This window comes from Rhodopseudomonas sp. BR0G17 (assembly GCF_010907025.1).
In the GTDB taxonomy this organism is placed as follows: domain Bacteria; phylum Pseudomonadota; class Alphaproteobacteria; order Rhizobiales; family Xanthobacteraceae; genus Rhodopseudomonas; species Rhodopseudomonas palustris_H.
Window position 1 is genome coordinate 1 of the sequence record NZ_QUML01000024.1, and the last position, 87,275, is coordinate 87,275.

Annotated in this window: 78 protein-coding genes and 1 tRNA gene; 41 read left to right on the forward strand and 38 right to left on the reverse strand. The window is 63.0% G+C overall.

Going from position 1 to position 87,275, the window contains the following annotated elements:
• Both DY467_RS17570 and DY467_RS17575 read left to right on the forward strand, forming a co-directional pair.
• Positions 1-677, forward strand: a 677-nt coding sequence (locus DY467_RS17570; protein ID WP_164637847.1) for a GlxA family transcriptional regulator, incomplete at its 5' end; no start/stop codon positions are given.
• Between the two features lie 152 nt (positions 678-829).
• Positions 830-1,051, forward strand: coding sequence for a hypothetical protein (locus tag DY467_RS17575; RefSeq protein WP_164637849.1), 222 nt, complete (start codon positions 830-832; stop codon positions 1,049-1,051).
• 20 nt (positions 1,052-1,071) lie between these two features.
• Here the strand turns inward: DY467_RS17575 and modB are convergent, their stop codons facing one another.
• Together modB and modA are read right to left on the reverse strand one after the other, a co-directional pair.
• Positions 1,072-1,767, reverse strand: a complete 696-nt coding sequence (gene modB, locus DY467_RS17580) for a molybdate ABC transporter permease subunit (RefSeq protein WP_164637857.1) — start codon at positions 1,765-1,767, stop codon at positions 1,072-1,074.
• Positions 1,768-1,773: 6 nt separating this feature from the next.
• On the reverse strand, positions 1,774-2,472 hold the full coding sequence (gene modA, locus DY467_RS17585; RefSeq protein ID WP_246701569.1) for a molybdate ABC transporter substrate-binding protein: 699 nt from the start codon (positions 2,470-2,472) through the stop codon (positions 1,774-1,776).
• Positions 2,473-2,601: 129 nt separating this feature from the next.
• On the opposite strand from modA, the gene DY467_RS17590 reads away from it, so the two are divergent.
• Positions 2,602-3,546, forward strand: coding sequence for an ABC transporter ATP-binding protein (locus DY467_RS17590; protein WP_164637861.1), 945 nt, complete (start codon positions 2,602-2,604; stop codon positions 3,544-3,546).
• A 303-nt stretch (positions 3,547-3,849) separates the two neighbouring features.
• Here DY467_RS17590 and DY467_RS17595 read toward each other — a convergent pair whose 3' ends face one another.
• The 10 genes from DY467_RS17595 to DY467_RS17640 all read right to left on the reverse strand — a co-directional run bounded on the left by DY467_RS17595 (position 3,850) and on the right by DY467_RS17640 (position 13,958).
• Entirely contained in the window at positions 3,850-4,611 is a 762-nt protein-coding gene (locus DY467_RS17595; RefSeq protein WP_164637863.1) for an SDR family NAD(P)-dependent oxidoreductase, read from the reverse strand.
• A 15-nt stretch (positions 4,612-4,626) separates the two neighbouring features.
• Positions 4,627-6,366 (reverse strand): nitrilase-related carbon-nitrogen hydrolase, encoded by a 1,740-nt coding sequence (locus DY467_RS17600; protein ID WP_164637865.1) that lies wholly within the window; start codon positions 6,364-6,366, stop codon positions 4,627-4,629.
• A 14-nt stretch (positions 6,367-6,380) separates the two neighbouring features.
• Positions 6,381-7,370, reverse strand: a complete 990-nt coding sequence (locus DY467_RS17605; protein WP_107346574.1) for an acetamidase/formamidase family protein — start codon at positions 7,368-7,370, stop codon at positions 6,381-6,383.
• A gap of 25 nt (positions 7,371-7,395) precedes the next feature.
• Positions 7,396-8,109 (reverse strand): ABC transporter ATP-binding protein, encoded by a 714-nt coding sequence (locus DY467_RS17610; protein ID WP_164637866.1) that lies wholly within the window; start codon positions 8,107-8,109, stop codon positions 7,396-7,398.
• Entirely contained in the window at positions 8,102-8,824 is a 723-nt protein-coding gene (locus tag DY467_RS17615) for an ABC transporter ATP-binding protein (RefSeq protein ID WP_011157964.1), read from the reverse strand. The genes DY467_RS17610 and DY467_RS17615 overlap by 8 nt, the downstream gene beginning before the upstream one ends.
• Positions 8,824-9,888, reverse strand: coding sequence for a branched-chain amino acid ABC transporter permease (locus DY467_RS17620; protein WP_164637868.1), 1,065 nt, complete (start codon positions 9,886-9,888; stop codon positions 8,824-8,826). The genes DY467_RS17615 and DY467_RS17620 overlap by 1 nt, the downstream gene beginning before the upstream one ends.
• 11 nt (positions 9,889-9,899) lie before the next feature.
• Entirely contained in the window at positions 9,900-10,772 is an 873-nt protein-coding gene (locus tag DY467_RS17625) for an ABC transporter permease subunit (RefSeq protein ID WP_107344338.1), read from the reverse strand.
• 116 nt (positions 10,773-10,888) lie between these two features.
• Positions 10,889-12,127, reverse strand: a complete 1,239-nt coding sequence (locus DY467_RS17630) for an urea ABC transporter substrate-binding protein (protein ID WP_164637871.1) — start codon at positions 12,125-12,127, stop codon at positions 10,889-10,891.
• Positions 12,128-12,138: 11 nt separating this feature from the next.
• The gene (locus tag DY467_RS17635) at positions 12,139-12,804 is read right to left on the reverse strand and encodes an ANTAR domain-containing response regulator (protein WP_164637873.1); all 666 of its coding nucleotides are present in this window, start codon (positions 12,802-12,804) and stop codon (positions 12,139-12,141) included.
• Positions 12,801-13,958: a transporter substrate-binding domain-containing protein gene (locus DY467_RS17640; RefSeq protein ID WP_164637875.1), complete on the reverse strand. Its 1,158-nt coding sequence runs from the start codon at positions 13,956-13,958 to the stop codon at positions 12,801-12,803. Before DY467_RS17640 ends, DY467_RS17635 begins: the two co-directional genes overlap by 4 nt.
• 395 nt (positions 13,959-14,353) lie before the next feature.
• On the opposite strand from DY467_RS17640, the gene DY467_RS17645 reads away from it, so the two are divergent.
• On the forward strand, positions 14,354-14,689 hold the full coding sequence (locus tag DY467_RS17645; protein WP_107344334.1) for a GrlR family regulatory protein: 336 nt from the start codon (positions 14,354-14,356) through the stop codon (positions 14,687-14,689).
• A gap of 495 nt (positions 14,690-15,184) precedes the next feature.
• Here the strand turns inward: DY467_RS17645 and draG are convergent, their stop codons facing one another.
• The 3 genes from draG to DY467_RS17660 form a co-directional block, all read right to left on the reverse strand.
• Positions 15,185-16,075 carry an ADP-ribosyl-[dinitrogen reductase] hydrolase gene (gene draG, locus DY467_RS17650; RefSeq protein ID WP_164637876.1) on the reverse strand — a complete coding sequence of 297 codons (891 nt, stop codon included), beginning with the start codon at positions 16,073-16,075 and terminating at the stop codon, positions 15,185-15,187.
• A gap of 11 nt (positions 16,076-16,086) precedes the next feature.
• Positions 16,087-16,845: an NAD(+)--dinitrogen-reductase ADP-D-ribosyltransferase gene (locus DY467_RS17655; protein WP_205502504.1), complete on the reverse strand. Its 759-nt coding sequence runs from the start codon at positions 16,843-16,845 to the stop codon at positions 16,087-16,089.
• 185 nt (positions 16,846-17,030) lie between these two features.
• Positions 17,031-18,035, reverse strand: coding sequence for an AraC family transcriptional regulator (locus tag DY467_RS17660; protein WP_164637880.1), 1,005 nt, complete (start codon positions 18,033-18,035; stop codon positions 17,031-17,033).
• Between the two features lie 300 nt (positions 18,036-18,335).
• On the opposite strand from DY467_RS17660, the gene DY467_RS17665 reads away from it, so the two are divergent.
• The 9 genes from DY467_RS17665 (at position 18,336) to DY467_RS17705 (ending at position 29,171) form a co-directional block, all read left to right on the forward strand.
• A tRNA-Ser gene (locus DY467_RS17665) sits at positions 18,336-18,425 on the forward strand.
• 511 nt (positions 18,426-18,936) lie between these two features.
• On the forward strand, positions 18,937-20,919 hold the full coding sequence (locus tag DY467_RS17670; RefSeq protein WP_164637882.1) for an ATP-binding protein: 1,983 nt from the start codon (positions 18,937-18,939) through the stop codon (positions 20,917-20,919).
• A gap of 183 nt (positions 20,920-21,102) precedes the next feature.
• A complete protein-coding gene (locus DY467_RS17675; RefSeq protein WP_164637884.1) occupies positions 21,103-22,593 on the forward strand; it encodes a gamma-glutamylcyclotransferase family protein in 1,491 nt (496 codons plus the stop codon).
• 378 nt (positions 22,594-22,971) lie between these two features.
• Positions 22,972-23,232 (forward strand): hypothetical protein, encoded by a 261-nt coding sequence (locus DY467_RS17680; RefSeq protein ID WP_164637886.1) that lies wholly within the window; start codon positions 22,972-22,974, stop codon positions 23,230-23,232.
• Between the two features lie 54 nt (positions 23,233-23,286).
• Positions 23,287-24,999, forward strand: coding sequence for a hypothetical protein (locus DY467_RS17685; protein WP_164637888.1), 1,713 nt, complete (start codon positions 23,287-23,289; stop codon positions 24,997-24,999).
• A 194-nt stretch (positions 25,000-25,193) separates the two neighbouring features.
• Complete coding sequence (locus DY467_RS17690) at positions 25,194-25,511, forward strand: hypothetical protein (RefSeq protein WP_164637890.1); 318 nt, start codon at positions 25,194-25,196, stop codon at positions 25,509-25,511.
• Between the two features lie 554 nt (positions 25,512-26,065).
• Positions 26,066-26,428, forward strand: a complete 363-nt coding sequence (locus DY467_RS17695; RefSeq protein ID WP_164637892.1) for a MobC family plasmid mobilization relaxosome protein — start codon at positions 26,066-26,068, stop codon at positions 26,426-26,428.
• On the forward strand, positions 26,425-28,725 hold the full coding sequence (locus tag DY467_RS17700) for a relaxase/mobilization nuclease domain-containing protein (protein WP_164637894.1): 2,301 nt from the start codon (positions 26,425-26,427) through the stop codon (positions 28,723-28,725). The genes DY467_RS17695 and DY467_RS17700 overlap by 4 nt, the downstream gene beginning before the upstream one ends.
• Before the next feature lie 2 nt (positions 28,726-28,727).
• On the forward strand, positions 28,728-29,171 hold the full coding sequence (locus DY467_RS17705) for a hypothetical protein (protein ID WP_205502498.1): 444 nt from the start codon (positions 28,728-28,730) through the stop codon (positions 29,169-29,171).
• A 451-nt stretch (positions 29,172-29,622) separates the two neighbouring features.
• Here DY467_RS17705 and DY467_RS17710 read toward each other — a convergent pair whose 3' ends face one another.
• Entirely contained in the window at positions 29,623-30,978 is a 1,356-nt protein-coding gene (locus DY467_RS17710; protein ID WP_349627654.1) for a tyrosine-type recombinase/integrase, read from the reverse strand.
• Between the two features lie 523 nt (positions 30,979-31,501).
• On the opposite strand from DY467_RS17710, the gene DY467_RS17715 reads away from it, so the two are divergent.
• From DY467_RS17715 to DY467_RS17740, 6 genes are all read left to right on the forward strand, one after another.
• Positions 31,502-32,284 (forward strand): VOC family protein, encoded by a 783-nt coding sequence (locus DY467_RS17715; RefSeq protein ID WP_164637896.1) that lies wholly within the window; start codon positions 31,502-31,504, stop codon positions 32,282-32,284.
• A 29-nt stretch (positions 32,285-32,313) separates the two neighbouring features.
• The gene (locus DY467_RS17720) at positions 32,314-33,480 is read left to right on the forward strand and encodes a M20 aminoacylase family protein (protein ID WP_164637898.1); all 1,167 of its coding nucleotides are present in this window, start codon (positions 32,314-32,316) and stop codon (positions 33,478-33,480) included.
• A gap of 170 nt (positions 33,481-33,650) precedes the next feature.
• Positions 33,651-35,267: an ABC transporter substrate-binding protein gene (locus DY467_RS17725; protein WP_164637900.1), complete on the forward strand. Its 1,617-nt coding sequence runs from the start codon at positions 33,651-33,653 to the stop codon at positions 35,265-35,267.
• 24 nt (positions 35,268-35,291) lie between these two features.
• A complete protein-coding gene (locus tag DY467_RS17730; protein WP_107344326.1) occupies positions 35,292-36,269 on the forward strand; it encodes an ABC transporter permease in 978 nt (325 codons plus the stop codon).
• 4 nt (positions 36,270-36,273) lie between these two features.
• On the forward strand, positions 36,274-37,104 hold the full coding sequence (locus tag DY467_RS17735; RefSeq protein ID WP_164637902.1) for an ABC transporter permease: 831 nt from the start codon (positions 36,274-36,276) through the stop codon (positions 37,102-37,104).
• Entirely contained in the window at positions 37,101-38,723 is a 1,623-nt protein-coding gene (locus tag DY467_RS17740) for an ABC transporter ATP-binding protein (RefSeq protein WP_164637904.1), read from the forward strand. Before DY467_RS17735 ends, DY467_RS17740 begins: the two co-directional genes overlap by 4 nt.
• A 54-nt stretch (positions 38,724-38,777) precedes the next feature.
• On the opposite strand, the gene DY467_RS17745 is transcribed toward DY467_RS17740, so the two are convergent.
• Positions 38,778-39,668, reverse strand: a complete 891-nt coding sequence (locus DY467_RS17745; protein WP_164637906.1) for a LysR substrate-binding domain-containing protein — start codon at positions 39,666-39,668, stop codon at positions 38,778-38,780.
• A gap of 225 nt (positions 39,669-39,893) precedes the next feature.
• Here DY467_RS17745 and DY467_RS17750 point away from each other — a divergent pair, with 225 nt between their 5' ends.
• From DY467_RS17750 to DY467_RS17760, 3 genes are read left to right on the forward strand one after another with little or no spacing between them, the layout of a single operon-like run.
• Complete coding sequence (locus DY467_RS17750) at positions 39,894-41,495, forward strand: ABC transporter substrate-binding protein (RefSeq protein ID WP_164637908.1); 1,602 nt, start codon at positions 39,894-39,896, stop codon at positions 41,493-41,495.
• 11 nt (positions 41,496-41,506) lie between these two features.
• Complete coding sequence (locus tag DY467_RS17755; RefSeq protein WP_246701571.1) at positions 41,507-42,214, forward strand: cysteine hydrolase family protein; 708 nt, start codon at positions 41,507-41,509, stop codon at positions 42,212-42,214.
• Entirely contained in the window at positions 42,211-42,696 is a 486-nt protein-coding gene (locus DY467_RS17760; RefSeq protein ID WP_164637912.1) for an L-2-amino-thiazoline-4-carboxylic acid hydrolase, read from the forward strand. The genes DY467_RS17755 and DY467_RS17760 overlap by 4 nt, the downstream gene beginning before the upstream one ends.
• A gap of 37 nt (positions 42,697-42,733) precedes the next feature.
• On the opposite strand, the gene DY467_RS17765 is transcribed toward DY467_RS17760, so the two are convergent.
• The 12 genes from DY467_RS17765 to DY467_RS17820 all read right to left on the reverse strand — a co-directional run bounded on the left by DY467_RS17765 (position 42,734) and on the right by DY467_RS17820 (position 58,209).
• Positions 42,734-44,038, reverse strand: coding sequence for an NAD(P)/FAD-dependent oxidoreductase (locus DY467_RS17765; protein WP_164637913.1), 1,305 nt, complete (start codon positions 44,036-44,038; stop codon positions 42,734-42,736).
• A gap of 292 nt (positions 44,039-44,330) precedes the next feature.
• On the reverse strand, positions 44,331-45,713 hold the full coding sequence (locus tag DY467_RS17770; RefSeq protein ID WP_164637915.1) for a nitrogenase component 1: 1,383 nt from the start codon (positions 45,711-45,713) through the stop codon (positions 44,331-44,333).
• An 11-nt stretch (positions 45,714-45,724) separates the two neighbouring features.
• Positions 45,725-47,233 carry a nitrogenase component 1 gene (locus DY467_RS17775; RefSeq protein WP_164637917.1) on the reverse strand — a complete coding sequence of 503 codons (1,509 nt, stop codon included), beginning with the start codon at positions 47,231-47,233 and terminating at the stop codon, positions 45,725-45,727.
• A 65-nt stretch (positions 47,234-47,298) separates the two neighbouring features.
• Positions 47,299-48,168: a nucleotide-binding protein gene (locus DY467_RS17780; protein ID WP_011158185.1), complete on the reverse strand. Its 870-nt coding sequence runs from the start codon at positions 48,166-48,168 to the stop codon at positions 47,299-47,301.
• A gap of 38 nt (positions 48,169-48,206) precedes the next feature.
• Positions 48,207-49,139 (reverse strand): radical SAM protein, encoded by a 933-nt coding sequence (locus DY467_RS17785; protein WP_264055403.1) that lies wholly within the window; start codon positions 49,137-49,139, stop codon positions 48,207-48,209.
• A gap of 791 nt (positions 49,140-49,930) precedes the next feature.
• Positions 49,931-50,743 (reverse strand): ABC transporter ATP-binding protein, encoded by an 813-nt coding sequence (locus DY467_RS17790; protein ID WP_164637919.1) that lies wholly within the window; start codon positions 50,741-50,743, stop codon positions 49,931-49,933.
• A complete protein-coding gene (locus tag DY467_RS17795) occupies positions 50,743-51,741 on the reverse strand; it encodes an ABC transporter permease (RefSeq protein WP_164637921.1) in 999 nt (332 codons plus the stop codon). The genes DY467_RS17790 and DY467_RS17795 overlap by 1 nt, the downstream gene beginning before the upstream one ends.
• Before the next feature lie 10 nt (positions 51,742-51,751).
• Positions 51,752-52,780 carry an ABC transporter substrate-binding protein gene (locus DY467_RS17800; protein WP_164637923.1) on the reverse strand — a complete coding sequence of 343 codons (1,029 nt, stop codon included), beginning with the start codon at positions 52,778-52,780 and terminating at the stop codon, positions 51,752-51,754.
• A 485-nt stretch (positions 52,781-53,265) separates the two neighbouring features.
• Entirely contained in the window at positions 53,266-54,231 is a 966-nt protein-coding gene (locus DY467_RS17805) for an amino acid ABC transporter permease (protein WP_349627657.1), read from the reverse strand.
• A gap of 113 nt (positions 54,232-54,344) precedes the next feature.
• Entirely contained in the window at positions 54,345-55,430 is a 1,086-nt protein-coding gene (locus tag DY467_RS17810; protein ID WP_349627655.1) for an ABC transporter permease subunit, read from the reverse strand.
• 104 nt (positions 55,431-55,534) lie between these two features.
• On the reverse strand, positions 55,535-56,557 hold the full coding sequence (locus DY467_RS17815) for an amino acid ABC transporter substrate-binding protein (protein ID WP_164637929.1): 1,023 nt from the start codon (positions 56,555-56,557) through the stop codon (positions 55,535-55,537).
• A gap of 32 nt (positions 56,558-56,589) precedes the next feature.
• Positions 56,590-58,209, reverse strand: a complete 1,620-nt coding sequence (locus DY467_RS17820) for a carboxylesterase/lipase family protein (protein WP_349627656.1) — start codon at positions 58,207-58,209, stop codon at positions 56,590-56,592.
• Between the two features lie 461 nt (positions 58,210-58,670).
• Between DY467_RS17820 and DY467_RS17825 the strand changes: the two genes are divergently transcribed.
• From DY467_RS17825 to DY467_RS17855, 7 genes are all read left to right on the forward strand, one after another.
• Positions 58,671-59,705: an alpha/beta hydrolase gene (locus tag DY467_RS17825; protein ID WP_164637933.1), complete on the forward strand. Its 1,035-nt coding sequence runs from the start codon at positions 58,671-58,673 to the stop codon at positions 59,703-59,705.
• Positions 59,706-59,947: 242 nt separating this feature from the next.
• On the forward strand, positions 59,948-61,156 hold the full coding sequence (locus DY467_RS17830; protein WP_164637935.1) for a trans-sulfuration enzyme family protein: 1,209 nt from the start codon (positions 59,948-59,950) through the stop codon (positions 61,154-61,156).
• Between the two features lie 542 nt (positions 61,157-61,698).
• The gene (locus tag DY467_RS17835; RefSeq protein WP_164637937.1) at positions 61,699-62,673 is read left to right on the forward strand and encodes an aliphatic sulfonate ABC transporter substrate-binding protein; all 975 of its coding nucleotides are present in this window, start codon (positions 61,699-61,701) and stop codon (positions 62,671-62,673) included.
• Between the two features lie 123 nt (positions 62,674-62,796).
• The gene (locus DY467_RS17840; RefSeq protein WP_164637939.1) at positions 62,797-63,639 is read left to right on the forward strand and encodes an ABC transporter permease; all 843 of its coding nucleotides are present in this window, start codon (positions 62,797-62,799) and stop codon (positions 63,637-63,639) included.
• Complete coding sequence (locus DY467_RS17845; protein WP_164637941.1) at positions 63,639-64,418, forward strand: ABC transporter ATP-binding protein; 780 nt, start codon at positions 63,639-63,641, stop codon at positions 64,416-64,418. The genes DY467_RS17840 and DY467_RS17845 overlap by 1 nt, the downstream gene beginning before the upstream one ends.
• 28 nt (positions 64,419-64,446) lie before the next feature.
• On the forward strand, positions 64,447-64,956 hold the full coding sequence (locus DY467_RS17850; protein WP_164637943.1) for an OsmC family protein: 510 nt from the start codon (positions 64,447-64,449) through the stop codon (positions 64,954-64,956).
• 31 nt (positions 64,957-64,987) lie between these two features.
• Entirely contained in the window at positions 64,988-65,314 is a 327-nt protein-coding gene (locus DY467_RS17855; protein WP_164637945.1) for a YdhR family protein, read from the forward strand.
• A gap of 104 nt (positions 65,315-65,418) precedes the next feature.
• Here DY467_RS17855 and DY467_RS17860 read toward each other — a convergent pair whose 3' ends face one another.
• The gene (locus DY467_RS17860) at positions 65,419-67,023 is read right to left on the reverse strand and encodes a GMC family oxidoreductase (RefSeq protein WP_164637947.1); all 1,605 of its coding nucleotides are present in this window, start codon (positions 67,021-67,023) and stop codon (positions 65,419-65,421) included.
• Positions 67,024-67,356: 333 nt separating this feature from the next.
• On the opposite strand from DY467_RS17860, the gene DY467_RS17865 reads away from it, so the two are divergent.
• Entirely contained in the window at positions 67,357-68,343 is a 987-nt protein-coding gene (locus DY467_RS17865; RefSeq protein WP_164637949.1) for an ABC transporter substrate-binding protein, read from the forward strand.
• A 160-nt stretch (positions 68,344-68,503) separates the two neighbouring features.
• On the opposite strand, the gene DY467_RS17870 is transcribed toward DY467_RS17865, so the two are convergent.
• From DY467_RS17870 to DY467_RS17885, 4 genes are read right to left on the reverse strand one after another with little or no spacing between them, the layout of a single operon-like run.
• Positions 68,504-69,751, reverse strand: coding sequence for a nitrogenase component 1 (locus DY467_RS17870; RefSeq protein ID WP_164637951.1), 1,248 nt, complete (start codon positions 69,749-69,751; stop codon positions 68,504-68,506).
• On the reverse strand, positions 69,751-71,109 hold the full coding sequence (locus tag DY467_RS17875) for a nitrogenase component 1 (protein ID WP_164637953.1): 1,359 nt from the start codon (positions 71,107-71,109) through the stop codon (positions 69,751-69,753). The genes DY467_RS17870 and DY467_RS17875 overlap by 1 nt, the downstream gene beginning before the upstream one ends.
• A 1-nt stretch (position 71,110) precedes the next feature.
• Positions 71,111-71,983 (reverse strand): nucleotide-binding protein, encoded by an 873-nt coding sequence (locus DY467_RS17880; protein WP_119018536.1) that lies wholly within the window; start codon positions 71,981-71,983, stop codon positions 71,111-71,113.
• A gap of 43 nt (positions 71,984-72,026) precedes the next feature.
• Complete coding sequence (locus DY467_RS17885; protein WP_107346571.1) at positions 72,027-73,244, reverse strand: radical SAM protein; 1,218 nt, start codon at positions 73,242-73,244, stop codon at positions 72,027-72,029.
• 447 nt (positions 73,245-73,691) lie between these two features.
• On the opposite strand from DY467_RS17885, the gene DY467_RS17890 reads away from it, so the two are divergent.
• The 11 genes from DY467_RS17890 to DY467_RS17940 all read left to right on the forward strand — a co-directional run bounded on the left by DY467_RS17890 (position 73,692) and on the right by DY467_RS17940 (position 82,678).
• Positions 73,692-74,639 (forward strand): sulfonate ABC transporter substrate-binding protein, encoded by a 948-nt coding sequence (locus DY467_RS17890; RefSeq protein ID WP_164637955.1) that lies wholly within the window; start codon positions 73,692-73,694, stop codon positions 74,637-74,639.
• 42 nt (positions 74,640-74,681) lie between these two features.
• Positions 74,682-75,857 (forward strand): FMNH2-dependent alkanesulfonate monooxygenase, encoded by a 1,176-nt coding sequence (gene ssuD / locus DY467_RS17895; RefSeq protein ID WP_164637957.1) that lies wholly within the window; start codon positions 74,682-74,684, stop codon positions 75,855-75,857.
• Complete coding sequence (gene ssuC, locus DY467_RS17900) at positions 75,854-76,660, forward strand: aliphatic sulfonate ABC transporter permease SsuC (protein WP_107355463.1); 807 nt, start codon at positions 75,854-75,856, stop codon at positions 76,658-76,660. The genes ssuD and ssuC overlap by 4 nt, the downstream gene beginning before the upstream one ends.
• A gap of 4 nt (positions 76,661-76,664) precedes the next feature.
• On the forward strand, positions 76,665-77,510 hold the full coding sequence (locus DY467_RS17905) for an ATP-binding cassette domain-containing protein (RefSeq protein WP_164637958.1): 846 nt from the start codon (positions 76,665-76,667) through the stop codon (positions 77,508-77,510).
• 10 nt (positions 77,511-77,520) lie between these two features.
• A complete protein-coding gene (locus tag DY467_RS17910) occupies positions 77,521-78,090 on the forward strand; it encodes a flavin reductase family protein (protein WP_164637960.1) in 570 nt (189 codons plus the stop codon).
• 161 nt (positions 78,091-78,251) lie between these two features.
• A complete protein-coding gene (locus DY467_RS17915; RefSeq protein WP_164637962.1) occupies positions 78,252-79,205 on the forward strand; it encodes an aliphatic sulfonate ABC transporter substrate-binding protein in 954 nt (317 codons plus the stop codon).
• A gap of 337 nt (positions 79,206-79,542) precedes the next feature.
• Entirely contained in the window at positions 79,543-79,773 is a 231-nt protein-coding gene (locus tag DY467_RS17920) for a hypothetical protein (protein WP_159060671.1), read from the forward strand.
• Positions 79,770-80,393: a helix-turn-helix domain-containing protein gene (locus tag DY467_RS17925; RefSeq protein ID WP_164637964.1), complete on the forward strand. Its 624-nt coding sequence runs from the start codon at positions 79,770-79,772 to the stop codon at positions 80,391-80,393. Before DY467_RS17920 ends, DY467_RS17925 begins: the two co-directional genes overlap by 4 nt.
• A gap of 261 nt (positions 80,394-80,654) precedes the next feature.
• Positions 80,655-81,143, forward strand: a complete 489-nt coding sequence (locus DY467_RS26235) for a hypothetical protein (RefSeq protein ID WP_205502500.1) — start codon at positions 80,655-80,657, stop codon at positions 81,141-81,143.
• A gap of 135 nt (positions 81,144-81,278) precedes the next feature.
• Entirely contained in the window at positions 81,279-81,518 is a 240-nt protein-coding gene (locus DY467_RS17935) for a DUF2218 domain-containing protein (RefSeq protein ID WP_164637966.1), read from the forward strand.
• A gap of 59 nt (positions 81,519-81,577) precedes the next feature.
• Positions 81,578-82,678, forward strand: a complete 1,101-nt coding sequence (locus tag DY467_RS17940) for a threonine aldolase family protein (protein ID WP_164637968.1) — start codon at positions 81,578-81,580, stop codon at positions 82,676-82,678.
• 4 nt (positions 82,679-82,682) lie between these two features.
• Here the strand turns inward: DY467_RS17940 and DY467_RS17945 are convergent, their stop codons facing one another.
• The 4 genes from DY467_RS17945 to DY467_RS17960 form a co-directional block, all read right to left on the reverse strand.
• Entirely contained in the window at positions 82,683-84,062 is a 1,380-nt protein-coding gene (locus tag DY467_RS17945; RefSeq protein ID WP_164637970.1) for a nitrogenase component 1, read from the reverse strand.
• 12 nt (positions 84,063-84,074) lie between these two features.
• A complete protein-coding gene (locus tag DY467_RS17950) occupies positions 84,075-85,580 on the reverse strand; it encodes a nitrogenase component 1 (RefSeq protein ID WP_164637971.1) in 1,506 nt (501 codons plus the stop codon).
• Between the two features lie 15 nt (positions 85,581-85,595).
• The gene (locus tag DY467_RS17955; RefSeq protein WP_164637973.1) at positions 85,596-86,909 is read right to left on the reverse strand and encodes an O-acetylhomoserine aminocarboxypropyltransferase/cysteine synthase family protein; all 1,314 of its coding nucleotides are present in this window, start codon (positions 86,907-86,909) and stop codon (positions 85,596-85,598) included.
• A gap of 35 nt (positions 86,910-86,944) precedes the next feature.
• On the reverse strand, positions 86,945-87,275 hold a 331-nt coding region (locus DY467_RS17960; RefSeq protein WP_164637975.1), incomplete at its 5' end, for an ABC transporter permease subunit.

Here is an 87,275-nt window from a genome sequence, read left to right on the forward strand (position 1 = left end):
GCACGTTCCTGCTCGCCGCGACCGGCGTACTGGCAGGCCGCGTCGCCACCACCCACTGGTCCTATGCCGAAGCACTCGCCGAGCGGTTCGCAGACATCCGCGTCGACACCGACAAGCTGATCATCGACGACGGCGACATCATCACCGCCGGCGGCATGATGGCGTGGACCGATATGGGCCTCACTTTGATCGAGCGGCTGCTCGGCCCGACGACGATGATCGAGACCGCGCGCAGCTTCATCATCGATCCGCCCGGCCGCGACCAGCGCGCCTACAGCGTGTTCTTGCCGCGGCTCCGGCACGGCGACGCCGCGATCCTCAAGGTGCAGCATTGGCTACAGCGGATCGATCTGCCGGAGGTGACCGTCGCGGCAATGGCCGAGCATGCCCGGCTCGAACCCCGCACGTTTCAGCGCCGGTTTCAACGCGCCACCGGGTTCGCGCCGCTGGCGTATTGCCAGAACCTGCGGATCGGCCGCGCCCGCGTGATGCTGGAAAGCACGACGCTGCCGATCGACCAGATCGCCTGGCAATGCGGATACAAGGATCCCAAATCGTTTCGCAAGGTGTTCGCCAAGATCGCCGGCCTGTCACCGGGGCAGTATCGGCAAAGGTTTTCTGCGGCACGCCAGGAGCCCACGCCGCGCCAGCGCAACGTGCCGGCACATGCGGGGTGAACATCGCTGCCCCGCTCGCCCGCCGTTGGATCAAATGATAGGATTAGGCCTGTCAGTTCCGCCTACAGTCCCGAGTCGTTCCGTGTCGGGAACAGTAGAGAACATGGGACGTCGCAGCCGCCAGGGCGCAGCTCCGTCCGTCAGGAGGTCCATTGCCCTACCGAGCCTTTCTCGCCCGCATCCGGCAGTTCTTCGACGGCCCGGATGAGCACCTCGATCTGATCGCCGACGGTCTCGCCGGCGGCCGGTTGCGTCAGCCTGCGACGCCGATGACCGATCAGGAACTGGCAGAGGCGATCCGCGAGTTCAAGAAAGCGCCGCCATCGGCCGACTCGCTGAAGAATCTGGAGGCCAAGCTGTCGCGCGAGGATTAGTCCTCCTCCCGCAGTGCCGCTCAATGCGGGATCGGTCGCGATGCCCGCCGCAGCACCGCAAACACCATCAGCGATACCAAGCCGAGCAGCGCCGACAGCACCGCCGCGCGGCCGTACTCACCGTTGAACACCGCGTTGTAGACCTCGAGCGAGATCGTGTTGGTCTTGCCGACGATGTTGCCGCCGAGCATCAAAGTGATGCCGACCTCGCCGAGCGACCGCGCGGTCCCGAGCACCAAGCCGGCGACGATCGCACCGCGGATGTTCGGCAGGATCACGAACAGGAACGTCTCGAATTCGTTGCGGCCGAGCGTCCGCGATGCCTCGCCGAGGCTTCGGGACACGCTGGCGATCGCCGCCTCGATCGGCTTCACCACCAGCGGCAGGCCGGCGATCACCGAGGCCAGCAGGACGCCCTCCACCGAGAACACGAAGCTGAAGCCGAAGCTGGCGTCGAGCCACTGCCCGACCGGGCTGCGGCGTCCGAGCAGCAGCAACAGAAAGAAGCCGAGCGCGATCGGCGGAAACACCAGCGGGATCGTCACCACCGCGTCGAGCACGGTGCGGCCCGGCCACGATCGCTGCGCCAGCGCCCAGCCGAGCAGCGTGCCGAGCACGATGTGCAGCACCAGCGTTGCTGCGGCGATCTTCAGCGACAGCAGCGCGGGCGCGATCAGCGCCGGATCGCGTAGCGCCTCGATCGCAGCAGCCAGCATCGCGGCCTACAGCCCGTAGCGCTGCAGGATGGTGCGAGCCTGCTCGGTGCCGAGGAATTGCACGAAACCCTCGGCCGCCTTCGTGGCCGGGGCCCGCACGCCGCAGACGATCTCGGCCGGATCGTACAGCTTGCTGTCGACCGCGACATAGCCGCCGATGTTGCCCGCTGCGCCGATCGCATCGGTGGCGTTGATGAAGCCGGCATCGACCTCGCCGCTGGCGACGTAGCTCGTTACCTGCGGCACGGTGGCGACCGGCACCAGGCGGGCATCGATCGTTGCGGCCAGCCCACTGCGCTCGAGAACCTGCCGGCCGGCCTTGCCATAGACGGCGCTAGCCTGATCCGGAATGCCGATCCGCTTGAACTCGGGGGCCGCCAGATCTTCCGGCTTCGCGAGCGTCAGGCCCTTGCGGTAAGCGATCACCAGCCGGCCAAGGCCGAGCGGCGCGATCAGCGCAAAGCCGAGATCCTTGGCCTTTTCCAAAACAGTCTTGTCGCCGCACACCAGAGCAATCTGCGTGCTTTCGCGCGCCTGCGTCAGCACCTGCCCCATGTGGCCGTAAACCTGCAGAAGCTTGTCACCCGACTGCTTTTCATAGGCAGCGGCCAGTTCGACGATCGGCCGCCGATAGCCTGCACCCGCGGCCAGCGTCGTTTCGTCCGCAAATGTCGGCGCCGCGAACGACACCAGAGCCACAGCCATCACCGCCGATCTGATCGACCACACCATTCCAAACCCCTCGCCCTTGCATCCGCTCGCCGACCTCTGGCTAGCAGAGACAGCGATCGTTGTATATTTCACTATACAACGATCTCGCTGGGCAGACAGGCAATGGAGAATGGGACGGACGACATCGCGCTCCGCGTCCGGACACCGCTGAGCGGGCCGGCGGGACCGTTCTGGCTCGACGTCGACTTGAGGATCGCGCCGGGATCGCTGGTGGCGATCCCCGGTCCCTCGGGTGCCGGCAAAACCACCCTGCTCAGGGCCGCGGCGGGGCTGACGCGACCGGCAGAGGCCCGCATCCGCGTCGGCCGAACGCTGTGGAGCGACAGCGCGGCGCGCGTGAACCTACCGACGCGAAAGCGCTCGATCGGACTGGTTTTTCAGGACTACGCGCTGTTTCCTAACATGACGGTGCGCGGCAACGTCGACTATGCGATCGGATCACGGGCCCATCGCAATGAGGTCGACGAGCTGCTGCAACTGGTCGAGCTTGAGGGGCTGGCCGACGCCATGCCGGACCGGCTGTCGGGCGGACAGAAGCAGAGGCTGGCGCTGATCCGCGCGCTCGCGCGTCGGCCGTCATTGCTGATGCTGGACGAGCCGCTGTCGGCGCTGGATCCGGCGATGCGGCGCAAGCTGCAGGACGATCTGCTCCGGCTGCATCGCCGCTTCGGCACCACCACCCTGCTGGTCAGCCACGACGCATCCGAGATCCTTCGCCTCGCCGACCGCGTCGTCCGGCTCGAGCACGGCCGCGTAGTGTTCGACGGCAGGCCAGCGGAGTCGCTGGTCGCCGCGCTGGGCCGCGATCCATTTGTCGTCACCGGCATCTACCTCGGCGAGCGCGACGCGAGCGGCGTCTGCACGGTGCTGGTCGACGGCCGCAAGTTGGGGCTCCGCTTGTCCGAAGCAAGCGGGCTCGGCATTGGCGATCCGGTAACACTATGGATCGATCAGGCCGTGGTACAGCGCTCCTCGCCGGCGCCTGATGAGCAGCTCAAGGCTTATCCGGCTTCGGCGGTTGCCGCGGCTAAGCTTCCTCGCACTTGACGACGATCTTAAACACACCGCCGCATTGCGGGCACGCGTAGTCGCGAAGCTCGTAGCCTTCCACAAGTGGGCGCGCGCGCAACAATTCCGTCGCAGATCGACAGACCGCGCAGTTACTGCTGCTACTCGACACCGCGGCCCCCACCACCCGAACCGCGGCTGTATAGCCTGATCCACACGCCGCGTCGCAACTGATCAGCACACGGCGCCTCGTTATTTGGGCGCGCTCACCCCGCAACGGTATTTGGTAACAGCATCATTCCATGAGGCAGAATGAAATAGCTCAGCATGACGTGCAGCACCTCAGAACTGCACGCCCCGGGTGAGCGCGCCGTCGACCACCACATTGGTGCCGGTGATGAAGCTGGCGGCACGGCTGGCGAGAAACACCACGGCGTTCGCCATCTCCTGCGGCGTGCCCATCCGGCCGGTCGGGTTGAGCGCGAGCGCGGTGTTGTAGAGATCGGGGTTGCCGTTCTTGATCTGCTCCCAGACGCCGCCCTCGAAGTACGTATTGCCGGGCGAGACCGTGTTGGCACGGATGCCCTTGCCGGCGAGCTGATAGGCCAAACCCTGGGTGTAGTGAATGATCGCCGCCTTGAAGGTGCCGTAGGGCCCGGCGGCAAAATCGATCTCCCGCCCCGACACGCTGGAGACGGTGACGATCGCCGGCTGCTGGCTCTGTTCGAGAAACGGCATCGCGGCATCGACCAGCCGCACCGTGCCCATCATGTCGGTGGAAAAGCCCTTCGCCCAGCTCTCTTCGTCCGAGCCGATCGCCAGCGCGCTGACATTGGCGACCACCACATCGATGCCGCCGAGCTTGGCCGCCATGTCGGCAACCCACGCCTTCATGCCCGGGCCATCGGAGACGTCGACGGCACTGCCGAACGCCGACACGCCGTTCGCCTTCAGCGCAGCGACCGCGCTCTCGACCTCGGCCGCATTGCGCGCACATAGACCGACATGCGCACCTTCCGCCGCGAAGGTCTCGGCGATCGCGCGGCCGATACCTTTGGTGCCGCCGGTGACGAGTACCTTGGCGCCTTTCAATCCCAGATCCATGCTCGCTCCCTTTGGTTAGTAGTTGCCGGCCACAGCCTGCACCAGCGGCCGATAGCTGTGCGGCATCCGCATCGCGACCAGATCCTTTCGCCGCACCACGTTGGTCGGATACACGCTGTCGAGATTGGAGGTGTCGATCGTCGCGGTGGCGACGCCCTCCTCGCTCCCGATCAGCGCCTCACGGCGCGGAAATTCGAACGTATCAGGCCCGAACACGCCGCTCAGCCCCGGATAGCCGCGCGCCATATCCGCCACATTGGCGAACGCGAAGAACACGTTGTTTTCGCCGGCGCGGACGCGGAAGTGATGCCAGTGATGCGGATCGGCACCGGTCGGGATCGGCGCCGGCTGTTGGACGCTGGTGCCGGCATGCGGCGTGCTGAACCGCGTCGCAATCGCTGCCGGGCACGCGATGATGTCGCAGCCGCGCAGCGCCAGCACGCGGCCGGCTTCGGGAAACATCGCATCGTGGCCGATCAGCAGACCGACGCGGCCGAGCGGCGTATCAGTCACCACCAAGCTGTCGCCGGGCTGTGCCCAGCTCCGCTCATCTTCGGTCAGATGAGTCTTGCGATAGGTCGTGAGCCTGCCGTCCGGCGCGACCAGCACCGCGCTGTTATACAGAATTTCGCCGTCGCGCTCGGCGAGACCGCAGACGAGATACAGCGACAGCTCGCCCGCGAGTGCCGCAAGCCGGTCGGTAGCGGCGCACGGCACAGAGATAGCAAGCCTCTTCGGATCATCAAACCCGGTCAGGCTAAGCTCGGGAAACACCACCATCTCGGCGCCGTCCGCTCCCGCCTGGCGCGCCAGCGTCTCGATCCGATCGAGATTGGCATTGACGTCGCCACTCGGGGCGAACTGCGCAGCGCTGAGCTTGGACCGCTTGCCCTTCGGCCACGCCTCGTGTCCGTACAGCCCGAAGAAGTCGTACGGATTCCAGCTGAAGGTGCCGGTCAGCAGTTCGGGATATAGCTCCGGCCGCCGCTGCCGGAACACCGCCTCGCCGCCGATCCTCCGCGCCCGCGCCGCTTCCAGGTCGATGTCGGCGAAGGCAACACCATCGCCGCCATCGATCACCGCAGCGATGCCGCCATCCGGCGCGATCACGCAGCTTCCGCCGGAGAATTGCACGGTGCGCTCCAGCCCCCAGCGGTTGCTCTCGATCACGTAGCACGAATTCTCGAACGCACGGCTGATCCAGTATGGCGCCGGGGTCCGCTCCGCCAGCCAATTGGAGATGTGGCAGATGATGTCGGCGCCGCCGAGCGCCATCAGCCGCGCGGTCTCGACGAAATGGATGTCCATACAGATCAGCAGCGCGATCCGCCCGATCGGCGTGTCGAACACCTGATTGTGCAGATCACCCGCGGCCGACCATTTCGGCTCGGAGATATAGGGATGCGTCTTGCGGTGACGCCCGATCAATCCCTCCGGGCCGATCAGGACGGCGGAATTGTAATAGATGCCGTCCTCATCGACTTCCGGAAGGCCGACGACGATGTAGCAATCGTGCTTGCGCGCCAGTTCGGCGAACCGCGCCGTGGTCGCCCCCGGGATCGGCTCGACGAACGGCGCCACCTCGGCGCGGTCGTACCAGCAATAGCCGGTGGTGCCCATCTCCGGGGTGACGATCAGTTTGGCGCCTCCCACCGCCGCCTCCTCGCACAGCTCGAGCAGGCGCGCGATGTTGCGCTCCTTCTCGGCCATGATCGGCTCGAACTGGACGGTAGCGACCTTCAGCAATTGCGACATCGCCGTCGCTCCCCTCACACCAGGAACGACTTCTTGATCGACGCGCCGAGCGTGTACTTCGGATCGACCATGTTGCCGAGCCGGACGCGGCCGGCCTGCGTCAGCAACATATAGGCGTCGATTTCGTCGAAGCCGTAATCCGCCGCCATCCAACGGCACAGCTCGCGATAGGCGATGCGGGCGGCATCCTCCATCGGCCGCGCCGAACCGATCGTCATGATGAAGTCCTTGGTCTCCAGCCGCGGCCAATGGATCGGCCAGCCCTTGATCAGATCGATCTGCACCGTTGTCACGGTCGGATGCTCGATCGCAACGCCGCACAGTTCGCCGTCGCCCTGTGCGGCATGGCAATCGCCGAGATACAACAGAGCGCCTGCGGTATTGACCGGCAGATAGATGATGGCGCCGACACCGACATCGGGCAGATCCATGTTGCCGCCGTAGTAGTCCGGAACCAGCGACGAGATCGCTTCGATCTCCGGCGAGGTCCCAATCGTGCCGATGAAAGGCTCATACGGCAGCGTAATCTTGTCATTCCATTTGGTGCCGTGCTCGGCGGTGATTTCGAGCTTCTTGACTCGCTCCGGCAGCGGCGGATTGAGCAGCGCGGTGTTGCCGGTGCCGACAAGGCCGCCGAACTCGGGCATCACCACCGTCGTGCCCCGCGGCTGCGGGCCGCGCGGCACGATGCTCTCGATGTACACCGCCAGCGTGTCGCCCTTCTCGGCGCCATTGACCCAGATCGGGCCGTTCTGCGGATTGAGGAACGGGAAGTTCAGGATCTTCGACGGAACGTCGGTCTCGCTCTTGATCGCGCCTTCAAACGCATCATGCGTTTCGGCCGCCACCACCGCGCCGGGATCGACGGTCAGGACCTTGTCGAAATAAGGTCCATAGACGTAGTGATACTTGCCCTGCTGCGCCTCGGTGAGCGTGTGGGTCGCGCCACGAACGCCCTTGGCGACGCCCTTGCGCGCCATGATCGATTCAGTCTGCCAGGCCATGTTGGTCTCCTTGGTTGAAATCAGCTCACACCGCGAGGTGGCGGCGCATTTCGGCCTCGTCGTCGAGCGCGGCGCGGTCGAGGTCGGCAACGATCCGGCCCTTGTCCATGACGTAGCAGCGCTGCGCCATCGCCCGGATCATGTCGAGGTTCTGCTCGACCAGGATGATGGTGACGCCGGTTTTGGCGTTCAGCGCGACCATGTCGCGGGCGATATCCTGGACGATGTTCGGCTGAATGCCCTCGGACGGTTCGTCGAGCAGGATCAGTTCGGGATCCGCCACCAGCACCCGGCCGATCGCAAGCTGCTGCTGCTGCCCCCCGGACATCGTGCCGGCCCGCTGGCTCCAACGCTCGCCGAGGATCGGAAACGTCTCGATCACCTCGCGGCGCTGCTGCTCGGTGAGCCGGCCCTTGATCGAGGCGCCGACCGCGATGTTCTCGGCGACGCTGAGCCGCGGAAACACGTCACGGCCCTGCGGCACGTAGCCGATGCCGAGCCGCGCGCGCTTGAACGCCGGCAAATGCTCGATGGCATCGCCGCGGAACACGATCGAGCCGTCCATCGCCGGGATCAGCCCGATCAGGCTCTTCATCAGCGTCGATTTGCCGACGCCGTTGCGGCCGATCACCGCGATGATCTCGCCTTCCCGGACCTCGATCTCGAGGCCTTGTAGCACCGGCTTGCCGCCATAGCCGGCCCGCAGTCCCACAGTGTTGAGGATGACTTCCTTACGCATGGTGATGAGCCTGCCCGAGATAGATCGCCGCGACCCGCTCGTCGGCGACGATGTCGTCGATCGAGCCCTGTGCGAACACTTGACCGAGATGCAGCACGGTCACGCGCTGCGCGACCTGGCGGACGAACGCCATGTCGTGCTCGATCGCCAGCACCGTCATGCCTCCGGCATTGAGCCGCTTGACCATCTCGCCGGTCTGGAACGTCTCTTCCGGTGACATCCCCGCGGTCGGCTCATCGAGCAGCAGCATCCGCGGCTTCAGGCTGGTCGCCATACCGATCTCCAGCCACTGCTTCTGACCGTGGCTGAGATTGCCCGCGGTCTGCTTCTGCTCGGCTTCGAGGCCGAGAAACGCCAGCAACCGATCGATCTCCTGATCGAGCTCGGCGCCGTGCCGCGTCCGCTGCAGCGCGATCTCGAGGTTCTGACGCACCGACAGCCCCTTGAACACGCCGGGCACCTGAAACTTCACCGAGAGCCCGCGCGCGATCCGCGCGAACGACTTGAGCGCCGTGATGTTCTCGCCCGCGAAGAAGATCTCACCGGAGCCGGGCGCGTATTCGCCGAGGATCAGCCGGAACAGCGTGCTCTTGCCGGCACCGTTGGGGCCGATCAGGCAGTGGATCTCGCCAGTCTCGAACGACAGGTTCACCTGATTGGTGACGTGCAGGCCGCCGAAATGCTTGTTCAGGCCGCGGAGTTGCAGCAGCGCCATCAGTTCCGTCCTCCCTTGGCGCGGGCGACGAGCCGGCCGATCACGTTCATTGCTCCCAGCACCAGGCCATTCGGCGCAATCAACACGGTGAGCACCAGCAGAAGCCCCATCACCACCAGTGCGTATTGGCTGCCGTAGATCGTCAGGGCTTGGAAACCGGCGAGCACCACCAGCGTGCCGACCAGCGTCGAGGTCAGATCACTGCGCCCCCCGACCGCGACCCAGATCAGCGGCAGCGCCGCCGACGTCATGCCCATGCTCGATGGCGTGATGTACTGGCCCCAGGCGGTGTAAAGCACGCCCGACAGGCCGGCGAGCCCAGCGCCGATCACGAAGTTGATGAGCTGATACTTGCGGATGTCGTAGCCGAGCATTTCGGCGCGCTCCGGATTCTCCCGGATCGCCACGATGACGTTGCCGAACGAGGAGTTCACCAGGATGCGCAGGCCGAGATAAACAACAACCACCAGCGCCAGGACGAGGTAGTACAACCCGACATCGGCGAACAGCACGATCGGCCCGTCGAACCAGGGGATGGTGATCGGCGGCATTCCGCTCATGCCGTTGAAGCCGTTCAGCCGCGCCGCGCCGATCCGCCATTCCGGTCCGGCGGTCTGGGCCATGAAGCGCTCCAGCATCAAGGTCACGGCGAGCGTGACGATGCCGAGGAACACGCCTTCGATCCGGCCGAAGAACATGAAGTAGCCGAGCAGCAGCGCCACCACCGCGGCGATCGCGATCGCTGCCAGCACCGCGACCAGCGTGAAACCGTACGCCGCGCCGAAGTTCAGCGTCAGGATGCCGTAGCTGTAGCCCGCGATGCCGAAGAATGCGGTCTGGCCGAATGACAGCGCACCGCCGTAGCCCCAGATCAGGCAAAGGCTCAGCGCAATGAACACCCAGACAAAGAAGTACGCGGTGTTGCCGACGGTGTAGCCGTCGCTGAACATCGGATAGGCGAGCGCGCCGAGCAATGCCAGCACGAACACCGACCAGAACAGCTTGCCGCGACCTTTGGTCTGCGGGCCTTCGAGCCGGCGGAAGAGAGAGATCAATCCGTTCACCCTCGCCTCCCTCAGGTCCGTTCGCGCAGCAGGAAGCCGGAGATGCCTTTCGGCAGTACCCGGACCACAATGATCACCGCGACCAAGAGGCCGATCTGGCCGAACAACTGGCCCTGCCAGGAGGTCATCGCCGACTTCACCACCGCGAGGACCGCAGCAGCCGGCGCAGTGCCGAGAAACACATCGGCGCCGCCGATCACCACGGTGACGAACGCCTCCATCAGGAAGGTCGCGCCCATCGTCGGCACCAGCGTCATGGTCGGCGCGTAGAGCCCGCCGGCAAGCCCGGCGAGGCCGGCACCGCAGGCAAAGGTCAGGCTGTAGATCCAGCGGGTGTCGACGCCGAGCGCATCCGCCATATGCGGCACTTGGATTGTGGCGCGCGCCTTCACGCCGAACGAGGTCCAATTGAACAGCGCGTACAGTGATCCGAGCACGCCGAGCGCAGCCAGGAACAGCACGATCCGATAGATCGAATACGAATAGGCGCCGACCTGAAAGCTGCCGAACGGCGTGCCGACGCCGGCCATGGTCGAGCCGATCACGATGAGCGTGCCTTGGGTGGCAATCAGGCTGAGGCCCCAGGTCGCCACGATGGTGTCGAGCGGACGTTCATACAGATGCCGCACCACCACGAACTCGACCAGCATGCCCACCACCGCGGACACCAGCGCACCGGCCAGGATGGCGAGCGGCAGCGGCAATCCGGCGTGCACGGCGGTGGCGGTGACATAGGCACCGCACATGATGAACTCGCCGTGGGCGAGATTGATGACCCCCATCATGCCGAAGATGACGGCGAGCCCGCAGGCCGACAGCACCAGGAAGGCGAAGGCGTCGGCGAATTGATACAGCGCCGCGAAGGCGAAGGTAGCGATGTCCATCTGACGTCCAGCAAGGTGGGCGTGGAAGGCCGCAGCTCCGGCGGCCCGACGAAAGTCCGTTGGAGGCAGAGCAGCCGCTCCGGCGCGTCAGGGTGCGCCGGAGCGGGCCGCCGCACTTACTTGGGCGGCGGGTTCGACGGCGTGTATTGCGCCATCGGATCCTTCTTGGTCAGGTCACAGCCGGCCTCGCCAAGCCAATACGGCTTGATGTCCGGCCAGACTTTCGGGAAGTCGATCGAGTGATCGGCATTGACGTGCGCCAGATAGATGGTGTGCGACATGTGCTGGCTCTTCGGGTCAATGCAGACCTTGCCTTCCGGCGCATCCATGCAGACGTCACCCTGCGCGATCACCTTGCGGATCTCGTCGCGATTGGTCGACTTCGCCCGCTCCACCATCTGCTTGTAGAGATACACCGCAAGGTAGGAGTTCTCGGCCTCCTGATTGACGTACGGCTCGTTCGGGAACTTGGCCTTGAATTTGGCCAGGAACGCCTTGCTCTGCGGCGAGTCGATCTCCTCGATGTAATTGGTGGTGACGTACATGTCCTTCAGGCTCGGCGGCTTGAAGCGCTTGTGCTCGTAGCCCTGCCCGACGTTGACAGAGGACGCCATCGGCAGGTTGACGTTGGCAGAAGCAGCCTGTTCGTAATACGAAGCCTGCGCGGTGCCGACCAGCAACGTCACCACGAAGTCCGGCTTGGCCTTCTGGATGTTCTGGATGCTCTGCGAGAACTGCGAGACGCCGAGCGGGATGAACTCCTCGCCGGCCATTTCGCCGCCGTGCAGCTTGACGATGTTGCGCACCCACTCGGCCGAGATCTGGCCGAAATTGTAGTCGGCGGCGAGCGTGTAGACCTTCTTGCCGTACTTCTCCATCATCCAGGGGATCAGCGTCGAGAATTGCTGCTCGGGCACCGCACCGGTAACGATCATGTGGCCGTCGCAGACGCCGCCTTCATACTGATTGTTGTAGAAGGCGAGACCGTTAAGCTGATCGACGATCGGCCGATAGGCTTCGCGTGAGGCCGAGGAGAAGCCGGCGAACACCGCGTCCGCTTTGTCCCGCTGCAGCACCCGGCGCATGAATTCCTGATAGCGGGTGTTGTCGGACTGGGTGTCGTACACCACCAGTTCGAGCGGCCGGCCCATGATGCCGCCGGCCTTGTTGATCTCGTCGGCGGCGAGCTGGATGGCGTGGACCTTGCCGATCGTCGCCACCGCGAAATCGCCCGATTGATCCTCGAGCACACCGAGCTTAATCGGCTTCTCCGCGGCGAACGCCGCCCCTGACGCGAGGACAAGCGTCCCCGTGAGGACTGCGGCATGCAGTCCCCGTAATACAGTTCCGGTCATGTTGCTGTCTCCTACATCGCTCGTTTGTCGCCACGGTGCAGCGGCGGAGTGCCGGTGTGGCCAGTCGAATCGGGCGGCCTCGCCCGTCGGCTCAGCAGATCCTCGCAGTAACTCTCCAGGCTCTGCCTCACGCGCATGCTCTCCCGGCGGATCTGGTCGTAAGCGCCGTCTTCGTCGAGGCCGCTGTCCCGCATCCGCTGGACCACGGCGCGCAGCACGGCCCTGCGGCCGCGACGGCGCTCCTCGAGCGTCTGCAGGCGCTCCTGCATCCCGCCACGCAGGAGAAATTGGTTGATGCCCATGAACAGCGCCGAGTACACGGCGCCGCCGTGCACCGGCTTGCGCAGGAACGCGGTGGCACCGAGATTGACCAGTGCCTTCAGCCGGCTCGGCGCCTCGACGCCGACCAGCCCGATCACCGGCACCGGCGGCAGCTGCGACAGCGGATTGAGCTCGATCGCCAGGACACCGTCGAGATCGCCGTCGACGAACAGCATGTCGCGATCAGGCACCAGCGAAGTAAGGTCAACCTGAGCCCGTCCGTCGACGATCGCGGCGATCTCGCAGCTGACGCCGAGCTTGGCCAGCGTCGGCTCCAGCGCGCCTTCCCTGCCCGTGCGCTCCATCACCACGAGCGCGCGGCCGCCCTTGAAGTTCTGAACCGGTCGGAAGGTCATGACTTCACCAGCCTCAACAATGGAGAACGCATAGCGGCGGCGAACCGCGGCGAGGTTTGCACCAGATACGGATCGGGCGCGATCGGCTCAGGCGCTTCGAGCAGCACTTCGAATTGACCCGCCGCCGTCGAACGTCCGATCCGCGGCGTCAGCCAGGCGTGATAGGTCTGCGGATCGATCCGCACCTCCCCCTGGGGAGCGATCAGGCGCTGATCGGCGACCGCCGCGCGCACCGCGCTCGCTTCATCGGTGCCGGCCTGCTGCAGAGCGGCGGCGAGCAGCTTGACCGCGATGTAGCAGGCTTCCGCATCCGCCGACGTCGGCGGCGCATCCGGAAACTTCGTCGCGTAAGCCTGGGTGAAGGCATCGTTGGCGGCGCCTGCCAGCGAAGCGAAATACACGCTCGACGACAGATGCCCGTCGACCGCTTCGGCGCCGATTTCGGAAAGCTCCGGCTCGGCCAGGGTGCAGCTCGCCACCGGAATCTCGGCAGCCTGATCGATGCCGCGCGCCCGGCAGGCCGCACGAAACGCACGGAAGAAGGCGTAGGCGCTGGTACCGATCAGATTGTTGAACACGAAATCCGGGCGCTGCTCCAGGATCGCCGCGACGGCGCGATCGACGTCTGTGTCCCCGACCGCAAGATAGCGCTCCGCCAGCACCGCGCCGCCGCGCGCGATCAGCGCTTCGCGGAAGATCCGGTTGTTCTCCCACGCCCAGATGTAGTTCGAGCCGATACAGAACGCGCGCTTGCCGTGCTTGGCGGCAAGAAAATCGACCAACGGCAGCACGTGCTGGTTCGGCGAGGCGCCGGTATAGATGACGTTGTCGGAGCTCTCGAAGCCTTCATAGTGCGACGGGTACCACAACAGGCCATCGTGCTTCTCAAAGCACGGAATCACCTCTTTGCGGCTCGACGACGTGTAGCAGCCGATCACCTGCCGGACGCCGGAGGCCAGCAGCTCGTGAGCCAGCGCGCGATACTGCGACAGGTCGCCGCCGGGATTGACGATGACCGGCTCGATCTCCGGCCCGTTCCCGCTGGTCGCCACCTCGCTGAGCCCGAGCATCGCGCCATTGAGCATGGTGCGCCCGACCGCCCCGTAGGAGCCGGTCGTGGAGAACATCACACCGATGCGCAGCCGCTTCGTCATGCTCGTGTCCAAAAACAAAAAGCGCCCACCGGCTGTCGAGCCGAGGGCGCTTTCGCCACCAACCAAACGCGCATCGATCAGCGCGGTGTCGGAAATGGTTCAAAACTCTTTGCGTCTCAGGGCTTAGTTGCCCAACGCTTGACGATTACGGTCGTCGAGTTCGTAGTTCAAGTCAAGCGCATTGTTGATGCGAAACCTGCCGCTTTTACCGCCTTTGTGCAGCAATTTGATGCACCGCGATCGACCGCTCGTAGGCGACTTCGCGTGCGATCAGAACGCCCTCGCCGCACCGCCTCGCCTAAGCTCCCGCAGCATTTTTCAACTCCAGATGCATCCACCGCTTCTCTTACTAAACCTGGAGTGGTAGAGCACCCGCGGCGATCGCAGGGGTGGATATGACCGATCATCTACGAGGGTTCTACAAGGCCGAGTTCGAGACGGCGCGAAAGAAGTCGCACGGCGTGATCTTTCTCCACGACGGCAAGATCCAGGGCGGCGACTCCACATTCCTGTATTCCGGCGCCTATTCGGAGAAGGGACTGACAGTGAGCGGGAATCTGCGCGGGGTACGCTACTCGTCAGATCATTCGCGGCTGTCGGTGTTCGGGATCGAGCCGTTCGAAATCATCTTCGATGGCGTCGCCAAGGATGGCTACGTCACGATCGAAGGCTACGCCCACGAGACACCCGGCCTTCCGATGAAGGCCATTTTGACCCGCGTCGACGATTGAGCTTGTTTGAACCGAGACATTTAGCGCGCCACCGCTGGTAATTATTAACGGCCGAAATCCCGACATGCCATTCCGCTTGGTATCGGTGTAGTTATTTCTGCCGCTCAGCGGCGTTTGTTCAACGTCCGCTAACGCTCCAAAGTACGAGCGCCTGCCCTTCCAACCAGTTGTTAAGTGGTGCCGGCCGAGGCTGCTCCCGCGACGACGCCAGCGGCGTCCGCGGCACAACAAAAACAAGGGTGGCAGTCATGGCATCATTCGCACAGGCGTTTCGCACCGACGACATCGATACACACGGCGCGCTGTACTGGAGCATCTACGATTTCATCCACCAATTCGTCGCGCTGCTGGAGATCGAACAGCACTGATCATAGCTGGGATCGATCCTGCAAACGGGATGATCTTGCGACGTCACTCGTCCAGATCGATCCGTCGCGAGAGAGGCTCCGCAGAGCGTGGGGCCTTTCCCATGTGCGGCACCATCCAGGCGATCCGCTACCCAGGCGCGGCCGCCGCCAGTTCCAATAGCTTCGGCACCTGACCGCGGATGGCCGTGACCGTCTCGCGGTCGAGCCGATCGAGCCAACGCTTCGGGATTGCGGCGAGGCCATAGGTGGCGCCGGCGAGCATTCCGGCGAGTGCGCCGGTGGTGTCGGCATCGTCGCCCTGATTGACGGTGGCGATCAGGCAATCGGCAAAGCTGCCGGTCGCGAAATAGTAGTGCAGCACGGTCCGCAGAGTGTCGACCACATAGGCGGTAGCGGGACCGCGATACGGCGTGAAACCAAAAATGCGGTGGGCGTGCACCAGATCGTCGGCGATGACGCGGGCGGCGCTTTGCCCCTGCCCCGCCAGCAGTGACTGCAACATCTTGACCAGCGCGAGCGCCGCCGCATCCGACAACGGATGATGATGCGTAATATGCGCTTGCGCGATGGTCCAGGCATTGGCCTGCTCCGGACGACCGGAGGTGGCGAGCGCTAGCGGCAGGATCCGCATCGCGGCGCCGTTGCCGGCGTCGCCTTCGAAATACGCCCCCTGCATCTCCCCGGTTGTGATGTAACGGCGGATGCCGCGGCGGCAGGTGCTGCCGACATCGACGGGGCCGGTCTTCAGCCAGGCGGCGAATTCGTCGCAGAGATCAGACAGCTCGAGGCCGCCGCAGCGGATCAGCGAGCGGCCGAGCGCGAGCGCCATCTCGGTGTCGTCGGTGACCTGCCCAGGCTTCAGCCGCAGCCAGCCACCGCCGATGATGTCCTTGTGCACGCCGTAGCGCGCCGCAATCTCCGACTTGGTCATGAACTCGACGGTGGCGCCGAGCGCGTCGCCGATCGCGAAGCCCAGATAGGCGGCGAGCGCGCGGTCTTGCAAGCTCGGCGAGGTCATGGCGCGCCCTTTCAGAAGTAGCTCGCGGTGACGCGATAGTCGCCGCCGATCACCAGATACTCACCCTCACCCTTCAGCGGATGGGCGGCCAACAGCCGATTGAAGAACAGGATCTTCGCCACCGGCACCCGCACCGTCAGGATGGTGTCGCCGAAGCAATCGGCGATACCCCGGTCGGAGGTGAACGAGGTCAGGTTGTTAAGGCGGATGATGCAGTGGCGCTTGTCGAGCCGCTCGACGATCTGATGCTCATCGAAGCCGTTGACGCCGCGATACAGCGTCACATGAGTGCTGCCGGTGGCGGCGAAATGCGTCAAAGCCCACTGGCAGAATTCATAGAGAAGATCGAGCTGGACGAAGATCGCGTTGTTGTGGAAGCGGCTCGACATCTTCTGTTCGACATAGACGGTCCACACCGGACTGGCGATCCGCCGGATCGGCTCCTTGTGAAAGGTCGGAAACAGCCCGAACCGGCTTTCGACCCAGCCCTTCAGCACCGCGCCCTCGGCGCCGTTGCTGTCGAAGCCCCAGCCCTTGATCAGATCGAGGTAGGACGAACGGAAACGGCGGCGGCCGTCGCGGCCGCGGACGCGCTGCTCGGCGTCGATCCCGAACAGCGCCGTCATGTAACAGGCGAACGCCTCGCCGGCTTCGGCGAGGTCGCGTGCTTGCCCCAGCATCTCGAACAGGCTGGGATTCATCTCGCGCACGCCGGCGATGTGAAGCGGCACCGGCGCGTCGTTGAAGCCGACGCCGGTGAGAAACCGCATCGGCACCCCGACGAGGTTACTGGAATGCCCGATGCTGCCGTCTTCGCTCACCTGGCCGGCTCTGCCGCTCCTGCGCCCGCCCGCGGCGCGCCCCGATCGTCCTGACGCCACATGGTTAGCGAAGACGACGCCACCTGCCTATGCGCAACTCGACGGAGCAGCCCAAGCGGCGGCCGCAGCGCCGGTCAGCGCCGACGTGCCAGCGTTTCCGAGGGCAGCTCGCCGTGGCGGCGGCGATAGTCGTTGGCGAAATGGCCGAGATTGGTGAAGCCGCAGGCGAATGCCACGGAGGTGACCGAGCGGGACGGATCCCCCGACAGCAGCATCTCGCGCGCCTTGTTCAGCCGCACCGCCTTGGCGAACGCCATCGGCGAATAACCGCGGTGCTTCTGAAAGGCCTTGAACAAGCTGCGGACGCCGACATTGGTCACCGCCGCCAGATCGACGATGGTGATCGCCCTATTCCAGGACGCCTCGATGAAATCTTCAGCGACGCGGACGTAATCGGGAGCAGTATCCCGGGCGTCGCGGTCGAGCTGGCTGCTGTAATTGTGCCGGGTCACGCTCAGAAACGACACCACCAGCGCTTGCTGCATCTCCCGCAGCATGAACGGCGGCATGGCCGGAGCAGCCGGATCGACGTGGCGGGCGACATACAGAGCGAGATCGCGCAGTGCCGACGCGCCACGATCATCGCAGGACAGATGCGGCGCGAAGGTGAGCTTGCCGCGTGGCTTGACGCCGAGCAACGCCTCCAGCGTGGCTGTCAGCGTCGAAGTGGTGATCCGAAGGATCATCTGCTGGTAGTCGGGGCCGAATTCGAGCCGTGACGGTGTACCGGCCGACGATACGCACCAATGCTCGGGATCGACATCGACGCTGGACGAGCCGGACGAGGTCCGGCTGCTGCCGCGTAGCGCGATCTGCACCCGGGCGAAGTCCGTCTCGTCGAACTCGGCCACCGCCGGCGCCGCATAAGCGCAGAAGCCGAGCCCTACGCCCTCTAGCCCAACATAGCTGCCGAATCCCTCGAACCCCTCCGCCTCCGCCACAAAATCCCGCGCCCCATAGACCGACAGCATCGCCTCGCGCATCGCTTCAGGGTCGCGGGTGTGAACCACAGGGGCACGATTGAGCGGATGATCGATCGGCTCGGCGTTCGGACGAACGTCAAAGTCGGGCTTACGCATTCCAACAAACTCACTTCCCGGGGAAACCTCGGCCCCGCGGCAAGAGACCAATTGATTAACCCTAATCCGCCCTTATCCACGGCACCGCTCAGGACCGGTACGGAACTGCTCGCAGAGCGCACCGCTTTAACCAAAGTCGGACATAGCGCCGGTCTGATCGTTGCCGTCGGCTTTCAAAAGGCGTTCAGGCAAGCCGTTGACCCCGCCAGGCAATCCACCCTAAACAAGCGCAGCGGACGCCGTCGCAACCGCTGGCCGGCGACCTCGATCCCGCCTTGCCGTGACGACGGCTCCCGGTCCGGAAGGGTGGCCGAGTGGTTTAAGGCACCGGTCTTGAAAACCGGCGTGCCCTCACGGGTACCGTGGGTTCGAATCCCACCCCTTCCGCCATAAACCGTTGATTGTATTTTGCAAAATCTGTTGACGGGCGAAGCGCCGTTTTACAACTATACGGCGAAAGCGCGTTTCAACCTGCAACAATGCTGCAACAACTTTTCTTGTTGCAGGGCGGCACCCGATGGCTCCCACGAATTCTCAGGCCGCGGCAAGCGAAAATGCCCGGAAACGCTGGGAATCAGAACGTCGGTTGACCGGCGTCGCCTAAGCTCGACCGCTGCGCCGAGCCCGAACGGGCTCGGTGGCTGCGCTCTCGCGCATTTCGGCTGGCCGAGCGGCACGAACGACTAGTCACTAAGCCGCGGCCCCAAAAACTATTCGAGAACGGCGCATGACGGCCGGGACCCGTGGCCCGGCCGAAAGCCGCGAAGGATCGTTTTTGGGAAGGCGAAAGAAACAGCGTTCGAGATCGGTGACCTGAAGCACCGCATCTCCGGGATGAGCTCGCATTGCCCCAGTGCGGTCATTCGATATACTGCGTGCACTCACGTGGGGGCTGTAACTTATGGATGCAATTGTCGGAACCAGTACCAACTGGCGGAACGATCCGGCTGGAAGAATCAGCAACATATCTTTGGCTCCCAACCAGAAGAACTCCCTATTTCCGCTCTTCGAAGCGATCATGAACTCGATTCAGGCGATCGAGGAGCGCTTCGGTCGCGACCAAATTTCGTCCGGGCATGTACGTGTTACGGTCATCCGATCTGGCGACGGAGACTGCATCGGGTTCACGGTTAGCGACAACGGAATCGGATTCAATCAGCAAAACCTCGATTCTTTCATCAAAATGGACTCGCAAAAGAAGGCGTCCATAGGCGGCAAAGGTGTCGGGCGGCTTCTATGGTTGAAAGTGGCCGACTCTGTTCGAATTGAAAGCATCTTCTCCGACGCAGAGGCTGTAAGTCGCGTGACTTTCGACTTCTGCCTCGACGATCCCATCCGAAACCTTGAGTACTCTACTGGCGCGGCGGCCGAACATATCGGAACGAGCATCGATCTGTTTCCCTATAAGGACGCTTACGCGAGATCGATCCCGAGAAAGGCCGCTACGATCGCGAGCCGCGTGCTCGCCCATTTCATCAGCTATTTCGTGAACATAAGTCAGCCAAAAATCGAGATTGTCGATGGCGATAACAACATTGATCTTTTCGATCAGTTCACGTCGGTCACTGAACGCGATCAAGACTTCAGATTTCCACTGACTCTCTCGGAAGGGGAGTTTGAGTTTGTCTGCCATTGCTTTCTTCTTCCCAAGTCGATTTCAGATGATGAGAAGAGCACGAACGCCTTGTATCTGGGCGCCAACGGTCGGGCGGTTAGACGTTACGAGTTGGATGCCGTGCTGGGTATGACAGCAATTGACGGCAAGTATGCTTATCTCAGTTACGTTGAGTCGGAGATTTTGAACGATACGGCCAATGACACCCGCACTGAATTTTCGCTCTCCGACGATGATCTCGAATTAATCGTCAACGCTGCCAAGGTGAAAGCTAGGGAATTTTTGGCTCCGGAGATCACCGAAATTCGGAAACGGCAGGAAAAAGTTGTCGCCTCCTTGAGGGTCGAACATCCTCGATTTCTCAGTGTTGCGCGTGACAGTAAGGAATTCGCAGACAATCTCCATCTTTCCATGCAGAAGGAAGAGGACGTATTCGTCGAATTGTCACGGCAATCGCTTCGGCAATACAAACGGCGCAAAAATGCATTCCTGACGTCCGTTAAGAAGAAATTGCCGGATATCACGGCCAAGGCACAAGAATATGTGGCCGGACTTCAGAGTGAGTCGGTCTCCTCGCTGGCCGAGTACGTCATGAAGCGCAAGATGATCCTGGAAGTGTTCGAGGAAAGCCTCAAATACACTGACATCGAGGCCAAACTTTCGGACTACGAAGACGTTGTGCATGACATCGTGTGCCCGTTGAGATCGACATCAGAGGAACTTGATTATGAAGATCACAACCTCTGGATAGTCGATGACCGTCTTGCCTTCTTCTCATATTTCAATTCCGACAAGCAAATGAAGGCGCAAATCGCCAACCCTCCCAACCCCAATGATCGTCCCGATATCTCGGTGTTCGACATCAGCCTCGGATTTCAGAATATCGACCAGTCGCAGCCGATCACGATCATTGAGTTCAAGCGTCCCAAAAGGGATGATTACACCCTTGAGAAAAATCCAATCACTCAGGTACGAAAATACGTCGAGGATATGCGGAAGTCCGGCGAGGCCATCAAATACGATGGCACTCCGCTGCGGCAGATCGCTGACACCACCCCGTTTGTCTGCCACATCATCGCCGACGTCACGCCGTCGCTCCGGACTGTCATGAAGGCATTGGGACCGTTTCACCAGAAAGTTGGATCTGGCACTTGGTACCGCTGGGACGACGCCTTCAGCATCTTCATTGAGATATCGTCCTTCAAGGACGTGCTGGATTCGGCCAAGCTTCGAAACAAGGCATTCTTCGAAAAAATCGGGCTAATGTAGCGCGCTTACTCATCTGGGACGCCCGCTTTCGAGGCCGACGCGGACGCGCGACCCAACTTCAGGGATATCGCCTTGTGGACCCAAAGCTGACATCCCGCACTGCCCTGCCAGATTTTGGAAGCTCTGCGAGATCGTCTATTGTTGAGACTTTAGCTACCCCTTTGCAAGCGCAGTGTGACGATCATGTTGAAAGCTACCGAAGAGGAGATCGAGGAGGTCCGAGAATACTTTGAATGGCAAGCGCCCGACCTCGAAGTGACCTTCATGCAGAAGGTCTACTCGGAGTCCGTGGGGAACACCCGCCACGACGTATGGGACATCCACACCAACAAAGATCGCTGGTGGGTCATCACCGGCGGCACGAACCTCTACTCTCAGGAGCAATTCCCAAGTATGGACCTTGCCCTGACCTTCCATATTGGCCTGATCATCCGAATCCCGCGCACGGAAGAACAACGGGAGGATGATCTACGCATCCTTCCGTTCGGTCGGGTCTTCGAGAAGATGGAGGAAGCTGGCACTGCCCTGACACAGGCTCAAAGCCTCTCTGATTATCAGGCTGTTGGCGTCCGCTGCCGAGAGGCGCTACTCGAACTGATCGGCGTCGCGCAGGACTCGGCAATGTGGACCGACAAACCGCCGCAGCGTGCAAACTTCCGCGCATGGACGGAAATCATCTGCAACGATCTTCTGCCGGGTGACACTAACAAAGAGCGTCGCGGAGCCGTTAAAAGTGCGCTGGAGTCCGCATGGACGTTTTCTAACTGGCTGACGCATTCAAAGTCCGCCTCCTGGCTTGATGCTGACATGGCGCACGCATTGATCCAGCTTGCCGTCGGGATGGCGGCTCGATTGATTATTCGCGCGTTACGCGGTGTACCTGAGGAGTGCCCGAACTGCGGCCTGCCGCATCTCGAGCCAGAGCACGCAGAAAACACTGCAGCGCCAGGCGTACTCTGGGAACGACCACACTGCGCTGATTGCGGATGGACCGGCAGGCCCGTCCCAATCCTCGACCTTGAGGATGGACAGCCCATTATCACTCGCGAAGGCGGAAAGTCCGAAGAGCATAGCATTATGAGAGTGCCGCTGCGCGGGATCGTTAGGCCGGGCGATCCGCCGATCGAGCCGCTAAAGAAGACAGAAACCGGACCACCGGAGCCGGTCGTCTATTTTGCCTACGGTTCTAACATGTCGACCGCCCGGCTGCGCAAGCGCATGCCAAGCTGCGAGCCGCTCGGTGTTGCTACGCTGCCCGGTCATTCGCTTCGTTTCCATAAACGCAGCAGGGACAAGTCTGGGAAATGCAACGCATTTGCCAGCGGCAACGATAACAGAGTGATCGGGGTCCTATTCAGTTTCGATCCGGCCGAGCGTGCCAAGCTAGATCAGGTCGAAGGCGTAGGCAGCGGCTACGAGCACGCGATCGTCACCGTCATCAATGAGAAAGGTCGCAGGCGAAAGGTCCTTACCTATCTCGCCTCCCCCGAATACATCGATGACAACCTCAAACCCTACGGCTGGTACAAGGACTTTGTCCTCGACGGTGCTAGGGAACACGGCCTGCCGACCGAGTATATTGAAGAATATATCCAGTCGATTCAAACGATCGACGATCCCAACAAGACACGCGACATGAAGCAGCAGGGCACGCTCGGAAGTCCCGGGCAGTGAGACTACGATTTCGGTGCAAGTTGCTGGTCCAGACTGCGGACCTATGCCCGCGGCCACTGCGGCCGAGATGAAATCGCAACGATTGCGAACGTGTCCGTTCCGGAAGGGTTAGACATCCTTCCGTATCTTCCCCGAAAACGTCGATCGGGTCGTGAGACCAGAACGCCGGTTGACGGTCGCGAGGGCCGCCTATGCTCGTCCCGCCCGTCGAGCCGCGCAGCGCTCGACGGCTGCGCTCTTGCGCAGTAGGCGGCGGCGAGCGGCCCGACCGGCCGTCACTGAGCCGCGAGGCTCCATGTCTATGCGGGAGCGTGGTGGACGCCGCAGGCGTCCAGGTGCGGGACCCGTGGCCCGCACCGTGCCACGCGGAGCATCGACGTGGAGCAAGGCGAAGGAAACCGCGTTCGAAGTTTCCGGAATGACGAAAACGCCCGGATCTATTGCCTTTTCCTCATTCCGGGAAATCCGACATCGCAATATGACGATAATCATATACTGTCGGCGGGTCGTCCGGACGGCATCTACTCTCCGGAATTTTTATTTCCCATAGAAACACTGGCGGTTTTGCGCGTTAAGCGCACCGGCATCGTCGCGGGCGTTTGTGCCATGCGAGAAATCACCTCACCATTGAATGATTAACCCCCGGGTCTTCGTGCCTGCAAGCACTCGCCGGGGGTCATCCGAGGTAGTTCAATGGTCGCTTTCAATCCTGCATCTGTCAATCGGTCTCGTCGACGCGGTGATATCGCGCGCGATGGTTTTGATCGCGACATCTCGATCGATGTATCCAACCGCCGTTCTTTCGCGTTGCCGGTGCGCACTGCTGAAAGACTCGACATCTACGGCGATACCACGACGACCGCCGCAAGGCGGTCGCTTGTCAGTAGAGGTGACACGTTTCTCTCAAAGACAACAAATGAGGTCGTTAACGACAACAAACCTGATGACTCGTCTGCATTTATTGGGGTTGATGATGATAGTCCATTGACGACGACGAAGGGCCGATACGATCTACGTCACGCGATCGCATCGCTCCTACGTCCGAACGATGGGACACGCGGACCGGCGGTTTGCGGATGCGGCCTTAGCGGTCATAACGTGGACGACGTTGCAGTACATCTAAATGAAAATGGGCGGGCTTACGTCAGCGGCGTTTATAGATGCGATAGTGCTTGGCTTTGCCCAACGTGCGCGCCGCGCCGCGCCTTTGAGATTCAAGACCGTCTCACGGCTGCGACGCAGGCGTGTATCGAAAACGGCGGTTCGATCTGGTTCATCACGCCGACCGTTCGACGAGTCCGCGATCAACCCTTGGCAGAAATGAAAAAAGGATTCCAGGCAGCATGGCGTGAGTCTCGCCAGGGCGCGGGATGGACCAAACCCGCGGCGGCGGCCGGAATCCTCGGCCTTACGAACGTCGTTGAAGCGCCGTGGAGTCCTGTCACCGGCTGGGGTCTTCATGGTCATACTCTTGTATTTTTCGATCACTGCGATGCTGATCGTGCTCGCAACGCCTGCGAATTGCTGATCGGTCGTTTTCTCGATCGCCTCCCGGATCACGGTCTATCCGGGACGTGGTCCGCGCAGGACGCTGAAGAATGTCGCGACGCGCAGAATGCTGCAAATTACTGCGGCAAAGTCGCCGCTGAACTCGCCCACGGCTGGGTGAAGAAGGGGCGCAAGCTGGTCTCCACCAGCGTCCACCCGTTCGCGTTGGCGGCGCGCGCCACCATGAAGACGGCTGACGGCAGCTACATCGACGTTCCCGGCCTTGAGCGGGTATCTCCGAAGCGCTGTAAGGCGCTTTGGCAGGAGTATGCCGCCGCCATGCCCGGCACCCGCCTCGGCGTGATCTCCGCCAGCCTAGCAAGGAAGCTCGGCATTGAACCGTCCGCCGACGACGAGGAAGGTGGTGTCCAGCAGATGTTGGAACAGGACCAGCTCGGTACCATTCCGGCGCCTACTTGGAATCGTCTGGTCCGCCGGGCTCTTGCGGGCACGTTCCTGTCCAAAATCGAAGCCGATGTCGATACCGAAGACGGTTACGGATGGGAGGAAGTAGAGGCATGGGCGCTGGACGCCGGGAAGGAAGACAAGCCGGGCGACGACGAATTCCTGCGGCGCGATCCTATCAAGCACGACGAACTCCGCACGCCATTGTCACACGATCTCGCTGCTCAGTGCGATGCGGCCACTAGGACCATGCTGACTCGCAACGTCGCCCATCGCATCCGCCGCGCACCGGCTGTCGGCAAGATCAGCGAGGTCATAGAACGATATGTCGGCTCCATGCGTGGAGAAGGTCATCCGGAGGCCGCACTGCCGACGCCGTCAGACGTCGTCGCTGAAATCGCGCGCATGAGCGGGCATTACGGCGAGAGCTGCACTCGGCTACGCGCAGCATGACCGCGGCATCTCGCCGCGGATGTCTAGTCGAATCCTTTCGCGACAAGGATTCGCGACGCATTCGTAAAAAAAAATCGCAAGGATCGAATCCTTCGAATCCTTACCAAGGCCTGGGGCACAGTGACTTTGTGAGTTTTGACCTAGCAACGAAAAGGCGCTTATTCGTCGCCTCATCAAAGGAGGAGGAGTTATCGATGAGTACGATGAGCAACGTTGTTGTCCCATTTCCTGGATTCGACGAGTTCGTAAATATGACTTGGCATTTCTTCATTGACGAGCCCGACAAGAATGGCGGCCGCATTGAGACCTATCTAGGAGACACACGGGTGGTCTGTGGATACGCCGAACTCTTCACAGGCGCACGATTGAAGTCCGCCTCCGTTGTACGCGAAGGCGATCGGTGGCTGTGGGAGGCTGAAGGGCGCCGCGGCGCGGACTACGGCTCCGTCGACACGCTCGCGGCTGCGGTGGCAGCAGCTGAAGCAAGCATGAAAAGAGCCTTTGGTCACTGATTAGAAGGAGGAGAATGATGGCTAGAAATTACGATCCGAAATGCGGAGAACTCGCTGAACACTTTTTGACGGATGGCCGAGGCGCCCTGAATCTGACGCCCGCAAGGCGGGAGGCGTTGGCAGAGGCGATCCAGGACGCCATTGAGGATTGGCTGATTAACAATCCTTGCGTACTTCGTCCTCGGATCGCTGGGTAGACTCATCTCAGATGGAAGAACTCTGAGGTACGACTTCAAGCAGTGCTAGCAGTCTGGGATGCGACTTGCGACCTTGAGGAAACTAAGCTGGCGGACTCCGGGAGGTGCAGGCGCCATTCGACCAGGGCGTGAAAATCTCCCTCATTTGGGAAGAGGTGATCCCAGAATTTCTACACCAACTCAAACAACGAGCATGCACAGAGGCCCGATAGCCGGGCCTCTTCTCGTTTGTTAGCATCTTGTTTCATTCCGCCGGTCGCCGCACGCTTTTGAGGTAGCCAGCAATGTCCGGTGCTACCGCACCGAACGCTGGTCAGGGGGCAAAGCCCCCGTGAACCCCCGAAGGAAGACGCGACGATGGGATCGGAGACGCGACAAAAAACGGTGACGACGACGATCAGGCTGACCCCTGACGAACGTGCAGCCGTTGCCGCCGCGGCCGACGCTCAGGGGCTTGGCCCGTCAAGTTTTGCCCGTGTCGCCACCCTCCGCGCCGCAGGCCGAACGCCACCCGCCATCCGGAAACGCCGCGACGCCGTCGCGGGCGTCATCGGTCCTGTTCTTGGTGAACTCGGTCGCATCGGCTCGAACATCAACCAGATCGCCCGCGTTGCCAATTCCACGAAAAACGCAACGGCTATTGTCGCTGCGGGTTGCCTGCGCGCAGACCTTGAAAAGCTGACAACCGCCGTCTTGGCGCTGAAAGGATCATCCGGATGATCCTGACCACGACGAGGCACGGCCGCACCAAGCGCGACGTCAAAAACCTGCTGGCTCATCTGTCCAAGCAATTGAATCAGACGTCGCGTGTCATCCGGATCGATGGCGTTCCCGTTTCGAACGCGGACGACGCCATGAAGTACATGCAGGCAATGCGGGACGCTTCCCGCGCCACTGTTGCCTGCCATCACATTTCGATTTCCCCAAGAATTCGCCTGACCGACGAACAGGTTGACGAGGCCGTCCAGCGCATCCTGTCCGCCATGGGTGCCGAGGATCACGCATACGTCCTCTGGAAACACAGTGAAAAGGCTCGCGCTTCCGACGATGTGGCCGATGAGCATTATCACCTGGTCGTTGGTCACATCGGCCCCGATGGTCGCGCCCTTCGCGATTCCATGTCGTTCGCGCGCCTGGAAGCCGCCGGCAGAACCCTTGAAGTCGATTTCAACGAGCCGCTGACGCCGTCCCGCATGACGTCATCCGTTGCGAAGGAATTGCGCCGTATCGGCCGCGATGACGTGGCCGATATGCTGACCAAGCCGCCGACACCACCGACGTCTGCGATGTCATCACGAACCCGCGCAAAGGCCGACAGGCAGGGGCTGGACCTTCCTGCCGCACAAGCGGACGTCCGCGCCGCATGGGCGGCATCGGACGGTCCATCCGCATTCAGGGCTGCACTCGCTCAATCCGGATACGAGGTTCATCCCGGAAAGCGGCCGAGCGTTTTCGCCATTACGAAAAACGGCATCGACGTCGGTGCCCTTGACCGCATCGTCAAAGAGAAACGCGCGGCCGTTGCCGCACGGATGAAGGAGGAAGAAAATGACAGAAGTAGTAAGAAAGCCCCGCAACGCGAAGGAAGCGATCTATCTCGAAGCCCGCGGCGCCCGTCAATCATCGGAGAAGCTGTTGCCGCTGCTCAAGCTAATCGACGACGACGATTCGGAAGGCCCGGGCCCGATCGACGAGATCAAGGGAGTCTTGACCGCGATTATCGAAATCCTCGCGAAGCAAAATCAGGACCTCGCTCACATCAAAAGCGTTTGCGAGAGAATGTCGCCGCCGCCCGACTCCGCGGAAGCGATTTCCACGCATTGAGGATGGCGGCGAAAGCCGTCGCCAGCGGCCGTGATGTCCGGACGCCGCGTCGACGTCTTAAAGAGCGGGCCGCCATCGTGTCTTTTCGTTCCATTGGCTTCGCAGACGTCGCGCCGATCGTCGCGAAGGTGGCCGCCGGCAGCATGTTGGATCACAGTGATCTTGATGCGTTGATGGAGGCCCGTATGAAAACACTGAAGCCCGCGAAAGCTCTAGATTACAAAGCCACGTTGCTTGCCGAGATCGCGCCGCGTGGCTTCGATGCGTCAGCCTTCTCTAACGACATCCATATGGTGAAGATGCCAGGCCCGGGCCGCTCGACCGCACGAGTGATGACTCGGGATGGTGGCTGGATCGAAATCGATACTAAATCAGGGAAAGCAATCAGAACGTGGGGCAACACCGGCCGCGCCAACGTTATCGCGCAGGCCCTTGCAAACGTTCTCGGCGTCGAGGTCGAACACCGCGCAAAGACGGTGTCTGTCGGTGCGGATGCCGAAGCCTTGCACGTAACAAAACTGTCCGAAGACAAGGTTAAATCGCTGACGATGTGGTGGGCGGCGCTTGGTTATGTTGCCGTTGCAGCATCCGATGGATGCTGGATCGATGCCGGACATTCGCGCATCAAGGACGTCGGAGATCATCTTGAGATACATGGCGGCCTCACCGACGAGGCGATTGCCGTCACTCTCCTGAAAGCCAAAGAGGCTTGGGGCGGTGGCGTGTACCTGGACGGTCGTTGGACGCCTGCGGAACAGGATCGCATCTGGATCGCGGCACAACGCCAAGGAATCGACGTCGCCAATTGCGCGCCATCGGCAAAGATTCAGGCGGCATGGCAACGGGAGCAAGACGCAGCAGCGAAAAACGTCAGAACGATTTCGTCCGTCCGGTCCGCGATCGCAGATGCCGCCGACCTTCGCGATGCCGCAGCAGGCGACGACGACGCGATGGGCCGCCTGCCGGAGCCGTTGCAAGCTTTCGTCAGTTCATATCTCGACGATGACCAACGAAAAGAACTTGCTACCAAGTCTGTTGCCGATGTCGCCGGAGCACTTCCTCGTTTTCGGCAACTCGGTGCGGATGAACTCGCTACCTACGAACGGCGCACGGGCCGCAAGTTCGTTGCCCCGAAACCGCGACGTCGCGACAACGACCGCGATCGCGACAACGAAAACGGACTGGATATGTGATCATGGTCGCACCGCATGTTCTCAGGCGTTACGTCATCGACCGCGCTTCCGGAAGATCGCCACGGCATGAATGGGCTTTCTATGCTGAGGATCTCGGCGCATGGATTCTGGCGGACGAAATGACAGCGCGACGTCACGAACACCACAAGCGCATCCGCGTTGAGGGGCGAGAGTGGTGCGACATTCTCGGCCATCGCGCAGACGTCCGCGACGACATGCCCCTGCAAGTGTTCTTTCTCACGATCGATCCGGAAGACTGGCGGCGCCTTGAGATCGCAGTTAGACAGGCTCCAAAGCGTTGCCTGCGGGATTGGAGAGCATCCGGCGCCCGCATCATGGCAGCCGTCACACCCGAAACGGCTGCGCCCGTTCCAGAGACACCGGGGCCGCTCGACGGATGGCCCGAGAAGCGCGGCGAAGGCCAACGCTCGATGCTCCCGCGTTGATCTGAGTGGGGCTTTTTCCCCGTGGGCAATCATCCACGCCGACCCGATGAAGGCCAAAAACCACCGCGCAAACCTGTCTATTTTGGGACACTTCGGCCAATAAGCCAAAACGGTATTATGGAACTACCGTCAATACTCCCGGAAGGGAGGAAAATAGTCTCGCCGGCACGGCCTGAGAGACTTCATTCCTAATCATTCCGGAACAAGAGATTGCTGGAACGGGGTCGCCCGGGGTTCCCCGCCGCTCTCCCCAGTTCGATGCTCCAGACGGCACGGTGCGGGCCGCGGGTCCCGCACCTGGGCGCCTGCGGCACCCACCGTCTTCCCGCATAGAACTGGGGCCCCGACGCGGCGGTGACGCCTGATCCGCGCGCTTGTCCCCTCCGCCGACCTATCGGTCGCGGTCCCGCCCCTGCGGGGACGGGACGGGGCACAAGCTTATGCGCGCGGATCAGGCGTCAACCCCGGCCTCGGTTTCTTTGGCGTAAGTAACGACGTCGGCGGGGAATAACTTCGCCCGCTGTTCGGCAGGAGTCGGATTCAGGTATCGCATGAGGACGGCTACGGTCTTGTGTCCGCTTTGTCGCATCAAGGTTTTCAAATCGGCTCCACGCGCTGCCATTCTCGATAAGGCTTCGTGACGAAGATCATGGATTCTCAAATCCGGGCATTTCGCGGCTACCCTGATTTCGTTACGCCAAGCATTTTCAGCAACCCATGACGAGAACCTGAAAACCTTGGTGTCATCGGGTTCGCCCTCCGTCAGTGCGAGCAGACCGGCGTAGGCGCGATCAGAAATCGCAACGTGGCGTGCGGTGTCGTTTTTTGAGTCCGGAATGACGACGAACCCACGCTCCCGTCGAATCCATGCGCACTGGATCGACATCGCTTCCCCGAGACGCATTCCGGTATCTAAAAGGAGCGGAAACAGGGCCTTCCATTGACGCGACGTCATCTCTTTGTCGAGGCCGTCAATGGCCTCAGTAATCGCCGTTTCCTCGCCTTCGCGGAGCCGTCTTTCCCGATGTCCGGATGGCTGCGGCACGCCACGCCGACGCTTCCGAAGCGAGGCAATCGGGTTCGTGATATCAACGGCCTTTTCATGGATGAGCCATTCATACACGGCCGAGATCGTGTTGAGGTTGTTCCTTATCGTCGATGCCGATTTCCCGTCCTTCTCGCGGGCGTCACGGAAGTCCGCAAAGTCCGAAACGGCCAGATCCCGGATGCGTTTTTTTGCGAAATCTTCCCGCGCGAGCATCTGGAGCATTGCAGCTTCCTGTGACGATCCTTTCTTTTCAGGCGTCACCTTCAATCGGTAATCGTCAAGCGCCTCCGCAAACCGCTTTTCCGGCCATCCGAGTGGTCCATAGGCTTTGGGTTCGAGGCGAGGATCACGCCAATTGCCAAGCTTCATCGCGGACTCTGTTGCCCGCAACCACAGCTTGGCGTCATCCTTTTTCTTGAACGTTTGACTGAAGGATTTCGATGCCGCCGGTCCTTGGAAAGTGTCCGGAAGGCGCGCGGTCGCGGTCCACTTCTTACCGCGCTTTATCAGGCTGGACATGGCGTTTTTCGTCCCAATCTGCAACAATACAGCAACAAATACGAAGAACCGCCAAAAAAATACAACTTCATCAATGATTAACATCGGTCTTGAAAACCGGCGTGCCCGCAAGGGTACCGTGGTTCGAATCCCCCCCCTTCCGCCAGCCTTACCGATTTGCGCGCCGTCGCGCGATATAATGCGAAATTCCAGTGTAAAGCCGTCGATGGTCGCTTGGGCGACATATTTGGACACCGGCACCAGCGGATGCCTTCATTCAGCTTTCTGGAGAGTCTCATTCTTCGGATGGCTAAGTCATCTCATAAGGACAGCCGTTAACCTGAGGCAGGAACTGCCAAGTCGCGACGTCTGGCTCGCGCAGATGCCCTGTCGATCATAATTCGACGAACTGCGGAGCAACGGGGATTGCGGTCTCTGCGACGAAGTTGATCGAGCCCCGGGTGAAGACAACCGCTATCACCGACAAGCCCCCCCGTCTCGGTGCAGCAATAGCGCCACCGCCCAATTGCAGCTGATGCGGACGCGGATTGGTCCTGCGACAGAGATTGGCACCACGGGCATCACTGGATCCGACCCCAGTCAATCTCCGACACCCCAGGCAAGATCGCAGCTTCGGCGTGTGTGAAGCACACTATTCAACGAACTTCCGGCACACCACTATTGCTACAAGTGACAGGCATCCAAGGGATGCGCTGGCAAACAATTGAACATGGTGAGAGATATCTGAGCTATTGTGCACGGGCATGCCTAAAGAGGGACTGAAATGGGATTTCAGATTGATCACGTTGTCGTCGCCGTCGCCAATCTCGACCAGGCCATTGCCGACTATCGCAGCCTCGGCTTCACCGTGGAGGCCGGCGGCGAGCATCCTGGACGGGGTTCGCGCAACGCATTGGTTGTGTTCGGCGATGGTTCGTATTTCGAATTGATTGCCTTCGACCGTCCCGCACCCGACTTCCGCTGGTGGCAGGTGCTCGACCGCTCCGGCCCGGGCCTCGTCGACTACGCACTGCTGCCGCGCAATATCGATGCGGACGTCGCAGCGGCGCAGTCTCGCGGTCTGGACTTCGAGAATCCGGAAGACGGCGGACGAGAGCGTCCCGATGGAGAGCGGCTGATTTGGAAGACCGCACGCTCGAAGCAGAGCGACACCCCATTCTTCTGCGGCGACGTCACGCCGCGGGCCTTGCGCGTTCCGGAGGGCGCCGTGCGGCAGCACCCCAATGGTGCTCTGGGCATTGGTAATGTGGTTGTTGCGGTCACGGACATGGACCGGAGTGTCGGTCGGTACGCGGCGCTGTTTGGAGAGCCTGCTGCCGACGTCCATGCGTTGCCTGGACTGGGCGTCCGGATCGCGCATCTTCCCGCGGATCGCAGCACCATCACCCTCATCACCCCCACGGCCGAAGGTCCGGCCGGTCAGCGTGTCGCCGCGCACCTTGAGTCACGCGGCGAAAGCCCGTTCGCGATCGGGCTGAAAGGTGCTCCTCCGACGACGCTCGACATCACGCTGTCGCACGGCGCGCCGCTCGAATTCATCGGCTGACTCGTCCGCTCAATGGAGATCATCACAGCATGACCATCGATCCCCGCATCACCACCATCGCGGATGAAGCGATCGTCTGGCGCCGAGACATCCACGCTCATCCGGAACTCATGTACGACCTCGACCGCACCTCGGCTTTGGTCGCCGATCTACTGCGTCAGTTCGGCTGCGACGAGGTGGTGACGGGGCTGGGGCGAACCGGCGTTGTCGGCCTGGTACATGGTCGGGGTCGTAGCGCCAATCGCGCTATTGGCCTCCGCGCCGACATGGACGCGCTTCCAATCGAGGAAGACACCGGCGTCGCTTACGCATCGCAGACGCCTGGCAGGATGCACGCTTGCGGCCATGATGGTCACACCGCAATGTTGCTCGGCGCAGCCAAGCATCTGGCCGCCACGCGAGACTTCAACGGCTCGGTGGCATTCATCTTCCAGCCGGCCGAGGAAGGCGGCGCCGGCGCCAAGGCGATGATCGAGGACGGTCTTTTCAGCCGTTTCCCGATCGACGAGGTCTATGGCATGCACAACAAACCCGGCCTTCCGATCGGACAGTTCGCCACCCGCGCGGGCGCGGTCATGGCATCGACCGACCGCATTGAAATCGAGATCGAGGGCATCGGAGGTCACGCCGCACGGCCGCAGTATTCGATCGATCCGGTTGTGGTCGGGGCGCAGATTGTCACCGCGCTGCAAACGATCGTATCTCGAACGCTTGACCCGCTCGCTTCCGCGGTCGTTTCGATCACCAACTTCCATGCCGGCTCCGCATTCAACGTCATCCCGCAGAAGGCCAATCTGATCGGCACCGCACGCGCGCTTGATGGCAAGGTTCGTGACCGGCTGGAGGCCCGCATCGCGGAGCTCTCAACGCTGATTGCCCAGGCTCATGGGGCGACGGCCCGGGTCACTTACGAGCGCGGCTATCCGGTGACCTGCAACCACGCTGAACAGACCGCTTTTGCAGCGGATACGGCCGCTGCCATCACCGGCAACGACCAGGTCGATCGCGATCTTGCCCCGATGATGGGCGCCGAGGACTTTTCCTACATGCTCGAACAGCGCCCAGGCGCGCTGATCTTTCTCGGCAATGGTGACAGCGCCGGGCTGCATCACCCGAGCTACGATTTTGCCGATGCTGCGATTCCTTATGGCATCGCCTACTGGTCTAAGCTGGTGGAGCGCGCGCTGCCTTTATGAGCAGCGCATTTCCGTAATCAATGAAAGAATAAACCTGCGGCGGCCGCAATCGATGGAACGAAATCACCCAGAGAGCGGAAAAATCAGCATGGTTTGAATGTGTCTCACAAAGTATCGTCCCGGACCGCCAGCCGTTTTGCACCGCAATCACAAGCATTCCAGGAGAAGCGATGCCCCTCTCGCGGATCGAGATTAGCCGCCGCACTGCGCTACTGACGTCGGCCGCGATCGCCGCCAATGTGATCAACCCGATGCGCGCCTTCGCCCAGGAGACGCCGCGCAAAGGTGGCGTGTTCAACGTCCATTATGGCGCCGAACAGCGACAGCTCAATCCGAGCCTGCAGGCCTCGACCGGCGTCTACATCATCGGCGGCAAGATCCAGGAACCGCTGGTCGACCTCGACGCGGCCGGCAACCCGGTCGGTGTGTTGGCGGAAAGCTGGGAATCCACGCCCGACGGCAAGACCATCACCTTCAAGCTGCGCAAGGGCGTGACCTGGCACGACGGCAAGCCGTTCACCTCCGAGGACGTCGCCTTCACGGCGATGAACATGTGGAAGAAGATCCTCAACTACGGATCGACCCTGCAGCTGTTCCTCACCGCGGTCGACACGCCCGATCCGCAAACCGCGATCTTCCGTTACGAGCGGCCGATGCCGCTCAACCTGCTGCTGCGCGCGCTGCCGGATCTCGGCTACGTCTCGGCCAAGCACATCTACGAGACCGGCGACATCCGCCAGAATCCGGCCAACCTAGCGCCGGTCGGCACCGGCCCGTTCAAGTTCAACAAATACGAGCGTGGCCAGTACATCATCGCCGACCGTAACGACAATTACTGGCGGCCAAACGCCCCCTATCTCGACCGCATCGTCTGGAAGGTGATCACCGACCGCGCCGCGGCCGCGGCGCAGCTCGAAGCCGGCGGACTGCAGCTCAGCCCGTTCTCTGGTCTGACGATTTCCGACATGGCTCGGCTCGGCAAGGACAAGCGCTTCGTCGTCTCCACCAAGGGCAACGAAGGCAACGCCCGCACCAACACCATCGAATTCAACTTCCGCCGCAAGGAGCTGTCGGACATCCGCGTCCGCCGCGCCATCGCGCACGCCATCAACGTCCCGTTCTTCATCGAGAACTTCCTCGGCGACTTCGCCAAGCTTGGCACCGGCCCGATCCCTTCAACCTCGACGGACTTTTATCCGGGCCCGAACACGCCGCAATATCCCTATGACAAGCAGAAGGCGATTGCCCTGCTCGACGAGGCCGGGCTGAAGCCCGGCGCCGGCGGCAACCGGCTGTCGCTGCGGCTGCTGCCCGCGCCGTGGGGCGAGGACATCTCGCTGTGGGCGACCTTCATCCAGCAGTCGCTCGGCGAGGTCGGCATCCAGGTCGAAGTGGTGCGCAACGACGGCGGCGGCTTCCTCAAGCAGGTCTATGACGAGCACGCCTTCGATCTCGCCACCGGCTGGCACCAGTATCGCAACGATCCCGCGGTCTCGACCACGGTGTGGTATCGCTCCGGTCAGCCGAAGGGCGCGCCCTGGACCAACCAATGGGGCTGGGAAGACCCGACGATCGACAAGATCATCGACGACGCCGCGACCGAAGTCGATCCCGCCAAGCGCAAGGCGCTGTATGCCGACTTCGTCACCCGCGCCAATACCGAGCTGCCCATCTGGATGCCAATTGAGCAATTGTTCGTCACCGTGATCACCGCGAAGGCGCGCAATCACTCCAATACGCCACGCTGGGCGTCGTCGACCTGGCATGATCTTTGGCTGGCCGAATAGCGCCAACTCCGCCAGTATAGCTGCATGCGTATCCTGAACCTCGCGGGGCGGCGGCTCGCCGCCTCGATCCCGACCTTGTTTCTCATCCTGATCGGCATCTTCCTGCTCCTGCAATTCGCGCCGGGCGACACCGTCGACGCGATGATGGCACAGATGGGTGGCGGCGACGCCGCGACCGCGCGCGAACTGCGGCAGTTCTACGGGCTCGATCTGTCGATCCCGATGCAGCTCGGCCACTATCTGTGGCGGCTGGTGCGGTTCGACCTCGGCTTCTCGTCGATCTACGGCAAGCCGGTCGCGAGCGTGATCCTCGAACGGCTGCCGCCGACGCTGCTGCTGATGACCGCGTCGCTCTCGTTCGCGTTCTTCGCGGGCCTCGTGCTCGGCGTGGTCGCCGCACGCGGCGTCAACAAGTGGCCGGACACCCTGATTTCGACGCTGGGCCTGATCTTCTACGCGACCCCGTCGTTCTGGTTCGGGCTGATGGCCATCGTGGTGTTCTCGGTCTATCTGCAATGGCTGCCGGCAGGCGGCTTCGAGGACATCGGCCAAGCGGCGACCGGGCTTGCGCGAACGCTCGATATCGCGGCGCATCTGGTGCTCCCGGCGCTGACGCTCGGGCTGATCTTCCTGGCGATCTACTTGCGCATCATGCGGGCCTCCATGCTCGAAGTGCTCAATCTCGATTTCGTTCGCACAGCACGCGCCAAGGGACTCGACGAGACCCGCGTCGTCGTCCGCCATGTGCTTCGCAACGCGCTGCTGCCGATGGTGACTCTGATCGGCCTGCAGGCGGGCACCATGCTGGGCGGCTCGGTGGTCGTCGAGAGCGTGTTCTCGCTGCCGGGCCTCGGCCGACTTGCATATGAATCGGTCGTGCAGCGCGACCTCAACACGCTACTTGGTATCGTGTTCGTCTCGGCGCTCCTGGTGATCGCCGTCAACTTCCTGGTCGACCTGCTCTACGCCCGCCTCGACCCACGCATCTCGTCGGGGACTTGACGCGATGGATGCACTCAAACGCTACTTCCGCAGCCCGGCCGCCATCGTCGGCCTGATCCTGTTGCTGCTCGTCATCGGCATGGCAATCAGCGCCGGCTGGATCTATCCGCGCGATCCGCTGGCGCTAGCCGGCCGCCCCCTGATTTGGCCATTCAGCAATCCGCGTTTCTTGCTCGGCACCGACAATTCCGGCCGTGACATCGCCGCCCAGATCTTCCACGGCGCACGGATCGCGCTGCTGATCGGCGGCGCCGCCACCGTGATCGCTATTCTCATCGGCGTGCTGATCGGCGCGTTCGCGGGCTATTTCGGCGGCTGGGTCGACACCGTCCTGATGCGAATTACAGAGGCATTCCAGACCCTGCCGAACTTCGTGCTGCTGCTGGTGCTGGTCGCGGTGTTCGGCTCGACGCTGACGACGGTGACGATCGCGGTCGGCATCGTGTCGTGGCCGGCGCCAGCACGACTGACGCGTGCCGAATTCCTCAGCTTGCGCAATCGCGAGTTCGTGCAAGCAGGTCGCACGCTGGGCATGAAGGATCTGCAGTTGATCCTCGGCGAGATCCTGCCCAACGCGCTGCCGCCGGTGATCGTCTATGCCAGCGTGGTGATGGCGGTGGCGATCCTGCTCGAGAGCGCACTGGCCTTCCTGCGGCTGTCAGATCCGAATGTCGCCTCCTGGGGCAATCTGATCGGGCTCGGCCGCGACGTGTTGCGCGTCCAATGGTACGTCGCCGCGATCCCCGGCATCGCCATCTTGATCACCGTGCTGGCGGTGTCGCTGGTCGGCCAGGGCCTCAACGATGCGCTCAACCCGAGGCTGAAGGGCCGATGACCACGCCCGCAGTTCTCACGCTCGACAAACTCAGCGTCCGGCTGCCCGCCGGCGCCGACCGGTCGCACGCGGTGCGCGAAGCATCGCTGACGATCGCCGCCGGCGAAATCCTTTGCGTGGTCGGCGAGTCCGGCTCCGGCAAATCGATCATGGCGAACGCCGTGATGCAGCTCCTACCCGGCGGCGTCGCCCTCGATGGTGGCTGCGTGCTGTTCGAGGGGCGTGACCTTGCGCAGGCCAGCGCCTCGGAAATGCGCAAGGTTCGCGGCGCAGGCATCGCCATGGTGTTTCAGGAGCCGATGACCGCGCTCAATCCGCTGCGCACCATCGGTGATCAGATCGGCGAGATGTTCTCGATCCATACCGATCTGTCGAAGCGTGACATCAAGGCCAAGGTGCTGGCGCTGCTGACCGACGTGCGCATCCCCGATCCGGCGCGTGCCGCCGGCGCGTATCCGCACGAGCTCTCCGGCGGCCAGCGCCAGCGCGCCATGATCGCGATGGCGCTAGCGCTCGATCCCAAGCTGCTGATCGCCGACGAACCAACGACCGCGCTCGACGTCACCACACAAGCGCAGATCCTCACTCTGATCCGCGAACTCCAAAGCCGGCGCAACACGGCGGTGCTGTTCATCACCCATGATTTCGGCGTCGTCGCCGAGATCGCCGACCGCGTCGTGGTGATGCAGCACGGCGTCATCGTCGAACAGGGCAAGGCCGACGACGTGCTGAACCGGCCACAGCATGCTTATACGCGGCAACTGATCGCGGCGGTGCCGCCGCTGACCGCCCCGCCTCCGCGTCCGTTCGGCAGCGACACGGTCCTGAGCATCGACAACGTATCGAAGACGTTCCGCACCGGCGGCTTTCTCGGCCGCGGCGCGCGCGTCACCGACGCAGTCAAGAACGTCTCGCTGAAATTGCCGAAGGGAGCGACCCTCGGCATCGTTGGCGAGAGCGGCTCCGGCAAGTCAACGCTGGCGCGCTGCATTATCCGGCTGCTCGATCCAGACGCGGGCTCGATCCTGCTGGACGGCCGTGACTGGGCGACGATGCCGCGCGAGCAGGTGCGGCGCGAAACGCGCTACATGCAGATGGTGTTTCAGGACCCGTTCGCCTCGCTCAATCCGCGGCACAAGGCCGAGGAGCTGGTCGCGCAAGGCCCGATCATCCACGGCACGCCGCGCAAGCAGGCGATCGCCGAAGCCCGCAAACTGTTCGAGCTGGTCGGGCTCGATCCCGCCGCCGGCGACCGGCTGCCACACGAATTCTCTGGCGGTCAGCGCCAACGGATCGGCCTCGCCCGTGCGCTGGCGCTGAAGCCCGACGTGCTGATCGCGGATGAAGCCGTATCGGCGCTCGACGTTTCGGTGCAAGCGCAGGTTCTCAAGCTGCTGACCGGCTTGCGCGAGCAACTTGGGCTGTCGATTATCTTCATCACCCACGATCTGCGCGTCGCCGCGCAGATCTGCGACCTCGTCGCCGTGATGAAGGACGGCGCTGTCGTCGAGCACGGCCCCGCCGGTAACGTCTTCAACGCCCCGCAGCACCCCTACACGCAAGCCCTGCTCGCCTCGATCCCTGGCGGAGATTTCGCGCGCTGCCACGCGGTGACCTAGCCGAGCTACGGACCAGATCGTCGCCTGCCGGCAGCTCCACGTGGATGGGTGCCGCTAGCCAGAATGCCGACAACGATCGATGATCCAACTGACAAGGCGCCCTTCTGCCTCCGACAACGGCTGCTCAACGAGGTGACAGAGGTAATAGTCTCGGCCATCCTCAATCTGATGGTCGAAGAGGCGTGACAGCCCTCCTTCGTCGACAAAGACATCGACGAGCGAGGGACGCAGCAGAGCGATGCCCAGACCATCCAGCGCCGCCTGCAAGGCGAGATTGCCGTCCTCCACCAACAGCCCGGTGCCGGGCTCGCCCTCGATGTGGTGTAGATCCCACCATTGCTGCCAACCGCCGAAGTCCTGATCGTGAATCAGCGTGTAGTTCTGCAGCAATTTCGGATCGGTGGCCGCTTCCCGATGTCGGGCCAGGAAGGCCCGGCTGCAATACGGCGCGATTGCGCCGGATAGAATCCGATGAGCTTTGTAGCCCTTCCAACTGCCCTCGCCGAACCGAACCGACAGATCCGCGGAATCGCTGACGTAGTTGCGATGGTGGGTGTAGGAGATGCTGAGATCGATATCCGGATTCCGATCCAAAAACTCCTGGATATGACGGAATAGCCAGGCCCTGGCGAACAGCGGGATGACGCCGAGCCGAACCTGCGTACTTCGGCTGCCCTCCCGAAGCTGATCAGTCGCGCCGCGCAGGACGGCGAACGCGGTGCGAACCGAGCGAAAATACTCGCGCCCCGCGTCGGTCAAAACGAGGCCCCGCCCCTGACGCCGCGTCAGCGGCTGCCCCATGAAGTCATCGAGCACGGCAAGTTGATGGCTGATCGCCGAAGGCGAGACCCCCAGTTCACGGCCAGCGGCGGTGGCGCCGCCGAGCCGTGCGACCGCTTCGAAGGCGCGCACCGAGGTCAGTGGGGGCTCGCCGCGCTCAATCATCTTCACCCCTCATATATTGAATAATTCTCATAATTATCAGCTATTGACGGTTAAAAATCCGGATATATCCTTGATTTATGTGAGAAAAATTCAACTACAAAGATGATCGGAGAGAGTAATTCCTTCTCCGCGTCTGTTGAGCCCGCCCGCCCCGGCTAGCGCACCGTCTCGGTCGAGACATTGCCGGCCGCACGAACATCGCATCCGCTGAACGGAGCCGAAACCATGACGATGCAGCACCTCTCACGACGCGCCTTCCTCTCCTCGGTCGCTTTTGCCGCCCTCGCCGTCACCCAGCCCAGCATCGTTCATGCGCAGGACGCTCCTATCCGGGGTGGCGTCTTGAACGTCCACATGAATGCCGAGCAGCGCGTGCTGAACCCTGCGATCCGGGCATCGGTCGATGTTTACCTGGTCGGTAGCAAGATCGTCGAGCCGCTGGTGGATCTGGACGATCAAGGCCGCCCGGTCGGCGTGTTGGCGACAGCCTGGAAAACGTCAGCCGACGGCAAGACGATCACCTTCAACCTGCGTGAGAACGTCAAATGGCATGACGGCAAGCCGTTCACATCGGCAGATGTTCAGTACACGGCGATGGAGCTGTGGAAGAAGTACCTGAACTACGGCTCGACCTTGCAGAAGAGCCTGCAAGCGGTCGATACGCCGGACCCGCTCACGGCCGTGTTCCAGTATTCCGAACCGATGCCGCTGGACCTGCTGCTGCGCGCTTTGCCCGACCTCGGATATATCGCGCCGAAGCATATCTATGAGGGCACGAATATTCTCGAAAACCCGGCGAATATCGAGCCGATCGGGACTGGCCCGTTCAAATTCGTGAAGTACGAGCGCGGTCAGTACATCATCGCCGAGCGCAACCCGGACTACTGGCGCAAGGGCTTCCCGTATCTCGACCGGATCGTGTGGAAGTTCATTCCCGACAAGACCGCTGCGGCGATGGCGTTGGAAACCGGCTCGGTGGACCTCAGCGCCTACACGTCGTTGACGTTGTCGGACATCAATCGGCTGCGCGAGCACAAGGATTTCATCGTCTCCACCAAGGGCAACGAAGGCAACGCAGTGCAGAATACGGTGGAGTTCAATTTCCGCCGCAAGGAGCTGGCGGATATTCGCGTCCGCCGCGCCATCATACACGCGATCAATACCGACTTCTTCATCGAGAACCTGCTCTATGGCTTCGGCAAACGCGGCCAGGGCCCGATCCCCCAGTCGTCGGACTTCTTCGTCGCAGGCGCGCCGGATCTGAAATACGACGTCGCGCTCGCCAATAAGCTGCTGGACGAGGCTGGATATCCGCGCACCAACGGGCAACGCTTCAAGCTACGACTGCTGCCCGCACCGTGGGGCGAGGACGTCAGCTCCTTCGCCACCTTCATCCAGCAATCGCTGACAGAGGTCGGCATTCAGGTCGAGATCGTACCGCGTGATGCGGCCGGCTTCTTGTCCGACGTGTACCGCGATTGGAATTTCGACCTGGCAACCGGACGCCACCAGTACAGGAGCGACCCTGCGGTCAGCACGACGGTCTGGTATCGCTCCGGCGCCACCAAGGGAGCGCCATGGACCAACCAATGGGGCTGGCAGGATGCCGAGATCGACCGGGTGATCGACAAGGCCGCAATCGAGCTCGATCCGCAGGCACGCAAGCGGCTCTACGCCGAATTCGTCAAGCTGGCGAACACAGAGGTGCCGGTCTGGATGGCGACCGACCGCGAATTCATTACGGTCACGAACAAGAAGCTGCGCAATGACCGCAACACCCCGCGCTGGCCTTCGAGCAGCTGGTATGACCTGTGGGTGCAGAAATGAGGAACGTCCCGTTGAAACTCAACTCCACCCCCTATCCGTTTCCGCTGCACGGCCCGCTGACGACGCACAACACCGCGCTGCTGGTCATTGATGTCCAGGGCGATTTCTGCGCCGAGGGCGGCTACATGCACCAGTTCGGCTTCGACCTCTCCGCCCTGCAGCGGCCGATCCCCGTAATCGCCCGCGTGCTGGCGGCCTGCCGCGCGGTCGGCATGCCGGTGATCCATACCCGCGAGACCTTCAAGCCCGACCTTTCGGACGTCCAGCCGCATCGGCTCTGGCGCGGCATCGACGGCAAGGGTGTGGCGGTCGGCGACGAGGGGCCGAAGGGACGCTACCTGATCGAGGGTGCCGAGTGCTGGCAGATCATCCCGGAGCTCGCGCCGCAGGATGGAGAGCCGGTGTTCGACAAGCCGTCCTACGGCGCCTTCGGCTTCACCGGCATCGAGAAACATCTGCGGGAGCGCGGTATCACAAACCTGATCCTGACCGGGCTCACCACCGATTGCTGCATCCACACCAATGTGCGCGAGGCGCTCGATCGCGGCTTCGACTGCCTGACGCTGGCGGACGGCACCGGCGCGTGTTTCGAGGCGGTTCACGAGGCGGCGATCCAGTTGCTGATCAAGAAAAGCGGCGTGTTCGGCGCCGTCGCCGAGAGTCCGGCGCTGCTCGAGGCGCTGCAGCGACTGCCGGTCGCAGAGGCGGCTTCATCATGAGTGGGGAGCAGGAACTCGGCATCCTCGCCCGCCGGCGGATCGAGGCCGGCGTCATCAAGCCGATCTACGAGACGCTATGTGCGCATCTCGGCAAGGAGCGGGCTCAATCGCTGATCGGCGAGGCCATCGCCAAGACCGCGGTCGAAGCCGGCCGCGACTTTGCGGCACGCGTGCCGGGCGGAGCGGATATCCGCAGCTTTGCGGAGCTGCAAAGGCTGTGGACCCAGGACGACGCGCTGGAGGTCGAGGTCCTGCGCGCGGACGATCAGGGCTTCAGCTACGACGTGCATCGCTGCCGCTATGCCGAGATGTATCGCGAGATGGGTCTCGGCGAGATCGGTCATCTGCTGTCGTGCAACCGGGATGCCGGTTTCATCGAAGGCTACGATCCCCGCGTCGAGCTGACCCGCACAAGCACCCTGATGTCGGGCGGCGCGTGTTGCGATTTCCGATACGAAGTCAAAGCCGGCGCAAAGACGTAATCGGCCGGCGCGGCAGAACAGGTTCGTCCGCGCCTCGTCAGCCGATCTCCTTGGCGTCCCGGTGCCGGTACAGCACCATCATCAGCGGCGCGAACGGACGCAGCAGTTCGTTCGCGGGGATCGGCGTCGGCTCGGTGAAGGGCAGCGCCAGTTCGCCATCCGGCGCGCCGCGGACGGCTTTGGACAGTTCGCGGCCGAGCGCGACCGACAACGCCACGCCCCGGCCGTTGCAGCCAGTCCAACCATAGGCGTTGGGGCCGAGGCGGTGGATGTGCGGCAGGTAGTCCGTCGTCATGCCGATGAAGCCGTTCCAGACGTAGTCGAACCGCACCTCGCCGATCTGCGGCCACAGGCTCTGCAGCCGCTTGCCGACCCGCGCCTTCAGCGTCGCGACCTGGTTGAACGGCCGGATAATGGCGCCGCCGGTGACGAAGCGGTTGCGCGCGTCGAACCGTCCGAAGATCAACTCGCCATGGGTGTCGGACATCGCCTGGCGGCCCGGGATGATGGTCTTGCGCACATTGTCGCTCAGTGGCTGCGTCGCCATCTGCCACGACCGTACCGGCATGACCTCGCTGGCGATCGCCGGCGCCAACGTCTTGGAGAATTCGCCGGTGTAGGCGTTGCTGGCGACCACCAGCGCCCGACCGCTGATCTCGCCCTGCGCCGTCTTGACGATCCATCGCTCGCCGCGGCGCTCGATGCTCACCGCCGGCGAGCGCGCGAAGATACGGCCGCCTTGCGCCAGCACGGCACGAGCTAGTCCGCGTGCTAGCGCCAGCGGATTGACGTGACCGCCGGTTCTGTTCCAGAACCCGCCGAACCAGGCTTCGGAACCGAGCATGTCGCGCACTTGATCGCGTGACAGCAGCTCGACCGGCGCGCCGAACTTCGACCACTGCCGGAATCGTCGCTCGGCGATCTTGATGCGGCCCGGCGAATGCACCGGCTGCACCCAGCCGTTCTGCTCCTGTTCGGCGTCGACGCCGTGGCGTTTGGCGACATCGAACAGGATCGATGCGCTGTCGCGGATCAGCCCGACCAGCCGCTCTCCTGCAGCACCATGCTTGGCGACGATGTCCTCCGGGTCAGGCCGCGACAACGTCGGAATCACCTGGCCATTGTTGCGACCGGATGCGCCCCAGCCGGGCTCCGCCGCCTCGACGACCGCGACATCGACGCCGGCCTCACGCAGATGAAGCGCCGTCGACAGCCCACTAAAGCCGCCGCCGATCACCACCACATCGGCCTCCTCCGCGCCATGTAAGGCCGGCAACTCTGGTCCGGGTCCAGTCACCGCATGCCAGAGAGATTTCGGCCAGGAGACATCGGTCGTTGTCATATCAATAGTTTCCGGTGATCGACGGATAAGGGCGGTTCTGGCGGATTGTATTTTGCCGGGAGGCGATCCGTCTATCCTACTGGTATCGCCAGCCTTGGGACAGCAGACATCCAGTCATGCGCCGCCGCGCACGCCGAGCACCGCATTCTCGGGTCACCCGCCTCAGATGCGCGCTGGTCTGTCCTGCTTGACGATCACACGCGACGGCCCCTGCTTGCGCGGGGGCTTCTTCGGCCCCTACGGCATGTCACGACACAGGCTCCTTCGGAGCCACCTCGCGGCTTCGCCAGCGCTAGGCGCTGTGGCTGACGACAGTGGTGTAGATGCGTTCGAGGAGCGATAAAGCGCCACGGTAGCCGACGTAACTCCGCGACAACACGACCTCATAGGAGGCCGGAAATCCGACTTCAATCAATGACCCTTTCATCTCCTTGACCAGGTCGCGTTCCCACGTGGTTCCAAAGATGATCGGAGGCTTGTGGCCGAAGTCGGCATTCCTCAGAGCTTGGTGAATGGTGTAGCTGTCTTCGACAAACTCCACGTCGACCGAGACGTCGTCATCGATCGCACGGAATTCAGCCTGAATTGCTTCGCGATGCTCAACTGGCGGATCTTCGGTGACGATTTGCTTGGCCGGAATCAATCCAAGCTGCGTGACGAGAAATTTCGTCAGCGCCAGATTGTAGGCACTGTCACCGATCACCGCAAAGCGCGCCGGCAAGCCCCACCAATACTCTGAGTAGAAATCGGTAAATCCATCGATGTAGTTGTAGTATCGCTTCTCCTCCTTGGCGATGAACGCCTCGACCACATCGGCCGAGATGCCGGCGAATGCGGCCACCTTCCGCAAAAATGCTCCGCTCTCCCGCGCGCCGATCGGAACGACGGGAATGTGCAGATAAGGCTGCTCGTACCGGCGAGCGAGCAGCTCAGCCGTCGACAATCCAAGCCACGGCGACAGCACCAAATTGAACTGCGCGCGCGGGATGTTCCGCCACTCGCTCAATCCCTCGGAATCCGGGCCGAACAGCACATTGACGTTCAGGCCAATGCCCTCCAGCAGCCTCTTGATCTCCTCGAGGTCGCCGCGCCAGAACGTGTTCTGATATGGCAGCAGCGACCAGAGATTGACCGTCCCCCGCTCCCGCACGCCATCCCAGGGACCGAGATACTGTTCGATGATCGCGTGCGTTACCGCCTCGTGGCCGGTGAAGTTGTTGCCGCGAAACCCTCCGGTCTCGGCATAAACGATCGGAACTCCGCGCTTCTGAAAATCACGGACCACCGATCCGACGTCGTCTCCGACGAGGTCCGGAATACAGCCGGTGAGCACGACGAACAAATCGGCATCCAAGACCAGCTGCGAGGATTCGATCAATTCGCGCAACCGGTCGGCGCCGCCGAAAATCACCTCGCGCTGCGATGCATTGGTACTCGGAACGACCGGCCCACCCCCATAACCACTGCCTTGGAAGCCGTTGTAAAAAGTGAGGTTCATGTACTGCTTGTCAGCACAGCCGGGCCCGCAATGCGTGATGGGCACCACCCTGGGGATCGCCGCAGCGGTCTGCATCGCGCCGATTGCGCACACATAGCGCACCAGTTCGATCGCACCCGACTTGGCGGCATCGGGCGTGATTTCCGTCGGTCGCGACTTGAGGGCAAGGATAGCCATGATGTGTCCCTTTACGAGGCGGCTCGCGCAAGCGCGAACGGATCCTTCTGCGCCAGCCAGGATTGCTTGTACGGAAGGCTCACCCGCTTCGCGATATCCTTATGGAATTTGCGATGCTGGAGCGCGGCGAGGATCGATTCCCCGAGGTTCACCATGCCTTGATAGCCCAAGGCATGGTGCTCATCGCCGAGCGGAATGGCGGGAATTCCGAGGCGGGCGGCAAGTGGCGCCAACCCGTTGTGCCGGATGATAATGAAGTCCGGCTTCACCCGCTGAAGCAGATTGTAGAACTGGTACTGCTGACGATTGCCCACGGTGAAGTGGCGAACGTCGCCATAATTCTCGATCAGATGGCCGAGCGAGTCCTGCCTGGGATCCTCGCTGTCGTAGACCGGATCGTGGTGGAACACCAAGGATCCATCCACCTCCACCCCGATCTCGCGAAGCACCCCGATCAGACCGTGAGAATAGGCGGAGCCGGTCGCCACATAGCCCTTGAGGCCTTTCAGTTTCGGCCGCAACTCATCGAGCAGCGGCTTGACCCGTGCATGCTCGCGGGCGATGTAATCTTCGGCTTGCGCCTCGCGGCCTGTGACACGGGCAAGCTCACGCAGCCACGCATCCGTCCCCGCAAACCCGTAGGGTTGTGGCGCCTTGATCTGCTCGACGCCGAACTCCTGCTCCAATGCCGTCGCCAGATAGGTGCCGAGCGTGTAGCAAAAGCTGACGGTCGCGCGCGCCTCCGACATCTGCGCGAGTTCCTCGACCGTCGCCATGTCGACCACATAGTTCACACGCAGACCGAGTTCGCCGAGCATCGGGCTGAAGACGTCGGTGCCCCACAGATTGATCACGTTGATCAGATCGTCCTGGCGCTTCTCCGGGTTGCGGCGCACGATCTGCCGCAAAATGCCGTGCTGGGTCGCATCAAATCCGGTCGACCAGTGCTTGGATTTGAAGCCTTCGCAATGCAGCGGGATGATCGGGATGCCGAATTCAGTTTCGGCCGTCCGCGCAACGCTCTCGATGTCATCGCCGATGATGCCGCTGGCGCAGGACGTCGCGATGAACACCGCCTTGGGTTGGTGGCGTTCGACGGCCAGCCGGATCGCTTCGGCCAGCTTTTCGGCCCCGCCATAGACCATGTCGCGTTCGCGCAGATTGGTCGAGATGAACCGAATGTTCTGGACCGGCAACCCACGCATCGCCAGGCCGTTGCGATAGATCGAATTATAGATCACCTGCCCCGCCCCACAGCCGATCGGCGAATGCTGGATCAGGACGGCGTCTCGGATATTGCCGGCCTGACACTCCACCATTTGCTCGCTGCAGACCGAACCCTGGGTAAACGGTCCTTCAAGCTCGCAAACCCGTCGCGCCTTCGTTCCGCAGCCGCCACAGTCGCCGCGCGAAAACGCCGACTCGTCGGCCAGCTTCGACGCGGTACCGTCCCATCCGATGATGGTGCCGAGCCGCTGTTCGCGGGTCTCGACGCTCGATGTCTTCAGATTCAGAACCATTCTGCGCCTCTAAAGCTGGAGGAAGAGTCTGCGACACGCTCGCGCGAATGCCGCCACAGCCGGAATCAGGCCACCTGCCGCTCCGCCTCGGCACGTTCGGCAGCAACCAGATGGTCAGCCCAGCGAGCGGACCATTCGCGAAGCTGCTGCGGATTCAATGGCGTCGGCACCTTCGACTCGGTGTGTTCGGCAATCCGGCGCGCCAGTTGCCGATAGACGTCGGCTTGCGCCGATTGCGGCGCCGCCTCGATGGTCGTCCGCCCGCTGAGCTCAGCCTGAGTCACCGTCAGCGAACGCGGAACGTACTGCACGATTGGCGTATCGGTATGCGCCGCAAAATCATCGATCACCTCGCGCTGAAAGTCGGTGTTGATCGAGTTGGCGATGATCCCGCCGAGCAGCGCACCGCCCGAGTTCGAGAACCGCTCGATGCCACGAAACAGATTGTTGGCTGCATAGATCGCCATGAAGTCGGATGACGACACCGTGAACACATGTTCGGCGATGCCTTCGCGCACCGGCACGGCGAAGCCGCCGCACACGACGTCGCCGAGCACGTCGTAGATCACGATGTCGAGGTCCAGCTCTTCGAAGACCCGTTGCTGCTTGAGCAGCTCAACGGCTGTAATGATGCCCCGCCCCGCGCATCCGACGCCCGGTTGCGGGCCGCCGGCCTCGACGCAATAGATGCCACCGAAGCCTTGAAATATCGCCTCATAGGCATCCACGCGGCGGCGTTCGGCCAAAAGATCGAGGACCGACGGAATGTACTCTCCGCCGCGAAGCGTGTTGGTCGAATCCGCCTTCGGGTCGGCGCCGAATTGCATGACCTTGTAGCCGGCCTCTGCAAGCGCGGCGCTGATGTTGGACGTCGTGGTCGATTTCCCGATGCCGCCTTTGCCGTAGATCGCGATCTGCTTGAGTTGTTTCGCCATGTGTCATGTCTCCAGGTTGTCTCAGGAAGGAACTGACCTCAGCCGTGCGAAAAGGTCGGTTCGGCGACGATGTCGTCACCATAGAGCTGCTGGGCGTAATCGCTGACGCCGGGAATGCCGCAGGCATCGGCCCTGCACCGCTGGCAATGGGTGAACACCCGCAGATACTTCTCCGCCGCGGCACGCGCCGCGTATCGCATGAGCATTCCAGGCGGCTTCAGATGCGCGAAGCCGTGCTGCGGGATCAGCGGAATGATGTTGATGAGATTTGCGCCGGCCGCCGCGACGCGTTCGGCGACGGCTTCGATGTGATGGTCGTTGACCGTCGGAATCAGCACAGTGTTGACTTTGACGGTCAGACCGTGGGCGGCGGCGCGGGCAATCCCCTCGAGTTGATTGGCGATCAGTCGCTCGCCGGCGACGACGCCGTTCAATCGCTTCCGTTGCCACGCGATCTTCGGCGTCACCTGCGCTTGGATCTGCGGATCGACCGCATTGACCGTCACCGTCAGTGTCGAAATCCCGAGCGCTGCGATCTCATCGATGCGGTCCGGCAGCATCAGACCATTGGTCGATAGGCAGAGGACCAACTCGGGCCAACGCTCGCGGACCAACGCGAACGTCTGAAGCGCATGCGGCGTCGCCAGCGGATCACCCGGCCCGGCGATGCCGACTACGTTGATGGACGGGCAGAGCTCGAGCGCCCTCGCGACAATGGCCACCGCCTGCTGAGGCGTCAGTAGACGCGTGGCGACACCGGGACGCTGATCGCGCCGGTTGAAGTCACGAATACAGAACGCGCAATCGATATTGCACCCCGGACTCACAGGCAGATGGAGGCGCGCCGCGCGTGCGTGCCCCTCGGCCGTTGTGCTGAAACAAGGATGTCGACCTTCCAGCTCCGGAAAGGCCGGTGCCGTCGCGGCCATCCGCATTGCCTGGGCCGCGCAGTTTTGGCCGGTCTCGGTCACGATGCACGACGCTCCAGCACGGCAGATCTCGCTCCAACACAACGACGGGTCACGTCGCACCGCTGCTCAAAGACGGCACGGCCCTGACTAGAACGACCAAAGGAAACCGATGACAACGCTGCCGACCGCGCGACTTCTTTCACCAGACCTGTCAGCAACACGACGTCCCCACAGGCGCGCCTCGCGTCACCGACAATCTCATCCCAGTTCCTTTCTGCCATCCTCGATCGTCGCGATCATCGCGTCGCCGACGGCATCAACTAACAACTCACAGCTGTGTGAATTACCGTATTCTTGCAAGGATTAGCTTTCATAGTCTGCCAACTCACATCCGCATCGTTCTCTGAAAGACGCGGACAGGCGAATTTGCGACTACGGTGGATTGTAATTGGTACGCGCTAACCGCTTTGCGCGAGATCTGCTGTTGGCGATCCTTCCGTCGATTCCTACGACGCGGTATCGACGCTGCTTCGCAAGCAGCTCTGCACGGCCCACGCGCCGCCTATTGCGAACGTGGCGTTGTCACCGTGAGACTGACGGACGTCATCGCGACGCCGATCCAAAACGTTCCCCACCAATAGCTCGCAACGACAGACGGATGCGACGCGCGACATAGTGAACGCGCGAGCTCGCACACCGACGAGTTGCCGACGAGGCAGGTTGCGGCCTCCGAGGCACTCAAGTACGAGAACCTCACGACATCGCCAAACGTGATCCACCACCATCCCACTGCGCTGACCAGCATCAACGCTCCGAACGCCAACAATGCGCGGCCGACCATGTTCATCGGATCACGTCGCAACACCCAGCGTGCTGAGGATTTGGCGGCGCAGCTCGACCAGCACCGGATCATCGCGGTGTCGGGGATAGGGTTCGTCGAACAGAAATTCAGCTTTGATCCGAGCCGGTCTTTCGCCGAACACTAGAATACGGGAGGCGAGCAATAGCGCCTCCTCGACATCATGCGTGACCAGGATCGCGGTGAACCTTTTCTTTTGCCACAGCCGCACCAGCTCGTCCTGCAACGTCAATCGCGTGAGCGAGTCGAGCTTGCCGAGCGGCTCATCCAACAGCAGCAGCGACGGATCGTTGACCAAGGCGCGTGCCAAGGACGCCCGTTGCGCCATGCCGCCGGATAGCTGATGCGGATAAGCCGTTTCGAAGCCATCAAGGCCGACAAGCGCCAGTGCTTCAGCGACCCGGGAGCGCTGCAGCTTGAGAACGCCTCTCGCTTCGAGCCCGGTCGCCACATTGCTCCACACGTTCGCCCACGGGAACAGGGTCGGATCCTGAAACACCAGATTGCGGGATGGGTCCGGCCCGGTCACGCGCTCACCGTCGGCGAAGATCGTGCCGCTCGACGGTGGTTCTAGGCCGGCTATCAGGCGCAGCAATGTCGACTTTCCGCAGCCCGAGGGGCCGAGCAACGCAACGAAGTCTCCCGGAGCGACGTCCAGATCGATCGTGTCGAGGACCGGCAAGCTCGTTCCAGACAGCTTGAAGCGGTGGCTGACGCCTCGGATCTCGAGCGCCATCCCGTCGCTGTCGACGTCTGCCGGGATCGTGTCTGGAGAGGCGGAGTGAACCAGCACAAGATCGGCCATCAGATGAAACCTTCCTGCCAATTCAACAGGCGATCTCGCACCACGAATAGCAGACGAATAATCCCGGCGCAGAGCAGCGCCATGATCAACAGCGCAGCATAGACATTGGCATAACCCGAATAGGCCGTTTGGAATTGGATGTACCAGCCGAGCCCGTATTTGGCGCCGAGCATCTCCGCAACGACCAACACCGCAAAGGAATAGTACAGCGCCATGAACAGACCCACGAAGACGTGGGGCATTGCCGCCGGGATCGCGACGCGGCGAATGAGATAGCGGCTGTCCGCGCCGAGAATGCGGCCGACATCGTAATAGGCTCGGTTTACGGATCCCACCCCCGATGCGGTGAGGATTGCCACCGGAATTCCTGACGCCAGCGCCACAATGAAGATGCTCGCGCCGAAAGTAGTGGGGAAGAAGTAGAAGGTGCAGGGAATCCACGCAGTGGCCGGGACCGGTCCGATCAGCTTCAGCAGCGGCATGCCCCAATAGCTAAACCGCCGCGACCATCCGAGGGCCACCCCGACTCCGTAACCGACGATGATGCCCGACAGGAATCCCAAGGCCCAAAGCCGAAGCGTATAACCGATGCAGATCAGCAGCCGCGAGCCGTCGGTGACGTAAACATTGAGAAGTCCGTGAGGCGGCGAAAAGAACGGCTTAGGCAGCCAACCGAACTTCGCTGTCGTCAGTTCCCAGACTGCCAGCCAAATGCCCACGACGATCACCCATGGGCCGTAGTGGACCAGCACCTCCCCTGCACGTCCGAGCCGATGCACGATGACCGACAGGGTGAGGAATATCGCCGCGACACCGGCCGTGATCCACGCGAACAGCGATGCACTTCCCCAAGGGACGACGTCGGGTAGCCCGATTGTGACGAGTGCAGCGGCGAGCCACGCTGCGGCGGCGAGCAGCCCGTCCCGCCAGAGGCCGTTGACCGCAGCGACGTGGCCGACGACCGCCTCGTCCCTGGCGGCCTGAATGGCATCGGTCATAGCTGTGCCCTCAAGCCAGCAGATTGACGGTCACACGCTCGGCAAAGGCTTTGGGATCCGTGCTGGAATCGAGGACTTTGACGAGCTTCAAATCCTCCGAACTCTTCTGGATCTGATCAACCAGCGGCTGTCCTATCGGGTGATTGTGCAGGACGAACGAACCGAGGATCTCGGTTAGTTCCGCATGCGTCAGCCCCGCGGGCTTCAATGCGTCCAGATACCATTGCGCGGCTTCGTCGGCATGATCCGCGACGTAGTCGTGCACTTCGATGTTGGCAATCGCCAGACGGCGGAGTGCGTCTTTGTTAGCCTTGAGGAAGGCGCCATTGGCACCCAGCACGCAGCAGGTGTGCCCTTCGTACACGCCTGTCTGAGTGTCTGCGATCTTGGTGAGCCCGAACTTTTTCTCGATCGAGAACGCCCACGGGTCAAGATGAGCCGCAATGTCGGCGTCACCACGGTTGACCGCCTCGCCCACCAGATCGAATGGAACGACCTTCCACGTCACGTCGTTCTCCGGGTCGATGCCAGCCTTCGCGAGCGTGACCTGGAACGCCACCTTCGGCGGCGACACGACATCGTAGCTGGCGATCGTCTTGCCCTTGACGCCGGCAATGTCCTTGATGCCCGACGCCGGCGAGGCCAGCAGACGCTGGCAGCCGCCATGCGAACCGACGAACAGCTTGACGTCGAAGCCCTGCTCCAGAGGCTTGAGCCAATCGCCGATCAGTCCCGCTCCGACATCGGCCTTGCCGGTCGCGAGAGCCTGGATCAGGGTCTGCCCGCTGGCCCCCTGATAGAACAGCTCGACGTCGACATTGTGCTTCGCATACAGCCCCTTGGCCACACCGAAACCGAGTGGCGAATGGCAGGCTGCGACCTCCGTCCAGGCTAGGCGGATCTTGGGTGCAGGTGCAGCGACCGCAGGCGAATAGATTCTTCCAGCCAACGCACCGGCCGAAGCGACCAGCCCCGCGGCGCCGGTCGTCTTGAGCAAATGACGCCGGGACAGACCGCCAACCTTCTTCGATTGCGCCATCAAACGCCTCCGATGCTTCAAAAAAAACTAGAAAATTCTGCTCGATCGGATCGAGTTGGCCCCGTGACCAACCAAATGAATTAGTCCAGTTCGCGGTAGCGCAGGATTCAGAGCGAGGAAGCGCCATTCACTCGTTGCTATTCCCCGACCGCGAACGTTTTCGCTCGTCAATGATGCCGGCTGCCACACCGGCTGTCGAGACGGCGACAAAAATAACAACACGGGAACTACTGCACTAATAATCGATACAATGTTCATATCGCGTGGCGAGTTGTGATAACAGTTTTGTGCTCGCCACCGTTTCATCAAATCCGCAACCGCATTCGAATACCGCGCCAAGATAGAGAGATGATTGGCCGAGTAGACCGGCAGCGATTGATCCAATCTGATACGGTTGGTCTCACTACCGAGGCAGCAAGCGTTCGCCGGCAGTGATACTGCGAGCCAAGAGGCGAAACGACATCCGCCGAGCCGATCGAGAGTGATCAGCGCCCGTTGGATGAGCCGAGCCGCCGCTCCAGCCAGAGGCTGTAGCGCGAGCCGCCATAGCCCATGACAAAATAGACGAGAGCCACCACCAGGAACGACTCCTTGTAGTAGCCGAGCCACTCCGGATCGGCCGCCGCAGCCCTCGCCGCGCTCAGAATGTCCATGATCCCGATCACCGCGAGCAGCGACGTCGCGAGCAGAAAGCCGATACCGAGATTGACCAGGCCGGGCACGACGGCTCGCAGCGCCTGCGGCAGCACGACGAGACGCATCGCCCGCCAGTAGCCCAACCCGAGTGCCAGCGCCGCTTCCTCCTGCCCCTTCGGCACGGCCTGCAGGCCGCCGCGCACGACCTCGGCAACGTAGGCGGTCCAGAATAGCGCGACCATCACGATCGCACGCGGCAGCTTGTCCAGCGGAACGCTGCCCGGCAGTGCCATCGGCAGAATCAACGTGGCGAAGTACAGGATGGCAACCATTGGGATCGCCCGCATCAGTTCGATGTAACCGATGGCGAGCCAGCGCACGACCCGCATCCGGGACCGCCGCGCCAGCGACAGCAGCACGGCGATCGGCACCGACGTGGTGAAACAGATCATCCACACCAGCAACGTGATCGGAAGCCCACCCCATTGGTTGGAGGACACCACACTTCCGCCCGGCAGGCCGCTCATCAGCGCCAGACAGACACCGATCACGACCGGCCACGCCACGACGAGGCGGGCGCTCCACAGGCGCGGCATCGCGCTCGCGAGCAGCAGGGCGATCAGCAGCCCGCACACCACGACGGGGCGCCACAGTCCATCGGCGGGATAGAACGCGAACAGGAAGAACCGCAGCTTGGCGGCGACGAACGCCCAGCATGCGCCGCCCCGCGCCGCGCACTCGGCCGAGCTGCCTTGCAACGTCGCGTCGAGCAGCAGCCAACGCAGCAGTGGCACCCCGAGCCACACGATCAGCACCAAGACAGCGAATGTCACAAGCGCGCGACGCCAGCCGCCGAACAGCGCTGCAACCGGCTTCGGCCAGTCGAAGCTGCGTCGCTGCGATAGGGTCTCCTGGAGTTCGAACGCGTTCAAGCCGGCCGCCCTCCCCGCATCGCGACGCGCGCATTGTAGGAGTTCATCATCGCCGATACCGACAGGTTCAGGGCCAGATAAAGTGCCACCACGATCAGTAGCGCCTCGAGCGCCTGCCCGGTCGTGTTGGCGGTGGTGTTGGTGATGTTCATCAGGTCAGGATAGCCGATCGCCACCGCGAGGCTGGAATCCTTGATGACGTCGAGATAGCACGAAGTCGCCAGCGGCGTGATCACGCGGAGCGCTTGCGGCAACACCACCAGCCGAATGATCTGCAATTCGCTCAGCCCGAGCGCTCGCGCGGCATCCCATTGCGCGCGCCGCACCGACAAGATGCCGGCGCGGACGATTTCGGCAAAGATCGCAGCGAACTTCACCGTCAGCCCGACCAGTAACGCGGCGAATTCCGGCGTCAGGCTGGTACCACCCTGAATATTGAATCCCTGCACCGCTGGACTGTGCAGCGAAATCCGGAAGCCGCTGGTATAGATCACGACCGCGAGCACGAGCATTGCCACCAGACCGAGCGGTAGCGGCGCCAGCGGGCCGCGCGCTCGGCTCCGCCACACCAACGCCAGCCAGCCGAGCAGGACCGCCGCGATCGCCGTGATCGCCATCCACGATCCCTCGGCAATGCCGACGCTCGGCAGATAGACGCCGCGATTGGTCAGGAACACACAGTCGAACCACACCACGGCGCGGCGTGGCGGCGGCAGCGCGTGGGCCAGCCCAATCCAGAAGAACAGTTGCAGCAGCAGCGGCGTGTTGCGCACGACCTCGATCGACCAGCGGACGAGACCCGACAGCACCGGATGGCCTGCTAGCCGAATCAGCGCCAGCGCGACACCCAGCACGGTCGCGAGTATGCAGCTCACCACCGCGACCTTCGCGGTGTTAAGGACGCCGACAGCGATCGCACGCGCGTAGCTGTCGCCGGCCCGGAACGGGATCGCGCTCTCGCCGATTTCGAAATTGGCTGCGCGCTCCAGGAAGCCAAACCCGGGCGTCAGGCCGATCCTCGCCATGGTGGCGGCGATGTTCGATCCCAAAACGACGACGAGGACCACGACCGTGACCAACACGGCGAGTTGTATCGCCGGTCGCGGCCCGAGCCAATTTGACAGCCACGCTCTCGGGCGGCGCCGGAGGCGTTCGAGCGCAGACACGGCGACCGCCGCGCGTTATATCAGCGGAACGGCGGCGAGTACAACAAGCCGCCCTGGTTCCAAAGCCGATTGTAGCCGCGCTCCCAGCCGAGCGGTTTGAGGTGCCGATCGAAGATCTCGCCGTAATTGCCGACCGTCTTGATGATCGTGTAGGCCCATTTCGGATCGAGCCCGATCGACTCGGCGAGCGACGGATCGACGCCGAGGAACCGCCGGATCGACGGATCGTCGGACTTGAGGAAGTCGTCGACATTCTTCGACGTGATCCCCCACTCCTCGGCCTGGATCGTGGCGTTGACCGTCCAGGTGACGATCTCAAGCCAGCGATCGTCGCCGCCTGCAACCGCCGGCGCCAGCGGCTCCTTCGACAACCGCTCCGGCAAAATCACGTAGTCGCCCGGCTTCTTCAGCTGGGTCTGCTTGGCCGCGAGGTCGGAAGCATCCTGGGTCAGGCCGTCGACGCGCCCCGAGTCGAGAGCCGCAATGAACTCGCTGGTGTCCTCGATCGTCACCGGCGTGAATTTGTGCCGGTGCTTGCGGAAATAGTCGGCAATGTTCAGCTCGCCGGTGGTGCCGCTTTGGATTCCGATCGTCGCGCCGTCGAGTTGCGACGCCGAGGTCACGCCGAGATCCTTGCGCACCAGGATGCCCTGGCCGTCGTAGAAGATGGTCGGACCGAAATGAAAGCCGAGCTTGAACGCACGCGTGATGGTGACGGTGACTCCAGACAGCAGCACGTCGAACTCGCCCGATTGCAGCGCCGGGAGACGCTGCTGCGGCGACGAACTGGTAAACTGCACCTTGTCGGGATCTCCGAACACGGTGACAGCCAGCGCCCGGCCGAAGTCGACGAAGAAGCCTTGCCAGCGGCCATTCGAATCCGGCGCGAAATAGCCAGGCGTCGTTCCGACGCCGACCTTGATCACCCCGCGGGACTTGATGCGGTCGAGCGTCGGCCCCGCCGATGCGGCGCTCGACACCAGAGCAAGGACGACCGCGAGCGCAGCGCCAACCGACGTTGTCCGTCGCACATGCTGAAACATGACAGGATTCTCCAGCTATCGGGGTGCCGTTGCTAATCCCGCGTGAAGGTCACGGGGCGGCTGTATTCGTAAGGCGCGATGTCGGCGAACGCCGCCCGTCGCGCCTTGGCATGATCGTCGACCGTGCGCCAAGAGCCGCCGATCAGCGCTGCGGTGCGCTCTTCGCCCCGATATCGATTCCACTCCGCGATCGACTTGGTGGTGGGACGTCCGCTGCGTGCAAAGCTGGCCCAGATCTCGCCGATCCGATCCCGCACATTCAAGCGGTCCTGGCTGTCGCCGATCAGCGGCGCGGCGGCATCGAGCGTCCCAAAAATGAACGGAACCTCAGCGGTGTGCGGCGAGCCCAGCACGCCGTCTCGCGCCGGGGATCGCCAGTCGAACCGATAGGCGTACACCGGCGCTTTGCCCTGTGCGGCCTTGCGGTCGGCGACCAGCAGCGTCGGCAGCACGTAGTTGTAGTCGCCGGCGACGGCGATCAGCAGTTCGCTCGGCGACGATTCCGGCAGGATGTCACGGTAGGCGCGGATCAGCTTGTCGGTCGCCGCATCGTCGAGACCGATGAATTTCTTGATCCGGGTGCGAACCTGATCCGCCCCCAGCGAGAAGTTGCGTTGATCGCCCGCGAGGAAGAAGGTCGCTTCATCCGCCGTCGTGCCGATCAGCAGCGGGATGTCATCCGACACCGCGCTGGCGGCCGGATCGAACGGATGCTGCTTGAACACCAGATTGTCCAGCGTCGGCCGGAAATCAGCGACGCCGGTCTTCGCCGCCACCTGCGCGATCGCCGCAACCAGCTTGTCGGCGGGAATCTCCCGCAGCTTGCCGGCGTTCTTCGCCGTCAGATCGAACTGCGCCAGCAGCGCGTGCGCCGAGCGCGCGGCCGATTCCGGTGTCGCCAGCCGCCAGGCACCCGACGCGCTCTGGATCACGGCGCGGTGGAACAGGCCCTTGGCAGCTGGTGCGCCGAGCAGCACCGCGACTTTCGCGGCGCCGCCGGACTGACCGAAGATGGTGACGTTACCGGCATCGCCGCCGATCGCAGCAGCGTTGTCGCGCACCCATTTCAACGCCGCGATCTGATCCAGCACGGAAAGATTGCCCGACGCCGGCGACAGTTCTTCGGGAAATTCGCCGGTGTACAGCGAGCCGAACAGATTGAGGCGGTGGTTGATGGAGACAACGACTACGTTCTGCGCCTTGGCAAGGTGCGAGCCGTCGAAGCCCGGCGATGTGCCGGCGCCGATCGCGAATGCGCCACCGTGCAGCCACACCAGAATCGGCCGCTTGCCGCCGTCGTTGACCCCGGGCGTGTACACCGACAGCGTGAGATTGTCCTCGCTGGTCGGCACCTTCGACCAGTACCAGGCGAACTCGGCCGGGCTCGGTGCCGCGGGCTGCGGCGCCGATGGCCCGAACTGCGTCGCGTCGCGCTCGCCGGTCCACGCAGCAGGCGGCACCGGCGGACGGAACCGATTGTCGCCGGCGGTCGACGCGCCGTAGGGCACGCCCTTGAATGATGCAACTCCCTCGACGCTCTCTCCGCGCAGCCGCCCGAGCCGCGTCTCTATCACAACCGGCGACGCCTCGCGCGCCCGCGCCGGCGTGGTGAACACCAGCGGCAATGTGGTGGAAGACGCACCGGTGAGCACGGCGGCTCCAACGGCGTGACCGAGGAAACGGCGTCGATTCATCTTCGGGGCAGACGGGTCGAAGGATTGGGGCGGCATAGCAAGATTCCAGGACAGAGATTTCGACTGGCGCACGACATCCGAGAGCAGACTGCTCACTCCTGCCGCGCGCTTCGCACACTTCACGATGTCGACGATGGCTGTCCGCCGCAGCCAGAGCAATAGTCGTAAACTTCGAATTTCGGCCGCGCGACAGACTGTCGTTTCACCACGTCACGCAGTACTGAAACAATCGACTTCCATGCTTTGGCCGAGGCCGCACACGCGCCGTCCGCGTCATCACGCGCGCGGATGCGACGATTACTTCCGATTCAATGGTTCCGGCACGAACGATCCATCGCACCCGGATTCATTGGAAGCGAATTTCGGCGACGCTCTGCTAGCGTCGGGTCGTGTAACCATCCTCATCGGAAGGACTCTTGATGTCACAAAAGGCCCTGATCGCCGCGATCACCTCGGGACTGTTCACAATGTTCGCCGTTGTCCTCTGGCCGGTCGCATCGGCGAAGGCGGAAGTCGAGATCGTCACCGAGGACTTCAAGATCAAGTCATCGACTCCCGGAATCGAACTGTTCGTCCGCAACAAACGTCCCGCGGGCACGGACGTCTACCGGAGCGATCGCACCGTCCTCTACGTGCATGGCGCCACGCTGGCTTCCGAGCTCGTGTTCGATCTGCCGGTCGGCGGCGCGTCGTGGGCCGACGATCTCGCGCGGGCCGGCTGGGACGTGTGGCTGGTCGATGTTCGCGGCTACGGCCGGTCGACATGGCCGGAGGCACTGCGGGCGCCGGCCGAGAACAATCCGCCGGTGGCGACAACGGCGGAAGCCGTCGCGGATTTCACCTCCGCTGCCGATTTCATTCGTGCCAAGCGCAAGATCGACAGCCTACAGGTGATCGGGTGGTCGTGGGGCGGCGTGATCAGCGGCGCCTATGCGGCGGCCAATCCCGACAAGGTGTCGTCGCTCGTGCTTGTTGCGCCGTTGTGGGCGTTCGACAAACCCGTTACCGCAGGCCCGCCCAAGAAGGCGTGGCAGGAATGGACACTCGCCGACTCGCGCGCGCGGATCCAAAAGGGCGTTCCCGCCGAACAGGCGAAGCTGATCCTGCCTGACAGCACCGTCGCGCTGTGGGAGAAGGCCGTACGCGACAGTCAGCCGGAGGCGACCGGACGCACGCCCGAACTGTTCAGGTCGCCGACCGGCGTTGCGGCGGATGTGTCGTGGCAGGCGCAGCAGCCCTATGATGCGGCGGCCATCACGGCCCGGACCCTGATCATCCGCGGCGAGTGGGACGATCTCACACCGAGGTCGCTGCAGCTGGCGCTGTTCGGCCAATTGAAGAACGCGAAGATTCGCGAACTGATCGAAGTCCCCGCCGCGAGCCACTTCATCATCGTGGAAAAGGCCCGAGACCGCCTGTTCGACGAAGTCAGAAATTTCCTCTCCCGGCACTGACCAAGCACGGACCACGACACAAGGCTCGGGACGAGCGCTCACCGCCTTGGCAGGCTTCGCTCGAGCCACACTGTATCGCACCGTCTTTTACACTGCGCCCCGCTCGGAGATGCGGCATTCGATCGGGCGACGATTTCAACCGTCGTCCGATGGAGCTTTGCCTACCTGGCAGGACAGGCATGATCGCATCGGGCTCCAATCCCCGCTATGGTCGCTGAAGATACGCGACACGGGATGCAATGATGACCAATGCAGCGAAGCCATGGGGCCCGGCCACCTGGGCTCTATATATGGGTGACCACCATCGCGAGGTCGGAGATCCGGTGACGCCCGGCCCTGCCCTGAGTGCGAGCTTTCTCACCGCCCCAAACGCGGTCGGCTTCTCCGCCAATGATCTCGGCGCCGCGGCGCCGCATTTCTACACAAGATGGAGCAATCCCACCGTCGAGCTGCTGGAGGCACGACTGGCGGCGCTCGATGCCGGCGAAGCCGCGGTGACGTTCGCGTCCGGCATGGCCGCCGTGGCCGCGTTGTTTTGCGACCGCCTCCACGCCGGTGACCATCTGGTGCTGTCCGACGTCTGCTATGCGGGCGTCGCCGAACTCGCCCATGATGAGCTTACTCGCAATGGCATCGCGGTGACGACTGTGGATTCGTCGAGGCCCGAGGCGATCGCGGCTGCGCTTCGTCCCAACACCCGGCTGGTGCATATCGAAACGCCGGCCAATCCGATCCTGCGCCTCGCAGATATCGCCGCGATTGCTCCGCTCGTACACGCGGCCGGCGCCGAATTGTCGGTCGACGCAACCATCGCGACTCCGCTCGGCCTTCGCCCCCTCGAACTCGGTGCCGACTACGTCGTCCACTCGCTGACCAAATACATCTGCGGTCATGGCGACACGCTTGGCGGCGCGGTGATCGGACGAGCCGAGGCGATCGCGCGACTGCGGCGCGGCAGCCTGATCCACCTCGGGGGCTGCCTGGCGCCGTTCTCGGCATGGCTGATCCTGCGGGGTCTCGAAACGCTCGCGCCGCGGATGCGGCTGCACGAGACCAACGCAAGGGCGGTCGAAGCGCTCCTCGCGAGCCATCCGAAGGTGAAAGCGGTCTACTGGCCCGGCTCGCCTCGCCATCCGCAGCACGAGCTGGCGCAACAAACCATGCGTTGCTTCTCAGGCCTGCTCTCATTCACCGTGAATGGCGACGGGCCGGCATTGGCGGAGCAATTCGCCGAGCGGATGCGCGTCGTCTCCTATGCGGTCTCGCTCGGCAAGACCAAGAGCCTGCTGGTCTACATCCCCACCGAGGACATTCTGCGCTCGTCGTTCCGACTGACCGGCGATGCCGCGGCGAGCTATCGCGCCTGGGCCGGCGACGGAGTCTTTCGTCTGTCAGTCGGCATCGAGGATTCCGCCGATATCCTCGCGGATCTCGAAACCGCACTGGGATGAAACGGCTCCCGCTGCGTGCCAACGGTCCGGCTGATCTCGAGACTCTCGACCTCGAGGTCGGCGTCGCCCGAGCAACGGCGATAGGCTGGTAACCCTTCGAATCTCCAACACCGACCAGGACGACATCTGTCGTCTCCACTCGTTGCGTTAGAGGTCGGCGACCAGCCGCTATGTATCTCGGCGCCCGAACGGCGGCCTCATTATCCACCCCGACGACGTAGAGGACGAAGACCAGTTCCTTGCCGAGTGTCAGGCAAGTCAGAACTCGCCCCTCCTCCGATCGTCGCTACCGCATTGGAGCTGATCGACCGGCCCGGTCCGCCACGCAGAGCAGAGGCCGATTACGACAGCCCTTCCATGCTCAAAGCACGCTCCGCGCGACAATCTCATTCTTGTACCAGTCGAATTCAGAGAACTTCTTTTCGGTTGATTTGCCTAGATAACTAACTGACAAATCACTTGTTTCGCGAAGGTATCCACGTCGCATCGAGACGGCGCGGCCCGCGGAAGCAACGGCAATGAACCGAGAGGAGAGGAAACCCATGACGACCCTATCCCGGCGCCTGGCGACCAGTCTGGTCCTGGCAACGATGCTGGCGCCGACCGCGGTCTTTGCCGCGGACAAGCCAAAGGAGATCAGGATCGATTGGGCGACCTACAATCCCGTTTCGATCGTGCTCAAGCAGCAAGGCCTGCTTGAAAAGGAATTCGCCAAAGACGGCATCGGCATCGTTTGGGTGCAGTCGGCCGGCTCCAACAAAGCGCTCGAATTCCTCAACGCCGGCTCGATCGATTTCGGCTCCACCGCAGGTTCGGCCGCGTTGGTTGCGAAGATCAACGGCAATCCGATCAAGTCGATCTACGTCTATTCACGGCCCGAATGGACTGCGCTGGTGACCACCAAGGATTCCAAGATCGTCTCGGTCGCCGACCTCAAGGGAAAACGCGTAGCGGTGACTCGCGGCACCGATCCCCATATTTTCCTGGTGCGTGCACTGCTTGGTGCCGGCCTGAGCCAGAACGACATTACCCCCGTGCTACTGCAACACGCCGATGGAAAGGCCGCGTTGATCCGCGGCGATGTCGATGCCTGGGCTGGCCTCGATCCGATGATGGCACAAGCCGAAGTCGAGGAAGGCGCCAAGTTGTTCTACCGCAACCCCGAAGCCAACACCTGGGGCATCCTCAACGTGCGTGAAGACTTCCTCAAGGAGCATCCGGATCTGGTTCGGCGCGTGCTGGCCGTTTACGAAGATGCGCGCAAGTACTCGCTCGCCCATTACGACGAGCTGAAGCAAGCTTTCATCGGCGTGACCAAGCTGCCCGACGCCGTGGTCGACAAGCAGCTCAAGGAACGCACCGAACTCACTCACAGCCGGATCGGCACGCCGCAGCGCGACTCCATTCTCGCCGCCGGACTGGCACTGCAGCAGGCGGGCGTGATCCAGCCGTCGGTCGACGTCAAAGCGGTGCTCGACACGCTGATCGACGATCAGGTGCCACTGCCGACCAACTAAGCACGTCACAGGGCGGCTGCGGACGGCAGATCGCGTGCGAAGCGAGTGGCATGCGGGGCCGGAGATGTCGGCCCCGCCAAATGCGGCTCCTGACGTGGAGCCAAATTGGGAAGCGGTTTGGCTATGACCTTGACGTTAGACAACGCCGCGCCGGTCACGACGGCAGCTGCATCGGCGCATCGCCGCGCACCTCCTTGGCGCGGGCCGGCGCTTGGACTGCTGTTGCCGCTGACGGTGGCGGTCGGCTGGGAAGCGGCAGTATATCTCGGCTGGTCCAACGGCCGGCTGGTGCCGCCCCCGTCTCGCGTGTTTTCGACCATTGCCGAATTGGCACGAACCGGAGAACTCACTCGGCACGTTGTCGCGACGCTCGGCCGCGTCGCCGCCGGCTTCGGTCTCGGCGTCCTGTCGGGGACGGTGCTCGGCGCGGTCGCGGGCTATTGGAGTGTCGCACGCCGGCTGCTCGACCCGACCGTTCAGGCGCTGCGCGCGATCCCGTCGATCGCGTGGGTGCCGCTGTTCATTCTGTGGCTCGGGATCTTCGAGACTTCGAAGGTGGCGCTGATTGCGGTCGGCGTGTTCTTCCCGGTGTATCTCGGCGTGATGGGCGCGATCCGCTCGGTGGATCGCAAGATCGTCGAGGTCGGCCGCGCGTTCCGATTGTCCGGCCCGGCGATGATCCGGCGCATCCTCCTGCCGGCGGTCCTGCCAGCCTATGTGCTGGCACTCCGCGTTGGGCTGGGGCTCGGCTGGATGTTCGTGGTCGCGGCCGAGTTCATGGGTGCCTCGGAGGGGCTTGGCTTCCTGCTGATCGACGGGCAACAGCTCGGCAAGCCGGCGCAGATCGTCGCTGCGATCGTGATCTTCGCCTTGCTCGGCAAGACCACCGACTGGCTGATCGAGATCGCCACCCTGCCCCTGCTGCGCTGGCAGGATGCGTTCGGCCGGCACGACGGAGAAACTTGATGCTGGTGCTTGACGGCGTCGACAAGACCTACCCCGCCGGCGTTCACGCCCTGCAATCGTTCTCCGCGAGGATCAATCTCGGCGAGATCGTCGCGGTGATCGGCGGCTCGGGCTGCGGCAAGTCGACTTTGCTGCGGGCGATCGCCGGTCTCGATCGGGCGAGCGCCGGCACCATCATGCTGGACGGTGAAATCATCACGGCGCCGCATCCCAAGATCGGCATCATTTTTCAGGAACCACGGCTGCTGCCGTGGCTACGCGTCGCCGACAATATCGGCTTTGGTCTTGAACGGCTGCCGCGATCGGACCGTCACGCGCGCGTCGCCGCCGCGCTTGCCCGAGTGGGACTGGCCGACAAGGCGAAAGCGTGGCCGCGCGAACTGTCTGGCGGTCAGGCCCAGCGCGTAGCAATCGCACGGGCGCTGGTGCCGCAGCCGGAAGTCATTCTGCTCGACGAGCCGTTCTCGGCACTCGACGCTTTCACCCGCACCGATCTGCAGGATCACCTGCTCGATCTGTGGGCAGATACGCGGCCGACGCTGATCCTGGTGACCCACGACGTCGAGGAAGCCGTGGCGCTCGCCGACCGTGTCTTGGTGATGCGGCCGAGGCCGGGGCGATTATTTGAAGAAATCCGAACCGATCTGCCGCGTCCACGCGACCGCACCTCGGCGGCTTTCGAAGACATCAAGCACGCCGTCCTGCATTCACTCGATCGCTCGCTGCAGCGCACCGGACGCCGGGACGACGATTTGCTCGTCAAAGGCGCCGGGATATAACTCATCAAAACAGGGAGGAGCGATCAAAATGGATGCGCTGGAATTGCGCGCGCTGCAGGCGCCGATCAAGGACCGCTATAAGGCCGATCCGGCCACCGCGCTGATCACCCTGAAAGCCAAAGGCGCGATCGACGCCGACGGCATCAGTTGCAAGGTCGAAACTGGCAAGGCCTTAGCAACGGCCGGCCTGCATCCGGCAACCGGCGGCTCCGGGCTTGAACTCTGTTCGGGAGACATGCTGCTCGAGGCGCTCGTCGCGTGCGCCGGCGTCACCCTGAAGTCGGTTGCGACCGCGATCGAAGTGCCGCTCTCGCGGGGCGACGTGGTCGCCGAAGGCGATCTGGATTTTCGCGGCACGCTCGGCGTCGACAAGGAGGCACCTGTCGGCTTCCGCGAGATCCGGCTGCGATTTGACGTCGAAACCGACGCGGCGCAGGACAAGCTCGATCTGCTCTTGAAACTGACCGAGCGCTATTGCGTGGTGTATCAGACCATCAAGAACGGCCCGAAGGTGTCCGTGTCGCTGCATCGCGTCTAATCGATATGCTCACGCCGTCAGGACAAAACCGATGATGACCGCCATTGTGCGCTATCGCCTGCCCTCGCATATCGACCGGGCCGCATGCCGAAATCATTTCGAAGCGATCGCTCCGGATTTCCAGTCTGTGAAGGGGCTGCTCAGCAAGCACTTCATCTGGAGCGAGCGCGGCGTCGCCGGCGGTGTGTATCAATGGGCGAGCCAGGCGGACGCCGAGACGTTCTACTCCGGTCCTTGGCGCGACGGCATCGTCCAGCGCTACGGCATGGAGCCGGAGATCGAGTTCTTCACGGTGTTTGCCAAGACCGACAACGAAGCCGGAACGGTTACTGTCGTCGAAGCGGCCCAGCCGGCTTGACGTCCGCTACGGCATGAGATGCGCGGCCGTCAGCGCCCGCGAGGCTCCACGATCACCGAGCCAATTCCGGCGCCAACAGTTAGCTCGCCCTCGATTGACGAAGTTCAAGCACTTCGCTGCCCGCGAATAAGGTCGGACGCCTTTTCACCGATCATCACCGCGGGCGCATTGGTATTGCCGGAGACCAGCGTCGGCATCACAGAGCAGTCGGCGATACGCAATCCTTCGATGCCGCGGACCCGAAGCTTTGGGTCGAGAACCGGGCCGATTGCGCAGGTTCCGGCCGGATGAAACAGCGTCTGCCCCTTCTGACGGGCGTGCGCCGAAAGTGCGTCGTCGGTGGTGGCGCCGGCTCCCGGCAGATACTCCTCGACGATAAAGTCCGCGAGCGGCTTCTCGCTCGCGATGGTCCGTGCCAGACGTAAGCCATCAATGACAGCGCGGCGATCCGTTTCGGTTGCCAGATAGTTCGCTCGGATGCGCGGCGGCTGCCGCGGATCAGGGGCATCGATCAGCACGCTGCCGCGACTTTCGGGCCGGAGCTGGCACACGTTCGCGGTGAAGCCTGAGAACGAATGAAGCTGGTCCGCCGAGCTCTCGGCACTGAACATCATGAAATGATACTGGATATCCGGACGCGTCAGCTCCGCACGTGTCCGCGCAAACAGCCCGACCTGGCAGGCGCTGATCGTCATCGGGCCGGACCGGTTTAGCAGATATCGCGCCCCCATCCATAGCTTGCGCACCGGGTTGCGGACGATATCGTTCAGCGTCAGCGGATGGGCCGCCTTCCAGACGATGCGAACCTGGAGGTGATCCTGCAGATTGGCACCGACGGCAGGCAAATCCAGCACCGGTTCGATCGCGACGCTCGCCAGATGTGCGGCAGGCCCGATGCCCGAAAGTTGCAGCAGCTGTGGCGAATTGACAGCGCCCCCGCATAGGATCACGTCGGATCGCGCACGCAGGACCCGCCGTTCGCCGCCACGTAGATATTCCACACCGACAGCTCGGCCGCCCTCGATCACGACACGGCCGACCAGCGCCTCGGTCTCGACGCGCAGATTTGCGCGCCGCAGTGCCGGCCTCAGAAACGCCACCGCGCTGGAGCAACGGCGACCGTCACGGGTCGTCAGTTGCACGTAGCCGACGCCATCCTGGGACTCGCCGTTAAAGTCCAGATTGGCCGGTACGCCGGCAGAGGTGGCGGCGTCGATGAAGGCCTGGCAGATTGGATTGCGCTCGCTGAGGTCGGCGACCGCCAGCGGCCCGCCTACGCCATGATACGCATCAGCACCGCGGACCTGATCCTCCGAGCGCTTGAAGTACGGGAGGACATCGGACCAGCCCCACCCAGACGCGCCGGCGGCTGCCCAGCCGTCATAATCGTCAGGGTGCCCCCGCATGTAGACAAGGCCGTTGATACTACTGGTCCCACCGAGCACCTTGCCGCGCGGCCAGAAGATTCGCCGCCCGTCCATCGTCGGCTCCGGCTCGGTCTCGTAGCACCAGTTGATGTCGGGATTTCGGATCGTCTTGGCATAGCCGATCGGAATGTGAATCCACGGGTTGGAATCGCGGGGGCCCGCCTCCAAAAGTGCGACCGAGGTGGCAGGGTCCTCACTGAGGCGATTGGCAAGGACACATCCCGATGACCCTGCTCCCACGATGATGAAATCGACTGTCTCGGTCGTATTGGCGCGTGTCATCGGAGTCCGTCGGAAAGCGCTTGTCAGCAAGCGGATAAAGAACGGTGCGCGAATTGCTCGAAATCAATTGGGATGTCAATCGAGCGATGATCGCGGGGACTTAGGATGGACCTCAGCGCTTTACCGTGAGCCAGCAACTTCGACTACGCCTCGGCTAACGATCGAAAGGAATTTCTGCAAAAGCGTTCGGCCGCGTGCTCCTCATCGTTTTGTTTGCCGGATAGTTGATAATGCTGACCGACTTGGTCAGCATCGCGTTCACTCGGTGATCGCGACGACCGTGTCGTGGACGCCGCCCTTCAGGACTGTTTCCAAAACGTCAGAGGTCGTTTGATGTCGATTGGCATGTCGCGTCGCCGTTTGTTGCAAGCCAGCGCGGGTCTTGGGTTCTCCGGGTTGCTGGGCTCAGCAAGCGCACGAGCCGCGGCCCCAACTGATCTCTCCGGGGTCACGCTGCGGATTGCCTTCTACAAGGGGCTGCACAAGACCTTGCTGGAAACGGCAGGCTTGGCCGCAACGCCCTACAAGATCGATTGGAAGGAGTTCAACTCCGGCGTCCAGCACATCGAAGGCATCAACGTCGACGCGCTCGACCTGGGTTCGGGCAGCGAAACCTCGGCGGCGTTCGGGGTGAAGTCCAAAGCACGCGTGAAATTCATCGCGGTCTATCGCGAGGATCTCAACAATCAGGGCACGTTCGTTCAGAAAGATTCGGACATTCATCGCGTGGCGGATCTCAAGGGAAAGCGCGTCGGCTACGTTCGGGGAACGACGTCTCACTATTATCTCTACAAGCAGCTGGCTGAAGCCGGTCTATCCTTTGGCGACATCAAGGCAACCCACCTTGCGCCCACCGACGGCCTGTCTGCCTTCGCCCGTGGTGACCTCGATGCATGGGCGATCTGGGGTTACAATGGCCAACTCGCCCGCTCCAAATACGGGGCTCGTACCCTGAAGACAGGCGTCGGGTATCTTTCAGGAAACTTCCTGATCTCGGCCAATCCTTCCGCGATCGACGACCCGCTGCGGCACGCTGCGCTTGCAGACTTTCTCCTGCGGCTGCAGAAGGCCTATGCCTGGAGCAATGCGAACTACCCGACCTATGCGGAAGCCCAGTCGCGCGATACCGGGGTTCCGGTCGAGGCCATTCTCGACCTGTTCGACAATCGCAGCCAGGATTACAGCCTGATCGCCAACAGCGATGCAGCGGTTCAAAGCCATCAGGAAGTCGCTGACGTGTTCACCAAGATTGGCGTGTTCGACTCACCGGTAGACGTCAAGCCTTTCTGGGACCGCAGCTTCGACCAGGCATTGGCCTGACCAACGAACCACCTGACGAATGCAGCAAACGCCGCGACGTCGACGCCGCCGCGGCACCTGGAGAGGTTACCCATCTCCCTGCTGATCGTCAGACAGACGCCCATCAATCGCTCGCTCGGCAACGTCGTGATGGTGGACGGTCAGTCCCGCGGGGCGCTCCCTACGCTTGATCCGACGCCGTCACGATCGCCTCCAGCAACGTCAGACCGCCGCGAGAGCCGCCGAAGCCACTTGTCAGGCTCAGGCGGCGGGTCGGCGCAGCGCATTCGATCAACGGCACTGCGAGGCGGTCAGCGACCGCTCGCTCCAGGGAGCTGCCGAACACGATCTCCGCGCCACTGCTCCCGATAAGTGCGGCGATCTCGTCGTCGTCTTCGCTGTAGTGAACGATGGGCAGCTCATCCTCGAGCGTGCTGCGATGCTCCGCGGGCGGATTGTCGGTGACGACGATCGCGGCCGGCGACCAACCGAGGGTCCGGCTGAGAAACCGAACGATGCCTCCCGCGTGCAGACTCGGCAAGGCAACGGCAAAGCTGCGGGCACCGCCTTGTCGATAGAGCGTCTCCAGCAGCCGGTCGATGAAATACGCCTCGCGCTGCCGCTCGCGGTCGATGAAGATCCGCGCCGCCGCATCGTCCACCTCACCAGCGGCAGCGACGATCCTTTCCAGCAGCGCGCCTGTCGCCGCGGCGCCAACGGGCAATCCCGCGCTTTCGATCCAAGGAATGCCGAAGCGGTCATCAAGCGCACGGACCGCCGCCCCGCCCCAGGGCGACAACGAGACGCTTAGTTCGGCCTGTGCGGTCGACCGCAGGCTCGATAGCCCCCCGAACGGACCGAATATCGGGTTCGGGATCAGGCCCACACCAGCGATCAGCCGAGACAGCTCCTCGATCTCCGCCAGCCACGTTGCATCCTGATGCGGGACGGGACCGAGAATGTTCACCAGGCCGGCTCGGGTCACTCCCGGAGCGACCGTTCGCTCAACAACCGCCTGCAGGAACGATTGATAGCCATGATAGGCCGAGCCGCGAAATCCAGCGGTCGCCAGGTCGAGCACCTCGTCCCCGGCCTCCCGCGCCTCTTGCGCCATCGCCTCGACGTCGTCGCCGATCATCTCGGCCGGGCACCCGGTCAGAACCACGGTGATTTCGCTCGACACCACGCCGCGCGTATTCTTGATCTGCTCGCGCAACCGCGACGCGCCGCCAAACACAATGTGCTTCTCCGACAGATTGGACGTCGGCCACGACGCGCCGCAACCGCCGACATCCTGCCACAGCCCGGCTTGCACACCGCAGCCGGGCGTCGCATGGACGAGCGGAGTCACGCCATCGATCGCGGTTGCGGCGTAAAGCGCGCCATGCAGCGCGCATCCGGCGCGTGGTCGCATCAGATGCGCCGCCATCATCTCACCTCACGCTTGATGTGCCAGTCCGGGCTGCGCTTCAGCCAACCTGCGCGATATGCGGACGTCCCGAGCCCGGCCGTAAAACCATTCTGCCGTGCGGCCAGCGCCCGGCCGATGCGGGTTGCAAGCTTTGTCTCTCCGGCCGCCCCGAGCAAATCGTCGCCTTCGATTGCCACGGCGGCAATCCCGGCGCGGGTCGCAGTCGCCGCGACAGCCGGCGTTCCGATCAGCAGGTCCGGCTCGATCTTGCCGAGCCAGTTCACCAGTTCAAACGCCTGCCCTGCTCCGACATGCAAGGCCACGGTCGTCGCATTGGTCAGAGCCTTGAGCCCCTCGACATGAAGGCTGTCGATCCAGTCGACGCTGATCCCGGCAATCCGGCCGCCGAACTGCACCACAAGCTCAGCGATCGCCAACGCCTGAGATGGCGGCAGCGCAATCACCACACGGCGGTCCTCCAGCAGGTCGGCGCTGACGCGATCGTCGATCCTGATCGGCAGCGGTCGCTCGGTCGCCTCGGCGACGGCTTCGACAAACCGCCGCGCACCCAAGGCGCCGATCGGCGGCGGCAGATGCAGGAACGGCACCCGGTGCAGCCGGTCGAGTTCGCGGCGGAGCACGTCGGACTCGTCCTGAAACACCGCGACGCTGAGGACCGCCTGCGCCGCCTTGGCGAACGCTTCCTGGCCGGCGCCGGCCGGCAGAAGATTGACCTCGAGCCCAAGCGCGGCAAGCTGTTGCGCCACAGCAGTGAGGCCAGGGCCCCGCTCAAAAGCCAGCAGGTTGATCAGGTCGCGCCGACGGCCGTGCTGCGGCGGCACCAGGGACGCCAGAGCCGCGCTCGCAATATCGTAGCCGGTGGCACCGATCCGCGAACGGAATCCATCCGTCCGCAGCTCGACGACGGGGATGCCGAGTTCATCACTCAGCTCTTGAGCCACCGCCTGGATGTCGTCGTTATTGATCGCAACGACGGGCGTTGCCACCACGACAATTCCCCAGGGGTGGTGACGTTGATACAGCCGACGCAGCGTCCGAGCGAGATTTCCGTCAGCGCCGAGAATGGTGTCGCGCTGATCGAGGTTGGTGACCGCCCATGGACGGCCCGGGCGGCTGCGCACCAGCGCGCCGGCGCAGCCCCGCGCACCGTGGACGACGATCCCCAGCCCTTCCACGTCTGCCAGAACGCGCAACGCGATCGAGACATCGTCGCTAGCAACCTGTGAGAACGTCCGAATCCGCGACGCCGGTGGCCCGGCTTCGAGTTCAGCGATCAAGGACGCGACGTCGCCCAAATAGGCACTGACGCCATTGAGCCTCCGTTCCCGGGTCGGCGGCTGAAGTGCCTTCTCCACCTCACACCACCTCGACGAGCCGACGCTCCGCCGCGCCGCCGAACACACGGTCACCCCATTGTTTGGCCCATTGCTTCAACGCTGGGGCGTTGAGAGGCTTGGGGATCGACACCGGATGATCGCCTGCGATGTGCCGCGCGAGCTGACGGTACACGTCAGCCTGCTCTGAAGTCGGTGCCGCTTCGATCACGGTCTGGCCGTACAGTTCGCTCTGTGCCACCGTCAGCGAGCGCGGCACGTAGCCCACCACGTTCGTTCCTGTTCGCGAGGCGAAATCGTCGATCAGCGCGCTCGCATAAGGCGTCTGGATGCTGTTGGCGATCACACCGCCAAGCCGTGCGCCGCCCGAAGGCGCGTATTTGCTGATCGCCTTGAACAAATTGTTGGCCGCGAAGATCGCCATGAAATCCGACGACGTTACGACGAAGGCGGATTCGGCGATGCCATTGCGGATCGGCACCGCGAAGCCGCCGCACACCACGTCGCCGAGCACATCGTACAACACGTAATCCGGCTTGAATTCCTCGAACAGTTTCAGTTCATGCAGTAAATCGACCGCGGCGTTGATGCCGCGCCCCGCGCAGCCCACTCCAGGCACCGGCCCGCCGGCCTCGATGCAGAGCACACCGCCGAACCCAATCGCTGACACGTCTGCGATGGTCGGCCGGCCACTATCCCGCAGGCTGTCCAGCACGGTCGGTAGATCCTCGCCACCCCGCAGGATCGTCGTCGAGTCGCTCTTCGGATCGCAGCCGATCTGAATCACGCGATGCCCCGCCTCCGCCAGCGCCGCGCTGATGTTCGACGTCGTGGTCGACTTGCCGATGCCTCCCTTGCCATAGATGGCGATGTGCTTGGGCTTATTGGTGCTCACGAACCCCCCGTTGTGCTCGGCGGTGAAGAGGTGACGACGCAGCTCACTCGGCGGGTTCGAGCTGCCTGGCCGTGCCGAAAATCGGCAACGTCTCGTCCTCGATCCGGTAGATGTCGTGCTGCAATGTGTCGGATGAGGCGTTGCTGTCGAACACGTGCTGGTAGGTGATGCCGTTCTTCTTCCAGATCGCGACCAGTTTGTGCGCGAGGTCGAGGTACCAGCCCGGCTCCGGACAACGGTGGCCTTCGAGCTCCGAGCCGGGGTTGGGACACCAAACCGCGAACGTCCCGACCACCCCCTTGGACGCCAGATACTCCAGCCCGGCAAGCGTGCTGCGCTTCGGCTCGATTCCCGCGACGATGTTGGAGCGCACCCTGCCATGACCGAACACGGTGACAGCATATTCGAGCGCCTTGACCCAGTGCTCCCAACCGCCACCGCCCCTCGCCTTGCCGGGGCAGATCGCGTCATAGATCCCCTTGTCCCAGATCTCGATGTTCATGGCCGTGGTGCGGTAGCCGGCCTCCTTGAAACGATCGAGATTGCGCAGATCGAGCGGCGCAGCAATCGTCGCGGTGCCGTTGAAATCGTCGAGCCCGGTGTGCTGCTGAATGGCTTCCGCGACGTCGAGGTAGTATTCGAGTTCACGGCGCTCAGGGATCACGCCACCGCTGACCGTCAGGTGATCGATCGCACCGTCATTGTAGGCGCGCGCCGCCGTCTCGCCGATCTGCCTCGCGTTCTTCCAGAACACCCCACCTTTGTCGCCATACACGTCCTTGGTGTAATTGATGTTGCAGAACAGGCAGTCTTCGCCCTTGTCCTTGTACGAGCACTCGTTGCTATAGACCACGAACAGGTGCCGATCGGCGTAGTGCGCACCAATCTGCGCCATCTCGATCCCATCCGACGTCTTGGCGCCATAGAATGCCGGACGCTCACGAAATCGGATCTCGGCGATCACCTCACTGCCATCGATCAGCACCGTCCGATCGCCGAGCAGATCGACCCGATAGCCTGATTTCGGATTCCAGCGGAACGGGACGCTCAGTCCGAGCGGCAGATAGAAATGCGACGGCAGCTCGACCGTGTGGGTTTCGAAATCCATCTCGAACAGGCAATGCACCTGCTCCTGGGCCTTGATGCCGGGCTGGACGAAATCGAGCGCCTCGCCGCTGATTGCAACGCCGTTGATGCCAAGCTCTGCCTTGAGCGCCAGTTCGCGCCAAAGTCCTTCCTTCAACTCGCTCACTGTCGGCATATACATCTCATCCGTGATTGCGCCACGGCCCCGGGGGGCCATCAGGCGGTCCGCAAATCATCCTCGAACCTTATCCCGCCGACAATTCTGAAGATGACGCCGTTTAGAGGTTGTTTATGATGGACCTGATCGGCTCAGCAGAACAGGTGATCTAACAAGGTAACTAATTGCAGATAGCTTTCGGCGCTCATCATCGATCGGCGATCTGGACCTGCGTTGTAACTGGCTTGTCTCGGGAGGAACGGCCGCGACTAAGTTCCATCTCCTGGGGATCAACTGCGATCGTTTGCCCGAGAACAACCATTCCGCGTTCGGCCCAAACAGAGGATTTTACCTCCGCCTGTGCCTCCGTCTGAGCACGGGCGTTGCTATTTTTCCCAACGGCTCGACACCGCCTCCCCGGCCTCCCATCATTCCTCGCGACGAACCAACAACGAGGGAGGCCAGATGCAGCGCCGACAATTTCTCCAGCTATCCGCCGGAGCCGCTTTGCTGCCGATTCTGTCGCGCTCAGCCGCGGCCGAGCCGCTGACCGAGATCCGCATCGGCTATCAGAAGAACGGCGTGCTGGTGATCGCGCGGCAACGGCGGACGCTGGAAGATCACTTCGCCGGACAGAATATCGGCATCAAATGGCTGGAATTCTCTTCCGGTCCCCCGATGCTCGAGGCGATGAACGTCGGCAGCATTCACTACGGCGCCGTCGGGGACTCGCCGCCGATCTTTGCCCAGGCTGCTGGCGCTTCAATCGTCTACGCGGCCGGTCAGCCGATTACCAACGGTCAGGGCATCCTGGTTCCGAAGGATTCGCCGATCCGCGCTCTCGCCGATCTCAAGGGTAAGCGCATCGGCTTCACAAAGGGATCGAGTGCCCACAACGTCGTCTTGCTGGCGCTCAAGAAAGCCGGCCTGACCTATGGCGACATCACGCCGGTGTACCTGTCCCCGCCCGACGCCGGGCCCGCGTTCGCGCAAGGCAGCATCGATGCCTGGTCGATCTGGGATCCATATTTTGCGATCGGCGAGCTGAAGCAGAACGGGCGCGTGCTGGTCAATGCGTCCGAGGTGGGCCGGACCAACTCGTTCTACATCGCCAACCGTGAATTCGCTCAACGAAATGCGTTGATCCTGAAGCAAATCATCGACGTCACCAGCGCGACCGCGCGATGGGCTGAGGATCATCGTGGCGACGTCGCTCAGTCCCTCAGTGCGGTCACAGGCATCCCGCTCGATATCCAGACGATCGCCGCGAACCGCTCGTCCTTTGTGGTTGGGCCGGTGACGGACGAGATCGTCTCGACCCAGCAGGACGTCGCCGACCGTTTCCATCAGCTTGGCCTGATTCCCCGCCCGATCGTGGTGCGCGATGCGGTTTGGCGGCCGCCACAGGCTTGAGCCGGCAAACGCAAAAAAAAGGACAATCCAGGAGCACGGCGCATGACAACCCCCCAGACGACATCTTCGAACTTCCTTTGGTTTCTTCCGACCCACGGCGACGGTCACTATCTCGGAACATCGAATGGTGGCCGCGACGTCAACTTCGGCTATCTCCGGCAGATCGCACAAGCGGCCGATCAACTCGGCTATTTCGGCGTTCTGCTGCCCACCGGACGGAGCTGCGAGGATTCCTGGGTGGTGGCCTCGGCGGTGGCGCCTTGGACCGAGAGGTTGCGTTACCTGGTCGCCGTCCGCCCCGGCCTGCAGTCGCCCAGCGTCGCAGCTCGAATGACCGCGACGCTGGACCGCTTGATTGGCGGCCGGCTTCTCGTCAACGTCGTCACCGGCGGCGATCCGATCGAGAACAAGGGCGACGGTGTGTTCTTGTCGCACGACGAGCGCTACGAGGTCACCCGCGAATTCCTCAACGTCTATTCGGACCTGTTGTCCGGCAAGACCGTCAACGTCGCCGGAAAGCACATCACGATCGAGGATGGACGGCTGCTATTTCCGCCGGTGCAAAGCCCCCGCCCGCCGCTGTATTTCGGCGGGTCATCGGACGCCGGCATCGACGTCGCAGCCGACACGGTCGACAAGTATCTGACCTGGGGCGAGCCGCCCGCGCAGGTCGCCGAGAAGGTCAATCGCGTCCGGGCGGTGGCGGAGTCGCGCGGGCGCAAGCTGTCGTTCGGCATCCGCTTGCACGTGATCGTTCGCGAGACCAACGAAGCTGCCTGGGCCGCAGCCGACGATCTGATCCGCTACGTCACCGACGACACCATCGCCGCCGCGCAGAAGGTGTTCGCCCGGATGGACTCGGTCGGTCAGCAGCGGATGTCCGAGCTACACGGCGGCCGCCGCGACAAGCTCGAGATCAGCCCCAATCTTTGGGCCGGCGTCGGTCTGGTGCGTGGCGGCGCTGGCACCGCGCTGGTCGGCGATCCGCAGACCGTGGCCGCACGGATCAAGGAATACCAGGACGTCGGCATCGACACCTTCATTCTGTCCGGATACCCGCATCTTGAGGAAGCCTATCGGTTTGCCGAGCTCGTCTTTCCGCTGGTGAAGCCACAGCACGCGGGCAATGTCACACCGCTGCGCGCCAACACCGGCCCGTTCGGCGAGACCATCGCCAATGAGCATCTGCCGAACGCCAAGCAGGTGGCCAAGCCATGAGCCTTGTCGAAACCCTCGCCCGACCGCGCGCGTGGCGTCTGCCGCGACCGGACGGGCTGATCCAATGGATCGTGCCGCTGCTGATCATCCTGGTCTGGCAAGCGGCCTGCAGCCTCGGATTTGTATCGGCGCGTGTGCTGCCGGCGCCGAGCGACGTCCTCGTCGCCGGCTGGAAGTTGCTGCAGTCCGGCGAACTCGTCCGCAATATCTGGGTCAGCTTCTGGCGCGCCTCGGTCGGCTTCGCCATCGGCGGCAGCATCGGCTTTGCGTTTGGTCTCGCCAACGGCCTGTCCAGCCTCAGTGCCAAGCTGTCGGACACCACGTTGCAGATGGTCCGCAACGTGCCGCACCTGGCGCTGATCCCGCTGGTGATCCTGTGGTTCGGGATCGACGAGGAGGCCAAGCTGTTCCTGGTCGCGCTCGGCGTGTTCTTCCCGATCTATCTGAACACCCTGCACGGCATCCGCAGCGTCGATCCGCAACTGATCGAGATGGGGCGGATCTACGGTATGAGCAACGTCGAACTGTTCCGCCGGGTGATCTTTCCAGGCGCGCTGCCCTCCGTGTTCGTCGGCGTCCGTTTCGCGCTCGGCATCATGTGGCTGACCCTGATCGTGGCCGAAACCATCGCTGCCTCGTCGGGCCTCGGCTACATGGCGATGCAGGCGCGCGAATTCATGCTGATCGACGTGGTCGTTCTATCGATCCTGATCTACGCCCTGCTCGGCAAACTCGCCGACAGCGCCTCCCGTCTACTCGAACGGCAGACGCTGTCGTGGCACCCGGCATTCCAGCGCTCTTGAGGGGATGATGATGGAAGCGCTTCAATTCCTTCTGGCCGCCCCGCCCGGCGCTTACGATCCGGTCGCCCGCACCATCGAGGACGAACATCGCCCCTCGCAGCCTCCGACAAGCGCGCTCGCGCTCGACATTCGCGGTTTGCGCAAATCTTTTGGCGACAACGACGTGCTTCGCGGCATCGACCTGCATATCCCGGCCGGCCAGTTCGTCACCATTGTCGGCCGCAGCGGCTGCGGCAAGAGCACGCTGCTGCGACTGATCGCCGGGCTCGAAACTCCGAGTGCAGGCCACATCGTGTTCGGCGAAGACAAACTACCGGGCGACGTCCGCGTGATGTTCCAGGAGCCACGCCTGCTACCGTGGGCACGGGTCCTCGCCAATGTGGAGGTCGGTCTCGGCACCGAGCGCAACTCTCCGGATGCCCGGGCGCGCGCCGATGCGGCCCTGATCGAGGTCGGTCTCGATGACAAGCGCGGGGAATGGCCGGCGGTGCTATCCGGAGGTCAAAAGCAGCGCGTCGCATTGGCCCGCGCCCTGGTCAGCCGACCGCGCGTGCTCGCCTTCGACGAACCGCTCGGCGCCCTGGACGCGCTGACGCGCATCGCTATGCAGCGTCTGCTCGAACAGGTGTGGCAGGCCCAGGGCTTCACCGCCATCCTGGTGACCCACGACGTCGCCGAGGCGGTTGCCCTCGCCGATCGCGTGCTGGTGATCGAAGACGGCCGCATCGCCAAGGATCTGCCGATCGATCTGCCGCGCCCCCGCCAACGCGGCTCTGCCGAGCTCGCCGCCCTCGAAGGTGAGATCCTAAGAGACCTGCTGAAGGGCGCGGAGGACACATTCGAGCTGTGAGGCTGCTGCCATGACGCTTGCCATCGAGGACCGTCTTCGTTCCGCTTCGCCGGCTGACTTCGCCCATGCGATGCGGCAGCTCGCGAGCGGTGTCAGCGTCATCACCGCCGGCAAAGGCAGCGCCCGAGTCGGCATGACCGCCACGGCGGTGACCTCGCTGTCGGCGACGCCGCCGACGTTGATCGTCTGTCTCAACCAGAAATCGTCCGCGGGCCCGCTGATCGCTTGCAGTCACGCCTTCGCGGTCAACATCCTCGCTGCCGACCAGATCGAAATCGGCGAACGCTTCGCCGGCAAGGGCGGCCTGAAGGGCGCAGCGCGGTTCGCCGGCGGTACGTGGAATACGGGTGTCTCGGGCGCCCCCGTTCTGGCCGGCGCACTCGCGACCATCGAGTGCGAGCTCGATGAAGTTATCGAGCGGCATACCCACGCGATCCTGGTTGGCCGCGTCGTTCACACCTCGACGCTGCCGCGCAAAGCCTCACTCACCTATTGGCAGGGCAGCTACGTCGCCATCGATCGCGACGAAGATCTCGTGCGCCTGGCCGAGGTCAGCGTACCAAGCACCAAGCACGGCTAGCAACGAATCTGAAAGCTGACTTGCGAATGGGGCAAACAGTCCTTTCCCCAATCGGATGCTGCGCAGCATAGTTCGCATGACTGCCTTCGATCTTTGGAATTCAGTCGGATTGGAATTCCTGCCTCTAATAACATCCCACGAATGATCTCTGGAGCAGGCTCATGATGTCGTCGCGTAGATCGTTATTTGCCCTCGCCTTCGCCGCGCTCGCGGCATCGTCCATCGGCTTCGCCTCTGCGGCGGACCTGAAGGAAGTCCGCATCGGCTTCCAGAAGGCGGGCATTCAGCCTGCTGTGAAGGAACGCGGCGTCCTCGAAGCGGCGCTGAAGGAAAAGGGCCTTTCCGTGAAGTGGGTCGAGTTCGCCTTCGGCCCGCCGCTGCTCGAAGCGCTCAACACCGGCAATATCGATTTCGGTTACACCGGCGACACTCCGCCGATCTTTGCGCAGGCCGCAGCGGCCAACTTGCTGTACGTTGCCGCCCTGCCCGGCTCCGGCAAGAACGAGGGAATCGTCGTTCCGGCGAACTCGCCGATCAAGTCGGTCGCAGATCTCAAAGGCAAGCGGCTTGCTATTCCGAAAGGATCGAGCGCACACAACACGGCCGTCGCCATCCTCGAAAAAGCCGGCCTGCAGTTCACCGACGTGACCGCGGTGTACCTGCCGCCCGCCGATGGCACCGCGGCATTCGCCGGCGGAACGGTGGACGCGTGGGCAATCTGGGATCCGTACCTCGCGCTGGCCGAGAAGAGCGGCGCCCGCGTCCTGAGCTTCGCCGGTGACGCTCACGACTCGATCGGATTCTTCCTCGCCAACCGCGAATTCACCAATGCGCATGGCGACGTGGTGGCGCTGATCAACCAGACCTTCGCCAAGGAAGCGCAATGGGCAAATGCGCATCACGACGAGATTACTAAATCCCTCGCCGCCTCTACCGGCGTCGATCCAGCCGTGGTGAGCGTACTGGTCGGCCGCTCGGTGTTCGAGATCACGCCGGTGACCGAGAAATACATCGCCGAGCAGCAGCAGACCGCCGACCGCTTCCACAAGCTCGGCCTGATCCCGAAACCGATCAACGTCCGCGACATCGTCTGGAAGTGGTCGCCGGCGTCCTGATCATCGATTCTCCCGTTGGGCCACCTCGTCCGGCATCGCACGGCCCGTGCAATGCCGGACGTTTTGTATTGAGCGCCCACCGGACCGACCGCCGAACGTCTCCCATCGCGAGCACCGCCACCGCGGAGGTAAAATAGCAGCGGACTCGGCTTCGGCCGGTCCAGCCCCACTTGGCCCGAAACACCTAGCCCCGCCATGTCTGCGATAGCAGACATGGCCTACGCGAGCGCAGCAGGCTGAAATGCCTTGCCACTGGACAGAGCAAAGGCGCTCGATCCGTTGTTTTCTCGCTGCACTGATTGTCATGCGGGGGTTTATCGCCGAACATTGGACTCTGATGGATGACAACGAGGACGTGGTGTCCGTGCAATCGGCGAATGTGATCGATCTGAGTGCGTACCGGGCGCAACGAAAGGCGCTCACCGCTGCGGCGAACTCAGCCCCGACGTGGGATCAATACCAGCCGCTTCCGTTTCACGGTCAGGCCTTCTTCTTCGGTTTCTGGCCGAGCTGGGTCATGGCACCGATTATGCTGATCGGCAGCTACACGCCCGGAGCGAAAGGATGAGCGACGCCAGCTTCCGGCTCGAATCCCACGAAACCGAGGCGAGGCACGTGTCAGTCGATCTGCCGTCGATCGTCGGGCATAATCTGCGGCGGCTTCGAGTCCGGCAGGGTTACTCGCTTGAACGTCTGGCCAAGCAATCCGGCGTCAGCCGTGCGATGCTTGGACAGATCGAGACCGGCAAGAGCGTGCCGACGATCGGAACCTTGTGGAAGGTCGCGACCGCGCTCGGCGTCCCATTTGCGCGCCTGATCGCCACGGAGGGCAACCACCGTCCCCAGGTGCTGCGCCGCACCGACGCCAAACTTCTGACGTCGAACCAGGGTCAATTCACCTCGCGCGCGCTGTTTCCGTTCGATGGCGAGCGCCAGGTCGAATTCTACGAACTGCGGTTGGCACCGCTCCATCGCGAGGACGCCGACCCGCACGCCGCCGGCACCCGCGAAAATCTGGTCGTTGCGAAAGGTGCCATTGAAATCACCGCAGGTGCGGAGCGGCCCGTCGTGCTGAGTGCCGGCGACGCGATCCTGTTCGAAGCAGATGTCCCGCACAGCTATCGAAATCTAGGCACCGAGGAAGCCGTTCTGTTCCTCGTCATGACCTACGTCGAATCCATCGGGTAGCCGCTCGTCGCGCGACCAGCCCCCAAAGCAGCGTTCCTCACGTCGGAGCGAACACACGCCTGAGCTATGTGGGGGTGCCGTCAAAGAGATCTGCTGTTCAACAGCAAGGAGCCGGCAGGTGGCCGGCTCCGGGCTGATCTGCAGAGGATGGAACGAGGCGATTAGGCCTTCGCCATCATCCCCATCATCATCATGCCGCCGCAGCTCATCATCATCGGCATGCCGCCCGTCATCATGGTCATCATGTTCTGGCAGCACTGCATGAACATGTCCTTCATCGCCGGATCCATCGGCGCCATCTCGCAGCTCATCGTGCCGTTCGGCGACATCGTGCACGTCATCTTGCACATCATCATCGGCATCGCCATGCCCGGCATGCCCATCATCGACATGCCCGCCATCATCGGGTTCATCATCATCGGATTCATCATGGCCGGCATCCCGCCCATCATCGGCATCGGCATGGGCATCATCGGCATCATCTGCATTGCGGTATTCATGGCTCTCTCCATCGTCCGGGACGAACTTGCTTCGTCTGCTGACCTGGAGAGTAGAATTACGTTACTAATCACTCAATCGCGAATACGGCCTTCTCTGCGCTTTCCTCCAACAAGTCGGCTGCAACGCCAACAGAACAGCGGCAAAATCCGTTTTTATGGAAATTCGTCTGCTATGTTGGCACGGCGGCATCAAAGCAAGACCCCCCTCTATTGTCGTGCATCGCCGGCGCGCCTGACCATTGATGGATGAGCGAATCCCAGATCTGGAATCACAGCGATGTCGGTCGCCGCTCAGTGACTTCAAAAAGGTAGGCACTCGCTGCAACGGCGATACGCCGCTAGACCGCACTCGGTTGAGGGCAGCGTTGTCTCGCCGGCAACGACTATGGCTGCGACGACTTCCGTCGCCTCGCCCGCGGGCGAACAAATGAAATCGAAATTTGATACGATCCTGGCCCGCGGTGCTTTGCCGCTCGGTGAGAAACGGCTTACCGCAAGGCCAGACGCCCTATTGCCAGATTTGACCGCGACAGACGCGGTCAACACAACGATCTTCGAGGAAAACGTCTCCAGCCGCATCGAACACTTCGCGTTCCGCGAAGAGCTTTACTTCATGTGGAACTAATAGATTATACTAGCTAACGGCAGCACCGCCTTTGTTAAACGTGAGCGTGACATCGCACCGTGATCTACACCCCCGCCCCTGAAGATGCCCGACTGCCGCCGGTGCGGATCAATCTGCTGTCGGACACCCAGACGCAGCCCAGCGCGGCGATGCGGGAGGCAATGGCGCGGGCGCCGGTGGGGGACGAACAGATCGGCGCCGATCCGACCGTGAACGCGCTGTGTGCTCGGGTTGCCGATCTGCTCGGCAAGGAAGCCGCGGTGTTCATGGCGTCCGGCACGATCTGCAATATCGCAGCGACGCTGGCGCATTGCCGAGCCGGTGACGAAATCCTCGCGCACGAGACGTCGCATGTGGTCTCGCTGGAGGGCTGTACACACGCTGCGCTCGGCGGCTTTCAGATCCACCCGCTACCGGGCACAGGCGGTCAGTTCTCGGCCGACACGCTGCGAGCGGCACTGCATCGGCCTGACCGGCATCAGGCGAGGCAGAGCTTGGTGTGCGTCGAGCAGACCACCAATCTCGGCGGCGGCACGGTGTGGCGGACGTCCGCGCTCGGCGACATCGCGGCGCTGGCTCGCGCCAACGGGCTCGCCACCCACATGGACGGCGCCCGCCTGATGAACGCAAGCGTCGCCAGCGGCGCATCGCCCCGGCAGATCGCTGCAGGCTGGGACTCGGTGTGGATCGATTTCAGCAAAGGTCTCGGCGCGCCACTCGGTGCAGTATTGGCCGGCTCGAACGACTTCATCGACCAGGTTTGGCTGTGGAAGCAGCGGCTCGGCGGCTCGTTGCGCCAGGCCGGCATTTGCGCCGCCGCTTGCCTCTATGCGCTCGACCACAATGTCGATCGGCTCGCTGACGATCACACCAATGCCAGGCTGCTCGCAGCAGGCTTGTCGCAGATTGGCGGCGTGACGGCTGAACCTCCCGAGACCAACCTCGTCTATTTCGATATCCCAGACGTGGCATTGTCAAAGCAGGAATTAGTCGACGCGCTGCGCGCCGATGGCGTGCTGATCTCGACCCTCGGTGGACGGCTGCGGGCCTGCACGCATCTCGACGTCACGACCGCCATGATCCAAGAGGCGCTCGAAGTGATCCGCAACGTGGTGGAAGGCGACACGGCGGCCCGGATCGGCCGCCGCGCACAGGTCTGAGCGGTCAGGCCATCGTGCTCGCGCGCACCACCGTGGTGTAGGTCCGCTCGATCAACTGCAGCGCCCCGCGATAGCCCACATAAGCGCGCGACAGCACGACCTCGTCGGTGCACGGATAGCCGATCTCGACCAGCGGCGCGCCGATCTCATCGGCCAGCGCCGCCTCCCAGGTCGAGCCGAACACGATCGGCAGTTCGCCTGTGAAATCGGTCGCGCGCACGATCTGATGGATGCGCTTGCCATCCTGCTCGAACACGGCCTCGGCGCCGGAATGGTCGGCAAGTGCGCGATACTGTTTCTGGATCGTCTCGCGCAGCTCCTCCGGTGGATTCTCGCTGATCACGAACGGCCCCGGATTGAGCCCGAGCTGCTCGACCAGGAAGCTCGCCACCGCGAGATTATAGGCGCTTTCGCTGACCACGATCGCCTGCGACGGCAGCCGGTACTGGCTGGTCGAGCCGGCATAGAAGCAGGCGAAGTCGCGCAAGTAAACGTAGTGCTCCTTTTCCTCCTGCGCGATGAACGCTTCGGCGCGTGCCCGATCGAGGTCCGCGAACTCCACGACCCGGCGCAGGAACGCGCTGGTCGCCTTGGCGCCGATCGGGATCGTCGGCTCGTGCAGGAACGGCTGGCCATAGAGATCCTCGAGATGCGCCGCGGTCGAGAGCCCGAGCCAGGGCGACAGCACGAGATTGAACTGCGCCTTCGGAATCGCGCGCCATTCCGCGACGCCGGCCGATGCCGGGCCGAACAGAATGTTCACCTGGAGGCCGATGCCTTCGAGGATGCGGCGGATCTCGGCCAGATCCCCGCGCCAGAACGGGTTCTGATAGGGCAGCAGCGACCAGACATTGACCAGGCCGTGCTGCAGCGGCGCATCTCCGGCGTCGACGAACTGATCGATGATGGCGCGGATCACTGTCTCGTGCCCGGTGAAGTTATTGCCGCGATAGCCGCTGGTCTCGGCCACCACGATCGGCACGCCGCGCTTTTGATAGCGACGCACGACGCTGCCGACGTCGTCGCCGACCAGGCCGGGAATGCAGCCGGTCTGCACCACGAACAGATCGGCCTCCATCACCTTCAGCGTCGAGGCGATCAATTCGTCGAGCCGATCGGCACCGCCGAAGATCACTTCCTGATTACCGAGATTGGTGCTCGGCACGTGGAATTCGCCGCCCTGATAGGCGTTGATGCCGGATAGCGCATGAAACTGCTTGGTGGCGCAGCCAGGCCCGCAATGGGTGATCGGGATCGCGCCGGGAATGGCGATCACGCTCGCGAGCGCGCCGAGACTGCAGCCGTAGCGCACCTGCTCGATCGCGCCCGGCGAAGAGCAGAACGCACCGGTGGGATCTTGGGCGTTGGTGACGGGAGACAGCATCGATGAACTCTTTCAGGCCAGCTCGGTGATCGGCGCGTAGGGATCGGTCTCTGCCAACCACCAAGGCTGGTACGGAAACGAGCTGTGTGCGGCGACGTCTTCGTAGAACCGCTTGCGCGGCAGCACACGCAGGATGGCGCGGCCGACCGTCAGCAGGCCTTCGTAACCGAGGCCGTCGTTGGAATAGAAAATCGGCAGCACGGGAATGCCCATTCGGCCGGCCAGCACCGCCAGCGTGCCGGTGTGTCGGCAGATCACGAAGTCAGGCTTGGCCCGTAGCAGCGCAGCGTGAGCTTGGAAATGCTGATCCGGGCTCACCGTATAGTTCGGGATGTCGCCCCAGGCGTCGACGAGGTGGCCGAGCGAATCCTGCTGCGGGTCGCCGGAGTCGGTGGTCGGATCGTGGTGGAACGAGAACGCATCGTCGACGGTGACGCCGAGTTCGCGCAGATCCGTGATCAGCCCGTGGGCGAATGCGGCACCGGCCGCGACGAAGCCACGCTTGCCAGTCAGCGCCTTGCGGAGACGAGCCAGTTCCGGCGCGATGCGTGCCCGTTCGCTTTCGATCACAGCCTCGACCTTGTCGGAGGTGCCGGTCAGCCGGGCGATGTCGCGCAGCCAGTTGTCGGTGGCGTCCAGCCCATAGGGCAGCGGCGCCCTCACTTCCGGCACGCCGAACTCCTGTTCGAGCCCGGTCGCGAGATACGACAGTACGAAACACATCGTCACCGTCGCCGCGGCTTCCGACATCTGCGCCAGCCGTTCCAGTGTATTGCCACCCATCACCAGATTGACCCGCAGCCCGAGCGGATTCAGTAGCGGCGAGAACACATCGGGGCCGCCGAGATGGATCACGTTGATCAGGTCCGGCTGCTTGGCTCGCGGATATGGCACCAGCCGGCGCAGGATGCCGTGCTCGATCACGTCCCAGCCGCTCGACCAGTGCTTCGATTTGAACCCTTCGCAATGCAGGGTGACGACCGGGATGCCAATCTCGTCCTCGACCCGCTTGGCAGCGCCATCGACATCGTCGCCGATGATGCCGGTGGCGCACGAGGTTGCCACGAAAATCACCCGCGGCTTGTGGCGCTCATAGGCGTCACGGATGGTGTCCTCCAGGCGGGAGACGCCGCCGAACACCATGTCCTGCTCGCCGAGATTGGTGCAGATCGACTTCGGGTCTTCCAGCTTCCAGCCGCGCCGGGCGGCAAGATCGCGGTAGTAGCGAGCGGTGAACGACTGGCTGGCAGCGCAGCCGATCGGCGAATGCTGCACCACCACCGAGTCCTGGATAATGGTAGCGTTGGTGACGGCGATGTGCTCGGCGCACATCGACGCCTGCGCGAATGGCGTCGACTGTTCGCACAGCCGTCGCCCCCCGTTCTCGCACCCCTTCGAACAGCCGTATGTGAAGGCAGAATCCTTGACCAATTGCTCGGCGCGGCCATCCCACTGGGTGATGGTGCCGAGCCGCTGGTCGCGGGTTTCGACCTGGGGAGTCTTCAGATTGAGCGCCATGTGCGCCTCGCAAATTCAGGTGGCGTCGAGCGCCTGGGCGATGTCGGCGATAATGTCGTCGACGCTCTCGATGCCGATCGACAACCGCACGTAGCCCGGCGTGACGCCGGCGGCGAGCTGCTTGTCCGGCGCGAGCTGGGCATGCGTCGTCGACGACGGGTGGATCGCGAGACTATGGGCGTCGCCGATATTGGCGACGTGGAACAACAGCTTCAGCGAGTCGATGAAGCGTCGGCCCGCCGTGAAGCCGCCCGGCAGCTCGAAGCCGACCAGCGCACCGTAGCCGCCTTTCAGATAGGTGTCGGCGCGGCGCCGCGCCTCGCCGCTCTGCAGGCCGGGATAGATCACGTTCGCGACCTTGGGGTTCTGCGCCAGATAGTCCGCGATCCGCGCCGCATTGGCAGTCTGCTGGCGGATCCGCAGCGGCAGCGTCTCGACGCCCTGAATCAACTGAAACGCGTTCTGCGGCGACAACGCAGGGCCGAGGTCGCGCAACAGGCCGGCGCGCGCCGCAAACGCATAGGCAACCGGACCGAACGGCCGGGCGATGTCCGGCCAGTTGCGGCCGTTGTAGGATGGATCGGGGCCTGTGATCAGCCGATGACGGTCAGCGAACTCCTCCCACGGGAACTGGCCGCTATCGATGATGACGCCGCCGATCGTGGTGCCGTGCCCGCCGATATATTTGGTGGCCGAATGCACCACGATGGCCGCGCCATGCTCGATCGGCCGCGCCAACAGCGGCGCCGCGGTGTTGTCGATGATCAGCGGAATGCCGAAGCTGCGGCCGATGTCGGCGACTTCGCGGATCGGAAACACGTTGAGCTTCGGATTCGGCAGCGTCTCGCCGAAATACAGCCGGGTGCGATCGTCGGTGGCGGCGCGGAACGCCTCGGGGTCGGACGGATCGACGAAACGCGCCTCGATGCCGAACTGCTTCAGCCGGTTGGCGAAGAAATTCCAGGTGCCGCCGTAGAGATCGGTGCCGGTGACGATGTTGTCGCCGGCCTGCACCAGCGTCAGCACCGACAGCGCCACCGCAGCCTGCCCCGATGCCAGCGCCAGCGCCGCGGCGCCGCCTTCAAGGGCGGCGAGCCGTTCCTCCAGCACATGCGCGGTCGGATTGCCGATGCGCGAATAGACGAAGCCGAACTCCTCGAAATTCACCAGCCGGTCGGCACGTTCGGTGGTCTGCAGATCGAACGAGGTGCTCTGATAGATCGGCACCTGCGTGGCGCCGGTGGCAGGATCGGCGCGAAACGAGCCGCTGTGCAGAGCGAGCGTATCGATATTGCCAGGAAGCAGTGGTTGCACAGTTTGCAGCGACATGAGGTCTTCCTTCGAAACAGAGCTACGGCCTGAAATTAAGCGCGGGATGCCGATCGCTTGCCGCGGGCGATGCGGTGATTGACGGCGCGCGCAGCCGCGTCGCCGAGCAACTGAACGGACTGAACGATGGCGACGAGCACGATCACGACCGCAGCCATCACCTCGGGCATGAAGCGCTGATAGCCGAACCGCACGCCGAGATCGCCGAGGCCACCGCCGCCGACGGTGCCGGCCATCGCCGAGTAGCCGATCAGGCTGACCAGCGCGACGGTCTGCCCGGCGACGATGCTCGGCAGCGCTTCCGGGATAATCACGCGAACGATGATCTGCAGCGGCGAGGCGCCGATCGCCTCGGCGGCTTCAATC

What these genes read in the sequence shown, in the direction of transcription:
- modB (WP_164637857.1), bottom strand. Translation starts at nt 1,767, where the DNA reads ATGCTGGCTGCTGCGATCGAGGCGCTACGCGATCCGGCGCTGATCGCG.
- DY467_RS17730 (WP_107344326.1), top strand. Translation starts at nt 35,292, where the DNA reads ATGCGTATCCTGAACCTCGCGGGGCGGCGGCTCGCCGCCTCGATCCCG.
- DY467_RS26235 (WP_205502500.1), top strand. Translation starts at nt 80,655, where the DNA reads ATGAACATGTCCTTCATCGCCGGATCCATCGGCGCCATCTCGCAGCTC.
- DY467_RS17670 (WP_164637882.1), top strand. Translation starts at nt 18,937, where the DNA reads ATGGATGCAATTGTCGGAACCAGTACCAACTGGCGGAACGATCCGGCT.
- DY467_RS17815 (WP_164637929.1), bottom strand. Translation starts at nt 56,557, where the DNA reads ATGTTTCAGCATGTGCGACGGACAACGTCGGTTGGCGCTGCGCTCGCG.
- ssuD (WP_164637957.1), top strand. Translation starts at nt 74,682, where the DNA reads ATGACAACCCCCCAGACGACATCTTCGAACTTCCTTTGGTTTCTTCCG.
- DY467_RS17695 (WP_164637892.1), top strand. Translation starts at nt 26,066, where the DNA reads ATGGGATCGGAGACGCGACAAAAAACGGTGACGACGACGATCAGGCTG.
- DY467_RS17950 (WP_164637971.1), bottom strand. Translation starts at nt 85,580, where the DNA reads ATGGCGCTCAATCTGAAGACTCCCCAGGTCGAAACCCGCGACCAGCGG.
- DY467_RS17600 (WP_164637865.1), bottom strand. Translation starts at nt 6,366, where the DNA reads ATGTCGCAATTGCTGAAGGTCGCTACCGTCCAGTTCGAGCCGATCATG.
- DY467_RS17860 (WP_164637947.1), bottom strand. Translation starts at nt 67,023, where the DNA reads ATGACACGCGCCAATACGACCGAGACAGTCGATTTCATCATCGTGGGA.
- DY467_RS17745 (WP_164637906.1), bottom strand. Translation starts at nt 39,668, where the DNA reads ATGATTGAGCGCGGCGAGCCCCCACTGACCTCGGTGCGCGCCTTCGAA.
- DY467_RS17830 (WP_164637935.1), top strand. Translation starts at nt 59,948, where the DNA reads ATGACCAATGCAGCGAAGCCATGGGGCCCGGCCACCTGGGCTCTATAT.
- DY467_RS17865 (WP_164637949.1), top strand. Translation starts at nt 67,357, where the DNA reads ATGTCGATTGGCATGTCGCGTCGCCGTTTGTTGCAAGCCAGCGCGGGT.
- DY467_RS17615 (WP_011157964.1), bottom strand. Translation starts at nt 8,824, where the DNA reads ATGGCGCTGCTGCAACTCCGCGGCCTGAACAAGCATTTCGGCGGCCTG.
- DY467_RS17890 (WP_164637955.1), top strand. Translation starts at nt 73,692, where the DNA reads ATGCAGCGCCGACAATTTCTCCAGCTATCCGCCGGAGCCGCTTTGCTG.
- DY467_RS17910 (WP_164637960.1), top strand. Translation starts at nt 77,521, where the DNA reads ATGACGCTTGCCATCGAGGACCGTCTTCGTTCCGCTTCGCCGGCTGAC.
- DY467_RS17740 (WP_164637904.1), top strand. Translation starts at nt 37,101, where the DNA reads ATGACCACGCCCGCAGTTCTCACGCTCGACAAACTCAGCGTCCGGCTG.
- ssuC (WP_107355463.1), top strand. Translation starts at nt 75,854, where the DNA reads ATGAGCCTTGTCGAAACCCTCGCCCGACCGCGCGCGTGGCGTCTGCCG.
- DY467_RS17845 (WP_164637941.1), top strand. Translation starts at nt 63,639, where the DNA reads ATGCTGGTGCTTGACGGCGTCGACAAGACCTACCCCGCCGGCGTTCAC.
- DY467_RS17720 (WP_164637898.1), top strand. Translation starts at nt 32,314, where the DNA reads ATGACCATCGATCCCCGCATCACCACCATCGCGGATGAAGCGATCGTC.
- DY467_RS17655 (WP_205502504.1), bottom strand. Translation starts at nt 16,845, where the DNA reads ATGCGGTTTCTCACCGGCGTCGGCTTCAACGACGCGCCGGTGCCGCTT.
- DY467_RS17870 (WP_164637951.1), bottom strand. Translation starts at nt 69,751, where the DNA reads ATGGCGGCGCATCTGATGCGACCACGCGCCGGATGCGCGCTGCATGGC.
- DY467_RS17925 (WP_164637964.1), top strand. Translation starts at nt 79,770, where the DNA reads ATGAGCGACGCCAGCTTCCGGCTCGAATCCCACGAAACCGAGGCGAGG.
- DY467_RS17795 (WP_164637921.1), bottom strand. Translation starts at nt 51,741, where the DNA reads ATGACCGATGCCATTCAGGCCGCCAGGGACGAGGCGGTCGTCGGCCAC.
- DY467_RS17700 (WP_164637894.1), top strand. Translation starts at nt 26,425, where the DNA reads ATGATCCTGACCACGACGAGGCACGGCCGCACCAAGCGCGACGTCAAA.
- DY467_RS17770 (WP_164637915.1), bottom strand. Translation starts at nt 45,713, where the DNA reads ATGGCTATCCTTGCCCTCAAGTCGCGACCGACGGAAATCACGCCCGAT.
- DY467_RS17640 (WP_164637875.1), bottom strand. Translation starts at nt 13,958, where the DNA reads ATGACGAAGCGGCTGCGCATCGGTGTGATGTTCTCCACGACCGGCTCC.
- DY467_RS17605 (WP_107346574.1), bottom strand. Translation starts at nt 7,370, where the DNA reads ATGGCCTGGCAGACTGAATCGATCATGGCGCGCAAGGGCGTCGCCAAG.
- DY467_RS17790 (WP_164637919.1), bottom strand. Translation starts at nt 50,743, where the DNA reads ATGGCCGATCTTGTGCTGGTTCACTCCGCCTCTCCAGACACGATCCCG.
- DY467_RS17715 (WP_164637896.1), top strand. Translation starts at nt 31,502, where the DNA reads ATGGGATTTCAGATTGATCACGTTGTCGTCGCCGTCGCCAATCTCGAC.
- DY467_RS17725 (WP_164637900.1), top strand. Translation starts at nt 33,651, where the DNA reads ATGCCCCTCTCGCGGATCGAGATTAGCCGCCGCACTGCGCTACTGACG.
- DY467_RS17705 (WP_205502498.1), top strand. Translation starts at nt 28,728, where the DNA reads ATGGTCGCACCGCATGTTCTCAGGCGTTACGTCATCGACCGCGCTTCC.
- modA (WP_246701569.1), bottom strand. Translation starts at nt 2,472, where the DNA reads ATGGCTGTGGCTCTGGTGTCGTTCGCGGCGCCGACATTTGCGGACGAA.
- DY467_RS17840 (WP_164637939.1), top strand. Translation starts at nt 62,797, where the DNA reads ATGACCTTGACGTTAGACAACGCCGCGCCGGTCACGACGGCAGCTGCA.
- DY467_RS17760 (WP_164637912.1), top strand. Translation starts at nt 42,211, where the DNA reads ATGAGTGGGGAGCAGGAACTCGGCATCCTCGCCCGCCGGCGGATCGAG.
- DY467_RS17885 (WP_107346571.1), bottom strand. Translation starts at nt 73,244, where the DNA reads ATGCCGACAGTGAGCGAGTTGAAGGAAGGACTTTGGCGCGAACTGGCG.
- DY467_RS17635 (WP_164637873.1), bottom strand. Translation starts at nt 12,804, where the DNA reads ATGACCTTCCGACCGGTTCAGAACTTCAAGGGCGGCCGCGCGCTCGTG.
- DY467_RS17590 (WP_164637861.1), top strand. Translation starts at nt 2,602, where the DNA reads ATGGAGAATGGGACGGACGACATCGCGCTCCGCGTCCGGACACCGCTG.
- DY467_RS17660 (WP_164637880.1), bottom strand. Translation starts at nt 18,035, where the DNA reads ATGCGTAAGCCCGACTTTGACGTTCGTCCGAACGCCGAGCCGATCGAT.
- DY467_RS17685 (WP_164637888.1), top strand. Translation starts at nt 23,287, where the DNA reads ATGGTCGCTTTCAATCCTGCATCTGTCAATCGGTCTCGTCGACGCGGT.
- DY467_RS17765 (WP_164637913.1), bottom strand. Translation starts at nt 44,038, where the DNA reads ATGACAACGACCGATGTCTCCTGGCCGAAATCTCTCTGGCATGCGGTG.
- DY467_RS17935 (WP_164637966.1), top strand. Translation starts at nt 81,279, where the DNA reads ATGGCTGCGACGACTTCCGTCGCCTCGCCCGCGGGCGAACAAATGAAA.
- DY467_RS17945 (WP_164637970.1), bottom strand. Translation starts at nt 84,062, where the DNA reads ATGCTGTCTCCCGTCACCAACGCCCAAGATCCCACCGGTGCGTTCTGC.
- DY467_RS17920 (WP_159060671.1), top strand. Translation starts at nt 79,543, where the DNA reads ATGGATGACAACGAGGACGTGGTGTCCGTGCAATCGGCGAATGTGATC.
- DY467_RS17800 (WP_164637923.1), bottom strand. Translation starts at nt 52,780, where the DNA reads ATGGCGCAATCGAAGAAGGTTGGCGGTCTGTCCCGGCGTCATTTGCTC.
- DY467_RS17610 (WP_164637866.1), bottom strand. Translation starts at nt 8,109, where the DNA reads ATGCGTAAGGAAGTCATCCTCAACACTGTGGGACTGCGGGCCGGCTAT.
- DY467_RS17915 (WP_164637962.1), top strand. Translation starts at nt 78,252, where the DNA reads ATGATGTCGTCGCGTAGATCGTTATTTGCCCTCGCCTTCGCCGCGCTC.
- DY467_RS17675 (WP_164637884.1), top strand. Translation starts at nt 21,103, where the DNA reads ATGTTGAAAGCTACCGAAGAGGAGATCGAGGAGGTCCGAGAATACTTT.
- DY467_RS17735 (WP_164637902.1), top strand. Translation starts at nt 36,274, where the DNA reads ATGGATGCACTCAAACGCTACTTCCGCAGCCCGGCCGCCATCGTCGGC.
- DY467_RS17855 (WP_164637945.1), top strand. Translation starts at nt 64,988, where the DNA reads ATGATGACCGCCATTGTGCGCTATCGCCTGCCCTCGCATATCGACCGG.
- DY467_RS17775 (WP_164637917.1), bottom strand. Translation starts at nt 47,233, where the DNA reads ATGGTTCTGAATCTGAAGACATCGAGCGTCGAGACCCGCGAACAGCGG.
- DY467_RS17780 (WP_011158185.1), bottom strand. Translation starts at nt 48,168, where the DNA reads ATGGCGAAACAACTCAAGCAGATCGCGATCTACGGCAAAGGCGGCATC.
- DY467_RS17645 (WP_107344334.1), top strand. Translation starts at nt 14,354, where the DNA reads ATGACCGATCATCTACGAGGGTTCTACAAGGCCGAGTTCGAGACGGCG.
- DY467_RS17955 (WP_164637973.1), bottom strand. Translation starts at nt 86,909, where the DNA reads ATGTCGCTGCAAACTGTGCAACCACTGCTTCCTGGCAATATCGATACG.
- DY467_RS17595 (WP_164637863.1), bottom strand. Translation starts at nt 4,611, where the DNA reads ATGGATCTGGGATTGAAAGGCGCCAAGGTACTCGTCACCGGCGGCACC.
- DY467_RS17850 (WP_164637943.1), top strand. Translation starts at nt 64,447, where the DNA reads ATGGATGCGCTGGAATTGCGCGCGCTGCAGGCGCCGATCAAGGACCGC.
- DY467_RS17835 (WP_164637937.1), top strand. Translation starts at nt 61,699, where the DNA reads ATGACGACCCTATCCCGGCGCCTGGCGACCAGTCTGGTCCTGGCAACG.
- DY467_RS17825 (WP_164637933.1), top strand. Translation starts at nt 58,671, where the DNA reads ATGTCACAAAAGGCCCTGATCGCCGCGATCACCTCGGGACTGTTCACA.
- DY467_RS17690 (WP_164637890.1), top strand. Translation starts at nt 25,194, where the DNA reads ATGAGTACGATGAGCAACGTTGTTGTCCCATTTCCTGGATTCGACGAG.
- draG (WP_164637876.1), bottom strand. Translation starts at nt 16,075, where the DNA reads ATGACCTCGCCGAGCTTGCAAGACCGCGCGCTCGCCGCCTATCTGGGC.
- DY467_RS17905 (WP_164637958.1), top strand. Translation starts at nt 76,665, where the DNA reads ATGATGATGGAAGCGCTTCAATTCCTTCTGGCCGCCCCGCCCGGCGCT.
- DY467_RS17750 (WP_164637908.1), top strand. Translation starts at nt 39,894, where the DNA reads ATGACGATGCAGCACCTCTCACGACGCGCCTTCCTCTCCTCGGTCGCT.
- DY467_RS17625 (WP_107344338.1), bottom strand. Translation starts at nt 10,772, where the DNA reads ATGGACATCGCTACCTTCGCCTTCGCGGCGCTGTATCAATTCGCCGAC.
- DY467_RS17630 (WP_164637871.1), bottom strand. Translation starts at nt 12,127, where the DNA reads ATGACCGGAACTGTATTACGGGGACTGCATGCCGCAGTCCTCACGGGG.